At 60.0% G+C, this 113,036-nt stretch carries 97 protein-coding genes, 8 tRNA genes, 3 rRNA genes and 3 pseudogenes (2 of these 111 running past the window's edge); 67 read left to right on the forward strand and 44 right to left on the reverse strand.

From position 1 onward, the window contains the following. From LMH93_RS03265 to LMH93_RS03300, 8 genes are all read left to right on the forward strand, one after another. A 16S ribosomal RNA gene (locus LMH93_RS03265) occupies window positions 1–125 on the forward strand; it begins 1,412 nt to the left of the window's first position. Between the two features lie 77 nt (window positions 126–202). Further along, window positions 203–279: transfer RNA gene (locus LMH93_RS03270), tRNA-Ile, on the forward strand. Window positions 280–285: 6 nt separating this feature from the next. Then, window positions 286–361: transfer RNA gene (locus LMH93_RS03275), tRNA-Ala, on the forward strand. Between the two features lie 234 nt (window positions 362–595). Continuing rightward, window positions 596–3,488 (forward strand): 23S ribosomal RNA (locus tag LMH93_RS03280). 131 nt (window positions 3,489–3,619) lie between these two features. Then, window positions 3,620–3,735 (forward strand): 5S ribosomal RNA (gene rrf / locus LMH93_RS03285). The 16S, 23S and 5S rRNA genes sit together here with 2 tRNA genes alongside, the layout of an rRNA operon. Window positions 3,736–3,976: 241 nt before the next feature. Further along, the gene (locus LMH93_RS03290; protein ID WP_185279749.1) at window positions 3,977–4,636 is read left to right on the forward strand and encodes a paraquat-inducible protein A; all 660 of its coding nucleotides are present in this window, start codon (window positions 3,977–3,979) and stop codon (window positions 4,634–4,636) included. After that, on the forward strand, window positions 4,623–5,246 hold the full coding sequence (locus tag LMH93_RS03295) for a paraquat-inducible protein A (protein WP_003247629.1): 624 nt from the start codon (window positions 4,623–4,625) through the stop codon (window positions 5,244–5,246). The genes LMH93_RS03290 and LMH93_RS03295 overlap by 14 nt, the downstream gene beginning before the upstream one ends. Beyond that, a complete protein-coding gene (locus LMH93_RS03300; RefSeq protein WP_230064829.1) occupies window positions 5,239–7,539 on the forward strand; it encodes a PqiB family protein in 2,301 nt (766 codons plus the stop codon). Before LMH93_RS03295 ends, LMH93_RS03300 begins: the two co-directional genes overlap by 8 nt. A 245-nt stretch (window positions 7,540–7,784) precedes the next feature. Here LMH93_RS03300 and rpsT read toward each other — a convergent pair whose 3' ends face one another. Continuing rightward, window positions 7,785–8,063, reverse strand: a complete 279-nt coding sequence (gene rpsT / locus LMH93_RS03305; protein WP_003247625.1) for a 30S ribosomal protein S20 — start codon at window positions 8,061–8,063, stop codon at window positions 7,785–7,787. Between the two features lie 250 nt (window positions 8,064–8,313). Between rpsT and murJ the strand changes: the two genes are divergently transcribed. The 6 genes from murJ (at window position 8,314) to ispH (ending at window position 15,649) form a co-directional block, all read left to right on the forward strand. Then, window positions 8,314–9,852: a murein biosynthesis integral membrane protein MurJ gene (gene murJ, locus LMH93_RS03310; protein ID WP_004577288.1), complete on the forward strand. Its 1,539-nt coding sequence runs from the start codon at window positions 8,314–8,316 to the stop codon at window positions 9,850–9,852. Window positions 9,853–9,970: 118 nt separating this feature from the next. Beyond that, on the forward strand, window positions 9,971–10,921 hold the full coding sequence (gene ribF, locus LMH93_RS03315; protein WP_003247613.1) for a bifunctional riboflavin kinase/FAD synthetase: 951 nt from the start codon (window positions 9,971–9,973) through the stop codon (window positions 10,919–10,921). Further along, a complete protein-coding gene (gene ileS / locus LMH93_RS03320) occupies window positions 10,918–13,749 on the forward strand; it encodes an isoleucine--tRNA ligase (RefSeq protein ID WP_003247611.1) in 2,832 nt (943 codons plus the stop codon). The genes ribF and ileS overlap by 4 nt, the downstream gene beginning before the upstream one ends. Continuing rightward, a complete protein-coding gene (lspA, locus tag LMH93_RS03325) occupies window positions 13,742–14,257 on the forward strand; it encodes a signal peptidase II (protein ID WP_003247609.1) in 516 nt (171 codons plus the stop codon). The genes ileS and lspA overlap by 8 nt, the downstream gene beginning before the upstream one ends. Next, window positions 14,250–14,687 carry an FKBP-type peptidyl-prolyl cis-trans isomerase gene (fkpB, locus tag LMH93_RS03330; protein ID WP_230064830.1) on the forward strand — a complete coding sequence of 146 codons (438 nt, stop codon included), beginning with the start codon at window positions 14,250–14,252 and terminating at the stop codon, window positions 14,685–14,687. Before lspA ends, fkpB begins: the two co-directional genes overlap by 8 nt. 14 nt (window positions 14,688–14,701) lie before the next feature. Beyond that, window positions 14,702–15,649: a 4-hydroxy-3-methylbut-2-enyl diphosphate reductase gene (ispH, locus tag LMH93_RS03335; protein WP_004577287.1), complete on the forward strand. Its 948-nt coding sequence runs from the start codon at window positions 14,702–14,704 to the stop codon at window positions 15,647–15,649. Between the two features lie 76 nt (window positions 15,650–15,725). On the opposite strand, the gene LMH93_RS03340 is transcribed toward ispH, so the two are convergent. The 5 genes from LMH93_RS03340 to LMH93_RS03365 form a co-directional block, all read right to left on the reverse strand. Then, window positions 15,726–16,178, reverse strand: a complete 453-nt coding sequence (locus LMH93_RS03340) for a GspH/FimT family protein (protein WP_202607687.1) — start codon at window positions 16,176–16,178, stop codon at window positions 15,726–15,728. 202 nt (window positions 16,179–16,380) lie between these two features. Further along, window positions 16,381–19,227 (reverse strand): TrlF family AAA-like ATPase, encoded by a 2,847-nt coding sequence (locus LMH93_RS03345; protein ID WP_230064831.1) that lies wholly within the window; start codon window positions 19,225–19,227, stop codon window positions 16,381–16,383. Between the two features lie 190 nt (window positions 19,228–19,417). After that, complete coding sequence (locus tag LMH93_RS03350; RefSeq protein ID WP_065760601.1) at window positions 19,418–20,395, reverse strand: hypothetical protein; 978 nt, start codon at window positions 20,393–20,395, stop codon at window positions 19,418–19,420. Window position 20,396: 1 nt separating this feature from the next. Continuing rightward, window positions 20,397–21,065, reverse strand: a complete 669-nt coding sequence (locus LMH93_RS03355) for a TauD/TfdA family dioxygenase (RefSeq protein WP_083199838.1) — start codon at window positions 21,063–21,065, stop codon at window positions 20,397–20,399. Window positions 21,066–21,466: 401 nt separating this feature from the next. Beyond that, the gene (locus LMH93_RS03365) at window positions 21,467–21,868 is read right to left on the reverse strand and encodes a hypothetical protein (protein WP_065762008.1); all 402 of its coding nucleotides are present in this window, start codon (window positions 21,866–21,868) and stop codon (window positions 21,467–21,469) included. Between the two features lie 277 nt (window positions 21,869–22,145). On the opposite strand from LMH93_RS03365, the gene LMH93_RS03370 reads away from it, so the two are divergent. The 3 genes from LMH93_RS03370 (at window position 22,146) to LMH93_RS03380 (ending at window position 29,236) form a co-directional block, all read left to right on the forward strand. Beyond that, complete coding sequence (locus LMH93_RS03370; protein ID WP_230064833.1) at window positions 22,146–27,155, forward strand: AAA domain-containing protein; 5,010 nt, start codon at window positions 22,146–22,148, stop codon at window positions 27,153–27,155. Continuing rightward, window positions 27,152–28,600 (forward strand): hypothetical protein, encoded by a 1,449-nt coding sequence (locus LMH93_RS03375; protein ID WP_230064834.1) that lies wholly within the window; start codon window positions 27,152–27,154, stop codon window positions 28,598–28,600. Before LMH93_RS03370 ends, LMH93_RS03375 begins: the two co-directional genes overlap by 4 nt. A gap of 135 nt (window positions 28,601–28,735) precedes the next feature. Further along, window positions 28,736–29,236, forward strand: coding sequence for a hypothetical protein (locus LMH93_RS03380; RefSeq protein WP_065757566.1), 501 nt, complete (start codon window positions 28,736–28,738; stop codon window positions 29,234–29,236). 254 nt (window positions 29,237–29,490) lie between these two features. On the opposite strand, the gene LMH93_RS03385 is transcribed toward LMH93_RS03380, so the two are convergent. From LMH93_RS03385 to LMH93_RS03400, 4 genes are read right to left on the reverse strand one after another with little or no spacing between them, the layout of a single operon-like run. Beyond that, a complete protein-coding gene (locus LMH93_RS03385) occupies window positions 29,491–29,922 on the reverse strand; it encodes a TetR family transcriptional regulator (RefSeq protein ID WP_065757567.1) in 432 nt (143 codons plus the stop codon). Next, on the reverse strand, window positions 29,919–31,817 hold the full coding sequence (locus LMH93_RS03390; RefSeq protein ID WP_065757568.1) for an integrase: 1,899 nt from the start codon (window positions 31,815–31,817) through the stop codon (window positions 29,919–29,921). The genes LMH93_RS03385 and LMH93_RS03390 overlap by 4 nt, the downstream gene beginning before the upstream one ends. Further along, window positions 31,814–33,481 (reverse strand): hypothetical protein, encoded by a 1,668-nt coding sequence (locus LMH93_RS03395; RefSeq protein ID WP_065757569.1) that lies wholly within the window; start codon window positions 33,479–33,481, stop codon window positions 31,814–31,816. Before LMH93_RS03395 ends, LMH93_RS03390 begins: the two co-directional genes overlap by 4 nt. Further along, window positions 33,481–34,629 carry a tyrosine-type recombinase/integrase gene (locus LMH93_RS03400; RefSeq protein ID WP_065757570.1) on the reverse strand — a complete coding sequence of 383 codons (1,149 nt, stop codon included), beginning with the start codon at window positions 34,627–34,629 and terminating at the stop codon, window positions 33,481–33,483. Before LMH93_RS03400 ends, LMH93_RS03395 begins: the two co-directional genes overlap by 1 nt. Before the next feature lie 262 nt (window positions 34,630–34,891). Here LMH93_RS03400 and LMH93_RS03405 point away from each other — a divergent pair, with 262 nt between their 5' ends. Genes LMH93_RS03405 through thiO form a run of 5 tightly spaced genes read left to right on the forward strand, consistent with a single transcriptional unit; the run spans window position 34,892 to window position 37,713 of the window. Next, window positions 34,892–35,074, forward strand: coding sequence for a type IV pilus modification PilV family protein (locus LMH93_RS03405; protein WP_003247582.1), 183 nt, complete (start codon window positions 34,892–34,894; stop codon window positions 35,072–35,074). Then, window positions 35,071–35,709: a PilW family protein gene (locus tag LMH93_RS03410; RefSeq protein WP_004577284.1), complete on the forward strand. Its 639-nt coding sequence runs from the start codon at window positions 35,071–35,073 to the stop codon at window positions 35,707–35,709. The genes LMH93_RS03405 and LMH93_RS03410 overlap by 4 nt, the downstream gene beginning before the upstream one ends. Then, window positions 35,706–36,170, forward strand: a complete 465-nt coding sequence (locus LMH93_RS03415) for a hypothetical protein (protein ID WP_004577283.1) — start codon at window positions 35,706–35,708, stop codon at window positions 36,168–36,170. Before LMH93_RS03410 ends, LMH93_RS03415 begins: the two co-directional genes overlap by 4 nt. A 1-nt stretch (window position 36,171) precedes the next feature. Beyond that, window positions 36,172–36,561, forward strand: coding sequence for a type IV pilin protein (locus LMH93_RS03420; RefSeq protein WP_003247577.1), 390 nt, complete (start codon window positions 36,172–36,174; stop codon window positions 36,559–36,561). 54 nt (window positions 36,562–36,615) lie between these two features. Then, entirely contained in the window at window positions 36,616–37,713 is a 1,098-nt protein-coding gene (gene thiO, locus LMH93_RS03425) for a glycine oxidase ThiO (protein ID WP_004577282.1), read from the forward strand. Window positions 37,714–38,061: 348 nt separating this feature from the next. On the opposite strand, the gene LMH93_RS03430 is transcribed toward thiO, so the two are convergent. From LMH93_RS03430 to LMH93_RS03475, 10 genes are all read right to left on the reverse strand, one after another. Then, window positions 38,062–39,471 carry an amidase gene (locus LMH93_RS03430; protein ID WP_230064835.1) on the reverse strand — a complete coding sequence of 470 codons (1,410 nt, stop codon included), beginning with the start codon at window positions 39,469–39,471 and terminating at the stop codon, window positions 38,062–38,064. Window position 39,472: 1 nt separating this feature from the next. Continuing rightward, window positions 39,473–40,750, reverse strand: a complete 1,278-nt coding sequence (locus tag LMH93_RS03435) for a Zn-dependent hydrolase (RefSeq protein ID WP_070383409.1) — start codon at window positions 40,748–40,750, stop codon at window positions 39,473–39,475. A 149-nt stretch (window positions 40,751–40,899) separates the two neighbouring features. Then, on the reverse strand, window positions 40,900–41,595 hold the full coding sequence (locus tag LMH93_RS03440; protein WP_100774543.1) for an ABC transporter ATP-binding protein: 696 nt from the start codon (window positions 41,593–41,595) through the stop codon (window positions 40,900–40,902). Next, the gene (locus tag LMH93_RS03445) at window positions 41,595–42,347 is read right to left on the reverse strand and encodes an ABC transporter ATP-binding protein (RefSeq protein WP_012051121.1); all 753 of its coding nucleotides are present in this window, start codon (window positions 42,345–42,347) and stop codon (window positions 41,595–41,597) included. The genes LMH93_RS03440 and LMH93_RS03445 overlap by 1 nt, the downstream gene beginning before the upstream one ends. Next, a complete protein-coding gene (locus LMH93_RS03450; protein ID WP_019750374.1) occupies window positions 42,347–43,366 on the reverse strand; it encodes a branched-chain amino acid ABC transporter permease in 1,020 nt (339 codons plus the stop codon). The genes LMH93_RS03445 and LMH93_RS03450 overlap by 1 nt, the downstream gene beginning before the upstream one ends. 1 nt (window position 43,367) lies before the next feature. Further along, window positions 43,368–44,228: a branched-chain amino acid ABC transporter permease gene (locus tag LMH93_RS03455; protein WP_003247565.1), complete on the reverse strand. Its 861-nt coding sequence runs from the start codon at window positions 44,226–44,228 to the stop codon at window positions 43,368–43,370. Between the two features lie 65 nt (window positions 44,229–44,293). After that, window positions 44,294–45,496, reverse strand: a complete 1,203-nt coding sequence (locus tag LMH93_RS03460) for an ABC transporter substrate-binding protein (protein ID WP_003247562.1) — start codon at window positions 45,494–45,496, stop codon at window positions 44,294–44,296. A gap of 90 nt (window positions 45,497–45,586) precedes the next feature. After that, the gene (locus LMH93_RS03465) at window positions 45,587–46,351 is read right to left on the reverse strand and encodes a FadR/GntR family transcriptional regulator (protein WP_003247561.1); all 765 of its coding nucleotides are present in this window, start codon (window positions 46,349–46,351) and stop codon (window positions 45,587–45,589) included. A 220-nt stretch (window positions 46,352–46,571) separates the two neighbouring features. Beyond that, entirely contained in the window at window positions 46,572–46,802 is a 231-nt protein-coding gene (locus LMH93_RS03470) for a PP0621 family protein (protein WP_003247559.1), read from the reverse strand. A gap of 94 nt (window positions 46,803–46,896) precedes the next feature. Beyond that, window positions 46,897–47,916, reverse strand: coding sequence for an outer membrane protein assembly factor BamD (locus tag LMH93_RS03475; RefSeq protein ID WP_004577276.1), 1,020 nt, complete (start codon window positions 47,914–47,916; stop codon window positions 46,897–46,899). A gap of 147 nt (window positions 47,917–48,063) precedes the next feature. Here LMH93_RS03475 and rluD point away from each other — a divergent pair, with 147 nt between their 5' ends. The 8 genes from rluD to LMH93_RS03515 all read left to right on the forward strand — a co-directional run bounded on the left by rluD (window position 48,064) and on the right by LMH93_RS03515 (window position 53,465). Then, on the forward strand, window positions 48,064–49,026 hold the full coding sequence (gene rluD / locus LMH93_RS03480; protein ID WP_003247554.1) for a 23S rRNA pseudouridine(1911/1915/1917) synthase RluD: 963 nt from the start codon (window positions 48,064–48,066) through the stop codon (window positions 49,024–49,026). Next, window positions 49,023–49,763, forward strand: coding sequence for a peptidoglycan editing factor PgeF (pgeF, locus tag LMH93_RS03485; protein ID WP_003247552.1), 741 nt, complete (start codon window positions 49,023–49,025; stop codon window positions 49,761–49,763). The genes rluD and pgeF overlap by 4 nt, the downstream gene beginning before the upstream one ends. A 249-nt stretch (window positions 49,764–50,012) precedes the next feature. Next, a complete protein-coding gene (gene clpB / locus LMH93_RS03490; RefSeq protein WP_003247550.1) occupies window positions 50,013–52,577 on the forward strand; it encodes an ATP-dependent chaperone ClpB in 2,565 nt (854 codons plus the stop codon). Window positions 52,578–53,022: 445 nt separating this feature from the next. Continuing rightward, window positions 53,023–53,098, forward strand: a tRNA-Asn gene (locus tag LMH93_RS03495). Between the two features lie 4 nt (window positions 53,099–53,102). Next, window positions 53,103–53,179: transfer RNA gene (locus tag LMH93_RS03500), tRNA-Pro, on the forward strand. A 6-nt stretch (window positions 53,180–53,185) separates the two neighbouring features. Further along, window positions 53,186–53,261, forward strand: a tRNA-Lys gene (locus LMH93_RS03505). A 46-nt stretch (window positions 53,262–53,307) separates the two neighbouring features. Next, a tRNA-Pro gene (locus LMH93_RS03510) sits at window positions 53,308–53,384 on the forward strand. Between the two features lie 5 nt (window positions 53,385–53,389). Further along, window positions 53,390–53,465: transfer RNA gene (locus LMH93_RS03515), tRNA-Lys, on the forward strand. 191 nt (window positions 53,466–53,656) lie between these two features. On the opposite strand, the gene LMH93_RS03520 is transcribed toward LMH93_RS03515, so the two are convergent. The 4 genes from LMH93_RS03520 to LMH93_RS03535 all read right to left on the reverse strand — a co-directional run bounded on the left by LMH93_RS03520 (window position 53,657) and on the right by LMH93_RS03535 (window position 56,459). Further along, the gene (locus LMH93_RS03520) at window positions 53,657–54,952 is read right to left on the reverse strand and encodes an NAD(P)/FAD-dependent oxidoreductase (RefSeq protein WP_003247549.1); all 1,296 of its coding nucleotides are present in this window, start codon (window positions 54,950–54,952) and stop codon (window positions 53,657–53,659) included. An 84-nt stretch (window positions 54,953–55,036) separates the two neighbouring features. After that, a complete protein-coding gene (locus LMH93_RS03525) occupies window positions 55,037–55,210 on the reverse strand; it encodes a DUF3094 family protein (RefSeq protein WP_003247547.1) in 174 nt (57 codons plus the stop codon). A 132-nt stretch (window positions 55,211–55,342) separates the two neighbouring features. Continuing rightward, the gene (locus LMH93_RS03530; protein ID WP_003247546.1) at window positions 55,343–55,972 is read right to left on the reverse strand and encodes a DUF1780 domain-containing protein; all 630 of its coding nucleotides are present in this window, start codon (window positions 55,970–55,972) and stop codon (window positions 55,343–55,345) included. 55 nt (window positions 55,973–56,027) lie between these two features. Then, a complete protein-coding gene (locus LMH93_RS03535; RefSeq protein WP_060538607.1) occupies window positions 56,028–56,459 on the reverse strand; it encodes a hypothetical protein in 432 nt (143 codons plus the stop codon). A gap of 86 nt (window positions 56,460–56,545) precedes the next feature. Here LMH93_RS03535 and LMH93_RS03540 point away from each other — a divergent pair, with 86 nt between their 5' ends. Then, window positions 56,546–57,253 carry an energy-coupling factor ABC transporter permease gene (locus LMH93_RS03540; protein ID WP_182375514.1) on the forward strand — a complete coding sequence of 236 codons (708 nt, stop codon included), beginning with the start codon at window positions 56,546–56,548 and terminating at the stop codon, window positions 57,251–57,253. A 187-nt stretch (window positions 57,254–57,440) separates the two neighbouring features. On the opposite strand, the gene yacG is transcribed toward LMH93_RS03540, so the two are convergent. From yacG to LMH93_RS03560, 4 genes are read right to left on the reverse strand one after another with little or no spacing between them, the layout of a single operon-like run. Then, window positions 57,441–57,641 (reverse strand): DNA gyrase inhibitor YacG, encoded by a 201-nt coding sequence (gene yacG, locus LMH93_RS03545; protein WP_003247540.1) that lies wholly within the window; start codon window positions 57,639–57,641, stop codon window positions 57,441–57,443. Next, a complete protein-coding gene (gene coaE, locus LMH93_RS03550) occupies window positions 57,638–58,261 on the reverse strand; it encodes a dephospho-CoA kinase (protein ID WP_003247538.1) in 624 nt (207 codons plus the stop codon). Before coaE ends, yacG begins: the two co-directional genes overlap by 4 nt. Next, a complete protein-coding gene (locus LMH93_RS03555) occupies window positions 58,261–59,127 on the reverse strand; it encodes a prepilin peptidase (RefSeq protein WP_003247536.1) in 867 nt (288 codons plus the stop codon). Before LMH93_RS03555 ends, coaE begins: the two co-directional genes overlap by 1 nt. Before the next feature lie 2 nt (window positions 59,128–59,129). Continuing rightward, on the reverse strand, window positions 59,130–60,338 hold the full coding sequence (locus tag LMH93_RS03560; RefSeq protein ID WP_161774655.1) for a type II secretion system F family protein: 1,209 nt from the start codon (window positions 60,336–60,338) through the stop codon (window positions 59,130–59,132). Between the two features lie 216 nt (window positions 60,339–60,554). Here LMH93_RS03560 and LMH93_RS03565 point away from each other — a divergent pair, with 216 nt between their 5' ends. From LMH93_RS03565 to LMH93_RS03595, 9 genes and pseudogenes are all read left to right on the forward strand, one after another. After that, window positions 60,555–60,965, forward strand: coding sequence for a pilin (locus LMH93_RS03565; RefSeq protein ID WP_012051131.1), 411 nt, complete (start codon window positions 60,555–60,557; stop codon window positions 60,963–60,965). A gap of 71 nt (window positions 60,966–61,036) precedes the next feature. After that, window positions 61,037–61,112, forward strand: a tRNA-Thr gene (locus LMH93_RS03570). Window positions 61,113–61,362: 250 nt separating this feature from the next. After that, a pseudogene (locus LMH93_RS29775) lies at window positions 61,363–61,521 on the forward strand (Fic family protein); the annotation flags it as partial. A gap of 118 nt (window positions 61,522–61,639) precedes the next feature. Then, window positions 61,640–63,041: pseudogene (locus tag LMH93_RS03575) on the forward strand (PAAR domain-containing protein). Further along, a complete protein-coding gene (locus LMH93_RS03580; protein ID WP_003247529.1) occupies window positions 63,034–63,423 on the forward strand; it encodes a hypothetical protein in 390 nt (129 codons plus the stop codon). Before LMH93_RS03575 ends, LMH93_RS03580 begins: the two are co-directional and overlap by 8 nt. A 246-nt stretch (window positions 63,424–63,669) precedes the next feature. Further along, the gene (locus LMH93_RS03585; RefSeq protein ID WP_176393428.1) at window positions 63,670–65,034 is read left to right on the forward strand and encodes a type II toxin-antitoxin system HipA family toxin; all 1,365 of its coding nucleotides are present in this window, start codon (window positions 63,670–63,672) and stop codon (window positions 65,032–65,034) included. Then, on the forward strand, window positions 65,031–65,498 hold the full coding sequence (locus LMH93_RS03590; protein ID WP_003247525.1) for a helix-turn-helix domain-containing protein: 468 nt from the start codon (window positions 65,031–65,033) through the stop codon (window positions 65,496–65,498). Before LMH93_RS03585 ends, LMH93_RS03590 begins: the two co-directional genes overlap by 4 nt. Window positions 65,499–66,019: 521 nt before the next feature. Further along, the gene (locus LMH93_RS29610) at window positions 66,020–66,148 is read left to right on the forward strand and encodes a hypothetical protein (RefSeq protein ID WP_256559744.1); all 129 of its coding nucleotides are present in this window, start codon (window positions 66,020–66,022) and stop codon (window positions 66,146–66,148) included. Next, the gene (locus LMH93_RS03595; protein WP_003247523.1) at window positions 66,141–66,368 is read left to right on the forward strand and encodes a hypothetical protein; all 228 of its coding nucleotides are present in this window, start codon (window positions 66,141–66,143) and stop codon (window positions 66,366–66,368) included. Before LMH93_RS29610 ends, LMH93_RS03595 begins: the two co-directional genes overlap by 8 nt. A 64-nt stretch (window positions 66,369–66,432) precedes the next feature. Here the strand turns inward: LMH93_RS03595 and LMH93_RS03600 are convergent, their stop codons facing one another. Further along, window positions 66,433–67,818, reverse strand: a complete 1,386-nt coding sequence (locus LMH93_RS03600; RefSeq protein ID WP_033725223.1) for a GntP family permease — start codon at window positions 67,816–67,818, stop codon at window positions 66,433–66,435. A 432-nt stretch (window positions 67,819–68,250) separates the two neighbouring features. On the opposite strand from LMH93_RS03600, the gene LMH93_RS03605 reads away from it, so the two are divergent. The 3 genes and pseudogenes from LMH93_RS03605 to LMH93_RS03615 all read left to right on the forward strand — a co-directional run bounded on the left by LMH93_RS03605 (window position 68,251) and on the right by LMH93_RS03615 (window position 69,914). Beyond that, on the forward strand, window positions 68,251–69,180 hold the full coding sequence (locus tag LMH93_RS03605; protein ID WP_230064836.1) for a malate dehydrogenase: 930 nt from the start codon (window positions 68,251–68,253) through the stop codon (window positions 69,178–69,180). Window positions 69,181–69,297: 117 nt separating this feature from the next. Beyond that, window positions 69,298–69,549 (forward strand): annotated as a pseudogene (locus LMH93_RS03610) (Hcp family type VI secretion system effector); the annotation flags it as partial. A 5-nt stretch (window positions 69,550–69,554) separates the two neighbouring features. Next, window positions 69,555–69,914: a hypothetical protein gene (locus tag LMH93_RS03615; protein WP_054888536.1), complete on the forward strand. Its 360-nt coding sequence runs from the start codon at window positions 69,555–69,557 to the stop codon at window positions 69,912–69,914. Between the two features lie 60 nt (window positions 69,915–69,974). Here the strand turns inward: LMH93_RS03615 and LMH93_RS03620 are convergent, their stop codons facing one another. Further along, complete coding sequence (locus tag LMH93_RS03620) at window positions 69,975–70,796, reverse strand: amino acid ABC transporter permease (protein WP_003247513.1); 822 nt, start codon at window positions 70,794–70,796, stop codon at window positions 69,975–69,977. Continuing rightward, window positions 70,793–71,614 (reverse strand): ABC transporter substrate-binding protein, encoded by an 822-nt coding sequence (locus tag LMH93_RS03625; RefSeq protein WP_003247511.1) that lies wholly within the window; start codon window positions 71,612–71,614, stop codon window positions 70,793–70,795. The genes LMH93_RS03620 and LMH93_RS03625 overlap by 4 nt, the downstream gene beginning before the upstream one ends. A gap of 118 nt (window positions 71,615–71,732) precedes the next feature. Here LMH93_RS03625 and LMH93_RS03630 point away from each other — a divergent pair, with 118 nt between their 5' ends. The 9 genes from LMH93_RS03630 (at window position 71,733) to LMH93_RS03670 (ending at window position 81,452) form a co-directional block, all read left to right on the forward strand. Further along, window positions 71,733–72,617, forward strand: coding sequence for a homocysteine S-methyltransferase family protein (locus tag LMH93_RS03630; RefSeq protein ID WP_019750412.1), 885 nt, complete (start codon window positions 71,733–71,735; stop codon window positions 72,615–72,617). Window positions 72,618–72,784: 167 nt separating this feature from the next. Beyond that, window positions 72,785–74,056, forward strand: coding sequence for a cystathionine gamma-synthase family protein (locus LMH93_RS03635; protein ID WP_230064837.1), 1,272 nt, complete (start codon window positions 72,785–72,787; stop codon window positions 74,054–74,056). 142 nt (window positions 74,057–74,198) lie between these two features. Then, window positions 74,199–75,638 (forward strand): amino acid permease, encoded by a 1,440-nt coding sequence (locus tag LMH93_RS03640; RefSeq protein ID WP_010951918.1) that lies wholly within the window; start codon window positions 74,199–74,201, stop codon window positions 75,636–75,638. 45 nt (window positions 75,639–75,683) lie between these two features. Further along, the gene (locus tag LMH93_RS03645; protein WP_014859427.1) at window positions 75,684–76,568 is read left to right on the forward strand and encodes a LysR substrate-binding domain-containing protein; all 885 of its coding nucleotides are present in this window, start codon (window positions 75,684–75,686) and stop codon (window positions 76,566–76,568) included. Between the two features lie 24 nt (window positions 76,569–76,592). Next, window positions 76,593–77,981, forward strand: a complete 1,389-nt coding sequence (locus tag LMH93_RS03650; RefSeq protein ID WP_230064838.1) for a threonine synthase — start codon at window positions 76,593–76,595, stop codon at window positions 77,979–77,981. Further along, window positions 77,978–78,415 (forward strand): Lrp/AsnC family transcriptional regulator, encoded by a 438-nt coding sequence (locus tag LMH93_RS03655; protein ID WP_010951921.1) that lies wholly within the window; start codon window positions 77,978–77,980, stop codon window positions 78,413–78,415. Before LMH93_RS03650 ends, LMH93_RS03655 begins: the two co-directional genes overlap by 4 nt. 198 nt (window positions 78,416–78,613) lie before the next feature. Further along, complete coding sequence (locus tag LMH93_RS03660; protein ID WP_012051145.1) at window positions 78,614–79,657, forward strand: homoserine dehydrogenase; 1,044 nt, start codon at window positions 78,614–78,616, stop codon at window positions 79,655–79,657. A gap of 12 nt (window positions 79,658–79,669) precedes the next feature. Next, on the forward strand, window positions 79,670–81,088 hold the full coding sequence (locus LMH93_RS03665) for an aldehyde dehydrogenase family protein (RefSeq protein WP_230064839.1): 1,419 nt from the start codon (window positions 79,670–79,672) through the stop codon (window positions 81,086–81,088). 16 nt (window positions 81,089–81,104) lie between these two features. Continuing rightward, window positions 81,105–81,452, forward strand: a complete 348-nt coding sequence (locus tag LMH93_RS03670; RefSeq protein WP_029380514.1) for a RidA family protein — start codon at window positions 81,105–81,107, stop codon at window positions 81,450–81,452. Between the two features lie 28 nt (window positions 81,453–81,480). Here the strand turns inward: LMH93_RS03670 and LMH93_RS03675 are convergent, their stop codons facing one another. From LMH93_RS03675 to LMH93_RS03685, 3 genes are all read right to left on the reverse strand, one after another. Then, a complete protein-coding gene (locus LMH93_RS03675; protein ID WP_185279728.1) occupies window positions 81,481–82,434 on the reverse strand; it encodes an arsenic resistance protein in 954 nt (317 codons plus the stop codon). A 288-nt stretch (window positions 82,435–82,722) separates the two neighbouring features. Continuing rightward, a complete protein-coding gene (glyA, locus tag LMH93_RS03680) occupies window positions 82,723–83,976 on the reverse strand; it encodes a serine hydroxymethyltransferase (protein ID WP_003247505.1) in 1,254 nt (417 codons plus the stop codon). A 305-nt stretch (window positions 83,977–84,281) separates the two neighbouring features. Beyond that, window positions 84,282–88,112 carry a sensor domain-containing protein gene (locus LMH93_RS03685; protein WP_064615048.1) on the reverse strand — a complete coding sequence of 1,277 codons (3,831 nt, stop codon included), beginning with the start codon at window positions 88,110–88,112 and terminating at the stop codon, window positions 84,282–84,284. Window positions 88,113–88,360: 248 nt separating this feature from the next. Between LMH93_RS03685 and LMH93_RS03690 the strand changes: the two genes are divergently transcribed. The 3 genes from LMH93_RS03690 to gdhA all read left to right on the forward strand — a co-directional run bounded on the left by LMH93_RS03690 (window position 88,361) and on the right by gdhA (window position 92,300). Continuing rightward, a complete protein-coding gene (locus LMH93_RS03690) occupies window positions 88,361–88,765 on the forward strand; it encodes a hypothetical protein (RefSeq protein ID WP_098089767.1) in 405 nt (134 codons plus the stop codon). A gap of 304 nt (window positions 88,766–89,069) precedes the next feature. Then, window positions 89,070–90,737 carry an energy-dependent translational throttle protein EttA gene (gene ettA, locus LMH93_RS03695; protein ID WP_003247499.1) on the forward strand — a complete coding sequence of 556 codons (1,668 nt, stop codon included), beginning with the start codon at window positions 89,070–89,072 and terminating at the stop codon, window positions 90,735–90,737. Between the two features lie 222 nt (window positions 90,738–90,959). Then, window positions 90,960–92,300 (forward strand): NADP-specific glutamate dehydrogenase, encoded by a 1,341-nt coding sequence (gdhA, locus tag LMH93_RS03700; protein WP_230064840.1) that lies wholly within the window; start codon window positions 90,960–90,962, stop codon window positions 92,298–92,300. A gap of 199 nt (window positions 92,301–92,499) precedes the next feature. On the opposite strand, the gene LMH93_RS03705 is transcribed toward gdhA, so the two are convergent. From LMH93_RS03705 to LMH93_RS03720, 4 genes are all read right to left on the reverse strand, one after another. Further along, window positions 92,500–92,997, reverse strand: a complete 498-nt coding sequence (locus tag LMH93_RS03705; RefSeq protein WP_185279726.1) for a GreA/GreB family elongation factor — start codon at window positions 92,995–92,997, stop codon at window positions 92,500–92,502. 67 nt (window positions 92,998–93,064) lie between these two features. Then, entirely contained in the window at window positions 93,065–93,421 is a 357-nt protein-coding gene (locus LMH93_RS03710; RefSeq protein ID WP_108190737.1) for a hypothetical protein, read from the reverse strand. A 153-nt stretch (window positions 93,422–93,574) separates the two neighbouring features. Beyond that, window positions 93,575–95,428, reverse strand: a complete 1,854-nt coding sequence (locus tag LMH93_RS03715) for an Lnb N-terminal periplasmic domain-containing protein (protein WP_054888538.1) — start codon at window positions 95,426–95,428, stop codon at window positions 93,575–93,577. A gap of 71 nt (window positions 95,429–95,499) precedes the next feature. Next, entirely contained in the window at window positions 95,500–95,988 is a 489-nt protein-coding gene (locus tag LMH93_RS03720; protein ID WP_003247492.1) for a DUF3015 domain-containing protein, read from the reverse strand. A gap of 249 nt (window positions 95,989–96,237) precedes the next feature. Between LMH93_RS03720 and LMH93_RS03725 the strand changes: the two genes are divergently transcribed. From LMH93_RS03725 to LMH93_RS03745, 5 genes are all read left to right on the forward strand, one after another. Then, window positions 96,238–98,676 (forward strand): Lon protease family protein, encoded by a 2,439-nt coding sequence (locus LMH93_RS03725; protein WP_004575710.1) that lies wholly within the window; start codon window positions 96,238–96,240, stop codon window positions 98,674–98,676. Window positions 98,677–98,838: 162 nt separating this feature from the next. Continuing rightward, window positions 98,839–99,177 (forward strand): PA4575 family protein, encoded by a 339-nt coding sequence (locus tag LMH93_RS03730; protein WP_003247487.1) that lies wholly within the window; start codon window positions 98,839–98,841, stop codon window positions 99,175–99,177. A gap of 189 nt (window positions 99,178–99,366) precedes the next feature. Continuing rightward, window positions 99,367–99,855: a TIGR00645 family protein gene (locus tag LMH93_RS03735; protein ID WP_003247486.1), complete on the forward strand. Its 489-nt coding sequence runs from the start codon at window positions 99,367–99,369 to the stop codon at window positions 99,853–99,855. A 128-nt stretch (window positions 99,856–99,983) separates the two neighbouring features. Next, window positions 99,984–100,289 (forward strand): DUF6482 family protein, encoded by a 306-nt coding sequence (locus LMH93_RS03740; RefSeq protein WP_003247483.1) that lies wholly within the window; start codon window positions 99,984–99,986, stop codon window positions 100,287–100,289. A gap of 85 nt (window positions 100,290–100,374) precedes the next feature. Then, window positions 100,375–100,992: an FKBP-type peptidyl-prolyl cis-trans isomerase gene (locus LMH93_RS03745; protein WP_003247482.1), complete on the forward strand. Its 618-nt coding sequence runs from the start codon at window positions 100,375–100,377 to the stop codon at window positions 100,990–100,992. A gap of 26 nt (window positions 100,993–101,018) precedes the next feature. Here LMH93_RS03745 and LMH93_RS03750 read toward each other — a convergent pair whose 3' ends face one another. The 3 genes from LMH93_RS03750 to LMH93_RS03760 all read right to left on the reverse strand — a co-directional run bounded on the left by LMH93_RS03750 (window position 101,019) and on the right by LMH93_RS03760 (window position 102,818). Beyond that, window positions 101,019–101,264 carry a PA4570 family protein gene (locus tag LMH93_RS03750; RefSeq protein ID WP_003247479.1) on the reverse strand — a complete coding sequence of 82 codons (246 nt, stop codon included), beginning with the start codon at window positions 101,262–101,264 and terminating at the stop codon, window positions 101,019–101,021. Window positions 101,265–101,348: 84 nt separating this feature from the next. Continuing rightward, window positions 101,349–101,690, reverse strand: a complete 342-nt coding sequence (locus LMH93_RS03755; RefSeq protein ID WP_003247477.1) for a zinc ribbon domain-containing protein YjdM — start codon at window positions 101,688–101,690, stop codon at window positions 101,349–101,351. Window positions 101,691–101,849: 159 nt separating this feature from the next. Then, on the reverse strand, window positions 101,850–102,818 hold the full coding sequence (locus LMH93_RS03760; protein WP_003247469.1) for a polyprenyl synthetase family protein: 969 nt from the start codon (window positions 102,816–102,818) through the stop codon (window positions 101,850–101,852). A 244-nt stretch (window positions 102,819–103,062) separates the two neighbouring features. Here LMH93_RS03760 and rplU point away from each other — a divergent pair, with 244 nt between their 5' ends. The 5 genes from rplU (at window position 103,063) to LMH93_RS03785 (ending at window position 106,750) form a co-directional block, all read left to right on the forward strand. Then, window positions 103,063–103,377 carry a 50S ribosomal protein L21 gene (gene rplU, locus LMH93_RS03765; RefSeq protein ID WP_003247466.1) on the forward strand — a complete coding sequence of 105 codons (315 nt, stop codon included), beginning with the start codon at window positions 103,063–103,065 and terminating at the stop codon, window positions 103,375–103,377. 38 nt (window positions 103,378–103,415) lie between these two features. Continuing rightward, a complete protein-coding gene (gene rpmA / locus LMH93_RS03770) occupies window positions 103,416–103,673 on the forward strand; it encodes a 50S ribosomal protein L27 (RefSeq protein WP_003247464.1) in 258 nt (85 codons plus the stop codon). A gap of 188 nt (window positions 103,674–103,861) precedes the next feature. After that, window positions 103,862–105,088, forward strand: a complete 1,227-nt coding sequence (gene cgtA, locus LMH93_RS03775) for an Obg family GTPase CgtA (protein ID WP_003247460.1) — start codon at window positions 103,862–103,864, stop codon at window positions 105,086–105,088. Window positions 105,089–105,173: 85 nt separating this feature from the next. Continuing rightward, window positions 105,174–106,292: a glutamate 5-kinase gene (gene proB / locus LMH93_RS03780; RefSeq protein WP_003247458.1), complete on the forward strand. Its 1,119-nt coding sequence runs from the start codon at window positions 105,174–105,176 to the stop codon at window positions 106,290–106,292. Then, window positions 106,289–106,750 (forward strand): CreA family protein, encoded by a 462-nt coding sequence (locus LMH93_RS03785; protein WP_230064841.1) that lies wholly within the window; start codon window positions 106,289–106,291, stop codon window positions 106,748–106,750. The genes proB and LMH93_RS03785 overlap by 4 nt, the downstream gene beginning before the upstream one ends. Before the next feature lie 359 nt (window positions 106,751–107,109). Here the strand turns inward: LMH93_RS03785 and mksF are convergent, their stop codons facing one another. The 3 genes from mksF to mksB are packed head-to-tail and all read right to left on the reverse strand — an operon-like array spanning window position 107,110 to window position 111,924. Beyond that, window positions 107,110–109,941, reverse strand: coding sequence for an Mks condensin complex protein MksF (gene mksF / locus LMH93_RS03790; RefSeq protein WP_003247454.1), 2,832 nt, complete (start codon window positions 109,939–109,941; stop codon window positions 107,110–107,112). After that, window positions 109,938–110,645 (reverse strand): Mks condensin complex protein MksE, encoded by a 708-nt coding sequence (gene mksE, locus LMH93_RS03795; RefSeq protein ID WP_003247452.1) that lies wholly within the window; start codon window positions 110,643–110,645, stop codon window positions 109,938–109,940. The genes mksF and mksE overlap by 4 nt, the downstream gene beginning before the upstream one ends. Then, entirely contained in the window at window positions 110,635–111,924 is a 1,290-nt protein-coding gene (mksB, locus tag LMH93_RS03800) for an Mks condensin complex protein MksB (protein ID WP_003247449.1), read from the reverse strand. Before mksB ends, mksE begins: the two co-directional genes overlap by 11 nt. Before the next feature lie 238 nt (window positions 111,925–112,162). Here mksB and LMH93_RS03805 point away from each other — a divergent pair, with 238 nt between their 5' ends. Then, complete coding sequence (locus LMH93_RS03805; RefSeq protein ID WP_003247448.1) at window positions 112,163–112,948, forward strand: hypothetical protein; 786 nt, start codon at window positions 112,163–112,165, stop codon at window positions 112,946–112,948. Continuing rightward, window positions 112,945–113,036 carry the 5' portion of a ribosomal protein S18-alanine N-acetyltransferase gene (gene rimI / locus LMH93_RS03810; protein WP_004575708.1) on the forward strand. The gene runs 364 nt beyond the window's last position, so the window shows 92 of its 456 coding nt (coding positions 1–92); the start codon lies at window positions 112,945–112,947; its stop codon lies off the right edge, out of view. Before LMH93_RS03805 ends, rimI begins: the two co-directional genes overlap by 4 nt.

The following is a 113,036-nucleotide window of genomic DNA, read 5'->3' on the forward strand; positions in this document are numbered from 1 at the left end:
AGTGGGTTGCACCAGAAGTAGCTAGTCTAACCTTCGGGAGGACGGTTACCACGGTGTGATTCATGACTGGGGTGAAGTCGTAACAAGGTAGCCGTAGGGGAACCTGCGGCTGGATCACCTCCTTAATCGACGACATCAGCCTGCTGATGAGCTCCCACACGAATTGCTTGATTCATTGTCGAAGACGATCAAGACCCTATATAGGTCTGTAGCTCAGTTGGTTAGAGCGCACCCCTGATAAGGGTGAGGTCGGCAGTTCAAATCTGCCCAGACCTACCAATATGCGGGGCCATAGCTCAGCTGGGAGAGCGCCTGCCTTGCACGCAGGAGGTCAGCGGTTCGATCCCGCTTGGCTCCACCACTTGCTGTACCTTGATCAAACTCAGAAATGAGCATTCGCGTCGAATGTTGATTTCTGGCTTTTGTCAGATCGTTCTTTAAAAATTCGGATATGTGATAGATATAGACTGAACACCAGTTTCACTGCTGGTGGATCAGGCTAAGGTAAAATTTGTGAGTTCTGCTCGAAAGAGCAACGTACGAATTTTCGGCGAATGTCGTCTTCACAGTATAACCAGATTGCTTGGGGTTATATGGTCAAGTGAAGAAGCGCATACGGTGGATGCCTTGGCAGTCAGAGGCGATGAAAGACGTGGTAGCCTGCGATAAGCTTTGGGGAGTCGGCAAACAGACTGTGATCCAGAGATCTCTGAATGGGGGAACCCAGCCAGCATAAGCTGGTTATCTTGTACTGAATACATAGGTGCAAGAGGCGAACCAGGGGAACTGAAACATCTAAGTACCCTGAGGAAAAGAAATCAACCGAGATTCCCTTAGTAGTGGCGAGCGAACGGGGACCAGCCCTTAAGTTGGTTTGAGATTAGTGGAACGCTCTGGAAAGTGCGGCCATAGTGGGTGATAGCCCCGTACACGAAAATCTCTTATCAATGAAATCGAGTAGGACGGAGCACGAGAAACTTTGTCTGAATATGGGGGGACCATCCTCCAAGGCTAAATACTACTGACTGACCGATAGTGAACCAGTACCGTGAGGGAAAGGCGAAAAGAACCCCGGAGAGGGGAGTGAAATAGAACCTGAAACCGTATGCGTACAAGCAGTGGGAGCCTACTTTGTTAGGTGACTGCGTACCTTTTGTATAATGGGTCAGCGACTTATATTCAGTGGCGAGCTTAACCGAATAGGGGAGGCGTAGCGAAAGCGAGTCTTAATAGGGCGTTTAGTCGCTGGGTATAGACCCGAAACCGGGCGATCTATCCATGGGCAGGTTGAAGGTTAGGTAACACTGACTGGAGGACCGAACCGACTACCGTTGAAAAGTTAGCGGATGACCTGTGGATCGGAGTGAAAGGCTAATCAAGCTCGGAGATAGCTGGTTCTCCTCGAAAGCTATTTAGGTAGCGCCTCATGTATCACTGTAGGGGGTAGAGCACTGTTTCGGCTAGGGGGTCATCCCGACTTACCAAACCGATGCAAACTCCGAATACCTACAAGTGCCGAGCATGGGAGACACACGGCGGGTGCTAACGTCCGTCGTGAAAAGGGAAACAACCCAGACCGTCAGCTAAGGTCCCAAAGTCATGGTTAAGTGGGAAACGATGTGGGAAGGCTTAGACAGCTAGGAGGTTGGCTTAGAAGCAGCCACCCTTTAAAGAAAGCGTAATAGCTCACTAGTCGAGTCGGCCTGCGCGGAAGATGTAACGGGGCTCAAACCATGCACCGAAGCTACGGGTATCATCGTATGATGATGCGGTAGAGGAGCGTTCTGTAAGCCTGTGAAGGTGAGTTGAGAAGCTTGCTGGAGGTATCAGAAGTGCGAATGCTGACATGAGTAACGACAATGCGAGTGAAAAACTCGCACGCCGAAAGACCAAGGTTTCCTGCGCAACGTTAATCGACGCAGGGTTAGTCGGTCCCTAAGGCGAGGCTGAAAAGCGTAGTCGATGGAAAACAGGTTAATATTCCTGTACTTCCAGTTATTGCGATGGAGGGACGGAGAAGGTTAGGCCAGCCTGGCGTTGGTTGTCCAGGTTTAAGGTGGTAGGCTGAAATCTTAGGCAAATCCGGGATTTCAAGGCCGAGAGCTGATGACGAGTTGCCTTTAGGCGACGAAGTGGTTGATACCATGCTTCCAAGAAAAGCTCCTAAGCTTCAGATAACTGGGAACCGTACCCCAAACCGACACAGGTGGTTAGGTAGAGAATACCAAGGCGCTTGAGAGAACTCGGGTGAAGGAACTAGGCAAAATGGCACCGTAACTTCGGGAGAAGGTGCGCCGGCGAGGGTTAAGGACTTGCTCCGTAAGCCCATGCCGGTCGAAGATACCAGGCCGCTGCGACTGTTTATTAAAAACACAGCACTCTGCAAACACGAAAGTGGACGTATAGGGTGTGACGCCTGCCCGGTGCCGGAAGGTTAATTGATGGGGTTAGCGCAAGCGAAGCTCTTGATCGAAGCCCCGGTAAACGGCGGCCGTAACTATAACGGTCCTAAGGTAGCGAAATTCCTTGTCGGGTAAGTTCCGACCTGCACGAATGGCGTAACGATGGCGGCGCTGTCTCCACCCGAGACTCAGTGAAATTGAAATCGCTGTGAAGATGCAGTGTATCCGCGGCTAGACGGAAAGACCCCGTGAACCTTTACTATAGCTTTGCACTGGACTTTGAATTTGCTTGTGTAGGATAGGTGGGAGGCTTTGAAGTGGGGACGCCAGTTCTCATGGAGCCATCCTTGAAATACCACCCTGGCAACTTTGAGGTTCTAACTCAGGTCCGTTATCCGGATCGAGGACAGTGTATGGTGGGTAGTTTGACTGGGGCGGTCTCCTCCCAAAGAGTAACGGAGGAGTACGAAGGTGCGCTCAGACCGGTCGGAAATCGGTCGTAGAGTATAAAGGCAAAAGCGCGCTTGACTGCGAGACAAACACGTCGAGCAGGTACGAAAGTAGGTCTTAGTGATCCGGTGGTTCTGTATGGAAGGGCCATCGCTCAACGGATAAAAGGTACTCCGGGGATAACAGGCTGATACCGCCCAAGAGTTCATATCGACGGCGGTGTTTGGCACCTCGATGTCGGCTCATCACATCCTGGGGCTGAAGCCGGTCCCAAGGGTATGGCTGTTCGCCATTTAAAGTGGTACGCGAGCTGGGTTTAGAACGTCGTGAGACAGTTCGGTCCCTATCTGCCGTGGACGTTTGAGATTTGAGAGGGGCTGCTCCTAGTACGAGAGGACCGGAGTGGACGAACCTCTGGTGTTCCGGTTGTCACGCCAGTGGCATTGCCGGGTAGCTATGTTCGGAAGAGATAACCGCTGAAAGCATCTAAGCGGGAAACTTGCCTCAAGATGAGATCTCACTGGGATCTTGAATCCCCTGAAGGGCCGTCGAAGACTACGACGTTGATAGGTTGGGTGTGTAAGCGCTGTGAGGCGTTGAGCTAACCAATACTAATTGCCCGTGAGGCTTGACCATATAACACCCAAGCAATTTGCTGACGCAGATTGCGGTGGTGAAGACGAAAGACCCGAAAATTCGTAAGACCACAAATATCGCATATCCGAATTCGCTGGGCTGTCCATCTGGACATTCTGGCAACAGAATTTCTTGACGACCATAGAGCATTGGAACCACCTGATCCCATCCCGAACTCAGTAGTGAAACGATGCATCGCCGATGGTAGTGTGGGGTTTCCCCATGTGAGAGTAGGTCATCGTCAAGATTCATTTCGCAAAACCCCTATCTGCGCACGCAGGTAGGGGTTTTGTCTTTGTGGGCAAAAAAACTGGACCTGCTCGAGAGCGGAGATGGCACCGGCTTCGCCGGTGTTCGCGGGTAAACCCGCTCCTACGGGGAAGGGGGCAACGCCAGGCAGGGGCGCATACCCTCCAGGCCAATGTCGCCTCCCACAATTCGAGCCAGAACACTAGAATAGCCACCACGCACCTATTCAGAAGCGCCATATGTCCAATTCTGTCGAACCTGAAACCCTGGACCAGCTGCCGTTGGACGAGCTTGTCGCCTGCCATGAATGTGACCTGCTGCTGCGCAAGCCCGTGCTGCAGCATGATGAGAAAGCCCAATGCCCGCGCTGCGGCTACGAGCTCTATGCCCACCGGCACGATGTGGTCAATCGCAGCCTGGCCTTGGTACTGGCGGCCCTTTTGCTGTTCGTGCCGGCCAATTTCCTGCCGATCATGCAGTTGCACCTGCTTGGTCAGACTTCGGACGATACGGTCTGGAGTGGCGTGCTAGGCCTGTACAACTCGGGAATGCGCGGTGTTGCCGTAGTGGTGTTGCTCTGTAGCATGGTCATTCCGCTGGCGAAGCTGCTCTGTCAGCTGGCCGTGCTGTTGAGCATCCGCTTGAACTTCGGGCGTGACTACGGCCTGGTCTTCTACCGCATCTATCACCATCTGCGTGACTGGGGCATGCTCGAGGTCTATTTCATGGGGGTGCTGGTGGCCATCGTCAAACTGGTGGACCTGGCCGAACTGACCGTGGGCCTTGGGCTGTTCTGTTTCATCAGTCTGTTATTGATCCAGGTGTGGCTCGAGGTGGTGATGTCGCCCCACCAGATCTGGAGTGCGCTATCGGGGGAGGACCTGCATGCGGGCGATTGACGCAGGCATTGTTGTCTGCAATGAGTGTCACGAGCTGAACAGGCAAGAGCCAGACAGCACTTCGCAAACCTGCACACGCTGCGGCGCTATCGTGCATGCACGCCGGCCGAACAGTATCGCGCGCACCTGGGCGTTGCTGATTGCGGCGTCGATCCTCTACATCCCAGCCAACATACTGCCGATCATGACCGTGAGTACCCTCGGTCAGGGCAGCCCGGACACCATCATGTCCGGTGTCATCACCCTGCTCAAGCATGGCATGGTGCCCATTGCGGCTGTGGTGTTCATTGCCAGTATCCTGGTCCCCACGTTCAAGCTGGTGGGCATCGGCTTGCTGTTGTACTCCGTCCAGCGGCGGCAACCGCTTTCGGCCCGGCAGCGGATATTGATGTACCGCTTCATCGAATTCATCGGGCGCTGGTCCATGCTGGATATCTTCGTCATTGCCATCCTGGTGGCAGTGGTGAATTTTGGCCGAATAGCCAGTGTCGAAGCCAACCTGGGCGCTGTCGCCTTCGCAACTGTGGTGATCCTGACAATGCTTGCCGCTTTAACTTTCGATCCCCGACTGATTTGGGATAACACGGAGTCGGATGACGACCATGAGTGACCTGCCAACGGCTAAAACCCGCCCCGCCTCGAACTGGTCGGCCATCTGGATCCTGCCCTTGATTGCGCTAATGATCGGTGGCTGGCTCGCGTGGCAGGCCTACCGCGACGCTGGCGTGGAAATTGAAGTCCGCTTCGAGTCGGGAGAGGGTATCGTCGCCAACAAGACCGAGGTCATCTACAAAGGCATGCCGGTTGGCAAGGTGAAAAGCCTGGTGCTCGACGCCAAGGGCGACACGCAGGGGGTGATCGCTACCATCGAGATGAACAAAGCCGCCGAGCCCCACCTGAATAAAGGTACGCGTTTCTGGTTGGTGAAGCCGAGCGTCAGCCTGGCCGGTATATCTGGCCTTGAAACACTGGTGTCGGGTAACTACATAGCCGTTAGCCCGGGAGAGGGGGAACGTACCAAACGCTTTGTGGCATTGAAGGTGGCGCCACCGCTCTCGGATTCTGAACCAGGCCTGCACCTGACCCTCAAGGCCGACAGGCTGGGCTCGCTCAACCGTGACAGCCCGGTGTTCTACAAGCAGATTCAGGTTGGCCGGGTGAAAAGCTACCGCCTGTCCGAGGACCAGAGCACCGTAGAGGTGAAAGTCTTCATCGAGCCGGCCTACGCCAGCCTGGTGCGCAAGCACACGCGTTTCTGGAACGCCAGCGGTGTCAGCATCGATGCTTCGCTTTCGGGTGTGAAGGTGCGCAGTGAGTCGTTGTCGAGCATTGTGGCGGGTGGTATCGCCTTCGCCACGCCGGAGTACCGCAAGGACAGCCCGCCCACCGATCCAAGCCTGCCGTTCCGCCTGTACGAGGACTTCGATGCAGCCCAGGCGGGTATCCGGGTAAAAGTGAAGCTGAGCGATTATGAGGGCCTGCAGGCGGGTCGCACGCCGGTCATGTACAAGGGCATCCAGGTGGGCTCGCTGAAAGCCCTGAAGATGGAAGACAACCTGGCCAGCGCTTCTGCCGAGCTGACACTCGACCCGCTGACCGAGGACTACCTGGTCGACGGAACACAGTTCTGGGTAGTCAAACCGTCGATTTCCCTGGCGGGAATCACGGGCCTGGAGGCGCTGGTCAAAGGTAACTACATCGCCATTCGTCCTGGTGAGAAGGGCGCACGGCCAGAGCGTGAGTTCGAGGCGCGTGCCAAGGCGCCGCCGCTCGACCTCAAAGCGCCGGGCCTGCACATGGTGTTGTTCGCCGACACCTTGGGTTCGCTGGAAATCGGCAGCCCGGTGATGTATCGCCAGGTGAAGGTGGGTAGCGTGCAGAGCTATCAGTTCGCCCGTAACAGCAACCGCATCCTGATCGGTGTGCATATCGAGAAGGAGTACGAGAAGCTGGTCAATGGTTCGTCGCGCTTCTGGAACGTCAGTGGGATCACCCTGACCGGCGGCCTGTCGGGCATCAAGATCAAGAGTGAGTCGCTGCAAACACTGATGGCCGGCGGTATTGCGTTCGATACGCCACGGCCCGATGTACCGCTGAAGCGACACATTCCACGCTTCCGCCTGCATGACAGCCAGGAGGCGGTAAACCGTGCGGGTACGTTGATCACCATCCGCGTGGAGCGTGCCGATGGCCTGAAACCGGGCACGGCCATCCGCTTCCGCGGCCTGGATGTGGGCAGCATCGAGAGCGTCGACCTCACCGATGACCTGCAGGCGGTGCTGCTACGGGCGCGCATTACCGAAGCGGCGGATCGTATTGCCCGTGCCGGTACGCAGTTCTGGGTGGTCAAGCCGGCCCTGGGCCTGGTGCGCACTGAAAACCTGGACACCTTGATAGGTGGGCAGTACCTGGAAGTGCAGCCAGCAGCCAAGAACCGTGGGCCACAGCGCGATTTCATCGCCTTGGCCGAAGCACCGCAGGTAGCAGGGCCAGAGGTCGGCCTGCCATTGACGCTCAGTGCGTCACGCCGCGGCTCGATCAAGCCGGGTGTGCCGGTTACCTATCGTGAGGTTACGGTGGGCAAGGTGACAGGCTTCGAGCTGGGCCAGAGCGCTGACCGCGTGCTGATTCATATCCTCATCGAGCCGCGCTATGCCGCCTTGGTGCGCAGCGGTAGCCGCTTCTGGAACAGCAGTGGTTTCGGTTTCGACTGGGGTCTGTTCAAGGGCGCTACAGTGCGTACCGAGTCGGTGGAAACCCTGATCGATGGTGGTATCGCCTTCGCAACGCCAGATGGCGAGCAGATGGGTAACCCGGCACGGCCGCAGCAGACCTTTGCCTTGTTCGAAAAGGCCGAGGATGAATGGCTGCAGTGGGCACCGAAGATTCAGATCGCCAAGTGATGTAAAAGTAGGGCCGCCAAGCGCGGCCCCGCTTTTTTGTGGGAGCGGCCTTGCGTCGCGAAAGGGGCGCGTAGCGGCCCCTCGGTCTCAGCGCAGAAGCTGAGATAGCCGGGGCTGCTCCACAGCCCTTTCGCGACACAAGGCCACTCCCACAGATCGAGTCCCACATGGGGCTGTGCCCGCAAGCATAAATCGCAGGCAACAAAAAACCGACCCTAGGGTCGGTTTTTCGACTAGCGCGTCGCTTAGGCAGCTGCAGCTTCTTTCAGCGCCTTGATGTGGCCATTCAGACGGCCTTTGTGACGAGCAGCCTTGTTCTTGTGGATGATACCCTTGTCGGCCATACGGTCGATTACAGGTACAGCCAGAACGTAAGCGGCTTGCGCTTTTTCGGCGTCTTTTGCGTCGATGGCTTTAACTACATTCTTGATGTAGGTGCGGACCATGGAACGCAGGCTGGCGTTGTGGCTGCGACGCTTCTCAGCCTGTTTTGCACGTTTCTTGGCGGAAGGTGTGTTGGCCACCGTCGAGCTCCTCGAAAGACTTTAGGTAAATAGCAAACAAAATAGGCCGCGAATCATGCCGATCAGTCGAGCGGATGTCAAGGCCACCTGCAAGGTTCCGCCGAGCGGTGCGCCAACAAGCGGGAAAGATTCCTTTCTGCTGCGCGACCTGTACACTCGGGAATTTTTGGCTCCCCTGCGAAGGCGCGGGAGTATCGCACATTCGGACGCTATCTGGCAGCGTCCTCTGTCATTGGCGTGAATCTTTTCGATGAACCTGCTCAAATCCCTGGCTGCAGTAAGCTCGATCACCATGATTTCGCGGGTGCTGGGCTTTGTTCGCGACACCATCCTGGCCCGCATCTTTGGTGCTGGTGTCGCTACCGATGCCTTCTTCATCGCGTTCAAACTGCCCAACCTGTTGCGGCGCATCTTCGCCGAAGGCGCATTCTCCCAGGCCTTCGTGCCGATTCTGGCCGAGTACAAGACCCAGCAGGGCGAGGAGGCGACGCGCACCTTCATTGCCTATGTCAGCGGCCTTCTGACCCTGGTGCTGGCCCTGGTGACCGCCATCGGCATCCTCGCTGCACCGTGGGTGGTGTGGGCGACGGCCCCGGGTTTTGTCGACAGCACCGAAAAATACGCGCTGACCACCGACCTGTTGCGGGTGACGTTTCCTTATATATTCCTGATCTCGCTGTCTTCCCTGGCCGGAGCGATCCTCAATACCTGGAACCGCTTTTCGGTGCCGGCCTTCACGCCTACCTTGCTGAACGTGGCGATGATCGCCTTCGCCGTGTTGCTGACGCCGTACTTCAACCCGCCAATCATGGCGTTGGCCTGGGGCGTGCTGGCGGGTGGCCTGGCGCAGTTGCTGTACCAGCTGCCAGCGCTGAAGAAGATCGGCATGCTCGTGCTACCGCGTCTGAACCTCAAGGACGCGGGTGTGTGGCGGGTACTGAAGCAGATGCTGCCGGCGATCCTGGGGGTGTCGGTGAGCCAGATCTCGCTGATCATCAACACCATCTTCGCCTCCTTCCTGGTGGCCGGCTCGGTGTCGTGGATGTACTACGCCGACCGCCTCATGGAGCTGCCTTCCGGTGTGTTGGGCGTTGCTCTGGGCACCATCCTGCTGCCGACCCTGGCCAAGACCTACGCCAACAAGGACCGCGAGGAGTACTCACGGATTCTCGACTGGGGCCTGCGCCTGTGCTTCCTGCTGGTGCTGCCCTGCACCCTGGCTTTGGCCATTCTTGCCGAGCCGCTGACCGTTGCGCTGTTTCAATATGGCAAGTTCAGCGCGTTTGATGCGGCCATGACCCAGCGGGCGTTGATCGCCTATTCCGTGGGCTTGCTGGCGATCATTCTGATCAAGGTACTGGCACCTGGCTTCTATGCGCAGCAGAATATTCGCACGCCGGTGAAGATCGCAGTCTTCACCTTGGTCTGCACCCAGCTGTTCAACCTTGCCCTGGTCGGCCCGCTTGCACATGCCGGCCTGGCATTGGCGATCAGCCTCGGTGCCTGCCTGAATGCCGGTTTGCTGTTCTGGAAGCTGCGCAGTCAGCAGCTGTTCGAGCCTCAGCCTGGCTGGGCAGTGTTCCTGCTCAAGCTTGTGTTGGCGGTGACGCTGATGTCGGCAGTACTGCTGGCGGGCATGCACTATATGCCGGCCTGGGAGCAGGGCATCATGCTTGAGCGCTTCCTGCGGCTTGGGGCGCTGATCCTGGCGGGCGTCGTGACGTATTTTGGCTGCCTGTACCTGTGTGGCTTCAGGCCCCGGCATTTCGCTCGCAAGGCCTTGCACTGAGGCTTTTGGCGGGTCAGGCGTCGGTTTTTCGCATTCCACGCCGCCCTTGGGCGCTGCTGCCTGTCACCAGCGCCCGGGTGTGGTTATAATCGGCCACTTTATGAGCAAGAAGCGCGTTATGCAGCTGGTTCGAGGTCTTCACAACCTGCGCCCCGAGCACCGGGGCTGTGTCGCCACCATTGGCAACTTCGACGGGGTTCACCGCGGCCACCAGGCAATCCTGGCGCGCCTGCGCGAGCGCGGTCAGGCCTTGGGCCTGCCGACCTGCGTGGTGATCTTCGAACCGCAACCACGCGAGTACTTCGCACCCGATACCGCGCCAGCGCGCCTGGCCCGGCTGCGCGACAAGATAGAGCTGCTGGCGACCGAAGGTATCGACCGGGTGCTGTGCCTGGCGTTCAACCAGCGTCTGAGCAAGCTCAGTGCCGATGCCTTCGTCAAGGCCATCCTGGTCGACGGCCTGGGCGTGCGTCATCTCGAAGTGGGCGATGACTTCCGCTTCGGCTGCGACCGCGCTGGCGACTTCGCTTTCCTGGTCGAGGCCGGCAACGCGTATGGCTTTACCGTCGAGGCCGCCAACACGGTCATCCAGGATGGCCTGCGGGTCAGCAGCACCGAAGTGCGCAAGGCCTTGTCCGAGGGCAACTTCGAGCTGGCCGAACACCTGCTGGGCCGCCCGTACCGCATTACAGGCCGCGTGCTGCACGGCCAGAAGCTGGCCCGCCAGCTCGGCACACCAACCGCCAACATCCAGCTCAAGCGCCGTCGCGTGCCGCTGTCCGGGGTATACCTGGCCAGCATCGTGATCGACGGCAAAGCTTGGCCGGGTGTCGGCAATATCGGCGTGCGCCCCACCGTTGCCGGTGATGGGCGCCCGCACCTGGAGATTCATCTTCTGGACTTTGCCGGCGATCTTTACGGCCGGCGCCTGACGGTGGAGTTCCACCACAAGCTGCGTGAAGAGCAGCGATTCGCCTCCCTGGAGGCGCTGAAGTCGGCGATCGATGCGGATATCGCCGCCGCACGTGCACATTGGCACGCTCAACCGCTAACGAAGAGCCTGAAATGACCGACTACAAAGCCACGCTTAACCTTCCGGACACCGCCTTCCCCATGAAGGCCGGCCTGCCTCAGCGCGAACCGCAGATCCTGCAGCGCTGGGACAGCATTGGCCTGTACCAGAAGCTGCGCGAAATTGGCAAGGATCGTCCCAAGTTCGTCCTGCACGACGGCCCGCCCTATGCCAACGGCAAGATTCACATCGGTCATGCGCTGAACAAGATCCTCAAGGACATGATCGTCCGCTCCAAGACCCTGGCCGGCTTCGATGCGCCGTACGTGCCAGGCTGGGACTGCCACGGCCTGCCGATCGAGCACAAGGTCGAGGTTACCCACGGCAAGCACCTTTCTGCCGACCGTACCCGCGAGCTCTGCCGCGAGTACGCCGCCGAGCAGATCGAAGGGCAGAAGACCGAGTTCATCCGCCTGGGCGTGCTGGGTGACTGGGACAACCCATACAAGACCATGAACTTTGCCAACGAGGCCGGTGAAATCCGCGCCCTGGCCGAGATGGTCAAGCAAGGCTTCGTGTTCAAGGGCCTGAAGCCGGTGAACTGGTGCTTTGATTGCGGTTCGGCGCTGGCTGAAGCGGAAGTCGAGTACGCCGACAAGAAGTCGCAGACCATCGACGTGGCCTTCCCGGTTGCCGATGAGGCCAAGCTGGCCGCCGCCTTCGGCCTGGCCTCGCTGACCAAGCCGGCCGCCATCGTGATCTGGACCACCACCCCGTGGACCATCCCGGCCAACCAGGCCCTGAACATCCACCCGGAATTCAAGTACGCCCTGGTCGACACCGGCGAGCGCCTGCTGGTGCTGGCTGAAGAGCTGGTCGAGTCGTGCCTGAAGCGCTACAACCTGGAAGGTTCGGTTCTTGCCACCGCCCAAGGTTCGGCGCTGGAGCTGGTCAACTTCCGTCACCCGTTCTACGACCGCCTGTCGCCAGTGTACCTGGCTGACTACGTCGAGCTGGGCGCCGGTACCGGTGTGGTGCACTCCGCGCCAGCCTACGGTGAAGACGACTTCGTCACCTGCAAGCGCTACGGCATGGTCAACGACGACATCCTTACCCCGGTGCAGAGCAACGGCGTGTATGTCGAGTCGCTGCCATTCTTCGGCGGCCAGTTCATCTGGAAGGCCAACCCGGCCATCGTCGAGAAGCTGAGCGAAGTCGGTGCGCTGATGCACACCGAAACCATCAGCCACAGCTATATGCACTGCTGGCGCCACAAGACTCCGCTGATCTACCGCGCCACCGCGCAGTGGTTCGTGGGCATGGACAAGCAGCCGAGCACTGGCGAGCCGCTGCGTGAGCGTGCGCTGAAAGCCATCGAAGACACCAAGTTCGTCCCGGCCTGGGGCCAGGCGCGCCTGCACGCGATGATCGCCAACCGCCCGGACTGGTGCATCTCGCGTCAACGCAACTGGGGCGTACCGATCCCGTTCTTCCTGCACAAGCAGACCGGCGAGCTGCATCCGCGCACTGTCGAGCTGATGGAAGAGGTGGCCAAGCGCGTCGAACAGCAAGGCATCGAAGCCTGGTTCAAGCTGGACGCCGCCGAACTGCTGGGCGCTGAAGCCGACCAGTACGACAAGATCGCCGACACCCTCGACGTGTGGTTCGACTCCGGTACCACCCACTGGCACGTACTGCGTGGCTCGCACGACATCGGCCACGCTACCGGCCCGCGCGCTGACCTGTACCTGGAAGGTTCCGACCAACACCGCGGCTGGTTCCACTCGTCCTTGCTGACCGGTTGCGCCATCGACAACCACGCGCCGTACCGCGAGCTGCTGACCCACGGCTTCACCGTGGACGAGAACGGCCGCAAGATGTCCAAGTCGCTGGGTAACACCATCGAGCCGGAGAAGGTCAACAACACCCTGGGTGCCGATATCCTGCGCCTGTGGGTTTCGGCCACCGACTATTCCGGTGAAATGGCGGTTTCCGAGCAGATCCTGCAGCGCAGCGCCGATGCTTACCGGCGTATCCGTAATACCGCGCGTTTCCTGCTTTCCAACCTGTCCGGCTTCGACCCGGCCCGCGACCTGCTGGCCTCGGAAGACATGCTGGCGCTGGACCGCTGGGCCGTGGACCGTACCCTGCTGCTGCAACGCGAGTTGGAAGAGCACTACAGCGAGTACCGTTTCTGGAACGTCTACTCCAAAGTGCACAACTTCTGCGTACAGGAACTGGGCGGCTTCTACCTCGACATCATCAAGGACCGCCAGTACACCACCGGCGCCAACAGTGTCGCCCGCCGTTCCTGCCAGACCGCGCTGTTCCACATCAGCGAAGCGTTGGTGCGCTGGATCGCGCCGATCCTGGCATTCACCGCCGACGAAATCTGGCAGTACCTGCCGGGCGAGCGCAACGAGTCGGTCATGCTCAACGGCTGGTACGAAGGCCTGAGCGAGCTGCCGGAAGGCACCGAGCTTGGCCGTGCTTACTGGGACCGCGTGATGGCGGTGAAGGCATCGGTGAACAAAGAGCTGGAGAACCAGCGTACCGCCAAGGTCATTGGCGGCAACCTGCAGGCTGAAGTGACCCTGTACGCCGACGAAGGCCTGAGTGCCGACCTGGGCAAGCTGGGCGACGAGCTGCGCTTCGTGCTGATCACCTCGGCCGCTAGCGTGGTGCCGTTCGCACAGGCGCCGGCCGAAGCCGTAGCCACCGAAGTCGAAGGCCTCAAGCTGAAAGTGGTCAAGTCCGGCCACGCCAAGTGCGGCCGTTGCTGGCACTTCCGCGCCGATGTCGGCAGCCACCCGGAGCACCCGGAAATCTGCAGCCGTTGTGTCGACAACCTGAGCGGCCAGGGTGAGGTGCGCCACTATGCCTAACCCTGCAGCGGGGCGCTTCGGGCGCCTTGCATGGCTTTGGCTGAGCTTGCTGGTCCTGGTCATCGACCAGGCCACCAAGCTGTACTTCAACAACGCCCTGACCATGTACCAGCAGATCGTGGTCATTCCTGACTACTTCAGCTGGACCCTGGCTTACAACACCGGTGCCGCGTTCAGCTTCCTGGCTGATGGTGCAGGTTGGCAGCGCTGGTTGTTCGCCCTGATCGCCGTGGTGGTCAGCGCGGTGCTGGTGGTGTGGCTCAAACGCCTGGGGCGCAACGAGACCTGGCTGGCCGTGGCGCTGGCGCTGGTGCTGGGTGGGGCGATTGGCAACCTGTACGACCGCATCGTGCTGGGCCATGTGGTCGACTTCATCCTGGTGCACTGGCAGAACCGTCATTACTTCCCGGCCTTCAACGTGGCCGACAGCGCCATCACCGTTGGTGCGGTGATGCTGGCGCTGGATATGTTCAAGAGCAAGAAGTCCGAGGATCCGGTCCATGACTGACACCCGTATCGGCCAGAACACCGAAGTCACCCTGCACTTCGCGCTGCACCTGGAAAACGGCGACACCGTCGACAGCACGTTCGATAAAGCCCCGGCCACCTTCAAAGTGGGTGATGGCAACCTGCTGCCGGGTTTTGAAAACGCCCTGTTCGGTTTCAAGGCCGGTGACAAGCGCACCGTGGTGGTTGCCCCGGAGAACGCCTTCGGCCAGCCTAACCCGCAGAACGTACAGGTTATGCCGAGGTCCAACTTCGAAGGCATGGACTTGTCCGAAGGGTTGCTGATCATCTTCAACGACGCCGCCAACACCGAGCTGCCGGGTGTGGTCAAAGCGTTCGATGACGATCAGGTCACCATCGACTTCAATCACCCACTGGCTGGCAAGACCCTGACCTTCGAGGTGGAGATCCTCGAGGTGAAGGCCCTGTAAGCCTGGAGCCGAGCATGCAAATCAAACTCGCCAACCCGCGCGGCTTCTGCGCCGGGGTCGACCGGGCGATCGAGATCGTCAACCGCGCGCTGGAAGTCTTCGGCCCGCCGATCTATGTGCGTCACGAAGTGGTGCACAACAAGTTCGTGGTGGAAGACTTGCGTAACCGCGGCGCCATCTTTGTCGAAGAACTGGACCAGGTGCCGGACGATGTCATCGTCATCTTCAGTGCCCACGGTGTTTCCCAGGCTGTGCGCCAGGAAGCTGCTGGCCGTGGCCTGAAAGTGTTCGATGCCACCTGCCCGCTGGTGACCAAGGTTCACATCGAAGTGGCCAAGTACAGCCGCGATGGCCGTGAGTGCATTCTCATCGGCCACGAAGGGCACCCGGAAGTCGAAGGCACCATGGGCCAGTACGATGCCAGCAACGGCGGCGCCATCTACCTTGTCGAAGACGAGGAAGATGTTGCCAACCTGCAGGTGCGCGACCCCAACCACCTGGCTTTCGTCACCCAGACAACACTGTCGATGGACGACACCAGCCGCGTCATCGATGCGCTGCGTGCGCGCTTCCCGAACATCGGTGGCCCGCGCAAGGACGACATCTGCTACGCCACCCAGAACCGCCAGGACGCCGTCAAGCAACTGGCCGGCGAGAGCGACGTGGTGCTGGTGGTGGGCAGCCCGAACAGTTCCAACTCCAACCGTTTGCGCGAGCTGGCTGAGCGCATGGGCACCCCGGCCTACCTGATCGACGGTGCCGAGGACATGCAACGCGGCTGGTTTGATCAGACCGCGCGGATCGGCATCACCGCCGGTGCTTCGGCACCCGAAGTGCTGGTGCGTGGTGTGATCGAACAGCTCAAGGCCTGGGGCGCTACCGGCGCAGAAGAGCTGGATGGGCGCGAAGAGAACATCACCTTTTCAATGCCCAAAGAGCTGCGGGTTCGCTCGCTGATCTAACGGGCTGCACCGCTGCCAATGCTGGGGCTGCTTTGCAGCCCTTGCGCGACTCAAGACTGTTCCTGCAATGACCGCGCTAGCAGCGGTCATTGCTCCGGTCCTCCGTAAGCAACCTGACTCTGCCGCTTGATGCCAGCGCCACTTGATATCGGCTGCGAGCAGCGGCGCGTTCGCACATTTCCAGTGTTGCGCCCAACCAGCTGTTGCCCGACGTCATTGGCACGCCCAGCGCACTGAATTTGAACTGCTCGCCGCGATTGCTGGTTATTTTCAGCGGCTTTGAAAGGCGCTGTTCGCGTAGCACCTGCCGGTTATGCTCCAGCACTACCCGCCAACCATTCCCCCAATTACCGTCCAGCGCCAGCACCAGCACCGGCTGGCTTTGCAGCATGGCATGGCTGCGTGCACTGCGCAGCGCCTGCGCCAGATCACGGGCAGCCGCCGCCCGGTGCAGGTCATCGCTCATTCGGGCGTAGGCCGGCATGCCCAGTTGGGTCAGCAAGACCGCCACGGCCAAGGCCGACAACATTTGTATCAGTGTTACGCCGCGTTGCTTCGAAATTTCTGGAGCCCTACTAACTGTTAGTTGATTTTTTTATTATAAAAATCAGTTAGTTAAACAAACTAATTGATTTGAAATTTTTTGGTGTCTGGGGGCGGTATGGAAGCGTTACCTTTTCCGACTGCAGTTCCATTGAAATTCACGGGCAAATCTGGGCGCTGTAGCAGCGTCAACGCTCGCTTCCCAAGCGCTGATAGCGCCTCTCAAATGCCTCTGCGCCCCCTTCCATCACCTGGCATACCTCTTGGCGCATTACCTGGTCTTGTAGAGAGCCGGTCTGCTTCACATGGCATTGGTGGTTGAAGTCCAGTACATGGATCAACTCGGCATCGCCGTTTACAACGATGTTCGGGTTATGGGTCACGATGATCAGTTGGCGACGCAGCTTGTTAGATCGAATCTGCTGAACAACCAGTCCATAGATAAGGTGGTTGTCCAGATCGTCCTCCGGTTGATCAAGCACCAGGGGCTCGGTGCCATGTGCTAGCAGAAAGGCCAGCATGGCTGCCGCACGTTGCCCAGCAGAGGCCTGCCCGATGGACTGAAAGTCTCGACCGTCACCCTTGCGACTGTACTCTACCTGTAGGCCGTCTTCTGGGAACCAACACAGGATGTGGTCAAGAAACTCTGGGCGCTTGTCTGTCTCGGCTTTCAAAAATTTATTTAACCATCCACCGAATTCGGCTTTGCCACGGCATGCCTGAGACAGACGCTTCTTCTGAGCCATCAATGACTGCTCAAAGTTAGGTGTGTCCCATTCTCCTGGCTTTTCGACAAGATCGGCTGCGGCCATCAGGTCTGCTATCAACCCCTTCGGACTGGAGCCGTCCTGCTCTTGGTACAGGTCGTCAGCATACTTACCGTCTGCTGCACCAAGCACCTCCCGTAGTGATCGCTCAATGCTCCGTACATCTCGGCTGTATGGGATCAATTCGATACGTACAAAGGGGTTGTCGCGCAGCGTGTCTTGCAGGAACGTATTGCGCTGAGCACTGATGGTGCGGCGCGCAGACTGCACTCGTTCCAGCTGCTGCATCGCTTTTTCGCGCAGGTCAACATGTTGCTTCTGTAAAGCCTCCAAGCGCTTCAGTTCGGTTTCCAGCCTCTGCTTTTCCTGCACTAGACGTCCGTACTCGCTAGGGTCACTGACACCCTGCTGTTGCAGATCTGCCTTGAGCTGTTCGTAGGCAGTCTTAGCTGAGCCGATTCGAGCGAACCAAGCCGATGCCTCCAGTTCTCCTCTGAGGGCTTGCCCTCGCGCTTGCAGTGCTGAAGCAGTGTTCTCGACCTCTTGCCTTGCTTTGTCGATAGTCGCTTTCAGTGCTTGAACGAGCGCTAGTGCCGTGCTGTCATCATGGGCATCAAATACCCCCTCTTGCAGGTCTTCCGACTGCAAATTAGCAGCGAAACTCTGCAATTTGGCAGCCAGTTCGGTGGATGCTTCAAGCTGACGCTCAAGCTCACGGCTTTGTTGAGTGGTGCGCTGGTAGTTTTTCAGTATCACCGTATGGTCTGCACCCTCGAAACGAGCGAGCTTGCGCTGTATATCCTGCAGGGATAGCGTTAGCGACTCGCGGCCTTGAAGCTTACCCTCCAGCTCGCGCATCTGAGCCCGGGATGCCAGAAAAGCACTTTTGGCCTCTTCGAACGCCGCTTCTTGCGTCCGAGTGTCAGCGGCATCGTCGATTACCTTCAACAAGGCCTGCTGACTGTCGCTAGCCAAGGCTGCAATCTGCCCCTGACTGAAAAGCCTTACTGGGAAGCGTTGCTCATTGATTCCCTGGCTTTCTGAAGGCTTGAAGTCCGAGGTGGAGGTATCCCATTCTTCCACCACATTTCCTTGGCCGTCCTGTCGCCAAGTCAGGCGATAGGTCGAACCATCACGATGTACCCGAACATCTACGCCTGTGTCTGTGCGTAGGCCGCCATCATCACTTCTGGTCTTGGCGATCGTGCTGAACTTGTGGAAGGTCTGTCCGGCCTCCGATGTTCGCGACAATTCGTTTTCCCGCCGATAGGCCAGGCGCAAGGCATGCACGATGGTCGATTTTCCGGTGCCGCGACCACCGATCAGTGCGTTGAAATAGGGGTTCAATGGTAGGCTGGCGGCTGCTTTACCGCGCCCCATATAGCGTGCGTTGTGGATTTCAACCGACTCAATGAAATGTTCGGGCGTATTGAAAGGTGCAAAGCCATTGCTTTGGTCACTACGGCGAACTGAAACTTCCTGCCCATCCAACAGCGCCAAACGCAGCCCCTCCAGACTGGGCTTTGCCATCTTGATCCAGGTATAACGTGAGCCAGGAATGGCCGAGCCCTGGAAACTGTGGCAATCGCTACCCACCACACTGGCAAAGCGCAGCTTTATCTCCTCCAGCACTACAGGAGTAGGACTGCTGCATGCGGTCCATTCCAAGGCCAGGATGCCCGGCTCTTGTAGAACCTGTTTGACGGTGGTTGCATCAAGTAGGCATTTGCGCGTGTTCAGCTCGACTTGCAGCAGGCCTTTGTCTCCCTCCACATGCGCCGGAATGGCGATACCGCCCTCAGCAATAACACGCGCGACTACCTTGGCTGCACCTTCGCGGGTGACGCCATCACTGTCGCCTCGCGTACCGGAGTAGTCCACTTTGGCCAGCAAATCACTAATGGTTTGGCTGGAGGCAGATGGGTCGAATAGGGCCAGCAAATGGAAGCCACCCTGAACGGATATCTCCACACCAGGAAACAGATATAGTTCGCGAAACCCTTCCGGCGGGTTGCCCGTATTGGCTAAGCGCTTCATTTCGGCGTAAGCGACCTTGAGTCGGTCCACCCATTCACCGCTGTTGTGGTCAGTGACTGCTACGCAGTCGATTTCGGCGGCCATGTACTTGAGCAGCCATTTCTGTGGTGTTAGTTCATCAGGCGTGCCGATAGCTGCTTGCCAAGCACTCGTATCCTTCGATGCAGGGGTGTGCGTGTGAAAATCGAACTTCCACCAGCGTGCGCCGGGGTAAGGCCAAGCTTGGCTCATCCTTTTCTCCATTTTTTGATCATTTTCTGTCCGGCTTGATACCCACTGCATTCACGTCCATATATCGGTCTTTGAATGGATTCAGCATTCGTAGTTCACGATATATTCGCGGTGAGATGGTTGACGTCTCAATGATATTTGCTCAGGGCAAGGAGCTAACTGAGGTAGTCCACCTCCTTTCTGACTTGAGCTAATCGTTGCCATAGTCAGGTTCGTACTCAATTTCTCGTTCGTCTTGGTCGGTGTACTCCTCCTCAAACTCTGCTGCCTCCATTTCCTCAGCGCCATCAAGGCGCAGATCACAGGATGGACAGTAGAACTCCACGGGAGTGAAGATCCTTTCTACTGTTTCGTAGCCGCTTTCGAAGTCTTGATCGATTACCTCTTCATGCACACGGTCTCCGCCCATGAACCCTTTGCACTCACATGCTGGGCATGGGGCTTCCCAGTAGTTATCCAAAAGGTACCGGAAGGTTTTGTAGTATGAATACCACTGGAGCGTCTGCGAGTGCTGTCGAAGCGCCTCAAGTTCTTTTTTACCGAGCTTCTTACCATCAGGGCTTAAAAAAATGGTACGAGCATTGACTATGCGTTGTTTCGCAGCTTCTACCTTGATTGTGCGGAAATCCTGAGCCAGAGTGGCAGGGATCGCTGAGTCGCTCCCCACCCAATCTTCTAGCTCCAAGGTCATCGAGGCCAGGATGAGCTGGGCTGTAGACCAGAACTGCCCCTCCCAATCCTTATCGGCCATACCAGTAAAAGCCGCTTGACCCGAATGGAGTTCGGCATTTCTGCGGGATGAAATTATCTTGCATGCCTCCGCATGCGGTGTGCCGAACTTATCTACCGTGTGTTTTAAGCGAGCGAATACCACATGAGCACTGATTGTCTTGACCTTGGTATCAGTCTCGATACCGCACGCTTCGAGAAGGCTGTTGGTATTTTCCGTTTCAACTACCAAGCAAGGGTGGATGCCAGATAACTGAGCCTTGCCAAGAAGCTCTAGTGCCAACGCAGCCCAGATTTGATAGACCTCGGAATCCTTTGACGCTTTAGCTTGCAAGGCTCGTGAGGCATACAGCCGGGATTTTCCAAGCAGCGCCTCTGCTGAAATAGCCGGGGGGATTTCTTTGTGTGGTTTTTTCGTGCTGCCTTTTGCATTGTGCATCTCAGAAACTCTCCATGACTGTTACCCTTAGGAGCTTTCGCTTGGCGCTTCCAGTCGCCGCTGTACGTCGATGCAGGTAGCGCCAGTTATCAAGTAACAAAAACTTCCCAGCCCCCCACTCGATCTTGTGTTCGTGCACTGGTTTTTCTTGATCTATAGCGCTCACCATTTCCCGGGCTCTGTCATTTGTAGGTGTCATACAGCCAGGGTCATAACGGTAATAGCAATCAGATGGAGGCCGGGCAGAAGCGTAGAAACTATTGCCGCCATTGATAATCCTGAAGACAGCCGATCGAGCTGCTACTGAATTCAATGGATCAAAGAGACGACCTTCAGAGATGAGAGTGTCAGCAGCCTGCTGATCCGCTTCAAAGCACGCCATAACAAGATACCGCGGAGGTGTACTCCAGTGAGCTCCGTCGGTGTGCCAAGGAAATTCGCTCAGTCCATAGCGGGCACTGAGGGATTGAGGGTTGGCTGCTTGCTGTTCGGTCGGTACTAGATGGTCAATCAGTGGGCCACGCCGGCGAGATGCGCGAGGATCTCCTAAGCTATAGGCGATTTCTAGGGCAGTTCTTTCCATCGACTCAAGCCCGGAGTGGTGCATGTGAAAGCTGGCCCAACCGTTCGACCTCAACTGCAACTTGGCATCTTCGATCTGCTCAATCACGTCATGTCCTTTTTCGGTGTTACTTAGCTAAACAATGGTCCGGGAATTTTACTCGTCGAATGTAACGAGCGCGCTCAGCGGTGCATACTCTCAGATGGAGCTGTCATTGTTTTATGGCCTCTGTGAGTAGCGATACTCCTCAGGTGAAAAGCGCCCCAGGGGACCAAATAGCAAAATGGCCGTTAGGTTTTCGAGATCGCTTATTGCCTCCGACTGCGCATACTGCAGAAAGTACGCGCGCTGTGCCGCAGGTAGGGTAGCTCGGTGCTTCAAACAGGTTCTCACCATCTCCGCCAGCACATAGCCGCGTATGTCGTACCGTTCATCCATGGCGCAAAGGATGGTTCGATAGCACAAGTGATAGTTCGGCTGCGGACCGGTCTGTAGGTAGGCGTCGGTACTCATCCTTGACTCCCGGCCTGCCAGGAGGCCAGAAACTGCAGAAGCCGCTCAACTTGGCCATGACTGACCAGTTGCTCTGCTGTTCGCCCTCCGAAAGCTGGCAATGGATCTTGGCGGAACCAGACAATCGCCCGCTCGATAGCTACCCCGCTCTCGGTCACCGTCATGACCACACGTAGGGCATCTGTGATAAAGCGTAGCGCTGCTTCGGCTTCAGGCGTGGTTGCGCCATCTGATTGGCTGTGACGATAGGTAGCAAGCTGAGCGGAAAATTCGGCCGGGTTGAGGCCGAAGACCTTGTTATAGCGCTCAGATGAAGAGGTTGCCCCTTTCGTGTTGCATAGGTAGTCGACCAGTTCGGCAGCCGACGATGCTGCTAGTTGAAATGCCTCCTGGTCCATGGCTTGTTCCCCTCGCGCCTTTCGTTAACAGCATGCCCACAAAATAAGCAGTAAGCAAAGCCATAGTTGCGTCATTGCCCGGCCAAGCTACCTTGCGAGCTCCAGCCTTGGGCAGAGGAAATGATTTTCCACCCAGTTACCACCGAATGATGGCCTTCAAGCCCGAGAACGTCCCGATGTCAGTTTGATGGCAGCATGTTTTCGCTGATACAGTTCCAGCCATTTTCAGCAATTGAGCCCGCTTACCTGAGTGGCGTACGGCTTTGGAGATCATGGAATGGACGTTCTGTACTGGGAAGGTGGGCTGTTACGCCACGAGGTTTGTGCTATCGAAGAGATGGAGGATGCTTTTCAGAACCCGAAGCCTGCTAGCAGCTCCTCCCACCTCAAGGGGGGAATGGCAGAGCAACTGAAAGCGCTTACAGCAGGGGCGGGGGGAATGTGGCCCTGGCGAGGGTACGCAGGCTTCCGCTTTGCGGATGCACGAGGTTCGGAGGGTGAGTTTGACCTTGTGATTGTGACTCACAAGAACGTTCTGATCGTTGAACTCAAGCATTGGAATGGCGAGATCACTTCCAACGGAGGGAAGTGGTATCAGAACGGTGATGAACGAGGGCGCTCGCCTGTTGCAATCACTCAAAACAAATCATTTTTGCTCCAAAGGAAATTGCAGGCTGTAAAGAAGAACTTACCTGATGGCCGTGTACCTAACATTCAATTTTGTGTGGTGCTGTCAGGCGATTGTAAATTTTCAAGCTTGCCAGAAAGTGATCTAAAGCACGTTCTAACGCTGGCGGATTTTCTTAAGCTCGCTAACGAAGGCTTATATAACAAGAGGTTTCGGCCGCATCCAAACGCCCAAGGCCTTAATCAGTATTTCAGCGTGTTTGACCGCTTGTTTAGTAAGGGGAACACAAAACCAAAAGAGTTGGTTGTTGACGGGTTTCGGGCTCAGGAGATAATTTTCGAGCACCCAGGCAAAGTGTATGTCGAACACCAGGCAAAAAATGATAACAATAAGCATGAGCGGGCTCTGCTCCGACTTTGGGACTTTTCCAAGCTAGATGATGTTGATGCTAAAACTCCAGAGGGACGTTTCAAGATTCTTTCCCGTGAGCGTGATGTATTAGTCTATTTGAGTAACCGAGACCTAGATTTGGGCAGGCGATGCCTTCGTCCGATGAAGAATCCATCAAGAGACTCTGTAACTCAGGAGTACTCTGAGCTTTGCGAATTGCCCTCAGAACATTACCGGCTCAATGAGTTTATCAATCGTTTCGTAGAGCAGTTTGACGAAGCTGGCCGGGTTCGATTGGCTAAAGTGATGGTCGCACAATTTGCCACAATGCACGGATTCAAAGTCGCGCACCGGGATCTTGGTGACCACAGCATCTGGTTCTCTCCGGACAGCAATATCGCGCTATCGAACTTCATTGCTGCTTACCATCAACCAGCTGGTACGGTCGGTCCACGTCGCGACCAGTTAAGTATCGGCGCAATCTGCATGCCGGAAGACGCCTCTCCCGACGCGAGAAAAGGCACACCGTTTCAGCGTGACGTATTTGCTTTGGGGCTGATGTGTTGGCATCTCATAACGGCAAACGCGCTTCCTCTAAAATTTGAAAGCTCGCATATAGCGGATGTGCGCCAGAAGCTAAAGAACTCAGATGCGTGGTATTCAGAAATCCTGATCCGAGCAATCGAAATTGATCCCTCTGACCGTTACACAGATGCTGGCATATTGCTCGAAGAACTTAACCGATACATGCCAAGGGCTGAAGGTGAGTTCGAATTCGATCATGGTGTTTTGGAACGCTTCGCTCTACCCGGATTTGTTCCTTACAAAGCGTTTCCGGTAGATGAACAACTTGTAGATTCAGACAGTAAAGACGTCTATAGGTCAGGTTCGCAAATAGTCAAGATGTGGCCAAATCTGAACGCCACCTCCGTTTCTAAAGGCGAAGGGCCGATGCTTCTCGCTTTCTTTGAACGCCTCGAGGTTTTGCAAAAGAGCAGCTATGATTTTCTTCCTGCCATAGAAAGTTTTGGGTATGGTAGAAGCGGTACACCATTTGTAATCCAGCGCCATATTGATGGGGACGACTGGGATGAGTTACCTAGCGTTGCGCGCGATACCGCCTTCGTAGTTGCACGAAAGCTTATCACTGCAGTGGAGTGCCTTCACGAACAGCAGATAGTCCACGGTGATCTACACCCTAAAAATGTGCGGGTAGCTCTAAGCAGCGAAGCAGCAACGTCATCAATATACATATTAGATATGCCTGATATATGTGCCTCTGGTATTCAGCCGTTCAATCATCGATATAGCCCTCTTTTAGAGAGTTGTACTGATATCGAGCGGGACAATTTTGCAGTAATGCGAATGTCGGTCGAGTTACTTGGTATGGACTGGGATGAAGCTAGAGAGAACGATATATCTGTACTCAGAGAAGCTATTAACCAAGAACAACAGAGCGAGTCTGGTTTCATATCTCTTGAGCGGTTCAAGGTGGCTTTTGAACAAGCATGCAGTCCGCCTAAACCAAGACCTACAATTGCAATAGATATCATAAGCCGGGATGGACATGGGGACTTCACAGTCTATCCGGACAACGGCCGTCTTTACGTGAAAATTGACCAGGATCTCCAAGACCAAAAACTCTTGGTCGTGAGCTTTGACGGGGTTGGAGGAGCGTTTCGAGCCACATATGACCCTAGCCTAAGAGCATTTATCAAAGCCTTCGCACCCAGGGTGCAGGACAATATCAGGCTACGTGATATCCAGAACGCTGATTTTGAAATCGACGTTAGCATCAGGGTTTCCACGGGTTCTTACTCTAACTTGACCTCACTGACGGAGTTCATGGCGCAACAGTCAGGCTTCGGTGATCTTGCGGTTAGCATCCTAAAGGAGCAGTCTTCTACTATACTGTCTGATGGCGAGCAGATGTCATCACCCCTGGCTGAGTCGACCATACCGGCCAGAGTCGATCAGCCCTCACCTGAGCCTTCTGCCAATTTATACCCAGTAGCAAAGGTCTGGAAAGCTATTCTGGAGACTGAGCCTGAGTCTTTACCAAGTATTGAAGTTTCCGATACGCCCAAGCTACACAAGGATCGCCTTGGCTTGCTTATTCCGTATACTGCGGAACGAGATATCCTAGAGTCCTTTGATGCAGAAGATGCAGTCTTTCTCTCGAAGCGTAAAGATGGAGTTACTTCCAGCTTAGGCGTAATTGATACTAGAAAAAGTACATTAACAGAAATTTATCTTGTTCTTTCGGCGCGAGCCCAAGGTATTAAAGTTGATGATCAGCTTTTTCTGCAGTCTCAAGCAGCACGAACCTCATTTTCACGTCGCAAGCATGCAACAGAGCGTCTGCTGAAACGCTCAGCAGTAGTTCCAAATTTAGTTGACTACTTCGATGAGAATTGCGATGCAATACCTGAAAGCTTCGGTGACTTGCCGAACGAGCAACACTTTAAAATGTATGAGCGGCCCGCTGCCGATGGATCTGTTATTGGTCTAAATGACGCACAAAAGGAAGCTTTTGCCAGGCTTGTTAATAATGGTCCATTGGGACTGTTACAGGGGCCACCTGGCACCGGAAAAACGGAGTTCATCGCGGCTTTCTGTCACTATTTGATCAGTGTAGTAGGTGTCCGAAATATCCTGCTTACCAGCCAATCTCACGAAGCGGTAAATACGGCTGCGGAGCGTATTCGCTCTCACAGTAGGAAGCTAAAAACTGATCTCGATATTGTACGGTTTAGCAACAGTGAACAGGCTGTTTCTGACGAGCTTCGAGATGTTTACTCGCGCTCTATTGTAAGCCAGCAACGTGAATCATTCCGTGCAGAGATGGCACACAGACTAAGTCTTATGGCTCCATCACTCGGTGTCAGTGCAGTGTTTCTTGAGGAGCTGATTGCTGTTCAACGAAAAGTTGGCGGGCTTGTAAAGGGCATCGCGCGGTTAACAGCGGACTTGAATAGTATGAGCGACCGAGAGGGCAGCGGTGATGTTTCCTTGGGAGCGATAGATGAAATGCGCTCAGAACTCTTGTCTTTGTTGCGCCATGATTTCGAGATTGAGGTTGACGAAGAAGACGCTCCCTCGACTTGGCTAGAACAGGTCCAAGAAAAAATAGCCGGCGAATTTGGTATCCGCGCTCATGAACGTAAACGCTGTTTGGCGCTGATTGAACTCTCAAGTGACATGATTGAGCGAATGGGTAGTGACAGGGCTAACTATGATGAGTTTTTACTTCGATCCCGAACGTTGGTATGCGGTACATGCGTCGGCATTGGAGTGAAACATCTTAGCCTGGCTGACAGTAGGTTTGATTGGGTAATTATTGACGAAGCAGCACGTTCCTCACCAACCGAGTTGGCAATCGCTATGCAGGTCGGTCGTCGAGTGCTTCTGGTAGGCGACCACAGGCAACTGCCGCCGTTTTATGACACAGATCATAGGAAAGCCATTGCTAGGGCTTTGGAGCTCAGTACTGCTTCCAGAGAGTTCCAAAGTATCATGCGCAGTGATTTTGAGCGGGTATTTGACTCTCCATATGGCCAGTTAGCTAGTGCCACATTGAAAACCCAATATCGAATGCAGCCTGCAATTGGAGACATGGTCTCGGATGTGTTTTATGACGGCTTTTTGGAAACTGGAAAGAGGCCAATACCAGCGCATTTTGATCAGGTTCCTGATTGCTTAAAAAATGTGTGTACCTGGCTAGATACTGGGGCTCTCGGAAATATGGCTCATCACCAGTCACCTAAGGGTAGCTCTAGTCTAACCAATCAAACTGAAGCCGATTCAATAATTCAATTGCTCAAGGAGATTGAACAGAAAAGTGAATTTTCTGATGGTCTGATAAATGAGATGAGTCAAACTCAAGAGCCATCCATCGGCATAATTTGCATGTATGGTGAGCAGAAAAAATTGGTTAGGAGAAAGTTTGCTGAGCAAAATTGGCCAGATGCATTCAGACGTTTGGTCAAAATCGACACAGTGGACAGTTATCAAGGAAAAGAGAACCGCATTGTGATCATTTCTCTGACTCGCTCTTGGCCAGATCAAATTCCAGGCTTCCTAGCCTCACCTAACCGGGTAAACGTTGCACTATCCAGAGCTATGGATCGACTTGTCATAGTTGGAGATATGAGAATGTGGGCAGGAAAGAATGCGAAACTTCCCCTTGGTAGGGTGTCCACGTTCATTAGGCAACGTCAACATGAGATGGGATATGCCATTAGGCCCGCCAAAGGAGTTGCAAAATGATTTCTAAAGAGCAAAACCTTTTCGAAATAGATTTCAGTGTACCGGTACAGCAATTTCGTATCGAATACACACTCGTCGAGAAGGGTGGTCTACCTTTGGTTCCTGAGTATATTTTGAGACTTCTAAAGGTGTCAGCATTAACACCTGCAGACATAGCGCTTTATTTTGGATTCACGCTGAAAGAGGTCAGCACTGCACTACTACAATTTCTACAGCAGGGCGAATTGAAAATATCTCAAGATGGCCGAGTAGCACTCACTGAAAAGGGGATGCGAATGTTTTCGGGAGACGAAGACACCCCTGTTGTAAAAGGTCGTATGGAGTATAGGAGGGTATTCACGTTAGATCTGCTTGCCTATTCATTTACGGAGCATGCCAAACATCGCTTAGAGTCTCCAAGATGCTCTGTGGTTTTAAGCGCTTCTCCCTCTAAACGTGCTGACTCCACCACGGAGGCCGAACAAGCTTTTCAGCGGAATTTGTCAAAGATCTATCGCTCCGGCGAGCTTACTGGCAAGCCGGAAGACTCCCAAACTCCCGAGCTTTACAAGATCAGCGAAGTAAACAAGAAAAAAGATGGGTTTATTCGATTCTCTGAATCTTATTGTTTTGAGCTGGATACTCTAAGGTACGGTTTTTCGGAGCGCGCTGGACTGCCACAGGAAGATGCATACATTAGTCAGCGTAGCCAACAGTTAGCGAACCTTATAGGGCAGTGCAATACTGAGTCTGTAATGTCATTTGCTGAAAAAATAAGCGACATCCACACGCTTACGTTTCTAGCTGATGGAGTCTTTGATCCACGCAAGGCAGCACAAGCCCAAGCCGCTACGAGACCGGGCCAGAGCAGAGTTGAGCCCATATATGGGGCTCTACAACTTACTCATAATTGGGATAGGGTTGAGGCGCTTCTTTCCAAGTATGGAAGGCGATTCGCAACTGACGACAATAAGCAGCCGGCCACGATCAGTTGGTTGGCACCGTCTACTCATGGCCTATGGGGTAAGTGCTCTCGTCATGGTCAAGCATTGAGCGCGTTTGCCTGCTCTGCTGTAGTCACAATTGCCGGAAAGGAAAAGCTCGTATTTGAGCCAAAAGTGCTAATTCCACTGGCTGATCAATTTGATGGCTCAGCTATGAACCGTGCCTATAATGAATGTAAGGAGGCTGAGGCTTACTTGCATGGATTTATTGAGAGCGACATTTTGTCTAGTGTCGAAATTATGACTCTTAGCAACTCTTTTGCAATTGTTATGTATCACCTTGTTCAGCCGGATCGTCATCCTGTACCAATTCCGTTTGGTTTTGTAACTGAGGATCTAGTAATGGTGAGAAAAGTTGAAGCTGTTCTGGAGGATACGCTTGCAGAATATACCGCTGGCAATGTATCTCGTTATATTGGTGTGTTGCCTCGTAGCACGCAACGCCCACGACAGCGGGTCTAGGTTGTTTATGAAAAGAGTGCGGCGATAGATGCGTTATCTATTTTGGGGTGCGAATAGTAACATCAAAGTTGCTAATCCGGACGATTGGGCCCCTGTTCAATACTCGATGAACTACCTGACTTTAATGGGCGAATTATGACTCACTCCGACTTCGTGCTCAGCATAATTGCCTCTATTGTCGCGGGGCTATTGCTTTCATTGGCCGCAAAGTTTACGTTGGAGAAGTGGAAGAAGATTGCGATCGGCTTCGGTGCGCTAATCGTAGCGAGCACTATGATAGCGGTCACAGTCTTCGCCGTATTCACTGTGACGAAGGAATTCTCGGCCTACCGAGAACGCTCCATCCTACAGGAAAAAATTGATAACTTCACCAAGGGGCACTATCCCAAAGACTATGACGCTGGCTATAGGGTCGAAGTAGGTCGGATTGGAGAGCGTCCGCTATTGGGGTTCAGTTATCCCGAAAGCGTTAATGGCATAGTCGATACTCATCCTTGGAGTAATCCTTTTTTCATGCGTCAGATTCAGAAACTACTCAATGACAATGGCTACGCTGGTAGTCCAGCGTGGGGGTATAGGATGAAACCCTTAACTCCTGGGCAGCTTGAGGAGTTACTGCAAAGGAACTTGGATTAACTTCCGTTTACTGAGTGCTAGAGAGCCAAACCTATCCATGGAGAAACCTCTAAGCAATCCCCCTGTGAAAGACAGCGAAAGCCGGCCTTCACAGGGGTAGTAGGCTTCTCCCACTAATGTCTAGTGTCTGTAACGTCAGGTGATCACAGTGTGGTATTGGTGTCGCGGAGATCAATCGAAGAAATTGGTGACGATACCGGAGTGCAGTCGTGCTATGGCTCGGCTTAATTTTCATGGCGCTGTCGCGTGGATATCTATTGTGACGGATTCCTTGAGTCTAGATCGACTACCCTTCGATCTTTCAGCTTGGCTTTTAGTACCAAATTTTCGTTCAGCAGAACTTCATTGATCGATACGAGACGGGCGATCCTAGCTTGCAATTCCTCGATCTCCTGACGGTAGGCTGCAGACTTCTTGCGCTCAGCAATTAAATTTTGGTGTTTGACATCACGTATGGCGCGGCTGGAGCGCCCCTGCGCCTCGCGGATAGCTTCGGCAACGCTTGGGTAGTAGTTGTGGATCAACGCTGTCGATACTTTCGCTTCGCGGGCTACTGCGGCGATAGTGACTTTGGTTTCCCCTGTGTGGGCACGACCTTTCTGAATGCGGTAAAGGGCGAGCCTCAGATCCTTTTCACGATCCTCTGCTGGCTTATATTTCTCGACGATTTTTTCCTTTGGTCTCATGCTATCAGCGTCTCCGGCGCCATGCCTAATTGGACCAGTACGTCACGGCAGCGATTCAAGTCGCGCTCAACGCGTTGGCGGCCGGCCTCGCCGATGTCTGGGCAGGTCAGCAGATCCTTCAAATCATCATAAAGTCTTTGGTATATAGGCGCATGACCGCGTCCAATCACTGCGTTGCTGCAGTTGCTACAACGGGTGCGCTCGAGTGTGTTGCCTATGCAGTCGCCATTGTCTGCGGTGCACCATGCGTGGCCGTTACTGCGAATGGCGGTGCTCTCAGCAATGGACTTTAGCATTGAGGCGCGGTCCTTGAAGATCAGTAGATTCTGCGGTTTTCGCTGCCACTGTTTGATCGAGCGGCCGTAGCCGCCGGCCAAGAGATCATGGCCCAGCCAATTATCGACTATGCCAAGCTTGATGTCCTCCAACTCCGCTTGAATATCGTCGTACAGCTCAAGGTCAAGGTGTTGCCCCCAGTTATCGTCCATGGCGTAGCCCAAAGTCATGTCTAGCGACCAGTGGGCGTAATGCTCCTTAAGGTAGCGCAGATCACCGAAGCGGCTATGGGCAGCGTAATTGGCAAACTTGCGGCGGAACTGGTGGCCAGCGAGATTCCAGCTTAGCCCACATTCCTTGGCAAATGACTTGAGACAGAGGGCCAAACCGTTATTTGTTAGTGTGCGCACTTGGTTGCCCTCCGACGAGCTCAAGCTGAGAAAGAGTGAGTGCCGGTGTTTGTACGCCTCGACGATTTCCGGATCATGTGGATTGGAGCGGCGGCGCTGTGTGATCTCTGTAGCGATCAATGCCTGAAAGGGTGTGGCCCAGCGCTCCATGAGACGTAAGGCGCGTACGGCGGCTTCGGGGATCATCCAGTCATGGATGCCAGCATCGGTCTTATCCGACCGTGATCGCATCCAGTGATAGAATGTTCCCCGGTCGTCCTGGGTACGGTGGTGTGCACCCAATTGAACATTGGTTAATTCGTGGTTGCGGCAACCGGATGTGCATGCCAGAACAATATAGCTGGCGGTACGGAGGCTAGTTAGTGCCATGTTGAACCTTTTCAGGCCACCCTGCCATCCAGCGGAGGTTAAGTGGCGGTTCTTGGCCGCTACGACAGTCTCATGGGTCTGCCCCTTTCGCTGCACCGTGAGAGCATCCAGCTCATCGCGCAGGTCAAGTAGTTCCGGGCCGCGTTCAACTTGGTGGTAGGCACTTTCGAATAGAGTGCAAAACACATTGTCAGGGATCAATGGTGTCTTGCCCCCTAGCAGAGGGAGCGCGCCAATTCCAGCAATCCCCGCCATCGCCTGTGCAGAAGTTTCGGGCCATGGATGTTGGGGAATTGGGTCGTCAGTATATTGGCTGAGTTCATACAGCGCTTCGACGGCATTGAAACGGCTTTGCAGTCCACGCTGAGACAGTGGTTTGCCATTGGACCGTCCGGTCTGGCGATGGGTTTTGCAGTTGGTCACGTAGGTCGCGCATATCAGAGATGTTACCGCGTTCAGTTGATCTATCTTGAGCGCTTCCAAATGGCGCAGGAATGGCCTTGCATTCCAGAAGAGTTGTCGCACCATATGACCTTTAGGGCGACTCGCTTCGCGACGTCCACGCCTCAGGTAGCGGTACAGCATTGCCTTCATTACCGCCCGAAATGCGGGCGCTACTGCGCTGAAATTCAACTGTCTCCTACCGGTTGGGACATTACTGGTAAAGCCGTCGAGATGCCAAATTTCATCGCCGTAGCGGCTGATGATGACCCACTGATCATCGACCTGAATGGCACTGATAATCAGAGCGTCCCGGTCGGATTCTGAGAGACCGCGCGCGTCGCTCAGTTGAGTATCAAGAGGGGAGTAGGATAGTGCCGCCCGGGTGTTGTTGATCATGCAAAGATCTCCAGATTATCAGTCAGATCAACAGACCAGAACGGGTGTGGGTGGGCGCGGGCTAGCTCACGGTTAGCCTCCACAGTCTCGGTTTTGAAGATGCCGCGACGTACTCCCTCGGCAACGATATAGTGATCGATCAAGCGAGGTATGTGGGCATAATTCTGAGACCAGCGCCGCTTATTCATGCATGAACGTTCGGCTAAAATTCGGAAGTAGAAGCTGAATAGCTTGTAAAGATCTTCGGCTGTCACCGCGTAGTGCCTACAGCGCAGACAGTTCATGAAGCTCATGCAAGTTGCCCCCTCGCGTTTTGGGGCATACTGGCCATTTGTTGAGTCAGCGCAGCGGCCGATAGGGGTAACCTTATAGGTTGCTCCGATGGTACGGGTCAGTAACTCATTTACTAAGACCTCGCCCATGAACTGCCAATTTCGATGGGTATTATCGTCTGGCCTAAGGTAATTTTGATCCGTTACCGGCAGAGTATTTCCAAGGGCTGCAGCTGTGATTGTCAAATCACCATCGGTGAGTTCGAAGATGCGGTTGGCGAAGGTCTTGCGTAGACGGGAGATGTTAACGCGCAGTGGGCCTCCATTGTTGTCGGTGAGCCCATTCATTGCGATGAATTGGTTTGTCCTCCAAGCTAACACTCCTGTCGTCAAAGCCGTTACTTTGCCGGCACTAGTGCGATACAGCCACACGCGACCTTTGAGGTTATCAGGAGCTTCTGCATCAAGGGATTGAGTCAGCTCCATAACGCGGCGGATCAGACGCTCCACGTTGTTTTTAACGCTCGGTGTGGACTCGAGAAGGCGCTCTGCATTTGACTCAGTGCGTAGAGCTACTTTGCTAGTGTTATAGCCGCGCCGCTTCCATAGTACTAAGAACACTGTGTTGTCCTTAGGGTGTGGGCGCAGACAGTCACGGCCCATCTCCAGCAATGGTATTGAATTTCGTCCGGTATGAAGTGCTACGATTAGCAGCGCAAGCACCAGGAGCTCGCTGGTTACAGGCGGGTTTTCATCCCAGATGGGCTTGATGGCCTGCCTGAGGGCTATGGTGAGTGCTTGCCGTTCTTGTTTGGACAGCGCTTTTTCGCCCTTGCTTTTGCGGCTGATATTCGGGAATGGATTGCGTGGGAACGTGGCTGCATCGCCGTATGTGGTTAAGGAAATCAGCCCTCGTCTTCCCAGGGCGAGCAGCACGGGTTTGGTCTGCGAGTAGATAGTCTTCTGAGTAATAGTCGCCACGTCTAGGCAAGCCAGATGGGCGAGAAAGCCGTCGATGAGTTCCCGGCTTACATCGGCCAGGGTCAAATTGCGGCCAAATGCCGTCGATCTAAGTACGCAATAGTCGAGGAAATTGCGCAATCCACCCGCGCAGTATTGAGAGACAGTAGTGTCTGTGACAGCACCATCCTGGCCGACGAGGAAACGTTCAATCTGGCGCTGACAGGCATATGTAATAGGGTCGATGCCCACGCCGTACCAACGGACAAAGTCGAAGCGCCGGAGGTTATAGGTATTTCGTAAAAACTCAACCGTGGTATTTGTCGGAGGGATAGCCTCGGGTAAAATAACTGCATTACCTACCTTATCGTGGCTGTATTCGACCTGAGGGACGCCAAGTTCGGTTTTGGCAAATATCTTACGTTTGCCCATTAGACGCCTCCCCCTAAATTGTTCAGCTCATCGTCATAGGCCAAGACAGCCTCATCGGCCATTTCGTTGATCAGATGTAGGTACACCATGGTGGTCTGAATTGAACTGTGCCCGAGTTGCCGTTGAACGAACACAAGGGGCTCTACCCCACTCGCAGGGTTGCGTTGAAGGCTAACTAAGGTATGGGTGGCATAGGTGTGCCTGAGCATATGTGTATGGACTTTAATTCCTGCCCGCTTACCAGCCTCGTTGATGATCCGGTTCAGACTTTTGCCTTCATTCCCATATGGGGTCCCAAACTGGTTGAGGAACAGCGCACTTTGCTGTTGCTTGTCCAGTAAGGCGCGTTCACCGCGCATCTTGGTCACATAGCGATAGAGGTCGGCCATGAAATGGCGACTGATGCGAATAAGTCGCGGCTTGCTACCCTTGGTGACCATACCGCTACCGTCGAACGGGTCGAGGCGAATGAGGAGGTTGCGTTCAGTGCGTCCCGTCTTGTCCGGGTCGAAGACATAAGTGAGTGGAAAGGCGGCGATTTCCTCGCGGCGTAGCCCTGTATGCAGTGCTAATCGCATCATCATCCGGTGATGGGGGTTTTCCGATGCAGCCAGAAGCGCCTTGACTTCGGCCATGCTCAAAAACTTGGGTAGGGTCTTGTATTTACGCGGCATCACATCGTTTGCCATGCCTTTGTCGCCACTGGCATCGATATGAGTGAGTAAGCCCGATTTTCGTCTGATGTTGCGCTCTTCGTAGGTGAAGGGGAGGCGCTTTACCCATCCCTCCCTTAGGGCGAAATCGTAGAACTTGCAGACGTATTGCAGGCGCTGGCGCGTGGTGTTTTGTGCCAGATGACACGCCATTAAACAGTAGTCCCGATAGGCCGCCACAAGACTCTTGGCTTCGCCACGTTCAACGTCACGCCAGTCCAACTCATGGGCCTGGATGAAGCTGAAGAAATCGTATAGTGCGCGTCCGGTGCTGGGCCAGGATCGCATCGACCCGATAGCCCCCCGAAGCAGGTAGTGACGAAAGAACTGGTTGGCCGGGACGCAACTCTCCATCGTGTTCCACAGGAGAATAGGGAATCCTGGATAAGTTTGCCCAGCGATCACAAAATCTTCAGTAGCCCACACAAGCTCCATATGCTGTTCCTTGCTCCGAATAGGCCTCAACCCTCTTTCTGCTCTGGCAGAGGTAGGGACATAGGAGGCCCCCAACCATCGCTTCAGGGTAGGACCCGTAAGGGGCGTTTCTAAATATAGCTAGAATCTAACCTTCACAACGTTCCGGAACACCGTGCATTCCTCCCTGGACGTGCTTGGCTATAGCTTCCTGGCGGTTGGACAAGAGGTCCAGTCGCCCAAGTTGAAAGCAATGACGGGAAAAGTCGCAGGAGGTGCAGGGATGCACGCAAGGCAAGGGGGCATGACGCTTCTGGAAGTGTTGTTGGCGATCGTGATCGTGGCCGCAGGTCTGTTCGCAACGGCTGCGATGCAATTGCAGGCATTGCAGGCTGCGGACAGCGCGCGCCGGGATGGCCAGGCGGCGATGGCGCTGCACAGCGAACATGAGCGCAGGCGGCGATGAGGCGCTGTCAGGCAGGGTTTGGCTTGCTTGAGATGGTGGTGGCGCTGGCGATCGGATTGATGCTGCTGGCGGCGGCCAGCCAGCTTTTTGTCTCTGCGCACCAGACTTGGCGCCTGCAAAGTACGGCAGTGCGCATGCAGGATTCTGCGCGGCTTGCATTGCTGCGCATGGCGCAGGATATCCGCATGGCCGGGATGTTCGGTTGCCTGCGCCTGAGCCCAGACGACTTTCTGGTCTCCGGCGCGGAGCAGGCCTTTGCCCGGCCCTTGGCGAGCGGCCCGTCAAGTTTGAGCCTGGTCGTCGCTGAGTTACCAGGGTATGCCGGCGACCCCGACTGGACCTTGCTGACAAACTGTATCAACACGGTGGAGGTACACAAGGAGCGCGCGCAAGGTAGCGACACGCTTATGGCTGTGCCTGTCAGCCGACATCGCTATGCTCACGTTGGAAGTACGCTTTACTTCGAGCGGCGCGGCCGCAATCAGCCCTTGGTCGATCACGTGCGCGAACTGCGTGTGGTGCAGGTGGCTGGAGAGCGGATCGATCTTCAGCTGACATTGTATGAGCCGACCTTGCAGCTTGAGCAGCACCATGCGCTGAGCGTGGCATTGCGTAACCCGGTGCCGGCTTCATGAACCGCCAGCGGGGTGTTGTCCTGTTGTTGGCGTTGGTGCTCAGCGTCCTGCTGGGCCTGCTTGCCACATCTGCCCTGCGTGACGCGCTGGTGGAAACACGGATGACCGGCTACCTGAGCGATGGCCTGCTGGCGCTGGAAGAGGCTGAGGCCACTTTGCTGGCCGGGGAGCGCGAACTTGAACGGGCGCCCCCTGACGTTTGTAACGCGTGCCTGCCGCCGCCCAGGCCGCACGATCTGGTTGGGCAGTGGCAAGGTACCCAGACCGGCTTTTTCCAGCTGCAGAACCTGGGTGTCAGCAAACGTGCCGCGCACATGCCCGAAGGGCAGCTGGTTAGCCTGTTCCGGATTACCGCCGTCAGCAAGCAAAGCCGCTCACGGCATGTACTGGAAGCGGTCTACGCCGTGGCCGGCAATCAAACCCAACGCATCACCTGGCGGCAAAGATTGCGAGGAGACTGACATGCAGCAAGGCTTGAGCCTGATCGAGTTGTTGATTGTGCTGGCCGTGACCGGCATTCTGGCAGCCATTGCCTACCCCAGTTACAGCGACCAGCTTCGGCGAGCCGCGCGCAGTGAAGTGGTTGGCCTGCTGCACGACGCTGCCCTGCGCCTGGAGCGCCACCGCGTGCGCACTGGCCAATACGCCGAGGGCGACCTGGTCTTGCCCGAAGGTACCCGCTACTACAGCCTTCAGGCCCAGCGCGACAGTGACACCTTCACGCTGCGCGCCCGGCGGCTACCGCATGGGCTGATGGCGCAGGATGGCTGTGGCGATTTCCAGCTCGACCAGGCTGGCATGCAGCGCAATCCGGGTGCCGTTGAGCACAGCACGCACTGCTGGGGAAGCTGAAGGTTCAATGATGCCCGGTGCATCGCGGTTTTACTTCAGGTGTTGGATCGACAGATGAGCAAGCAAGTAGTGGTGGTCGGCGGCGGGGTGATCGGCCTGCTGACGGCATTCAACCTGGCGGCTAAGGTCGGCCAGGTGGTGGTGTGCGATCAGGGTGAGGTTGGCCGAGAGTCGTCCTGGGCTGGCGGAGGCATTGTCTCGCCGTTGTACCCGTGGCGCTACAGCGCCGCAGTGACCGCTCTGGCGCACTGGTCGCAGGACTTTTATCCACAGCTGGGCGAGCGTCTGTTCGCCAGCACTGGCGTCGACCCCGAAGTTCACACCACCGGGCTGTACTGGCTCGACCTGGACGACGAGGCTGAAGCGTTGGCCTGGGCCGCGCGCGAGCAGCGGCCGCTGAGTGCCGTGGATATTTCGGCGGCCTACGATGCGGTGCCGGTGCTGGGCCCGGGCTTCAAGCACGCCATCTACATGGCTGGCGTGGCCAATGTGCGCAACCCACGCTTGGTCAAGTCGCTGAAAGCGGCGTTGCTGGCGCTGCCAAACGTGACCTTGCGCGAACACTGCCAGATCACCGGCTTCGTGCAGGAAAAGGGGCGCGTGACCGGTGTACAGACGGCTGATGGCGTACTGGCGGCGGATGAGGTTGTGCTCAGTGCAGGCGCCTGGAGTGGCGACCTGTTGCGTACCCTTGGCCTTGAACTGCCGGTGGAGCCCGTGAAGGGCCAGATGATCCTGTTCAAGTGTGCTGAAGACTTCTTGCCGAGCATGGTGCTGGCCAAGGGACGTTATGCAATCCCGCGACGTGACGGGCACATTCTGGTGGGGAGCACGCTGGAACACGCCGGGTATGACAAGACGCCGACCGGGGATGCGCTGGAAAGCCTGAAGGCATCGGCGGTGGAGTTGTTGCCTGAGCTTGAAGGCGCCACAGTGGTGGCGCACTGGGCGGGGCTGCGGCCGGGGTCGCCAGAAGGCATCCCTTACATTGGGCCTGTGCCAGGGCATGAAGGGTTGTGGCTGAACTGCGGGCATTATCGCAATGGGCTGGTGCTGGCGCCGGCTTCGTGCCAGCTGTTTACCGATTTGCTGACAGGGGCCGAGCCGATTATCGACCCGGCGCCGTATGCGCCAGAAGGGCGTTTGGGCTGAGGGCCTCTTCGCGGGTAAACCCGCTCCCACACGAGCGGGTTCACCCGCGAAAGGGCCGCAGAAGCCAATACAGATTTCAGCCAGTAATCGGTGCGTGTAGGAGCGGGTTCACCCGCGAAAGGGCCGCAGAGGCCCATACAGATTTCAGCCAGTAATCGGTGCGTGTAGGAGCGGGTTCACCCGCGAAAGGGCCGCAGAAGCCAACACAGATTTCAGCCAGTAATCGGTGCGTGTAGGAGCGGGTTCACCCGCGAAAGGGCCACAGAGGCCCATACAGATTTCAGCCAGTAATCGGTACGTGTAGGAGCGGGTTCACCCGCGAAAGGGCCGCATAAGCCAATACAGATTTCAGCCAGTAATCGGTGCTTGCAAGTGCCGGCTCGGATAATGCTGCTCATACACCTTGCACACCCGCAGCACTTGCTCATCGGCAAAGCGCCCGGCCACCACCTGCAGACCCACCGGTAACCCCTCGCGGGTAAACCCGCAGGGCACCGAGGCTGCCGGCTGTTGGGTCAGGTTGAAGGGATAGCTGAACGGCGTCCACTCCATCCATTGCGCCATCCCCGACCCAGGCGGCACGTTGTGTCCGGCTTCGAACGCCACCAACGGCAGCATCGGCGATACCAGCACATCATATCGCTGATGAAAGGCATTCATCTTCGCAATCAATTCTGCCCGTGCCTCTAGCGCCTGGGTGTATTCGCCAAGGCTGATCTGTGCGCCTTGTTCGGCAATCCAGCGCAGCCCCGGGTCAAGCAACGCTTTCTGCTCATCGCTCAAGGCACTGGCCAACCGCGCCGCACCGGCAAACCACAGGGTATTGAAGGTTTCCAGCGGGTCGCTGAAGCCCGGGTCCACTTCCTCTACCTGCGCACCCAGCCGCACCAGGCGCTGCACCGCTAGCGCCACCAGAGCCTGGATCTGTGGGTCGACCTGCACGTAACCGAAGTTGGCGCTGTAGGCGATGCGTAGCCCACTCAGATCTTGCTGCTGGCTGAGCCAAGGCGCCTGCCGGGGTGCGCCGGCCAAACCGTCGCGGGCATCGGGGCGCGCTACGCAGTCGAGCATCAGCACCGCGTCGTCCACGGTACGCGTCATCGGCCCCAGGTGCGACAGCACGGTCATGGCGCTGGCCGGCCATTGCGGCACATAGCCGAAGGTCGGTTTGATGCCGAAGGTGCCGGTAAAGGCGCAGGGGATGCGAATCGAGCCGCCAGCATCGCTGCCCTGGTGCAGTACGCCCAGGTTCAGTGCGGCGGCTGCTGCCGCACCGCCGGACGAGCCCCCGGCAGTCAGCCTGGTATCCCACGGGTTGCGGGTAATGCCGTACAGCGGGTTGTCGGTCACGCCTTTCCAGCCGAACTCCGGCGTGGTGGTCTTGCCCACCAGCACAGCACCGGCTTCACGCATGAAGGCGCTGAAGGGCGCATCGATTTCCCACGGGCCGGTACCCGAGGTTGTACGCGAGCCTTTGCGGGTGGGCATGCCGCGGGTCAGGGTCAGGTCCTTGATCGAGGCGGGTACGCCATCCAGTCGGCCACAGGGCTCGCCGCGCTGCCAGCGTTGTTCGCTGGCGCGGGCGGCGGCGCGGGCACCTTCGCCGTCGACATGGCAGTAGGCGTTGACCGCCGGGTTATGCAGGTCAATGCGCGCCAGCACATCGTCGACCACCTCGACGGGTGACAACTGGCGGCGCTGGTACAGTTCGAGCAGTTCGACGGCGGTGAGTTCGCCAATCGCGGTTTTCTGGGTCATTTCAACGGGCTCCCGGGTTGGCGGCCTGGAACATGGCGCGCAACAGGACGTCGCAACCATCGGCCAGGTCCTGGGGCGCGGCATTTTCGATTTCGTTGTGGCTGATGCCGCCTTCGCATGGCACGAAGATCATCCCGGCCGGGCCCAGCTCGGCGAGGAAGATTGCATCGTGACCGGCGCCGCTGACGATATCCATGTGGCTCAGGCCCAGCGCACGCGCCCCCTGGCGCACGGCATCCACGCACTGCTCGGCGAAGTACAGGGGCGGGAAGTCGGCTGTCGGGGTCAGCTGATAGCTCAGGCCATGCTTCACCGTGCTGGTTTCGATAGCTGCGCGCACTTCACTGACCATGGCGTCGAGGTGCCCAGGGTCGAGGTGGCGCAGGTCGATGGTCATGTGCACCTGGCCGGGGATGACGTTGCGCGAGCCTGGGTGCAAGGTCAGGCAGCCGACCGTGCCGCAGGCATGTGGCTGGTGCGCGTGAGCGACGCGGTTGACCGCAGCCACCACCTCGGCTGCGCCGACCAATGCGTCCTTGCGCAGGTGCATGGGCGTGGGGCCTGCATGCGCCTCGACGCCGGTAAGGGTCAGGTCGAACCACTTTTGCCCTAGGCAGCCCTGGACCACGCCGATGGTGGTGCGTTGGTCTTCCAGCACCGGGCCTTGCTCGATATGCGCTTCGAAGTAGGCGCCCACGGCATGCCCGGTGGGCACGCGCGGGCCGGCGTAGCCGATGCGCTGCAACTCGGCGCCGACCGACAGACCTTGGTCATCGACCTTGTCCAGGGTTTCCTGCAGGCCGAACTTACCGGCAAACACGCCCGAGCCCATCATGCAGGGCGGGAAGCGCGAACCTTCTTCGTTGGTCCATACCACCACTTCCAGCGGGGCTTCGGTGGTCAGGTGCAGGTCGTTGAGCGTGCGCATCACTTCGAGGCCGGCCATGACGCCGTAGCAGCCATCGAACTTGCCGCCGGTGGGTTGGGTGTCGATGTGGCTGCCGGTCATGATGGGCGGTAGGGCAGGGTTGCGCCCGGGGCGGCGTGCGAAGATATTGCCGATGGCGTCGACGCTAACCGTGCAGCCGGCCTCTTCGCACCAGTGGACGAACAGGTCGCGCGCCTGGCGGTCGAGGTCGGTCAGGGCCAGACGGCATACGCCGCCCTTGGCGGTGGCGCCGAGTTGGGCCAGGTCCATCAATGATTGCCACAGGCGCTCGCGGCTGACCAACGGGCCTTGGCCGAGCAGGTGCTGCGAGGGATCGATGCGGGTGTTCATGGTTCATCTCTCCTGAAATTACTGGGTGGCTTGTACCGGCCTATTCGCGGGTGAACCCGCTCCTACAAAGGCCTCGCAGGGCTGGGGGGGACACCTTTGTAGGCGCGGGTTTGCCCGCGAAAGGGCCGGTACAGGTAAGCACGGTCGGGTCAGGCGCTAAGGGCCAGGTAACGGTTCTTGATGCTCGGGTCCTCGCGGAACTGCGCTGCACTGCCCTGGTAAGCGACGCGGCCCTGCTCCAGCACATAGTGGCGATCAGCAAGGGCATCGCAGACCATCAGGTTCTGCTCCACCAGCAGGATCGAAAGGCCTTCGTCCTTGATCCGCCGCAATATCTTCACCAGTTCATCGACAATCACCGGGGCCAGGCCTTCGGTGGGTTCGTCGAGGATCAGAAGCTTGGGGCCGTTGAGCAGGGCGCGGGCGATGGCGAGCATCTGTTGCTCACCACCGGACAGGGCAAAGCCACCGTTGCGGCGACGCTCCTTCAGGCGCGGGAACATGCTGTACACGTCCTCCAACTGCCAGCGGCTGGTCTTGCGCACGGCAATCTTCAGGTTCTCCTCGACGCTGAGCTGGCGAAAGATGCCGCGGTGCTCCGGCACCAGGGCAATGCCCTGCCGGGCGATATCGAAGATTTCGCGGCCGACCAGTTGCTGCCCGTTGAAGCTGATCTGCCCCTGCCGTGGGCGGACGATGCCAAGGATGCTGCGCAAGGTGGTGGTCTTGCCTGCGCCGTTGCGCCCCAGCAGCGTTACCAGTTCGCCAGCCTCAACCTTGAGCGAGACACCTTCGAGCACATGGCTCTTGTCGTAGTAGGAATGGATCGAATCGACGTTGAGCATCAGGCGGCCTCTCCAAGGTAGGCGGTGCGTACGCGCTCGTCGTTGCGCACCTGTTCAGGGGTACCCTCGACCAGGATCTGGCCGTGACTCATTACCGTGATGCGCTGGCTGATCGACATGACAATGCTCATGTTGTGCTCGATCAGTAGCACGGTATGGTCGCGGCCAAGGTCGCTGATCAGGTCGGTCATCACCGGGATGTCGTCGATGCCCATGCCCGAAGTGGGTTCGTCGAGCATCAGCAGGGTGGGCTTGGCGCAGATCGACATGCCCACTTCCAGCACCCTTTGCTGGCCGTGCGACAGCTCGCCCGCCAGTGTTTCGGCACGGGCGCTCAGTTTCAGGCGCTCCAGCACCTGGTCGGCGGTGTTCCAGTGGCTGCGCTTGTGCTCGACACTGCGCCAGAAGTTCAGCGCGCCCAGGCCATCACGGCCTTGGGCGGCCAGGCGCAGGTTCTCGCGCACGGAAAGGTTCTGGAACAGGCTGGTGAGCTGAAACGAACGCGCCATGCCAAGTGCCACCCGCCCGTGGGACGGCTTGCGAATGATGTCCTGGCCATTGAACAGGATCTTGCCGGCAGTGGCCTGACGTTCGCCGGTCAGGCAGTGGAACAGGCTGGTCTTGCCGGCGCCGTTGGGGCCGATAATGGTGTGGATGGTGCCGGCTCGCACTTTGAGGTCAACGCCCGCGACCGCCTTGAACGGCCCGTAGGCCAGCTCCAGCTGGCGGGTTTCCAGGAGGTAGTCGCTCATCACAGGGTCTCCTTGGTCTTGGCCTGGGGTTTGTTATCGGCATTGCGGGTGGCCAGCAGGCGCTTGCCCAGTTCGGTCAGGCCGCCCCACAGGCCGCCACGCATGAACACCACCACCAGAATCAGGATCACCCCCAGCAGCATCAGCCAGCGTGGCCAAAGTTCCGACAGCACGTCACCCAGCAGCACGATGGCGCCAGCCCCCAGCAGCGAGCCGAACAGTGAGCCGGTGCCGCCGACGATGGTCATGATCAGGATGTTCTCGCTCATCATCAGGTCGATGTTCGACAGCGGCGCAAAGTGCAGCAGCATGGCGTACAGCGCCCCGGCGATGCCGGTGATGGCGCCCGACAGCATGAACACCAGAATCTTGAAATGGCGGGTGTCGTAGCCGATGGCGGCGGCGCGGGTCTCGTTCTCACGGATAGCCAGCAGGGTGCTGCCGAATGGCGAACGGATCACCCGCAGGGCTGCGGCGAAGATCAACAGGAACAGCACCGCGACGAACACATAGAAGTGCCGCGGATCGGCCAGGTCGACCAGCACATGGCCGGCGATTTCGATATTCGGCCGTGGCACATCAAGCAGGCCGTTGTCACCGCCGGTCCAGCCGCTGAGGGTATAGGCCAGGAAGTAGGCCATCTGGCTGAAGGCCAGGGTCAGCATGACGAAGTAGATGCCCGTGCGACGGATCGCCAGTGCGCCCACCAGCAGCGCGAGGAAGGCGCCGAACACAGCTGCGCCAAGCAGCGCGGCGAACATGCCCCACTGCAGGTGGATCATCAGCAGCGCTGCGCCATAGGCGCCCACGCCAAAGAAGATGCCCTGGCCGAACGACAGCAGTCCGGTGTAGCCGAGCAGCAGGTTGCAGGCCAGTGCGGCCATGGCAAAGATCAGGATCTCGGTGGCCAGGGTGGCTGAGGGCAGCAACAGCGGCAGCGCCACCAGGCTGGCAACTACCAGCGACAGCAGCGCCGGGGCGCGGCCCTTGGCGACTGGCAATGGGTTTTTCTCGCTCATCTCAGGCTCTCCCGAACAGGCCGTAGGGACGGACCAGAATCACTGCTGCCATGGCGCCATAGATCATCAGGCTGGCGCCTTGCGGCCAGAGACTGGTCATCATGCTTTGCACCACACCCACCAGCAGGCCGCCAACCAGCGCCCCGCCGAACGACCCCATGCCGCCAATCACCACCACCACGAAGGCAATGCCGAGGATTTCCGGGCCGACGAAGGGCTGGGCGCCCCGTAGCGGCGCAAACAGCACACCCGCCACACCTGCCAGGCCCACGCCCAGGGCGAATGTCAGGGAGAACAGGCGAAAAATGTTGGTGCCCAACAGCGACACGGTTTCGGTGCTTTCGCTACCGGCCCGCACCAGTGCGCCGAAACGGGTGCGTTCCAGCAGCAGCCACAGGCCAATACCGATCAGCGCTGCGAAGCCGATCAGGAACAAGCGGTAGTAGGGGTAGATGAAGTCGCCGAGTATCAGCACCCCGCGCAGTTCAGGTGGCACGGCAATGTTCTTGCCCACCGGGCCCCAGATCAGCACCGACGCTTCCTGGATGATCAGCGCGATGCCGAGGGTGACGAGGATCTGGAAGGTGTGCGGCAGGTGGTAGATGCGTTTGATCAACAGGCGCTCGACCGCCCAGGCCAGCGCGGCCACCACCAGTGGCGCAATCAGCAGCGCCAGCCAGAAGTTGCCGGTGACGGCCACGGCGGTGTAGCACAGGTAGGCGCCCAGCAAGAAAAACGCGCCGTGGGCGAAGTTGACGAAGTTGAGCAGGCCGAAAATGATCGTCAGGCCCACGGCGATGAGGAAGTAGATCATCCCCAGGCCCAGGCCGTTGAGCAGTTGGAACAGGTACAAATCGAGCATGAGCGTGCCCTCGACAGCGCGCCGGGCGGCTGCCTGTACAAGTGTTTGTGACTAACGCCGCAGCTTCAGGCCAGGGCGCAACCGGTGTGATCGACCTCGACGAACGAGCGGCCCGAACTGATGACTTCGGCCAGGTCGTCCTCGTCGCGCATCTGCCCCTGGGGCTTGCCGCGCAGCAGGTAGTAATCCTTGAGCACCTGGTGGTCACCCGGGCGGATCAGTTCTTCGCCGGTCGGGCCCTGGAAGCGCATGCCCTGCAATGCCGCAGACACGGCGGCCCCGTCCAGGCTGCCGGCCTTGACGATGGCCTCGAGCATCACCTTGGTGCCGATGTAGTCGGCGGCCAGCGGGTAGTTGGGGTTGATGCCATAGGCCTTGCGGGTGGCGGCGACCAACTGTTTGTTCAGCGGGGTGTCGACCTGGTGCCAGTACTGCGCACCCAGGTACACGCCCTCGAGCACGTCGCTGCCCAGCTCCTGGAACTGGTCGAGGCCGGCAGACCACACCATCAGCACTTTCATGCGGTCCTTGATGCCGAAGTTGACCGCCTGGCGCAGGGCGTTGGAGGCCTGGCTACCGAAGTTGAGCAGCACCAGCACGTCGGGCTTGGCGGCGATGGCGTTGGTCAGGTAGCCGGAAAATTCCTGCTCCTGCAGCGAGTGGTAGCTGTTGCCGATGTGTTCCACGCCGAGCTCGGCGAACACTTTGCGGGCGTTGTCCAGCAGGGCATCGCCGAATACATATTGCGGGGTGATGGTGTACCAGCGCTTGGCCTGGGGCAGCTGGCGGCTCATCGGCACCAGGGTTTCGCGGATGGCACCATAGGTGGGCACCGACCAGCGGAAGGTTGAGGCATTGCAGTCCTTGCCGGTGATTTCATCGGCGCCCACAGGCGTCATGAACACGCCGCCGGCTTTGTGGATTTCCTTGGACACCGCCAGTGCCGAAGACGACAGGGTGCACCCCTGGAAGAAGCGTGCGCCATCCTGGCCGATGGCTTCCTGCACCTTGCGCACCGCCTTGCCGGCGTTGCCTTCGGTGTCGATGACTTTGTACTTGAGCGGGTGGCCGAGCAACTGCGGATGCTCGGCGATGGCCAGGCGCGAGCCCATGTCGGCGTACTTGCCGTAGCTGGCGAAGGCGCCCGACATGGACTTGAGCCCATAGAAGGTCAGCGGTTGGTCGGCGAATGCCCGGTGTGCCCCCAAGGGGAGGCTACCTAAGGCACCCAGGGCAAGGCCTGCCTTGAGCAGGGTACGTCTTTGCATGAGTAACTCCTTGTTTGTGGTTATTAGGCAGGAGTGGCAATGACAAAGCGGGTACGGCCGGGCCTGTGTGCAGGCCTCTTTACAGGCGCATCAGTGGTGGTGATCGAACTCCAGCAGGAAGTTACGGGCAACCTCGCCTTCCAGCGCGGTCATATGGTGCTCGGCGTCGCACATGTGTTCGTGCATCAGCCGGCGTACGGCGGGTTCGTCGCTGGCGCGCAAGGCGGTCAGCAGTTGCTTGTGGTAGTCGATGTTGGCGGCGGCGAACTGCTGGCGCTTGGGCAGGTAGGCCTTTTTCAGCACCACCAGGTCGCGCAGCAGGTCGTTGAGGAACACCGCCATGAAACGCAGCAACGGGTTGGGGCAGCGGTCGGCCAGCAGGGTGTGGAATTCAAGCTCCGCCAAGCGCTGCTCACGCTGGCCTTCTTCGCTGTCTTCCGGCGCGCTGCAGAAGTCGATGTTGGCCTGCAGCGCGGCATAATCGGCCTCGCTCAGCTTGCCCATCACCGACACCGCCAGTTCTACCTCGATGACTTTGCGCAGCTGGTACACCTGTTCGCCGTCCAGGTGCTGGAAATGCAGGTAGTTGCGCAGCGCGCGGCTGGCTGGCTCGGTGCCCACTTCGTTCAGGTAGGCGCCCCCGGTCGGGCCGGTGCGGGTGCTGACCAGGCCTTCGACTTCGAGCGCCTTGAGCGCTTCGCGGGCGGTGCCCTTGGAACATTCGAAATGCTCCATCAGCTCACGTTCGGTGGGCAGGCGGTCGCCGGGGTGCAGCGCTTCGGTGACGATCGAGCGCTTGACTGATTCGACGATCACATCGGACAGCTTCTGGCGCTTGCGTTTGGGTTTGAGCATTTCGCTATTTTTCATATTTATGCGGATAAATAGGATTTAGCGAGTTTTGCCCAGGCGGGTCAATGCTGGCGGTGGGGAGGGGTCGTAAATGGTGTGAAAGGGTCGGGGAGGGATATGTGGGGAGGGGCTGTAAGGGGGGGCCGCGAATGCTGCAGTGGCGCTACTGACGCATTCGCGGGTGAACCCGCTCCTACACAGGGGGGCTGGGTGTACCCGGGGATCAGCCCTTGTGGCCAGGGCCCTGCTGCAGGTGGGCCTGGCTGCAATACCACTCATTACCCTGCTGCAGCGCCCGGTCGTTGGGCAGGTGCACGCCGCAATGGGCACAGCGCACCATCTTCAGCGGCGCATCCAGCTTCGCCTCGGGGTGCGACTGCTGGCTGACTTTGAACTTGCGCCACAGCCAGAACGCGGCGGCGATCAGGGCGATCCAGAAAAGTAGGCGAACCATGGTGTCCAGCTTGTCGATTGAAGAAGCCAACAGTCTAGGACGCGGCCAATAAAAAAGGGAGGCCCAAGGCCTCCCTTTCATTCACCGCTGAAGGTCAGTCGAACAGACCAAAGGTCATGTAGCTGAACCAGGAACGGTCTTTCTCGGCTTCTTTCGGGCCTTCCGGCACGATCGGGTCGCCGTTCTCGTCTTTAGGCAGCAGCTCTCGCGGCATCTCGTCGCGCGCGTCCTGGAACTGCTTGACCACGTCCTGGTTGGCGCGGGTTTCGCCTGGCGGCAGCGGGGTATCGGTTTCGATCAGGCCCAAGGTGGCCTTGGACAGCCAGCCGCGGCCGTCAGACTCGGTCTGCTTGGGCTGGAACTCGCCATCGACCAGGCTCGGGTGGTCCGGGTAGTTGAGTTTGAGGGTTTCCAGGCTCGTGGCGGCCAGTTCGTCCAGGTGCAGCTTCTGGTACGACTCGACCATCACCGCCAGGCCGTCACCGACGGACGGGGTTTCCTGGAAGTTTTCGACCACGTAGCGGCCACGGTTGGCAGCCGCTACATAAGCCTGGCGGCTCAGGTAGTAGTCGGCCACGTGGATTTCGTACGAAGCCAGCAGGTTGCGCAGGTAGATCATGCGCTGCTTGGCGTCTGGCGCGTAGCGGCTGTTGGGGAAACGGCTGGTCAGCTGGGCGAACTCGTTGTACGAGTCGCGGGCGGCACCCGGGTCGCGTTTGGTCATGTCCAGCGGCAGGAAGCGCGCCAGCAGGCCACGGTCCTGGTCGAACGAGGTCAGGCCCTTGAGGTAGTAGGCGTAATCGACGTTCGGGTGCTGCGGGTGCAGGCGGATAAAGCGCTCGGCGGCCGACTTGGCGGCCTCGGGCTCAGAATTCTTGTAGTTGGCGTAGATCAGCTCGAGCTGCGCCTGATCGGCATAGCGGCCGAACGGGTAGCGCGACTCCAGGGCCTTGAGCTTGTTCACGGCGCTGGTGTAGCTGGAGTTGTCCAGATCAGCCTGGGCCTGCTGGTACAGTTCGGCCTCGCTGAGGTTCTCGTCAATGACCTCTTTATTAGAGGAACAGGCCGCGGTAAGCCCGAGGATGGCGATCAGCAGCAGGTGTTTCACTCGCATGGCGGCTTGCGTCCCTTTGACGGCCGCTGTCTTGGGCGGTGCCGTCCTGTTATGATGAGCGCCCCGGCCAACCCCGGGACAAAAGAAGCCGTATTTAACCACAAGCTCGCAGCCGAAACCAAAGGCTGTGCGCCCGCCGAATCGAGCATGTCCGAGATCATTCAACTTAGCGCAGAGGTACCGTCCGAACTGGGCGGCCAACGCCTCGACCAGGTCGCCGCCCAATTGTTCGCCGAGTACTCGCGTTCGCGGCTAACTTCGTGGATCAAAGAGGGCCGCCTGACGGTCGATGGTGCAGTCGTGCGCCCTCGAGACCTTGTTCATGGTGGCTCTCTGCTTGCCCTGGAGGCCGAACAAGAGGCCCAGGGCGAGTGGATCGCAGAAGATATCGAACTGGATATCGTCTACGAAGACGACCACATCCTGGTGATCAACAAGCCTGCCGGGCTGGTTGTGCACCCGGCGGCCGGGCATGCCAGCGGCACCCTGCTCAACGCGCTGCTGCACCATGTGCCAGACATCGTCAACGTGCCGCGCGCCGGTATCGTGCACCGCCTGGACAAGGACACCACCGGCCTGATGGTGGTGGCCAAGACCCTGCAGGCGCAGACCAAGCTGGTCGAGCAGATGCAGGCCCGCAAGGTCAGCCGCATCTACGAGTGCATCGTGATTGGCGTGGTGACTGCCGGTGGCAAGATCGACGCGCCCATCGGTCGTCATGGCGGCATGCGCCAGCGCATGGCTGTAACCGACGGCGGCAAGCCGGCGGTCAGCCACTACCGCGTACTCAAGCGCTTCCGCTCGCACACCCATGTGCGGGTCAAGCTGGAAACCGGCCGTACCCACCAGATTCGCGTGCACATGGCCCACGTGGGTTTCCCGCTGGTTGGCGACCAGACGTACGGCGGGCGCTTCCGTATTCCGCCCGCTGCCAGCCCGACCATGGTCGAGGCGGTCAAGACCTTCCCGCGCCAGGCGCTGCATGCGCGTTTCCTCGCCTTGGCCCACCCGATTACCGGTGAAGTCATGAAGTGGGAATCGCCACTGCCGGATGACTTCGTCTGGTTGCTGTCGCTGCTGAACCAGGACCGCGAGAGCTTCATCGGATGAGTGACCTGACGCAGGCGTTGCTGTTCCCCGACTGGCCGGCCCCGGCCTCGGTACGCGCCTGTGTCACCACCCGTCAGGGCGGCGTCAGCTTGCCGCCTTACGAAACCTTCAACCTCGGCGACCATGTTGGGGATGACCCTGCCGCGGTCGCCGAGAACCGCCGCCGCCTGAGCGAACAGTTCACCATCCAACCGGCCTGGCTCAAACAGGTGCATGGGCGGGTGGTGGCAGATGCCGACCCGGCGGTGGTCGCCGAGGCCGATGCCAGCTGGACCCACCAGCCTGGCATTGCCTGCACCGTGATGACCGCCGATTGCCTGCCTGCGCTGTTCTGCGACCGTGCCGGCACCCGCGTGGCGGCGGCACATGCGGGCTGGCGCGGGCTGGCGGGTGGCGTGCTGGAAGCCACGCTGGACCGGCTGGCGCTGCCGCCAGAAGAGGTGCTGGTGTGGTTGGGGCCTGCCATCGGCCCGCAAGCGTTCGAAGTGGGGCTGGAAGTGCGTGATGCCTTTACCGCCGTGCACCCGCAAGCAGCTCGGGCATTCGTCGACGGCGAACGGCCAGGCAAGCTGTTGGCGGATATCTATGAGCTGGCGCGTATTCGCCTGGCTGCCCGTGGCGTGACTGCTGTTTATGGCGGTGGTTTGTGCACGGTCAGTGATGCGCGGTTCTTCTCCTATCGCCGTACCCCGCAGGGTGGGCGTTTTGCATCGTTGGTCTGGCTGGACCCGCGCTAGCCTGTACCGGCCTCTTCGCTGGCACGCCCGCTCCTACAGTGATTCTGCAAACATTGAAACCGGTGGTGTACCTGTGGGGGCGAGCATGCCCGCGAATGGCCCCCGTTAATCCAACAGGTTGACTTTGGTCAACCCCGCTACGCTTGAATCTTCCAGAATCAGCCTTATCTATAAAGTCATCTCAGGCAGGTTTCTTTATAAACAGGCGCTGTCCATCGCTCCGACCTGCCCTTTAAAGGAAGGTACACCATGCGAATAGACCGTTTAACCAGCAAGCTGCAACTTGCAATATCCGATGCCCAATCTTTGGCCGTTGGCATGGACCACCCTGCCATAGAGCCCGTGCACCTGTTACAGGCGCTGCTCGAACAGCAGGGCGGCTCCATCAAACCGCTGCTGATGCAGGTAGGCTTCGACATCAATGGCCTGCGCCAGGGGCTGGTGAAAGAGCTCGACCAACTGCCAAAAATACAGAACCCTACCGGCGACGTGAACATGTCGCAGGACTTGGCACGCCTGCTTAACCAGGCAGACCGCCTGGCACAGCAGAAGGGCGACCAGTTCATTTCCAGCGAGCTTGTGCTGTTGGCCGCCATGGACGAAAACAGCAAGCTCGGCAAGCTGCTGCTGAGCCAAGGCGTGAGCAAGAAAGCGCTGGAAAATGCCATCAACAACCTGCGTGGCGGCGCGGCAGTGAATGACGCCAACGCCGAGGAATCGCGCCAGGCGCTGGACAAATACACCGTCGACCTGACCAAGCGTGCCGAAGAGGGCAAGCTGGACCCGGTCATTGGCCGTGACGATGAAATCCGCCGTACCGTGCAGGTGCTGCAACGCCGTACCAAGAACAACCCGGTGCTGATCGGTGAGCCTGGCGTGGGTAAAACCGCCATCGCCGAAGGCCTGGCCCAGCGCATCATCAATGGTGAAGTGCCCGACGGCCTCAAAGGCAAGCGGCTGCTGGCGCTGGACATGGGCGCGCTGATTGCCGGTGCCAAGTACCGCGGTGAGTTCGAAGAGCGCTTGAAAAGCCTGCTGAACGAACTGTCCAAGCAGGAAGGCCAGATCATCCTGTTCATCGACGAACTGCACACCATGGTCGGCGCCGGCAAAGGCGAGGGTGCCATGGACGCCGGCAACATGCTCAAGCCGGCCCTGGCCCGCGGCGAGCTGCATTGCGTAGGTGCCACCACGCTGAACGAGTACCGCCAGTTCATCGAAAAGGACGCCGCCCTGGAGCGCCGCTTCCAGAAGGTGCTGGTCGAGGAGCCGAGCGAGGAAGACACCATCGCCATCCTGCGTGGCCTGAAAGAGCGCTATGAAGTGCACCACAAGGTGGCCATCACCGACGGTGCAATCATCGCTGCGGCCAAGCTCAGCCACCGCTACATTACCGACCGCCAGCTGCCGGACAAGGCCATTGACCTGATCGACGAAGCGGCCAGCCGCATCCGCATGGAGATTGACTCCAAGCCAGAAGTGCTCGACCGCCTTGATCGCCGCCTGATCCAGCTGAAGGTGGAGTCGCAGGCGCTGAAGAAAGAAGAAGACGAAGCGGCGAAAAAGCGCCTAGAGAAGCTGACCGAGGAAATCGAGCGGCTGGAGCGTGAGTATTCCGACCTGGAAGAAATCTGGGCTTCGGAGAAAGCTGAAGTGCAGGGCTCGGCGCAGATCCAGCAAAAGATCGAGCAGTCTCGCCAGGAGCTGGAAGCCGCCCGTCGCAAAGGCGACCTGAACCGCATGGCCGAACTGCAGTACGGGGTGATCCCGGACCTGGAGCGCAGCCTGCAGATGGTCGACCAGCACGGCAAGACCGAAAACCAGTTGCTGCGCAACAAGGTCACCGAGGAAGAAATTGCCGAAGTGGTGTCGAAGTGGACCGGCATTCCTGTGGCCAAGATGCTCGAAGGCGAGCGTGAGAAGCTGCTGAAGATGGAAGAGCTGCTGCACCAGCGCGTGATTGGCCAGAGCGAGGCGGTAACCGCCGTAGCCAACGCCGTACGCCGCTCACGTGCCGGGCTGTCCGACCCGAACCGGCCAAGTGGTTCGTTCCTGTTCCTCGGCCCGACCGGTGTGGGCAAGACCGAACTGTGCAAGGCGCTGGCCGAGTTCCTGTTCGACACCGAAGAGGCGATGGTGCGCATCGACATGTCCGAATTCATGGAGAAGCACTCCGTCGCGCGCCTGATCGGTGCACCGCCAGGCTATGTAGGGTATGAAGAGGGCGGTTACCTGACCGAGGCCGTGCGGCGCAAGCCTTACTCGGTGGTGCTGCTGGACGAGGTGGAAAAAGCCCACCCGGATGTGTTCAACGTGCTGTTGCAGGTGCTGGAAGACGGCCGCCTGACCGACAGCCACGGGCGCACCGTGGACTTCCGCAACACCGTGATCGTGATGACCTCCAACCTGGGCTCGGCGCAGATTCAGGAACTGGTGGGTGACCGCGAGGCACAGCGTGCGGCAGTGATGGATGCGGTGGGGGCGCACTTCCGTCCCGAGTTCATCAACCGCATCGACGAAGTGGTGGTGTTCGAGCCATTGGGCCGCGAGCAGATTGCCGGTATTACCGAAATCCAACTCGGCCGCCTGCGCAGCCGCCTGCTGGAGCGCGAACTGTCGCTGAGCCTGAGCCCAGAGGCGTTGGACAAGCTGATTGCTGTGGGTTACGACCCGGTGTACGGCGCACGGCCGCTGAAGCGGGCGATCCAGCGCTGGATCGAGAACCCGCTGGCGCAGCTGATTCTGGCCGGCAAGTTCCTGCCCGGTACGGCGATCACCGCCAAGGTGGAAGGCGACGAAATCGTCTTCGGCTGATTGTGTTGCACCATGAGCCCCGCGTTTGCGGGGCTTTTTTCTGCCTGTTGCCCATGCCGGCCCCTATCGCGGCCAACCCTGCGCAGATTTTTGCAGGCTAGGCAGCCCCTCGTAGGCGCGGGTTTAGCCGTGAAAGGGCCGGCACAGCCCAGCTATTTCGGGCCTTTGCGCCAATCTTGGATAACCGCCTGAAATTTTTGAAATTTTTGCTTGCATCAAATTTAGAGTGCCCCTAATATACGCCGCGTTGTCAGGCACTAAGCGAATCACCAGCAACATCAGTGATCGCAAAACAACTTACAAATCAGTAAGTTGAATGAAAAAAAGTGGTTGACAAGCAAAACGAAGAATGTAGAATAGCCGGCCTCAGCAGCGACAACGCGAAAGCGAAGAAGCTAAAGAGTCCGAAGCGAACACAGTCTTCGGAGTTGTACCGAAGTTCAGTTCCGCGATAGCTCAGTCGGTAGAGCAAATGACTGTTAATCATTGGGTCCCTGGTTCGAGTCCAGGTCGCGGAGCCAATCTCGGGGTGTAGCGCAGTCCGGTAGCGCGCCTGCTTTGGGAGCAGGATGTCAGGAGTTCGAATCCCCTCACCCCGACCATTTTCCGGGTCGTTAGCTCAGTTGGTAGAGCAGTTGGCTTTTAACCAATTGGTCGTAGGTTCGAATCCTACACGACCCACCATGTAGAAAAGGGCATCTCAAAGAGATGCCCTTTTTTTTGAAACACTCGGGGTGTAGCGCAGTCCGGTAGCGCGCCTGCTTTGGGAGCAGGATGTCAGGAGTTCGAATCCCCTCACCCCGACCATTTTTGGGTCGTTAGCTCAGTTGGTAGAGCAGTTGGCTTTTAACCAATTGGTCGTAGGTTCGAATCCTACACGACCCACCATGAACAAAGGGCATCTCGCATGAGATGCCCTTTTTCTTTTGCCCCGAAAAATGCGCCCATCGGTGCAAATCCCACCTGCATCTATTTGCCACACCGCCCCTTTGTAGGAGCGGGTTCACCCGCGAATGCGGCAGTGCAGCCACCATCGCATTCACAGGTAAACCCGCGCCTACAGGGCATGGGGGCGCCTGTTAGTGCAACTTCAGGCGCGGCTCGGTACCCCGGCCAATCTTGCTGCCCAGCATCATCAACGCCGTGCGGAAGAACCCGTACAGCGCCATCTGGTGCATGCGGTACAGCGACACATAGAACATCCGCGCCAGCCAGCCTTCCAGCTTCACGCTGCCCATCAGGTTACCCATCAGGTTGCCCACCGCCGAGAAGCGCGACAGCGACACCAGCGAGCCATAGTCCTTGTACTCGTACGTCGGCAGGGCCTTGTTCTCCAGGCGCGCCTTCAGGCTTTGCGCCAGCATCGAAGCCTGCTGGTGCGCCGCCTGTGCGCGCGGCGGCACGTTACGGTCGCTGCCAGGTTGCGGGCAGGCGGCGCAGTCACCGAAGGCGAAGATGTTGTCGTCGCGGGTGGTTTGCAGGGTAGGGCGCACGACCAGCTGGTTGATGCGGTTGGTTTCCAGGCCATCGATGTCCTTGAGGAAACCTGGCGCGCGGATACCGGCTGCCCACACCTTCAGGCTGGCCTGGATCACTTCACCGTCCTTGGTTTTCAGGCCGTCCTCGGTCACTTCACTGACCGCGGCGTTGGTCATCACCTTCACCCCGAGTTTTTCCAGGGTTTTGTGAACAGGTACGCTGATGCGCTCCGGCAGCGCCGGCAGAACGCGCGGGCCCGCCTCGATAAGGGTGATGTGCATGTCCTTGGGCTGGATGCGGTCCAGGCCATAGGCCGCCAGCTCGTGGGCAGCGTGGTGCAGCTCGGCCGCCAGCTCTACACCGGTGGCACCGGCGCCGACAATGGCCACGCTGATTTTCTCGCTGGCCACGTCGCCGGCGTGGGCACGCAGGTAGTGGTTCAGCAGTTGCTGGTGGAAACGCTCTGCCTGCTTGCGGGTATCCAGGAACAGGCAGTGCTGCGCTGCGCCCAGGGTGCCGAAGTCGTTGGTGTTGGAGCCCACGGCAATCACCAGGGTGTCGTAGCCCAGGGTGCGCGCAGGCAGCAGCTCGCGGCCCTCTTCGTCGAGGGTGGCAGCCAGTTGAATCTGCTTGCCTTCACGGTCCAGGCCGCTCATGCGCCCCAGCTGGAAATTGAAGTGGTTCCACTTGGCCTGAGCCACGTAGTTCAGTTCGTCTTCCGAGGAGTTCAGCGAGCCGGCGGCCACTTCGTGCAGCAGTGGCTTCCAGATGTGCGTGAGGTTGGTGTCCACCAGGGTGATTTCGGCCTGCTTGCGCTTGCCCAGGCTTTTACCCAGGCGGGTCGCCAGTTCCAGGCCGCCGGCGCCGCCGCCGACAATCACGATGCGATGAGTCATGGGAATATCTCATAAGGTTTACGGAATTCGTGGCCCTGGGGGCCGGCCGCAAACTGCACGAGGGGAGGGCGAGCGCGAAGCAGCTCATAGCACCAGTCCACTCAGCAGGCGGCTGATGAGACCCAACCCGATGGTCACGGCCAGCACCAGCGCAAGGAGCAGCCACGGCCGGAAGGGCCTGCGCTCGACTTGGTGCTGGGGGGCTCGCAGATACTCATCGACACGACGCTGATCTTCCGGGTTCAGGCGACTGGTCATGGTGGGCCTCGTCAGGTAGACGTTTGTGACTGCGCAAACGCTACAGCGTTCGCGCAGGCGCTTGAAACAAATGATAATGCTTTCTATCCCTGGCGCCGAGTGTACGCCATCGCAAACAGTCGCTGCACTGGATCAAAGACTGATGCCTACGTCGAAGACGATGCTGCGGCCCAGGTTGCCGCGCAGGAAATCCGGCGCATCGGGGTGGGCAAACAGTACCCGGGCAAAGGTTGGCCCGACCAGCGACAGCGAGCGCCAGCCTTGGCGCAGGTATTCGGTAGGCGGCGGGAAGTGGGTGTTGAGGTCGAGCACTTCGCGCTTGAGGCTGGAGAACGCGATGATGTCCAGCTCGTTCAGCTCCAGCCCGCGTTCCCGGTAGTTGTGCGCCTTCTTGCGCAAGGTGGGCGCCAGGCGCCCCAGCAGTTCGGTGGCACTGATGCGCCGTGGGCGTGCTTCGCGGCGTACCAGCTGCGCCAGGGAAAACGCACTGCGCCGCCGCTGCAGCTCCTCGCGCCATTCATCGTTCAGCCGGCGGCCCTCGTCGAGCACGAAAAACACCTCGAAGGCGGCGTCGCGGAACAGCACGTCTGGTGGCTCCTGCCCCGCCGGGGTGAAGTCCTCGCTGCGGTAGGGAATGTTCAGCCCCTGCAACAGGCGCTGGCACACCCAACGCTCCCGCTCCCACTTACGGGCGTTGGAGAGAAAGGCATTGGCTTGTTCGGCCTGGATGGTAAGCAGGCGCAGGTAGTCTGAGTCATCCATGCAGACAAGCTTAGCCGCTAATCGATGACGGTAAGATGCTGTTTAAGCGTGAAAATCAGCCCAGCACCGGCCACTGCTGCACCAGCCCGACCAGATGCACCACGCCAAAGCCCAGGCAGATCAGCGAACTGACCACGATAAAACGCTGCGAACGCCCGGTGCCCGCCAGCAATCCTGGCCCCAGCAGACCGCGTAGCAAGTACACCAGGGTGATCAGGCAAATGACTGGCAGCAGCAAGGGCAGCCGCCCGATCGCCCCGGCAGCCGACAGCGCATAGGCCGACCAGGCCAGCAACACGCAGGCGATAGCGGCGGTGATCAGCGCCGGGTAGCAGCGGCCCTTTTCGGCGGCCACCGCCATGCGCTCACCGGCCCCGAACAAACGGTACCAACGCGGCCCCACGGCGATGATGGCCAGGTGAAGTACGCCGATGATGGCGTTGAGTGCCGCTGCCAGTAGCAGGGTGGGGTTGGTTCCTTCCAGCATGACCAATGCTTCCTGCATCGAATGGAAGCGTCAGCCTACCGCAGCCGAAGGAATGGGAGAATGGGTGTAGACTCGGTTTTATCCACATGGCCGCAAAGGGTATTGTTCAGGTGATCAGCGCGCAGGTGTTATCCGGCACCACCCTTACCCTTGGCTGGCTGGGTTATGTGCCGTTGTTGATCTGGGCGGTGAGCCGGGTTCGCTGGGTGGAACTGTTTACCGACCGGCGCCGCCAGCATTTGCTGTTTGGCACGGTGTTCTGCCTGTTTGCGCTGTGGCTGGTGCGGCGCGACTTTGATACCGGGGTGTCGTACCACTTTATTGGCATGACGGCGGTCACCCTGTTGCTGGACTGGCCGCTGGCGGTGCTGGGTGGCTTCATGGCCCAGCTTGGCTTGCTGGCGCTTGGGCGACAAGACCTGGCGGCGTTGGGGGTGAACGGCTTGTTGCTGATTGGTTTGCCGGTGCTGATTACCGAGGTGTGCGCGATAGTGGTCGAGCGCGCCCAGCCGCGAAACCTGTTCGTTTATATCTTCTGTTCGGGGTTCTTCCCGGCAGCGCTGACCGTGCTGATTTGCGTACCGGCGGCGCTAGGGTTGTTGTGGCTCGACGGGCGGTTTGCCCTGCCGGAGTGGCTCAGCGACTTTGTCGGCTACCTGTGGCTGATGATGTTCCCCGAGGCGTTCATCAACGGCATGGTGATCAGTGCGCTGGTGGTGTTTTGCCCCGAGTGGCTGGAAACCTTCAACCGGACGCGGTACCTGCAGGCGCCGTGGAAGGAAGAGGAGCGATGATCATGCGGCGGCTCTGCCATCACATCTAAAACCTGACGCGGTCTCTGTGGGAGCGGCCTTGTGTCGCGAAAGGGCTGCGAAGCAGCCCCAGATTCGGTGGTAACTCAAAAAATGCCGGGGCTGCTTCGCAGCCCTTTCGCGACACAAGGCCGCTCCCACAGGCCGGCACAGCGGCCTTGCAATCAGCTCAATGCCGCGGCTCCAGGTCCCCCGAATACAGCTCATCTTCGGACCCTTCCGACCCCGCAATCTTGTGCTCCTCGGCTGCCCAGGCGCCCAGGTCGATCAGCTTGCAACGGTCCGAACAAAACGGTCGGAACGCGTTTTTTTCGCTCCATTCCACAGGCGCGCCGCAAGTTGGGCAATCGACGGTCAATGGCTGGCTCATGGCTGCCCTCCTTTCAAAGTCAGGTAAAAGTGGTGCAGGCGGTCAATCTGCTCATGCAGCGCGGCCAGGCCGCCGTCATTGACTACCACATCATCGGCATGGCGCAGGCGATCCTCACGGGCCAACTGCGCCTGCAAAATGGCCTGCACGTGCTCGGCACTGGTGTTGTCCCGCGCCAGGGTTCGGGCTATTTGCAGGTCCTGCGGCGCATCGATCACCAGCACACGTTGGGTCTTGTGGTGCTGGCCCGATTCGATCAGCAGCGGCGACACATAGACCGCATAAGGCGACTGCGCCTTGGCCAGATAGCTGAAAATCTCTTGACCGATCAGCGGGTGCAGCAGTTGCTCCAGCCATTTGCGTTGCGCCGGGTTGGCGAAAATCAGCTGACGCAGGGCGGCGCGATCGAGCTGGCCGTCGCCCTGCAGCACGCCCGGGCCGAAGCGCTCGACGATGCTGGCCAGGGCCGGGCGACCAGGTTCGACAACCCAGCGCGCCGCCTGGTCGGCATCGACCAGGTGCACGCCAAGCTCGACAAAGCGCTCGGCAGCGGCGCTTTTGCCGCTACCAATGCCGCCGGTCAGGCCGAGAATCCAGGGGGTAAAGGCCGCAGTGGTCATCAGTATCCAAGCAGTTGTATGTATGAGGCGTATATTTCATCACCCCAGAGCACGGCAATCCACCCCGCAATTGCCAGATAAGGGCCAAACGGGATAGCCGTGCCCAAGGCATGCCGGCGAAAACGCAGCAAGCACAGGCCAACAAGTGCCCCCACCACCGACGACAACAGCAGCGTCAACGGCAGCACCTGCCAACCCCCCCACGCCCCGATCAGCGCCATCAGCTTGAAATCGCCATAGCCCATGCCTTCCTTGCCGGTGACCAGCCTGAACACCCAGTACACCGTCCACAGGCTGAGGTACCCGGCCACTGCGCCCCACAGTGCGTCGGCCAGGGGCACATGGATGCCAAAGGCATTGACGATCAGCCCTAGCCACATGGTCGGCAGCACCAGCACATCCGGCAGCAGCTGGTGGTCCGCATCGATCAGGCTCAGCGCCAGCAGGCACCAGGTCAGCGGCAACGCCAGCAACGCCTCTACCGAAGCGCCGAAGCGCCAGGCCACTACCAGCGACAGCAGCGCGCTGGCCACTTCCACTACCGGGTAACGCAGGCTGATGCGGTTTTTGCAGGACGAACAGCGCCCGCCCAAGGCCAGGTAGCTGATGACCGGAATGTTCTCCCACGCACGAATCCGGTGCGCGCAGTGTGGGCACCGGGAGGCCGGCAGGCACAGGTCGAAACGCGGGTGCTGCGTGGTCGGCAGCCCCAATACCTCTTGCGCCTCACGCTGCCATTGCCGCTCCAGCATGATCGGCAGGCGATACACCAGCACGTTGATAAAGCTGCCCACCAGCAGGCCGAGCACCGTGGCAAGGGTGAGGAAATACGCTGGCTGTTCAGCCAGCAAAGCCCATAAAGTCATGTTCAGATCAAACTACCCAACTGGAAGATCGGCAGGTACATCGCCACCACCAGGCCACCCACCAGCAAGCCCAGGATCAGCACGATGGCCGGCTCCAGCAGGCTGGTCAACTGGTCCAGCGCCTGGCTGACCTGTTCCTCGTAATGGCTGGCGGCTTTTTCCAGCATCTGGTCCAGCGTGCCGCTGGATTCACCGATGGCCGTCAACTGCACCAGCAAGGGGGGAAACAGCGGTTCACCGGCCATCGCCTGGTTTAACCCTTGCCCATTGGCCATGCCTTGGCGCAGCCGCAACACCGCCTGCTCGTGCAGGTCGCCACCTGTTACCCGCGCCACCGTCCCCAGCGCATCCAGCAACGGCACCCCGGCGCCGTAGGACGTTGCCAGGCTGCGCGCAAACCGCGCCAACGCGGCCTGCCCCAGCAACTTGCCAAACACGGGCAAGCCCAGCACCCGCCCAGAGATCCACAGGCGCGCTGGCGCGTGCTGCCGGTAAAGCTGGCGCACGGCAACACCCAGCATTAAGCCCATCACCAGCAGCAGCGGCGCAAACCGGCTCAGCCCTGTGGACAAGTTGATCACCCATTGGGTAAATGCCGGCAACGCCGCGCCCATGCCCGAGAACATGCTCTCGAATTTCGGAATCACCTCCAGCAACAAGATCGCCGACACCCCGAGCCCGGTCAGCAACAGCAGCAGCGGGTAGATCATCGCCTTGCGCACCTTCTTGTGCAGCACCCGACGCTGTTCCAGCATGCCGGCCAGCTGCTCCAGCTGCCGGTCGAGCGTACCGGACTGCTCGCCCACCCGTACCAGGTTGCAATACAGCGCATCGAACCATGCCGGGTGACGCTGCAACGCATCCGCCAACCCCAGGCCCGAGGCCACATCCTGTTTCAATCTTTCCAGCAACGCCGCCTGCGCCGCATTGCAACCACTGCGGCCCATCACCTCGAACGCCTGCAGCAGCGGCACCCCGGCCTTGAGCAACGTCGCCAACTGCCGGCTGAACCCCGCCGGGTCGGCCTTTTCGCGCCGCTTTGGCAAGCTGAACGCCAGCCCGCTGGCCGGCCGCAAACTCGCCACCGTAATGCCCTGGCGAATCAGCCCGGCACGCACATAAGCCGGGCTGCGCCCGGGTGTTTGGCCGCTGACCGGCGTGCCATTGGCGTCGGTGCCGTGCCAGCGGTAGAGAAGTGAAGATGAAGTCATGCAAAGGTCCTTGTTCAGCCCCGGCGACAAGCCTGGAAACAGCTTGCCGCGTCCATGCAAGGGCACGCGTCCGTGATGCTCACTAGAGTAGTTCAGCGAAGATGACGCCCGTGCGGGCAGGGGTGACAAAAGGTGTCTGTTCAGGCCTACTGCGCCGCTGCCGGTTGGGGCGCAACTGACCTCAATGTGTAAGCGAATCAAAAAGGAACTACGTTCATGAAAGGGCAACGCGGTATCACCCTGATCGAACTGATGATCGTCGTCGCGATCATCGGCATTCTGGCGACCATCGCCTTACCGATGTACACCAACCACCAGGCACGCTCCAAAGCCGCGGCCGGGTTGCTGGAGATCAGCGCGCTGAAGACGGCGATGGATCTGCGGCTGAATGATGGAAAGGATGTAGCGGATGTCGCCGCGCTGGGTGGCCAGCCGGCGACGGCGCATTGTGCGATCACGGCGAGCGGCAAGGCCGCGGATGGTAGCGGCAGCATTGTCTGCACCCTGGTGGATGCGCCGGCCAACGCGTTGGGCAAGGCCCTGACCCTGACGCGTTCGGCCAGCGGCTGGGCGTGCACGACCGACATCGAGGAAGACCTGGCGCCCAAAGGGTGCAAGGGGGCTTGAGGGCAGGGCAATAAACCAGCGGAAACAGGGGTTTGCGTTACGGGTGTGAGCAGTGGTACGTTGCGCTACACGCCGGTGTAGCTCAGTCGGTAGAGCAGCGCACTCGTAACGCGAAGGTCGCAGGTTCGATTCCTGTCTCCGGCACCAGAATCAGTTGGCCTATGGCGATTTATCGCTACCTGGCACCAATAGAAGCCCGCCTTGTGCGGGCTTTTTTGTTCCCGCTTTTTCCCCAGGGATCTGCGTGTTTTTGACTTAACGGTTCGCAGTTTTCCACTTAGGGTTGGACGTATTTTTAGATAATGGTTAGCTGTCGATCAGGTTTTGGCCAGTGTTTACGGGGTGAGACCCGAAATTTTTCTAGATAATGATTTTCCCGTTTAAAGATAATTTTGAGATGCCCCAGTTTTCTCACCACGACCTGCAGCTACTGAACCCATCCGTCGACTCGCCGCTGGTTGACGCTCTGGCCGAGCTCGAATTTCTGCGCAGGCTGAGGCTGGAAGGGGACGACGGCTTTTTTCAGACAGAGTCTAGTTATCAAACCGCTAGGTCGTGCCTAGTCCTAAATCCGCGTTGCTCGTAGGAATCGTCTCGTTAGCTGCTCGAGGCCTCATTTGCCCCTTCTTAGCTGTTAGGTTCTTTCGCTCCTACAGTTCGCAAGGGACTCTGAAATGCGCGTCAGTCTGGATGGGCTTGGCCAAGCAGTAGACGGTGATGTGACCACCACAGGTGCGATTTGCATCGCCACCGGGGAAGGTAACCTCGACGAGGGACGAATGGTCCTGAGGATGGGGGATCCCACCACACCTTGTCCACTTTGCGGGCTGGAAGGAAAGGTCGTCGAAGGGGTGTGGCACTTCATCTCGGATGGCCAGCCAGTCGCGATGGATGGCGCGTTAGTTGATTGCGGTTGCCCAGAGGGTAGCAACCGGGTGGTGGCGCCTTTAGGGGAAATGCCCCCGCCGCGGCTGCCGGTTGCCGTACGCACTAGCCTCACACCCGCTGGCCCTGGGAGCTCTAGCGCTTTGGCAGGGGCTTCGCCCGCCATGGTTGGCGGGTTGCCTGGGCAGATGCAGCCGGGATTCTATGTGGTGCCCCGGAGCATGTCGTTCCCGCAGATTCTGTTGGAGCTGGCTAGCCATGATTCAACCTTGCCCATTTCGTACCTGCAGCGCCTGAACCCGACTTTCGAGCGGGGGTTCAAGGCAGGGGAAATCTTCGTCATCGGCGATCCGGATAACGGTTATGCCTGCACTCAGGAGGAGGGCCAACTCATGGCGGCCGCCGAGCGCGCGCGACGTTCCTTGGCTGTACTCGATTTTGCCGAGTCAGATTTCATGATGGAGTATCAGGCTGAAATTGCCGGACTGCTTAGTGACGCCAGTCTCTCCATGGGGGTGGGTAAGGACATGATGGACCACGGCCTCCGGCAGCTTCGCAGCACACTTGGCAACATCGAGCGTTTGCATCAGCAAGAATTTCTGCGCCATGGCCATCTGAATAGTCCATCGTTCTTCGCCGAACGACGGCTGTTATTGGAGCAAGCTAGATGGTCAGCTGAAGGCGACTTTTCTAAATAAACATCTGAATCTAGGGGCCTACGAGCGGCTGAAGAAAAGCTTGAATATCTCGACCAAGAGTCTTGTGCATCATTGGTCAAAAGCCGGTGGGCCAGGGCAGATTCCTGGGTACGCCACATACTTGGACAAAGTGGCGAAGCTTAGTAAGTACCTTCGGTATGGTGGGCATGTCGGAATTGGCTTAGGTGGTACATCTTCCTATCTGAAAGTCCAAGAGGCCTGCCGTGCAGGGGAAACCGAAGCCTGCAAAAAAATTCGTTTGTCTGAGGCAGGTGCTTTCGCTGGGGGGCTGGCGGGAGGGATCGTGGGTGGCAAGATTGCTGGGATCACTGCGCTCGCTGTATGTGGGGTGTTCTCTGCTGGTACCGCGGGTTTCGGGGCGCCGGTATGTGGCATTGCGCTGGTCGGGGGAGGGGCTTTTGCTGGGAGCATCGCCGGTGCGGAGGGCGGTGAGCAAATGGGCGAGCTAATCTACGAATCACATTATGACTGAGTTCGAGAGTTGGCCCGTGTGGCTGAAGTGGATAATGCTGGCGTGTCCGTTCGTGATCGCGTTGGCCGGTTGTGCGGTCAGTGCATTCATCGCGGGTACAAGAAATTTCACTGTTGCAACCTCGGCTATCCAAAGTCATCCCGGCCTGGAGCAAATGAAACTGTTTTTGGGCACGCGGCGCTTTGGCGCTCGGTGGCTGCTGATAACGTTTCTTTGTGGAATACTCATTTGGCCTGGCGTACATATGCGCCGAGGGCATCTGGACATCGAAGAGCTAGAAAACTTCCCTGCAAAACTTAAGTTGGCTCTACAGGTATCCACGTGGCTGACGGCCTTTGGCTTCGCTTGGATGTGGGTGACCTATGGATTCATCAAGGCGTAGCCGTTCCACCCCCCTGTAGGAGCGGGTTTACCCGCGAACGCGGGCGAAGCCCGTGCCATCCACCACCTACCCAACGCAATTAAACATGGTCCTATAACCCAAAGGTTGAATCACACTTCCTGCCTTCCAGGCGCAGCAACGACCTCTAGCCCCCCTCCCGCGCGCTGTGAATGCATAATCGGTAGTGTGATGCCGGTTTTATCCGTGCTTAAGCTTTTAATCAGCAAAATATTGCCGATTACTGCCATGCGCACTATGATAATCAGCATTAAAGTACTGATTAATGGTGTCCCGATGCCGCTCAGACTCACGATCCAGGCTTTCTCCGATGGTGCATGGCGCGATGCAGCGACACTCACGGTTGAGAACCCCGAGCGTGTTGCTGATGGAAGGTGCCTTGTCGCCTACGACAGCGACTACATCATCGCGAACGTTGATCGCATGGAAGATCGTTGCGAACTCGCCCTAAGCGTTAACCTTCCGTTGAACTGGGACCACCATGACGTCAAAGGGTATCCAGCATTCCTCTACGACATCATTCCCTCTGGTGCTGCCAAGGACTCTCTTGAATCCCGCTATGGGCGTCTTAAGCCCGAAGGTGTGGAAATGGGGTTGTACCTTCTGGAGCGCTTCACGCCGGCGCCTATTGGGCACCTGCGCATCAAGGAATCGGTGGAAGGCCTTCAGCCGGATCGGAGCGAGGCTTTCGCGCATGCTGAGGTCGTGGACAGGACGAACGAATTTCTTGAGTACGCCTATGAAACCGGCGCGGCGTTGGGCGGTGCTACCGGTGCCAACGGGCAAGCCCCCAAGCTAGTCATGACCGAAGCCCACGGCGGTGCTCTGTATGCGGATGCGATGCTCCCCGATGACCAGGCGTGCCGTCACTGGCTGATCAAGTTCGCGCGTAATCGAGGCGGCGAGCGCGACCAAGACATCCTGCGAACAGAGTTTCATTACTACAAGGCGGTTGCTGCCCTCGGCCTTGATACGGTTGCCACTGATGGTTTGGCGCTTGAAGAGGCATTGAAGCCAAGCCTCTGGATGCCACGATTTGATCGCCGAGTAGTGGATGGCATGGTGGAGCGGATACCCCTGGAGTCGGTGTACTCGATCTGCGGTATTACCGGCTACGCGCATCCGATGGCGCATGCCGAAGTGGTTCACCGACTGGTAGGCCTATGGATCGATAACGGCCAGCAGGATGAGGTGGACGACCTGGTGTTCGAGTATGTGCGGCGCGATCTGCTGAACCGCATTTTAGGGAACACCGATAACCACGGCCGCAACACTTCCATCATGCGTGTGGGTGGGAGGTTTTGTTTGGCGCCAATCTATGACCTCGCGCCAATGATCCTCGATGAAGAGGGCATCACACGGACGACGAAGTGGGCGGCAGAGCGCAAGGGGTCTTCTAATTGGCGCGACAACTGCGCTGAGCTTGTTGGTTACACTGATCCCGATGTCCTGCTGCAACGGTTGATGAATGCGGCTGAGGCATTCCGGGCGTTGCCCGATTTGCTGACCGATGCGCCCGAATCGATGCGCAATGCAGCCTCTCTACCCGTGAATAACCTGGACAAGCGACTCGTGGAGTGGGGACTGCGATGAAAAAACTACAGCCTGAAGAGCGCGCCCAGCTTGTAGAGGATATCGTCAAGCGCAACGCGGCGGGGCTCGATCCAATTGGCACGTCCATCCGCCGTCTGCGGCTCGAAGTCACCGGGCTTGACCAAGAGACCTTCGCGGCCATGTGCAAGATGTCCACGAAAAGCCTGTACGAACTGGAAAGCGGGAAGTCGAATCCGAAGCTCAGCACTTTGGAGGCCGTGCTGCGTCTCTTTGGTGTGCGGATGGGGATGGTGATGACTGCCAAAGATAAGCCCACTGCAACGCTCGTCGGCAACACTGTCGGCCAGTTGAAGACTGGTGGGCCAATCGCTGTGGCCGCGCCGCTAGCCAGTTCCTGCGTGGTGGCCGGACCGAAACGAGGGAAAAGCCCTGCGGCAGCCAAAGCGAAGAAGGCAGTGTCGAGGCCGGCATCGTCACGGGCACGGAAAAGCAGTCAGGAATAACTACAACTGGGATTCATCAAGCGATTCGGATTATTAGCCGGTTGGCCAGGTATCGCATGTTGCGCCTGGCCTAGTCTGCTTAAGGCCGCTGAAGGATTATTCCAGTCATATCGGGGTATGGGGCTGCTGCGCAGCCCTTCGCAGGCAAGCCAGCTCCTACACGGACCGCATTTATCCTGGGAAGTACATGTGACCTGTGGCAAGCCGTTTTCCTACGGCGCGCGTTGGCTATTCGTGCCCCGAGAAACTTGCGAAAACCGCCACCCAGGAATAAAGTCCCTCTGTCGCCGAAGCATCGGCGATGCGACCTTGGCCGGTCGGAATCGAAAGGCGCATCAGCGCCCAATCTCCATCGCAGGCGCTTTTTTTGTGCCCGCGATGTTGCGTTATGGCGGTGGTGCGCGGGACACCTTCGGGTGTGCCGGGCTCCTTTCGTCCCGGTCGGCCAACCCGCGTACTGCTGCCACCTTAACTTGCTTGGCCGCGAGCGGTGGCAGTTCCATCACGAAAGGAACTCATGCATGACCACCGTAAACCCGTTACAGATCCGCGTATCCGTTCGCCGCCGTTGTTCTTCGGCCGCCCTGAGTGAGCTCACCGTCGGCAAACCTTTCTTCACCTCCGTCCAATCGGAGGCCCGCCATGTCTGACCAAGAACGCCTCTCCACCATCCAAAGCTACGCCTGGACCCTGGAGCTGCTAGGCGAAGCCCTGGTCCAGCACGACGAAATGCTCGAGTGCGAACACAACCCGCGGCTGAGTTTTCGCAACACGGCCGGTATCCATCAGGCGATCCGGATCATCAGCCGGTTGGCCAGTGAGCAGTGTGGGAAGGTAATGGAACGAAGCGAGCAGGATCTGGAACGTTAGGCCAGATCGTTGCTCGAGGGTGGGGCCAGATTGGGGCTGCTGCGCAGCCCCCGTTGACTCGAGTTCAACCTATGGTGATGGCCGCATTCAACATCAACACCACAATCAGCCCGACCACCGCCACGATGGACTGCACCACCGAGATGGTCTTGGTGGCTTCGCCCATGGTCATGCCAAACGACTCCTTCACCATCCAGAAGCCTGCATGGTTCGCATAGTTGAAGAACAGCGAACCGCAGCCGATGGACAAGGCCAGCAAAGGCAGGTTGAGGCTGGGGTCTGCACCTGCCAGCGGTGCCAGCAAGCCGGCAGCACCCACGATGCCGACGGTGGCAGAGCCGGTAGACACCGAGAGCAGCATCGCGATCAGCCACCCCAGAATCAGGGGAGGGAAGGCAGATTGCTGGGTCAGGTGCACAATGGCATCGCCTACCTTGGCGCTGGTCAGCATCTCTTGAAAGGCACCGCCACCGGCAATGATCATGATGATCGAGGCGATTGGCTTGAGGCTTTTGCCCAGTGCATCGCGCAGCTGTTCGGCGTCGCCGCCGCGCGCAAGCACCAGGCTGGCGCCGGCGAACAGCACGCCCAGCAGCATGGCGATCAGCGGGTTGCCCAGGAAACTGGCCAGTTCCAGCAGCGCATTGCCTTTGGGCAGCAGCATCTCGGCGACGGCATGCACCAGCATCAGGATGGCCGGCAGCAATGCGGCCAGCACGCCGACCATTACCCCGGGGCGGGGCTGGCCATCGGCTTTTTCAGCCAGTGTGAACTGGTCCAGCAAGGCCTGATCGGGCCGCGTGTTCATGCGCGGTGAAATGAACATGCCGTACAGCGGGCCGCCCAGGATCATTGCCGGAATGGCGGCAAGGAAGCCATAGAGCATGGTGGGCCCGACCGAGGTCTTGAGCACGGCGATGGCGGTCAGGGGGCCTGGGTGCGGCGGTACCATGCCGTGCATGGCGGCAAGCGCCGAAATGACCGGCACACCTACATACACGTACGCCGAGCCTTTGAAGCGCGCCTTGCTTTCCAGTTTGCGCGCCACGCTGAATATCAGCGGCAGCATGATCACCAGGCCGACTTCGAAAAACATGGGGATGCCAATGACGAAGGCAACCAGCATCATGGCCCAAGGGATCATGCGGTCGGAGGTGCGCTTGAGGATGACATCCGCGACCTGCTCCGTGACGCCTGCGTCAGCCAGGATCTTGCCAAGCATCGCACCCAGCGCGATCACCACCCCCACTGCGCCCAGTGTCTTGCCGGCGCCGGTGAGCAGGTGGGAGACGATGCTGCCTGGCGCCATATGCGTTGCGAAGCCCACGCCAATGGACACCACCAGCAAGGCCAGCAGCGGGTGCATCTTAAGGCGCGAAACGATGAGCGCCACCAGCACCAGAACACTGGCCAAGGCTGTCAGTAATAGCTGTATATCTAAGGGAGTCATTCAAGGAGTCTCGGTTGGGCTGGCGCTCGGCTGCACTCAGGGTTTGAAGGCGTGACGGGCGTTTCCACGGGGCATGCCCAGGTGGCTGCCGTTGGGGCTGCTGCTACGTTTTCGAGGAAGGGGACGCGGCTTTGCGCTAGCTGCCGCTCACAGGCGGGCGCCTGGTAACGGAAGATGGGCAGCAGGGAGGCGTGGCGCTGAGGCCGGTGTGCGGCGGTGTGGCGACGGGGCGCTTGGGCAGCATGGTCATCGATTGATTCACCTTGTTGTATGGTCATCTATATGAATCTGGCCAAAGTATTCGCGCTGCCATGGAATACTGTCAAGTGAAGGTAGTCGCATCGTCTTGGGTGGCCATTTAGCCCCGGCAGGCAATACTTCTCTCTATACGCAGGCGTGTTCCTGGTGGCGCGCGCCGCTGGGAGGTGTCTGGTGAACAAATTAACGATTGTGGGTGCCGGCCTGGTCGGCGAGGCGGCGGCGCAGATCATCGCCCGCGATGAGTTGTGCCGTGAGCTGGTGCTGATGGACGTGCAGGGTGAGCTGGCGCAGGGCAAGGCGCTGGACGTTTGGCAGGCGGCTGTGGATTCAGGTTCCGATACCCATGTTCACGGCGGGGCCAAAGCCGAGATGCTGGAGGGTTCCGAGCTGGTGGTGATCACGGCGGGCGTGCCGCGCAAGCCCGGCCAGTCGCGCCAGGATGTATTGAGTACCAACCTGCCAATCCTCGACAGCATCATGGCGGATATCAAGCACCACGCGCCGACAGCGACGGTGCTGGTGGTGTCCAACCCGGTCGATGTGCTCACCTATCGCGCCTGGAGCGTCAGCGGGCTAGGGCGCGACAAGGTCTTCGGGCAGGCGGGGGTGCTGGATACCGCGCGCATGAAGTGCTTCATCGCCGAGCAAACCGGGTTTTCTGCACGGGATATCACGGCGTTGGTGCTGGGCGGGCATGGCGACAGCATGGTGCCGCTGATGCGCTACTGCCAGATTGGCTCGGTGCCGTTGTCGCACTTCCTGTCCAGCGAGCAGATCGAACAGATTGTCGAGCGCACCCGTAAGGGCGGCGGCGAGATTCTGGGGTTGAAGAAGACGGGGAGCGCCTGCGATGCACCGGGCGTGGCCATTGCGCAGATGGTCGATGCGATCGCCAACGGGCGGAACCGTATTTTGCCGGCGGTGGCGATTCTTGAGGGCGAGTATGGGCGAACGGATATCGCCATGGGTGTGCCCTGTGTATTGGCAGAGAAGGGGCTTGCGCGGGTGATCGAGTTGCCGCTGGATGTGCAGGAACAGGCGATGTTCGACCACTCTGCAGATCAGGTGGCGCGGGATATTGCAGAGATGAAGGCGTTGTAGGGCTTGAAGCGTCATGCATCGGGTGTGGCGGCTCGGGCAGTGGGGAACACTTTGCCTCCGTACCTGTCACACCCGTTCATTGGGGTTCAGACCCACCATTACCAAGGAGAGGTAGGCATGGCTTTCGACGCTTTCATCCAAATCGACGACATCGCTGGCGAAGCGCTGGATGAGCAGTACACCAACTGGATCGAGATCAATGGCTACAACTTCGGCGTCAATCAAAGCACGTCGGCAACCGCAAGCTCTTTCGGCGGTGCAACATAGGGATGTACCACCTTGACTAACTTCACCTTCACCAAGTTTCTCGACAGCGCGAGTTCCAAGCGGCTGGAAGCCAGCTGCTCGGACCCGCATCTCAATGAAGTATCGGAATGAATGAAGTTGAGCCTGGGCTAATTGCGATTCTGATTCTTGCACCCATGATGCTGGCGATGGTCGTACAGTGTTTCATCGCACATAAATACACTGAGTACTACGAGTCGTTGCTAACGCGCTGTAGCTTCGTGACCGGCAATAAAATCACGTTTCAACATGCAGGCCTTCTGGGCAAGGTTATGCGTACGGGTTTGATCTCCATGGTGCTGGCTATACCGAGCCTCTTCGTGCGCAGGGGGGTGATTGACTTCGATGAAGTCAAACGTTTCCCCTCAAGCATGAGACGACTGCTGGTGAGTCTGTTGGTCATTCACATCCTGCTGGCCACCGCGCTGATTATTTTCACTTACGCGTAGCCTGGCCGCTCCTGCATGGGGCGCGGTCAGGCCTGTCGGTTTTTGCACGAGCCGCAGCCCTCAGCGCTGATAAGCCTTGCCGAAATGCCGTTCCAGGCGTGCCTGCAGCAGCTCCAGCAGTATCGACAGCACCCAGTAGATCACGGCGGCGGTGGTTAGCATTTCCAGGTAGCGATAGCTCGAACGCCCATACGACTGCGCCAGAAACATCACCTCCCAAACCCCCATCACGGAAATCAGCGACGAGTCCTTGAGCATCGAAATGAACTGGTTGGCGGTGGGCGGAATGATCACCCGCATGGCCTGGGGCAGGATGATGTGGCAGAAGATCTGCGGCGTGCGCATGCCCAGCGCCAATGCTGCTTCACGTTGCCCACGGGCCACGCCGAGGATGCCGGCGCGGAAGATCTCGCTCAGGTAGGCCCCGTAATTCAGCGACAAGGCAATGATGCCGGCGCTGATGGCGCCGGGTACCAGGCCAACCTGCGGCAGCCCCAGGTAGATCAGCAGAATCTGGATCAGCAGCGGTGTGCCACGGAAGAACGAGGTGTAGAAGCTGGCCACACCCACCAGCACCGCGCTGTTGGATAACCGCGCCAGCGCGGCGGCAAAGCCGAGCAGCACGGATACCACCATCGAGCACAGGCACAGGAACAGGGTCAGTGCGGCGCCTTGCAGAAAACCATTGGGCCCCAGCTTGAAACCGGCCAGGTTGGGAAACTTCTCCAGAATGATGGCGAACTTCAGGTCAAAGCTGAGGAAGAAGGCGACAAACAGCCCGAACAGCGCCAGCCAGGTCAGCAGTAACCGGGTGCGAAAGCCGAACAGGCCGGCGCCCGCAGGCTTTGCCACGGGCTTGGGGGAGGGAGGGAAGGTGCTCATTTGCTGATGTCGGCGCCAATCCATTTCTGCGACAGCTTGGCCAGGGTGCCATCAGCCTTCAGCTCGGCGAACACCTGGCGTACCTTGGCATCCCACTCGGGGTCGCCTTTTTCGATGGCCACCGCGTTGGGCTCTTCATACAGCGGCGCACCGGCCAGCTTGAAGCGCTTGTCTTGCTGCAGGCGCGGCTGCGCGGTCACCAGGTTGGTAATGATGGCGTCCAGGCGCACGCCAGTGCCCAGGCCCAGGTCCTGGAAGGCGACGTTTTCAGTGTCGTAGGGTGCAGCCTGCACGAAGTCGAACGGGTAATCGATCTTCTGGTCTTCCTTGCCTTCAATGACCAGGTTCTTGTTCAGGTAGCTTTCGTAGCTCGATGCACTGATCGAACCTACCTTGCGGCCTTCCAGGTCTTTGGCGCCATGGATGCGCTCATCCGAGGCATTGACCACGATCACGGCGGGCGATGCGTAGTACTCCACGGGGAAGTCGAACACCTCGGCGCGCGCCTTGCTCGGGGTCATCGAGCAAATGCAGATGTCGTAGCGCCCGCTCCAGCGGCCAGCGGCAATCACGTCCCAGGACGGTGTTTCCAGGCGCAGTTTGACGCCGAGCTTGTCGGCCACTGCCTTGGCCACGTCCACGTCGTAACCGTCGAGCTGGTTGTGGTCATTGAGGAAGGAAAACGGCGGGTAGCTTTCCATCAGCACGTTGACCATTTCCTTGCGCGATTCAACCCGCTCCAACGTGGCGCCAGCAAAGGCTTGGGTGGCAGTTGCGAGCAGTACAAGGCCCGCACCCAGCAGAGAAGAAAATCGCATGTACATACCTGATATGTTGGGCAAATGGGTGATAGGGTATTTAATAGTTATAACCCTAATCCCCATAATGAATTTTATTCATAAGAACCTTCAGAGAAGTTATATGGCAGAGCGAACGATGGTAATTCTGGACGGTGGCATGGGCCGAGAGCTGCAGCGCAGCGGTGCACCGTTTCGCCAGCCCGAGTGGTCGGCGCTGGCGCTGAGCGAGGCGCCGGAGGCGGTCGTGGGCGTGCATGCAGCCTTCATCGATGCGGGTGCGCAGGTCATCACCAGCAACAGCTATGCAGTAGTGCCGTTCCACATCGGTGAAGAACGCTTTGCCGCCGAAGGGCGACAGCTGGCCCATATCGCCGGCCAGCTTGCGCGGCATGCGGCAGATAGCGGCGCGCACCCGGTCAGGGTGGCCGGTTCGCTGCCGCCGCTGTTCGGGTCCTACCGCCCCGACCTGTTCCAGCCCGAGCGTGTGGCAGAGGTGCTGACCCCGTTGCTCCAGGGCCTGGCCCCGCATGTTGACCTGTGGCTGGCCGAAACCCAGAGTTCCGTGGCCGAAGTGCGGGCCATTCATAGCCATTTGCCGGCAGACGGCAGGCCGTTCTGGGTGTCCTTCACCCTGCAGGACGAGGACGTCGACGAGGTTCCGCGCCTGCGTTCCGGTGAACCGGTGGCCGACGCCATCGAAGCCGCAGTCAGCCTGGGGGTGGCTGCGGTGTTGTTCAACTGCAGCCAGCCGGAAGTGATCGGCGCCGCCATTGATGTCGCGCGCTCCGTCATCGAGCGGCACAACGCCGAGATTGCCATCGGTGCCTATGCCAACGCCTTCCCGCCGCAGCCCAAAGAAGCCACTGCCAACGATGGCCTGGACGAACTGCGCGAAGACCTCGATCCGCCGGGTTACCTGGCATGGGCCAAGGACTGGCGTGCGCGCGGTGCCAGCATGGTCGGCGGTTGCTGTGGCATCGGCCCGGAGCACATCGCCGAGCTGAAACGCAACCTGGCCTAAGCGCCCACGTGGCCGGGCGGCTTTTGCAGCGCCCGGCCCGCAGCCATTAAAAAAAACGCCAGTCAGACCCGGATTCCATCGTTTTTCAGGCCTCCGTCATCTCCCTATAGTCCGCTGAAGGCCGATGCTGCATCGGTGTACACAACTCAGCTGGGCGGGAACCGGATATGAACAACAACGAAAAAATCGAGGGCAATGCTGCGGCCGGTGTGGGGACGCGGGTCGTGTGGAGCGGGGAACAGGTACAGCACCCGTACAACGCCACGCAGACCCCGATCGTGGTCAGCGCCGCTTATGGCTACAACGATATCGATGCCTGGTACGACGTGGCGCAGGGCAAGCAGCCGGGCTTCATCTACAGCCGCATGAGCAACCCCACGGTCGCCACGCTGGAAGCAAAACTGGCCGAACTGGAGCAAGCCGAGTCGGCAGTCGCGTTCAGCAGCGGCATGGCGGCCATCAGTGCTGTGCTGCACACCTTCCTGTCCAACGGCAAACGCGTGGTGTCGACCCGCGACAGCTATGGCGGCACCAACAAGATCTTCGAAGAGTTCCTGCCGCGCATGGGCGTGCAAGTGTGCCTGTGCGATACCTTGGACACTGAAGCGCTGGAGCGCGAGATTGCCGCCGGTTGCGACCTGCTTTACCTGGAAACCCCCACCAACCCGACGCTGAAGGTGCTGGACATTCGTCGGCTGAGCGCCGCTGCGCACAAGGTGGGGGCGCTGGTGGTGGCCGACAACACCTTTGCCACGCCACTGAACCAGAACCCGCTGGCGCTGGGCGTGGATGTGGTGGTGCACAGCGCAACCAAGTTTCTGTCCGGGCATGGTGACGTGCTGGGTGGGGTGGTGTGCGGCGCGGAGGCGTTGATGGCCCAGGTGCGGCACTACCGGGAAATCAACGGTGCGGCGCTGGACCCGTTCTCGGCCTACCTGATCATCCGCGGTATCAAGACCCTGGCAGTGCGCCTGCGCCAGCAGCAAGCCAGTGCCATGGCGTTGGCCCTTTACCTAAGCACTGAGCCGTTGGTTGAAGCGGTGAACTACCCAGGTTTGCCGGCGCATGCCGGGCATGCCATTGCCAAGGCGCAAATGCGCGGGTTTGGCGCCATTGTCAGCTTCGTGCTGAAAGGCGGCATGCCGACCGTGGCCCGTTTGCTGCCGCGGCTGAAGTATGCCCACCGGGCCGGCAACCTTGGCGCGGTAGAGACCATCTATGGCCCGGCGCGCACCACCAGCCATGTCGAGAACACTTTGGAAGAGCGCCTGGCGCTGGGCATTTCCGAAGGGCTGGTGCGCATTTCAGTGGGCATCGAGGAAACCGATGACCTGCTGGCGGACCTGGCACAGGCCTGTGCATCGGTGCGTGAGGAACTGGCCGTCGCAAAGGAATTGCACGCTGACGCAGACACCTGCCAGCGCCCGGTGCAGGCCTGAGGCTGGCGCGTAGCACTCACCCGTGCGGTGGGTGCCACTTCATGAAGTCGAACAAAAACAATATGCAAGGCAACTCGATTCGCTCTGCCAAGACGAGGTCGTTGCTACGTCCTTGCCCGCCAACTTTCATGAGTAACCCACAATGTCCGTGCAGACAACCACAACTAGAAATGCCTCGGCGCATACCTTCAAGCAGGATATGCAAACCCGCCACATCGTCATGCTGGCACTGGGCGGTGTGATAGGCACCGGCCTGTTTCTCACGTCGGGCTACACCGTTAACCAGGCCGGCCCGTTGGGCGCGGTTATCGCCTACATACTCGGCGCAATCATGGTGTACCTGGTCATGATGTGCCTGGGCGAGCTGGCGGTACACATGCCGGAAGTCGGCTCGTTCAGCAGTTACGCCACGCGTTACCTCGGCCCGGGCACCGGTTACATGGTGGCCTGGATGTACTGGCTGACCTGGACGGTGGCCATCGGCTCCGAATTCACCGCCGCGGGCATCCTGATGGTGCGCTGGTTCCCCGACACGCCGGTATGGATGTGGAGTGCGCTGTTCGGTGCCGCGGTGTTCATCAGCAATATCATTTCGGTGCGATCGTTCGCCGAAACCGAATTCTGGTTGTCACTGGTCAAGGTGTTGGCCGTCATCGCCTTTCTGGTGGTGGGCGGCGGGGCCATTCTGGGTGGCTTCGAGATCCAGCAGGCGCACAGTGCAGGGCTGGGCAATTTCACCCGTGAAGGGTTGTTCCCCACCGGTTTCTGGTCAATTGCCATGACCCTGCTGGCAGTGGCCTTCGCGTTCTCGGGTACCGAGCTGATCGGTATCGCTGCCGGCGAAACCAAAGACCCGGAAAAGAACGTGCCCAAGGCCATTCGCACCACGGTCCTGCGCCTGGCGCTGTTCTTCATCGGCACCATCTTTGTACTGGCCACCTTGCTGCCGCGTGAACAGGCCGGGGTTATTGAAAGCCCGTTCGTGATGGTCTTTGCGATGATTGGTATCCCGTATGCGGCCGATATCATGAACTTCGTCATCATCACCGCGCTGCTGTCTGCCGCCAACTCCGGCCTCTACGCCGCTTCGCGCATGCTCTGGACCCTTAGCGATCAAGGCAACATGCCCCGCCGTTACGCCACGCTGTCGCGCCGCGGCACACCCTTCAATGCAATCGTGCTGAGCATGGCTGGCGGCATGGCTTCGCTGTTGAGCAGTGTGTTTGCCCCCGACACCATCTACCTGGCGCTGGTGTCGATTTCAGGTTTGGCCGTGGTGGTGGTGTGGATCAGCATTGCGGCCAGCCAGATCGCATTCCGCCGTCATTACATCGCCAGCGGCGGCAAGCTCGAGGACCTCAAGTTCCGGGTGCGTGGCTACCCGTTCGTACCACTGGGGGCCATTTTCTGCTGCGTACTGGCCTGCGTCGGCATTGCCTTCGACCCTGCTCAGCGTGTTGCCTTGTACTTCGGCTTGCCCTTCATTGCCTGGTGCTACCTGGCCTATTGGCTGACGTGCAAGTACCGCAGCCGCCGTACGGCCCCGCTGGAAATCGTCGCCCCAGGTTCCGAGGCCGCCTGAGCAGGTGATACTAGGCCACCGGAACCTAGCCACGAGAAGCCGCCGATGACCCAGAAAACCTTGCCCCCCCTGAACTGGCTGAGAGCCTTCGAAGTGTCGGCGCGTTACTTGAACTTCACCCATGCGGCAGAAGAGCTGCACCTGACCCAAGGGGCCGTGAGCCAACAGATTCGTCACCTGGAAAGCCAATTGGGCGTGGCGCTGTTCAAGCGCCTGCCGCGCGGGTTGGGGCTGACCGAAGAAGGGCAGTCCTACCTGCCGGTGGTGCAGGACGCCATCAGCCGCCTTGCGGTCGGCACCAATGAAATCTTCGGGCAACGCCAACGTCGGCCCCTGAAAGTACGGGGCAGCCTGTCGTTCCTGCACTTCTGGCTGGCCCCCCGGCTGGCCGACTTTCGGCGTTCGCACCCGCAGGTGGACATCCGCTACATCAGCAACCTGTGGGTCAAGGAGCTGGATGCCGAAGATGATCTGGAAATCCGCTGGGGCAGCGGGCAGTGGGCCGGGGTAGAGGCGCAGCGCCTGACCCGCGACATGCTGGTGCCGGTGTGCGCACCCGCGCTGCTGGCCGGTTGCCCGCTGCGCGACCCGCGCGACCTGGCCCGTGTGCCGTTGCTGCATGTGCTGGGTTACGAGGAGGGGTGGGGCTACTGGCTGGAGCGGGTCGGCGCCGATCAGGTCGACTCTTCCAGTGGCCTGCAGTTCGACACGCTGGTGTCGACCCTGCGCATGGCGGAGCTGGGGCTCGGGGTGGCGCTGGCACGCTCGTCGCTGGTCGAGGACCTGCTGCAGGAGGGGCGGCTGGTCGCTCCCTTTGCCCAGCGTATCGAGGCAAGCGAGTCGTTTTTCCTGGTACGCGGCCTGGGTGAAGCGTTGTCCCCCGATGCCCAGGCGTTCAGCCATTGGCTGGTGGCCATGGCGCATCGTTAATTTACGTAGCTATCTGGAGCACCGATGCAGTACACATCCACGCGCGGCAACGAGACACGGGTCGATTTCCGCACGGCATTGCTTTCTGGCCTGGCCGACGATAGCGGGCTTTATGTGCCCACCTCGGTGCCGGTGTTCAGCCCACAGGAAATTGCCAGCTGGTCGTGGTTGCCCTTCGACGAACTGGCCTGGCGGGTGATGGCACCGTTTGTCGGCGATACCCTCGACGAGCCTACCCTCAGGGCGCTGGTCAGCGACAGCTATCGCGGGTTCCGCCACCGCGGCATTGCGCCGTTGCAGCAGCTTGGCCATAACGAATGGATCCTGCAGCTTTTCCATGGGCCTACCCGGTCCTCCAAGGACTTTGCCGCGCAGTTGCAGGCGCGTTTTGTCCGGCACTTTCTGGGGGCGGAGTGCGAGCGGGTCATGCTGGTCGGTGCCAGCAACGGCGATACCGCAGTAGCGGCTATCGAAGCGTTGCGGCATTGCCCGGCAGCAGGCTTGCTGGCGCTATACCCCAGCGCAGGCACGCCCGCCGACCGCGCGGCAGTGATGCGCAGCGCCGCGTCCGACAGCGTAAGCTGTGTGGCCGTGGATGGCAGCTTTGACGATTGCCAGTCGCTGGTGTCGGCGCTGCTGCGTGACTGGCCATGCCCCGGGCTGATTCCGGTCAGCTTCAACTCCACCAACTGGGTCGGTGTGCTGGCGCAGATCGTGTTCTATTTCCATGCGGCGCTGCAGCTCGGTGGCGGGATACGCCCGGTCGGGTTCAGCATCCCCACGGCCAGTTTTGCCGAGATCTACGCGGGGTTCATTGCCCAGAAAATGGGCCTGCCGATCAACCAGATCATCGTCTCCACCAACCGCAACGATGCCTTGCACCGGTTCATCCACTGCAACCGCTACAGCCGTGGTTCAACCAGCCAGACCTTGTCACCGGTCATGGACTTTTCGCTGTTCTCCAACCTGGAGCGCTTCGTCTGGGAACTGTATGACCGCGATGGCGGGGCAACCCGGGCACTGATGGAGCACTTCGAGGCGTGTGGCGAGCTGAGCATCGGCAACCGCCAGTGGTTGCATGCGCGCATGCTGTTCGACTCCTATGCCGTGGACGACGTGCTGATTCGCGAAGAAATTGTCACGCTGTTCCACGAAACGGGCAGCGCAGTAGACCCTCATGCCGCGACAGGGGTATTCGCCGGGCGCCTGCACCGGCGCAACATCGGTGCGCCCATCGTCACGCTGGGGCAATTTGCCCCCGAAAAGTCTGCCGGGCTGCTGGCGGAGCTGGGGGCCTGGCACGGTGAGGTGCCCGCCGGCGCGGTCGGCACAGCGGGTGATGGGCCGCTGTTGGCAGCTGACGACCTGGCCGGTGTTCATGCCTTGTTGGCCCGGTTGCAGGCTGGGCGATGAAGCGCATCCTCGACCCCCTGGACGAGCGCATTCTCGCCGAGCTCACCGCCAATGCGCGTATTGCCCACGCCGAGTTGGGGTTGAAGGTGAACCTGTCGCGCAATGCGGTACGCCAGCGCATCGAGCGGCTGGAGCGCGACGGCGCCATTCAGGGTTATACCCTGCGCATCGGTGAGGGCAGACGGCCGGCGTCGTTGATCAATGCGGTGATCTTCGTCTACCGCTATGACCGCATGCGCGGTGAGGCGGTACTCGATGCGCTGCGCCAGATCCCCGAGGTGATCCAGTGTGAAGTGCTCAGCGGCGAGTTCGACCTGATGTTGCGCGTCGAGGCCTCCAGCCCGGAGCGGGTGCACCATGTGTGGAAGGAAATCGCTGCCATGCCCGGGGTGGAGAACACGGTGACTTCGTTCGTTCTGGCCGCGGTGGTCTGAACTGCGTCTTTGCATTGGCTAGCACAACGCCGCCTGGGTTCGCGCCCAGGCGGCGTTGTGCGTTTTGCCCCGGCGCAGGTGCGCGCTTTGCACTGGCCAGATTGGCCAATAAATACAGCGGATTGCCATATTCAACTGGCAGTGCACGGCTCTTACGCTAGTCCTCATCGACCCACTGCCTGGACAGGACAGCAAACCATGACCGAATACAAAATTGCACTCGTTGGCTTTGGTGGCGTTAACCGCGCGCTTGCCCAACTGATCGCCGAACGCAATGCGCGCTGGCAGCACGAGTTGGGCTTTGGCCTGAAAATCGTTGGTGTCACCGACTTGTTCCTGGGGTCGGTGATCGACCGCGACGGCCTGGATGCCGCCATGCTGGCCGCGCTGCCGGCCCAGAAGGGCGCGCTGGCGCAAATCCCTCAAGGTTCGGCCGAGGCGTTCAATGAGGCGGTGATCAAGCAATCAGGCGCCGACATCATCGCCGAGGCCACATTCACCAACCCCAAGGACGGTGAGCCGGCGGCAACCTTCTGCCGCTGGGCGCTGGAGGCGGGCAAGCACGTGGTCACCACCAACAAGGGGCCGATTGCCTTGCATGCCCAGGCGCTCAAGGCTTTGGCCAAGGCCAACAATGTGTCGTTCGAATACGAAGGCGCCGTCATGAGCGGCACACCGGTGCTGCGCATGGCGCGCCAGACCCTGGCGGGCGCGGGCCTGGTAGGTTTCGAGGGCATTCTCAACGGTACCTCTAACTATGTGCTCACGCGCATGGAGGAAGGGCTTGGCTTCGACGAGGCGGTGGCCCAGGCACAAGCGCTTGGCTTTGCCGAGGCTGACCCGACCGCCGATGTGGAAGGCCATGACGTACGCCTGAAGGTGGTGATCCTCGCCAATGAGTTGCTCGGCGCCTGTTTGCAGGTGGGTGATGTGGCCTGCAGCGGTATCAGTGCCATCGACAGCGCAGCTATCGAGCGGGCACAGGCGGCGGGCGAGCGCTGGAAGCTGATCGGCAGCGCCCGCCGTGAAGCTGACGGCTCGGTGCGAGCCAGCGTCGAAGCGAAGCTGTTGCCTGGCCATCACCCCTTGGCGGGTATTTCAGGCGCCACCAATGCGCTGGCGTTCGACACCGAGTTGCTGGGGGCTGTAACCGTGTCCGGCCCGGGTGCGGGGCGCATTGAAACGGCTTTTGCCCTGCTGTCGGACATTGTCGCCATTCACACCGCCGGCCATTCGGCCTGAGGAGCAACGTTCATGAGCCTGACTTCCGTATCGCGGGCGCTTGTTCAGCAACCCGCCTTGATCGATGTGTACAACCCCTTCGATGGCAGCCTGGTTGGCAGCGTCGACAACCTCGGCGCAGAAGCGGTGCCTGCCTTGCTCGCCCGTGCCCATCAGGGGGTGCGTGAAAGTGCGGCGCTGCCCCGGCACCGCCGGGCCGCTATTCTGGAGCACGCCGCTCAGCTCATTGAACGGGATGCGGCAGACTTTGCCGGCCTGATCGTCGATGAAGCGGGCAAGACCCTGCGCCAGGCCGAAAAAGAGGTCAAACGCTGCATCAACACGCTCAAGCTGTCTGCCGAAGAGGCGCGGCGCAACGCCGGTGAGGTGGTGCCTTTCGATGCCTATGAAGGCTCCGAATCGCGTCAGGGCTGGTTCACCCGCGAGCCGTTGGGGTTGATCCTGGCCATTACCCCGTACAACGACCCGCTCAACCTGGTGGCGCACAAGCTGGGGCCAGCACTTGCAGGGGGCAATGCGGTCATTCTGAAACCCTCGGAGTTGGCCCCTCTTTCTGCCCTGAAACTGGTGCAGTACCTGGTGGAGGCAGGGTTGCCGGAGGCCGTCGTCACCGTAGCCACAGGGGGCGCCGAACTGGGCAAGGCGCTGGTGGCTGTGCGTGAGGTGCGCATGGTTTCCTTTACGGGCGGTTTCGCGACGGGCGAAAAGATTGCGCACGGGGCTGGCTTGAAAAAACTTGCCATGGACCTTGGCGGCAACGCCCCGGTGCTGGTGCTCAAGGACTGCGACCTTGAAGCCACGGTCGAGTCGTGTGTGTCGGGCGCGTTCTGGGCCGCCGGGCAGAACTGCATCGGCACCCAGCGCATTCTCGTGGATGCCTCGATCTACGAGGCGTTTCGTGCACGCTTTGTGGCATTGACCCAGGCGATGGTCTGGGGCGATCCGGGCCGGCGCGAAACCGACATGGGGCCGATGATCACCGAAGCGGCTGCACGGCAGATCGAAGCACGCGTCAACCAGGCGCTTGAGGGTGGTGCCCGCCTGCTCTGCGGCCACCAGCGTCAGGGTGCGGTCTATGCGCCGACAGTGCTCGAAAGCGTTGACCCCGTCAGCCGGCTGTGGCTCGAAGAGGTTTTTGCGCCGGTGGTGATGCTGGCGCCCTTCGAGACTGTCGAGCAGGCGATAGCGCTGGCCAATGCCCCGGAGTACAGCTTGCATGCCGGTGTGTTCACCCGTGACCTGTCGCTGGCGTTGAGCCTGGCCCGGCGTATCGAGGCCGGCGGTGTAATGATCAACGACTCTTCCGACTACCGCTTCGATGCCATGCCATTTGGTGGTGCCAAGTATGGGAGTCTTGGGCGTGAGGGGGTGCGGTTCGCCTACGAGGACATGACCCAACCCAAAGTCGTCTGCTTCAACCAGATGGGTTGAGGGGGAGGGCACCTCGATGATCACTCGCTACGGATCAAGCGCGCGGATGTCACTGGCGGTCAGTTACAGGGGCCTGTTTGAAACGGCAGGCATCGTGGCGGATGACCTGCAACAGGATGTGCAGGGGCAGTTGCGTCAGGCGCTGAGCGTGATCGACGGCCTGATGGTGCAAGCCAACGTCGGCAAGGCGCAGCTGACGCGGGTTCAGATGTGGCTTGCCGACTACCGCCACTTCGACCTGGTCAACGAAGTGTACGACGCCTGGTTGCAAGGCTGTGCAAAACCGGTGCGGGCCTGCGTAGGCGCCGCCCTGGGGGATGGCTACCTGGTAGAGGTGCAGGTGTTCGCTGTGTGCCCCGAATAGCCCTTTTCTCTATGACGAGTACCACGGGTCAACGCACAAACCGTGGTACCGCCCGTACATAGATCAGTTCGCTCACCAGCTCTACCAGGGTTTGCGTGATCACGGCTGCCGCCGCCAACCCGCGCATCTCTTCTGGCAACGCCAGCGCCAGCGGCAGCACCACCAGCGAGTTGCGCGTGGCTGCGCTGAAGGTCACCGAGCGTGCCTCGCTGGCCGGCAGGCGCAGCAGGCGCGCACAGATGAAGCCGAGCACCGGCGCCAGCAGCATGAAGCCGATGTATACCGGAACCACCGGCAGCAAACGGTCGAAATCACGCAGTACCACGGCAATCTGCGAAGCGATCACCACCATCAGCACCAAGGCCATCGCCGGCACCGGCAACCACGCCCAGGCGTCGTTCCACGTCGCGATTGCGCGCGAGCGCCGGGCACCGGCGCTGGTGAGTACCGCGAGGGCCATCGGCAAAACGATCAACAGCACGAAGGCTTCCAGGAACGGGGTGATGGAGATTGCCACCTCGCTGCTGCCACCCAGCATCAGGGCCAGGTACACCGGCAGCAGCACCAGTTGCGCCAGCAATAACAGGGGGGTTGCGGCCAGTGTCAGGCGTGAGTCGCCTTTGCCAATGTGGGTGAACACCACCACGTAGTCGATGCAGGGCGTAAGCAGCACCAGCAAGGCACCGACGAGGATCGCCGGGTGTTCCACCAGCCCGCGGGTGATGGCCCAGACAAGCAGCGGAACGAGCATGAAATTGGCCAGTAGCAGGGCCGTGATGAAGCGGCGGTTACCCAGGCCCTGGCGCAGGTCGAGGAAGGGTATTTGCAGGAACATCGCGTACATCAACACGGCGATGGCGGGAGTGATCAGGGCTTCCAGATGCCGTGCGCTGTGGCTGGCCATCAAGCCGAAGGCAACGGCTGCGAGCACGGCAGCGAAGTAGATCGGGATCTGGTGGGTCTCGAGTTGTTCTCTGGTCAAGGTGTGGCCTGTGCGGTGATCAACTGGGAACGCGGTCTTTGTGGGAGCGACCTTGCGTCGCGATAGGGCCGCAAAGCGGCCCCTGCAATCTATGCATGATGCCGCGATCCTGGGGCCGCTGCGCGGCCCTATCGCGACGCAAGGCCGCTCCCACAGGGATCGCGCCAGCTTTTACAAATTGAGCAAGACAGTTGCTCCTCCAAAGAGCAGCAGTGCGTGTGAAACAAACGAAATCAAACGAAAAAGCCCGGCACTGGGCCGGGCTTTTTCACTTCAGGCAAGCGCCAATCAGTTGCCGTAAACCGGCAGCTTCTTGCAGATGGCCTTGACCTTCTCACGGACAGCGTCGATCACCGCTTCGTTGTTCAGGTCGGCCAGGATGTCGCAGATCCAGCCGGCCAGTTCCTTGCACTCGGCTTCCTTGAAACCACGGGTGGTCACGGCTGGGGTGCCGAAACGCAGGCCCGAGGTGACGAACGGCGAACGCGGGTCGTTCGGTACCGAGTTCTTGTTGACGGTGATGAAAGCTTTGCCCAGTGCGGCGTCAGCATCCTTACCGGAGATTTCCTGCTTGATCAGCGACAGCAGGAACAGGTGGTTCTGGGTGCCACCGGAAACCACGTCGAAACCGCGCTCGATGAACACGCTGGCCATGGCCTGGGCGTTCTTCACGACCTGCTGCTGGTAAGCCTTGAACTCTGGCTGCAGGGCTTCCTTGAAGCAGATGGCCTTGGCCGCGATGACGTGCTCCAGCGGGCCGCCCTGGGCGCCCGGGAAGACGGCGGAGTTCAGCTTCTTCTCGATGTCGGCGTTGGCACGGGCCAGGATCAGGCCGCCGCGCGGGCCGCGCAGGGTCTTGTGGGTGGTGGTGGTGACCACGTCGGCGAACGGAACAGGGTTCGGGTACACGCCAGCGGCAACCAGGCCGGCAACGTGGGCCATGTCGACGAACAGGTAGGCACCGACCTTGTCGGCGATGGCGCGGAAGCGGGCGAAGTCCAGAACCTGCGAGTAGGCCGAGAAGCCGGCAACGATCATCTTGGGCTTGTGCTCGACAGCCAGGCGCTCGACTTCGTCGTAGTCGATCAGGCCGTTGCCGTCGATGCCGTACTGGATGGCGTTGTACAGCTTGCCCGAGGAGCTTACCGAAGCACCGTGGGTCAGGTGGCCACCGTGTGCCAGGCTCATGCCCAGGATGGTGTCACCGGCCGACAGCAGGGCCAGGTAGACGGCAGCGTTGGCCTGGGAGCCAGCGTGCGGCTGTACGTTGGCGTAGTCGGCGCCGAACAGCTCCTTGGCACGGTCGATGGCCAGTTGCTCGACGACGTCGACGTACTCGCAACCGCCGTAGTAGCGCTTGCCTGGGTAGCCTTCGGCGTACTTGTTGGTCAGGACCGAGCCCTGGGCTTCCATGACTGCCGGGCTGGTGTAGTTTTCCGAAGCGATCAGCTCGATATGCTCTTCCTGGCGCAGAGCTTCTTGCTGCATGGCTTCGAAGAGCTCGGCGTCGTACTTGGCAATGGTCAAATCACGGCTGAACATGGCGGTCCTCAAGGATCGGGGTAATTTGGGTGTGCATTCTAACCGATTGATTCGCGGCTGGCATATGAAGTGGCGTCAAGTCGCAGACCAATGGGCTTCATCTTGCATCCCGCGCCGTTTCTGGGCTGGGCGTGGGCAGGAGTTGACCTGGAAGTCCGCTTTTTATGCAGGATTGTGTCGCGACACCGTACGTGTAGGAGCGGGTTTACCCGCGAAGAAGCCGGCGCGGTAGATGGCATCGGCTTCGCCGGTGTTCGCGGGTAAAACCGGTCCTACCGGGACCTTGCGAGCAGGCAGCGTGCGGGTCAATGGAACATGAACAAGGTCTCGTTGGAGAATTGCGCCTCGAACTGATGCGCCGGCATCGGCCGCCCGAACAGATAGCCCTGCACCTCGTCGCAACCATGCTCGCGCAGAAACTCCAGCTGTTCGTGGGTTTCCACGCCCTCGGCGATGACTGCCAGGTTGAGGCTGTGGGCCATGGCGATGATCGCCCGGGCAATCTGCGCGTCCTGTTCGCCTTCGGGCAGACCGTCGACGAAGGTACGGTCGATCTTCAGGACGTCGATGGGGAACTGCTTGAGGTAGTTGAGCGATGAGTAGCCGGTGCCGAAGTCGTCTACCGCAATGCTCAGGCCGAGGTTCTTCAGGCTGGCAAGAATCTGCAGCGCCTCGTTCACCTCACGCATCAGGATACTTTCGGTCAACTCCAGTTCCAGGCACGCCGGCGGCAGGCCGCTTTCTTCCAGGATGTTGGCAATCCGCGTGCCCAGTTGGCCGTCTGAGAACTGCCGCGCCGAAATATTCACCGACACTTTCGGCACTCGCACCTTGGCCTTGTGCCAGGCCTTGAGCTGGCGGCTGGCCTCGCGCAGCACCCAGTCGCCCACGTCCACCACCAGGCCCAGTTCTTCGATCACCGGGATGAAGTCACCCGGCGGCACCAGGCCACGGGTTGGGTGACGCCAGCGCAGCAGCGCCTCGGCGCCGGTCAGGCGCTTGCCGTCGCCGCTGAACTGCGGCTGGTAGTAGAGGATGAACTCGTTCTGCTCCATGGCATGGCGCAGGTCGCTTTCCAGCTCCAGACGCTCCAGGGCGCTGGCGTTCATTTCGGCCTGGTAGAACTGGAAGTTGTTCTTGCCGCGCTCCTTGGCGTGGTACATGGCGGTGTCGGCGTTCTTCATCAGTTGGCTCAGCTCACTGCCATCCTGCGGGCTGAGGGCGATGCCGATGCTGGCGGTGACGAAGAACTCGCGGTTTTCCAGCACGAACGGCCGCACCAGGCTGCCGAGGATGTTCTCGGCCACGTGGATGGCGCGGTTCAGGGCCATTTCGCGGGTGGGGCGCGGCTGCAGCAGCAGGGTGAACTCGTCGCCGCCCATGCGTGCCACCGTGTCGTCGTCATCCACGCAGGCCAGCAGGCGCAGGGCCATGTCCTTGAGCATGCGGTCGCCGGCCGCATGGCCGAGGGAGTCGTTGATCGGTTTGAAGCGGTCTAGGTCGAGGAACATCAGCACCACCCAGGCCTTCTGCCGCTCGGCCTGCTGCAGGGCATTGTACAAACGGTCCTGGAACAGTGTGCGGTTGGGCAGGTGGGTAAGGGCGTCGTAGTAGGCCAGGCGGTGGATGCGCTGTTCGCTGGCCTTGCGTTCGCTGATGTCGGTGAAGAAGCACACGTAGCTGGCCAGGTCGCCTTCGTCGTCCAGTACCGCAGTGATGCCGACCCAGGCCGGGTAGTGGTCGCCGTCACGGCGCTTGAGCCACACCTCACCTTCCCAGCTGCCGCGCTGGTGCAGTTGCTTGACCACATAGCGCAGGTGGCCTTCCTGCTGTTCGTCGACAGTGAGCATGCCCGGCAATTGGTCGAGCACTTCACTGACGGCGTAACCGCTGACGCGGCTGAACGCCTCGTTGGCCTGGACGATATAGCCGGCCGGGTCGGTGATGAGGATCGCCGACGTGGAATGTTCGAATACGGTCGCGGCCATGCGCAGGTCTTTTTCGGCACGACGTTGCTGGCTGATGTCGCGGCCCACCCCGAGTACGCCTTCGAAGCGCTGGTCATCGTCCCACACCAGCACCAGGCGCAGCTCGATCGGGATCTTGCGGCCATCGGCACGCAGGCAGTCGAACAGGAACAGTTGGGTGGGTAACTGGCTGCACAGTTGCGCCATCTGCGCCGGATCGCCCATGGCCTTGCTGACACGCTCCATCAGGCTGTAGACGCCGGTGAGCTGGGCCGGGTTGGCGACGATCGACTGCCAGCCGTTGGCGAAGATCCAGTCGGCCTGGTAGCCCAGCACGCTCTGTACCGAGGGGCTGACATAGTTGAGCTTGAGCTGGTTGTCGGTGGAAAAGATCACGTCACTGATGCTTTCGGCGAGCATGCGGTAGCGTTGCTCGCTGTCACGTAGCGACTGGCTGGCCTCGATCTGAACGGTCACATCCTTGCCCACACCGATGATGCGCGTCACCAGGCCTTCGGCGTTGCGGGTCAGCACTTGCTCGCGGATGTCGTAGCAGCGCCAGCTTCCGTCGCGGTGGCGGAAGCGCAGCTGGCAGTGCAGCGGTTGGTCATGACCGCTGTCGCGCTGTTGCTGGCGCAGTGCCTGGTAGTGTGCGGCGTCCTCGGGGTGCAGCAGCAGCTCCCAGAAGCGGTCGCCCATCTGTGCCAGCTCGGTGCGGTCGTAGCCCAGGGTCTGGCCGAGGTGGCGGTTGCTGAAGATCATCCGCTGGCTGGGCACATCCTGCACATACAACTGGTCGGGTACGGTGCGTACCACGTCCGACCAGAAGCTTTCGCGTTCCAGTAGCGACAGCTCCACCTGTTTGCGGCTGGTGATATCGCTGATGCTGAGGATCACCGCCTGGTGATCACGACGCTGCAGCGGCAGGCGGGCCATCAGCCACAGGTGCAGCTCGTCGCCCTGCGGTGTCGGCAAGCGCACTTCCAGCTCCAGCAGCGGGCGTTGTTCGATCAGTGCGTCGATCAGTTGCATGCCGACGCTGTCTCGGCTGTCGCCAGTGCCATTGATCAGCCGCTGCCAGGCACCTTCGTGGCAGTCGATGTTCAGCAGCTGGCGCGCCACTTGGTTGACCTCGGTGATCTTCAGCTCCAGCAGCAGCGAGCGGCGCAGGTTCGGGTCCAGCGCCAGGCTGTGCTTGAGTGCGGCCCGGTTACGCAGGTGGTAGCGATCGAGCTGGCCAGGCAGGCTGGACAGGTCGAGCACGCACAGGGCAACGCCGGTGCCTTCAAAAATTTCCTGATAACGCCGACGGTCTTCCTGCAGCGCCCGCTGGCGGCGACGCATGTTGATCAGCGCCAGTACCGGCAGCAGGGCGCAGAACAGCACCAGCAGGCACTTGCCGAACAGCGCCGGCAGTAATTTTTGTCGGGCCAGTTTGGCGTCGAACAGACCGCGTAGCTGCCAGGTGCTGTTTTCGATAAAGGCCAGCATCACGCTTTGCAGCGGCTCGTCGCTGGTGTCGGTTGCGGTATGGCGCTGCAGCACCTCGCCGCTGCGGCTGTTTTCCAGCAGCCACTGCGGGTGGCCACTGCCCTCGAGGTGGAGGGTAAGCTCGCGGTAATAGTCCGGTGACAGGCGCAGTAGCCAGTAGCCGCTACCCTGTGAGGCATCCTGGCGCAGCAACAGGTACAGGATGTGGTTGTCGGCCGAATTGGTGAAGAAGTACGGGCGTCCCTGGCTCAGCACGAGCAACTCGTCAAGCGACTGGCGGTCGGGGCTGCCGGCCAGGCTGTCGGCGCGTAGCTGCCCGGTGTTGTTCAGCCAGGCCATGCTCTGCAGGGCGGGGAGGCGCTCGCGCAGGGTACCGAGCAGGCTGGGCAGGGCGGCAGGTGTTGGTGCATCAAGGTAGGGTTGCACCACGTTTACGGCCTGTTGCGCCTTGAGCGCCATGTTCAGGCTCAGATGGTCGGCCAGTTCCGCGGAGGCGTCCAGGCTCTGTTTGCGCAATTCGGCCTGGGTATGATTGAACTGGGCGAACAGCTGCCACAGCAGCAGGCCCAGCAGGATCAGGGCCAGCAGCGCCAGCGCACCCTTGATCGACCCGCGCAGGATAGTTGCGGGTGCTTGTGGGGCGGAACGCAATGACGACGGATGAGTAAGGTTGGTCAAGCGTTGATCCTGCGATTGGGCTGGCGATGGCAGGGAATGATCGTGCACGGAGCGTGCCGGCGCCGGGCTTGCGCACCGCGGTGGCGCACTATAAAGCCGGACACCCGAAACCGGCTAGCATGCCTCGGATTATGGCGAAGTGCCAGCCATGTTGACCGGTGGTGGCTGCCCGGTGGTTCGGCAAGCCCCTGTAACCTGTGCGAGAATAGCGCCCGCTATACATGACAACGCATCGGAGATGTTCGCTTTTGGTTACTCACTTTTCCTCCAATGGCCTCGATTCCGCCTGCGGGCGCAGCAGTCAGACCCTTGTCAGTACTGCCGTGACCGAGGACGTATCCTGCAAGTCTTGCCAGCGTTCGCTGGGCAAACCCGAGGCGGCCGCTGCCGCCAAAAGCAAGGCCCCATCGCTGGCTGAACTGCGCAAGACCGCCAAGGTGGCAGCAGAGCCGGCTGTTGCCGTGGCGGCGGCCAAGCCGGCAGCCAAGGTGGTCAGCACTGCGCCTGCACCTGGCAAACCGGCCAAGGCGGCCGAGCAGCACCCTGCCCGCAGCGGCGGCTTCAGCGTGAAGTCCGCCTGGGCCGCACGCCTGGCCGAGCAGGGCGACCGTTGCCGCTTGCCGCGGGGCAAGGCCAAACAGCGTCACGTCTGAGCCTCTTCGGCTGCTGTGCCGGCCCTTTCGCGGCTAAAGGCGCTCCCACAGGTACTGCATTGCCCTTGAAGGCAGTCAGATCCCTGTAGAAGCGGCTTTAGCCGCGAAGAGGCCAGCACAGGCAATAGATTCCCCCCAGGGATCACCCCGATCACACCCCACTATCGGCCCCTCCTATGCAACGCCGCGCGTTGGCGTAGAATGGTCGACTTTGTTCAATGACACCCCGTAAACACATCCCACTGGCCACCGCGTGCCGGGGCGATCGGCGATGTCTTTACCTATCTGATTAGAGGGCTTGGTTTTGGCTCAATACGTCTACACCATGCATCGGCTGAGCAAGGTCGTGCCGCCGAAGCGGGAAATTCTCAAGAACATTTCCCTGTCGTTCTTCCCTGGCGCCAAGATTGGCGTACTTGGCCTGAACGGCGCCGGTAAATCGACCCTGCTGCGGATCATGGCGGGCGTCGACAAGGAATTCGACGGCGAAGCCCGTCCGATGCCCGACATCAACGTGGGTTACCTGCCACAGGAACCGCAACTGGACCCAACCAAGACCGTGCGTGAAGTGGTCGAGGAAGCGGTCAGCGTAATCAAGGACGCCCAGGCCCGCCTGGACGAGGTCTACGCGGCCTACGCCGAGCCGGATGCCGACTTCGACAAGCTGGCCGCCGAGCAGGCCAAGCTGGAAGCCATCCTGCAGGCCGCTGATGGCCACAACCTGGAGCGCCAGCTGGACGTCGCTGCCGACGCCCTGCGCCTGCCCGCCTGGGATGCGCGCATCGAACACCTGTCCGGTGGTGAGAAGCGCCGTGTGGCCCTGTGCCGCCTGCTGCTGTCGGCCCCCGACATGCTGCTGCTCGACGAACCCACCAACCACCTGGACGCCGACTCGGTGGCCTGGCTGGAGCGCTTCCTGCACGACTTCCCGGGTACCGTGGTAGCCATTACCCACGACCGTTACTTCCTCGACAACGTCGCCGGCTGGATCCTGGAGCTGGACCGCGGCGCCGGCATCCCGTACGAAGGCAACTACTCGGGCTGGCTGGAAGCCAAGTCGGAGCGTCTGGCGCAGGAATCCAAGCAGCAGAGCGCCCACGAGAAGGCCATGAAAGAGGAACTGGAGTGGGTGCGCAAAGGCGCCAAAGCGCGCCAGTCCAAATCCAAGGCCCGTCTGCAGCGCTTTGAAGAAATGCAGTCGCAGGAATTCCAGAAGCGCAGCGAAACCAACGAAATCTACATCCCGGCCGGCCCGCGCCTGGGTGACAAGGTTATCGAGTTCAAGAACGTCACCAAGGGCTACGGTGACCGTGTGCTGATCGACAACCTGTCGTTCGCCATGCCCAAAGGTGCCATCGTGGGCGTTATCGGTGGTAACGGTGCCGGTAAGTCGACCCTGTTCCGCATGTTGATGGGCAAGGAGCAGCCGGACTCGGGCAGCATCGAGATCGGTGAAACCGTGCAGTTGGCCTGTGTGGACCAGAGCCGCGAGGACCTGGACGGCGCCAAGACCGTGTTCCAGCAGATCTCTGACGGTTCCGACCAGATCCGCATCGGCAACTACGAGATCCCTTCACGTACCTACGTTGGCCGCTTCAACTTCAAAGGTGGCGATCAGCAGAAGTTCGTCAAGGACCTGTCCGGTGGTGAGCGTGGCCGCCTGCACCTGGCCCTGACCCTGAAGGAAGGCGGTAACGTTCTGCTGCTCGACGAACCGTCCAACGACCTCGACGTCGAAACCCTGCGTTCGCTGGAAGAAGCCCTGCTGGACTTCCCGGGCGCCGCGATCGTGATTTCCCACGACCGTTGGTTCCTGGACCGTGTGGCTACTCACATCCTGGCGTACGAAGACGACTCGAATGTGGTGTTCTTCGAAGGTAACTACACCGAGTACGAAGCCGACCGCAAGAAGCGTCTGGGTGATGCAGCAGCCCAGCCGCACCGTGTACGGCACAAGAAACTGGCCCAGTAAGCTGGTTTTCTGATGCACAAGAATGGGGCCCCAAGGGGCCCCATTTTTGTGCCTGGCGGACCGCTATAAAGGGCGAGGCGAAGGTGTATTTTGTATACACTTACATAAAACGCACCAAATAATTTCAAAAAAACGACATTTCGCCCTATTCCGGTGCGATTGCTTCTTGGTACATTTCTGAAAAAAACCAATAAGTCCAATCCTCTTGGTGAGATGTCTACCATGATCGAATCTGTCGACAATTTCCTTGCACGCCTAAAGCAGCGTGACCCAGGCCAGCCGGAATTCCACCAGGCGGTGGAAGAGGTGCTGCGCACCCTGTGGCCATTCCTTGAAGCCAACCCCCACTACCTGCAGTCCGGCATCCTCGAGCGCATGGTCGAGCCCGAGCGCGCCGTACTGTTCCGCGTCTCCTGGGTCGACGACCTGGGCAAGGTGCAGGTCAACCGCGGTTACCGCATTCAGATGAGCAGTGCCATTGGCCCTTACAAGGGCGGGCTGCGCTTCCACCCGTCGGTGAACCTCAGCGTGCTGAAGTTCCTGGCGTTCGAACAGGTGTTCAAGAACTCGCTGACCTCGCTGCCCATGGGTGGCGGCAAGGGCGGCTCGGACTTTGACCCGAAAGGCAAGAGCGACGCCGAAGTGATGCGCTTCTGCCAGGCGTTCATGAGCGAGCTGTATCGACACATTGGCGCTGACTGCGACGTACCGGCCGGTGACATCGGCGTGGGTGCACGCGAAATCGGCTTCATGTTCGGCCAGTACAAGCGCCTGGCCAACCAGTTCACCTCGGTGTTGACCGGCAAGGGCATGACCTATGGCGGCAGCCTGATCCGCCCGGAAGCCACCGGCTATGGCTGCGTTTACTTCGCCGAAGAAATGCTCAAGCGTCAGGACAAGCGTATCGACGGCCGCCGCGTGGCGGTGTCTGGTTCGGGCAACGTCGCCCAGTATGCTGCGCGTAAGGTCATGGACCTAGGCGGCAAGGTGATCTCGCTGTCTGACTCTGAAGGTACCTTGTATGCAGAAGCCGGCCTGACCGACGCCCAGTGGGACGCCTTGATGGAGCTGAAAAACGTCAAGCGTGGACGTATCAGCGAGCTGGCCGGGCAATTCGGCCTGGAGTTCCGCAAGGGCCAGACCCCGTGGAGCCTGCCGTGCGACATCGCCCTGCCATGCGCCACGCAGAACGAGCTGGGCGCCGAAGATGCCCGCACCTTGCTGCGTAACGGCTGTATCTGTGTGGCCGAAGGCGCCAACATGCCGACTACCCTCGAGGCTGTGGATATCTTCCTGGACGCCGGCATTCTGTACGCCCCGGGCAAGGCCTCCAATGCGGGCGGCGTAGCCGTGTCGGGCCTGGAAATGTCGCAGAACGCCATGCGCCTGCTGTGGACGGCCGGTGAAGTGGACAGCAAGCTGCACAACATCATGCAGTCGATTCACCATGCATGCGTGCACTACGGTGAAGAGGCTGATGGCCGTATCAACTACGTCAAGGGTGCGAACATCGCGGGCTTCGTGAAAGTGGCCGATGCGATGCTGGCTCAGGGCGTGGTCTGATCTGAGACCTTAGGGGGTCGCTTTGCGGCCCATCGCGACGCAAGGCCGCTCCCACAGGGATGGCGCCAGCTTTTAGAAATTGAGCAAGACAGTTGCTTCCACAGGCTGGACTGCACCCGAGAAGTTGGACAACCAGGCAGTCAAGGCCCTGTGGGAGCGGCCTTGCGTCGCGATGGGCTGCAAAGCAGCCCCAGGGCCCTCAACCCTCGCCCAGAATCTCAACCACCTCTATCACCTGTTCCCCCACCGGCCGCCGCCAGACCACCTCATCCCCCGGCCCAGCCCCGAGCAAAGCCCGCCCCAGTGGCGAACCCCAGTTGATCAACCCGTGCCCGGCATCCGCCTCATCCTCGCCTACCAGCTGCACCACCTGCTCCTGGTCCTGCGCGTCGACAAATCGCACCCGGCTACCAATCTGTACCTTGCTATGCGAAGTCGCCGCGGGTACCACCTGGGCGCTTTGCACCCGCGCGCTGAAGTAGCGCAGATCCCGCTCGGTATCGGCCAGCCGTTGCTTGTCGCCCTGTTCGCCCTGCGCCTGCAGTTCGCTGCGCAAGGCATTCAGCTCGGCCACACGCGTTTGCAGCTGGTGCAGGCCGCTGGCCGTCACATAGTTGGGTTGGTCGCTGATGCGCCGTTCGACCGGCTGGTCGGCCTGGTCGGCGGCTTGGTCTTCGTTGACGAATGCTCGGCTCATGTAGGGCCTCCTTGTGCATGAGACCATCATGGCAGGCCGCCGGTTTAAAGGAATGTCCGTTTGCGACTCAATTGTGGCGATAGGCCTTGGCAGCGCCGCGGTCCTTTTCCTGTTCCCACTCGCGGTCGCGCTGGTCCCAGAAGCGCTCGTGGTATTGGCGCTGTTCTTCGCTGTTCTGCATGGCGTGACACTGGCGGAAGCCATCGTCCCAGCCGGTTTCGTACTGACGCTCGTGCAGGTAGCGCGGTACGTTTTTGCGAAAGTTGCCCACCATCAGCCCGGCCGCCTGGCGGCCACTGCTGCAGCCGTCCTGGAAGCCATCCGCATAGGCAGGAGGGTAACCGTGGCTGACCATCTGCTCGTGGGTGGTTTCGCAACCTGACAGCAACAATGCAATGCACACGCCAAACCAGTACCGCGACATAGCCACAAAGCCCTCCAGTTGATGATGGGAAGTCTAGGTGGCGGTTTGTCGGGTAGGTGTCAAAACAGTGTCAAAGAGTTGGTTCAGTCACACTGCTTTGCTGGCTTAACTGGCCAATTCGCGGGCGTGCCCGCGAAAGGCCGTAAAACGGCCTCAGTAGTGATACCACTTCAGCTCCAGCATCACCTCGTTTTGCGCCGTAGCCAAGTGGCTGAATTCCCGCGAGGCACTCAGCCGCAACCCCAGGTTCTGGCTGATCTCCCACTGCTGGTTCAGGCTCACACTGCGTCGCACTTCGCCGTTGGTGAAGTAATCGCCCTTGGCCTCCAGCGTCATGTTGCCCAGCCCGTTGCGCCACAGCAGCCCGCCATTGAAGCCAGCCGCCGGGGCAATGAACTGAGCGAAGTCGTTGTGATGCTCGACCCGCACCGTGCCCAAGGCAAACCCCAGCAAACCGTCGGCCAGCTGCCAGGTGCCGCCAGCGCCACCATTCACATGGCTCACCAGCACTTCGTCATCATGCTTGCCCGGCACCCGCTCCAGCCCCCCAGCCACTTGCCATGACCAAGGCTTGAGCAGCTCGTTACGGGGTGTCAGTGAACGGATGGTGGCCAGGTCCAGGCGCTGCACCTGCCAATCGTTTCCTTCGTACTGGCGCAGCTTCAATTGCAGGATTTCGATCTGTGCGCCCAGCGGGAAGCCATAGGCGTTGTCATTCAGGTCGTGGTAGGCCATGCGCAGGCCATATTCGGCGTAGGCGCGGTCTTCACGGGTGCCCACGCCCAGTTGCCAGGTGCGCGAGTCATGGCCATCCTCGGGCAGGCCGGGGCGCTCGATCTGCAGGGGCGGCGGCGGGTTGCTGTTGATCGCCCGCAGCAACTCGAAGCTGCGTTTGGCCTGCCCTGGATCGCGTTCCTGGCCATTGGCCCGATACCGCTCAAGACGATACGCGGCATCTTGCACCAACGCTTGGCGTTCGCGAGGCAGGGCCTGGAATTCAGGGCTTTGCAATTGCGCAGTGTCGGCGCTTACAGCCAGCACCTGGCGCTTTTCGTTGGGGTCGAGTGGCTCGGCCCTGGCCAGCAATTCACGTTCGCGAGAGGGGCGGTAGGTTTCGCTGGCGACCAGGCCGGACTGCTTCACGGCTTTCACCGTGTCGGTGGGAATGGCGGTCAGCGGGAACTGAGACGTCAAGTCCAGGCTTGGCCGGGCCACTTGCAGCAGCTCCAGCAGGCGATAGGAGCAGTTTTCGTCGAAGAAGAAGTAGTCGAACTGGATCTGCTTCAGCTCCCACACATGCTCGACCATACGTCCGGTTTCTTCGGGGGTCAGGTCCAGCTGGTATTCCCACAGGTCGCGGTTTTCCAGGCTGCGGTATTCGGACAGTTTTTCCTGGTAGGGCATCAGCGCGAACAGCCCCGGGTAGCCACCCATCAGGCCTTTCCAGGCGTACAGGATGCTGTTGTCGCTGCCTTCGATATAGGCACCGAAGTTGATGGCGTAGCTCAGCAGCGTGGTGTCGTCGCTGCGGGTGTTGGACTGGTCGATGCGCAGCAGGGTGTGCCCGAACATCGACGACGGGCTGTTCAGGTAGGCTGCCGGGAAGATCAACGCGGCGCTGTGCGGGTCGATCGACTGGTACCAGGTCTTGAATTCCTGGCAGTCCGGTTGTGGCAAGTCTTGCAGGTCGAGCTGTTCGCGCAGCCAGCGGGTGCGCGCGGGGAAAACGCACTGGGCGTGCTTGTCACCGAGACTGGCCGGGGCATACAGCGCATCGACCGTAGCCTTGAGTTCCTGGTCCGGATGGTGCGCGCCATCTTCGGCGAGGAAGAACGCATCATCATCCACATAGCTGCGCCAGCCGCCGAGCTTGGCGGTTTCGTAATGTCCAATGGCGAGCCAGTAAGGGGTATTGGCCAATTGCTGGAGACGGCCTGGATCCAGCAGGGGGGCGGCATGAACAGGGGCGCAGGCACACAGCGCCAGGGCAGCGAGGCGTTTGAGCATATCGGGCAACTACTTCTTGACGATGCCGAAAAAGGCGAAACCCGCCCCGGTTGGGGCGGGAGCAGCTGTGCTTAGGCCTCGGTAGCGTATTTGGCCAGACGGGGGTCGCTCTTCAGAACGGCCAGGGTGTTGCTGTGGACAGTTTCGGCAGTGACGTCGGCGCTGCTGAAGATCTGGTTGAAGTGCTGGTGGGTGACCGAGTTGAAGTAGCTGCGGTCCTCCGGTGCTACGCCGAGAACGACGGCATAGGTGGTCAGTGCTTCGCCCTGGCCCATGGCCATGTCTTCGGAAAGCTCGTTCATCATGCCGTTCATGGCGAACCAGGACTTGCCGCCGTAGGTCAGCGAAGCCTTGGTCGAGCAGCCGTTGGTGCCGGAGGTCATGCCGAAGGTGGCGTTACCGGAGGTGCCGTTGGTGGTAGAAGCCAGGAAGTGTGCCGGCGTGCCGCGCTGGCCTTCGAACAGCATGTTGCCCCAGCCGCAGTTCGGGCCGCCAGGCGCTTCGGCCATGGCGTTCAGCGAGACCACGGTGAACAGAGTACCCAGAAGAATCCGTTTCATAGCATTTGTTCTCTTTGTCTTAACCAAGGGTCAGGGTTTCTGGCAACTCGGTTGCCAGGTCGGGAAAGCTTTTCACCCACCCGCGCAGCTTGGAGTTTAGGCACGATCTAAAGGTTGCGTTGTTGATTGCGAAAAATTTGCTGTCACAGGACTGCACCGGCTGCGACATAAAGTCCCGTGGAGCCTTGCAAGGCGCGCGCGGGCAGCGCCAGAATGCTGCGTATCTGCCCGCCGAAGTAAGGAAACCCAATGCCCGATCCTGTCGCTGCGCGCCTGCGTCTTGCGCCTGAAGCCCTGACCCGGCGTTTCTCCCCCGAGCAGTTTGCTTTTACCCATACCGACGATCTGGAGCCGTTTCGCGGAGTTCTGGGCCAGGAACGTGCTGTCGAGGCCCTGCAGTTTGGCGTGGCCATGCCGCGTCCTGGTTACAATGTGTATGTGATGGGCGAGCCCGGCACCGGGCGCTTCTCGTTCGTCAAGCGCTACCTCAAGGCCGAGGGCAAGCGCCAGCAGACCCCGGCCGACTGGGTCTACGTCAACCACTTCGACGACACCCGTGAACCACGTGCACTGGAGCTACCGTCCGGAAGCGCCGCCGAGTTCATCAGCGACATGGGCGGATTGATCGACAACCTGCTGTCGACGTTCCCGGCGGTGTTCGAACACCCGTCCTACCAGCAGAAGAAGGGCGCCATCGACCGCGCTTTCAACCAGCGTTATGACCGCGCTCTGGATGTGATCGAGCGCGCGTCGCTGGAAAAGGACGTGGCCTTGTACCGCGATGCCAGCAACGTCGCCTTCACGCCGATGGCTGATGGCAAGGCGCTGGATGAAGCTGAATTTGCCCAATTGCCGGAGGAGGTGCGCGAGCAGTTCCACGAGGACATTGCCCTGCTTGAGGAGCGCCTCAACGAAGAGCTGGCCAGCCTGCCGCAATGGAAGCGCGAATCGAACAACCAGCTGCGCCAGCTCAACGAAGAAACCATCACCCTGGCACTGCAGCCGTTGCTGGCGCCGCTGTCGGAAAAGTACGCCGAAAACGCGGCGGTTTGCGCCTACCTGCAATCGGTGCAGTTGAACCTGTTGCGTACGCTGGTCGAGCAACTGGTCGATGACAGCAAGTCCGACGCCGTGGCCCGCAAGCTGCTCGAAGAGCAGTACGCGCCCAGCCTGGTGGTGGGCCATCACGCTGACGGTGGTGCGCCGGTGGTGTTCGAGCCGCACCCGACCTACGACAATTTGTTTGGCCGTATCGAATACAGCACCGACCAAGGTGCGCTGTATACCTCCTATCGCCAACTGCGCCCAGGCGCGCTGCACCGGGCCAACGGCGGCTTCCTGATTCTGGAAGCCGAGAAAATGCTGGGCGAGCCGTTCGTATGGGACGCGCTCAAGCGTGCGCTGCAGTCGCGCAAGCTGAAGATGGAGTCGCCGATCGGTGAGCTGGGCCGTGTTGCCACTGTCAGCCTGCAGCCGCAGGTGATTCCGCTGAACGTCAAGCTGGTGATCATCGGCTCGCGCCAGCTGTACTACGCACTGCAGGACCACGACCCGGACTTCCAGGAGATGTTCCGCGTGCTGGTGGACTTCGATGAAGACATGCCGATGGTCGACGAGAACCTGGAGCAGTTCGCCCAGCTGTTGCGCACCCGCACCAACGAAGAGGGCATGGCGCCGCTGACCAGTGACGCGGTGGCGCGTCTGGCCACCTACAGTGCGCGTCTGGCTGAAAACCAGTCGCGCCTGTCGGCGCGTATCGGCGACCTGTTCCAGTTGGTCAGCGAGGCTGATTTCATTCGCCAGCTGGCCAGTGACGAAATGACCGACGCAGGCCACATCGAGCGTGCACTCAAGGCCAAAGCCACCCGTACCGGCCGTGTGTCGCAACGGGTGCTGGACGACATGCTCGCCGGCATCATCCTGATCGACACAGAAGGCGCGGCCATCGGCAAGTGCAACGGCCTGACCGTGCTGGAAGTGGGTGACTCGGCGTTCGGCATGCCCGCGCGTATTTCGGCCACCGTCTACCCCGGCGGCAGCGGTATTGTCGATATCGAGCGTGAGGTCAACCTTGGCCAGCCGATCCACTCCAAAGGGGTGATGATCCTCACCGGTTACCTGGGCAGCCGCTATGCCCAGGAGTTCCCGCTGGCGATCTCCGCGAGCATCGCCCTGGAGCAGTCCTACGGCTACGTGGACGGCGACAGCGCCTCGCTGGGCGAAGCCTGCACGCTGATCTCGGCCTTGTCGCGCACGCCGCTCAAGCAGTGCTTCGCCATCACAGGTTCCATCAACCAGTTCGGTGAAGTGCAGGCGGTGGGTGGGGTGAACGAGAAGATCGAGGGCTTCTTCCGCCTCTGCGAGGCGCGTGGCCTGACCGGCGAGCAGGGGGTGATCATTCCGCGTGCCAACGTCGCCACCCTGATGCTTGATGAGCGCGTGTTGCAGGCGGTGGAGAACGGCATGTTCCACGTCTACGCGGTCAGCCAGGCTGATGAGGCGCTGAGCCTGCTGGTGGGCGAGGAGGCCGGGGTACTCGACGACAAGGGGCTGTTCACCGAGGGCAGCGTCAACGCTCGGGTGGTGGAGCGCCTGCGTGAAATTGCCGAGATGATCAGCGAGGAAGACATCGAGAAGGCAGAAAAGGAACGCCTGGAAGAGGTAATTGCCCAGGCCAAACCGGCCTGAGTCAATAAACTGGCGCTGGCGGCGATGTGCTACCGTTCAGCGCCAGTTTTCCATCTTTCTGTACTGTTCCTCTATGCTGGAACTTAAGGACGGTACAGCGTTCAGGATGGAAACAGCCTGAGGGTTTCGGGCTGAACAAGGCTCATTGGAGGGGACGCGGCCATGCGCAACCTCAGCCTCACACGCCAGTGCCTGGGCCTGGTGACCCGTATCGAATGCAGCATCCGCCCGCTGGCCGGTGACAACGGCATGTGGACGTTGCTGTTCGCCGCCGGCATGGCCGGTGAACAACCCTCCGCGATCAAGGCGCAGGGCCCGTTTCATGGGCCACTGGTGGCCGAGTCGGTGCTCAATGCCATTGTCGACAGCCTGACCCTGCATGGGTACCAGGTGGCCGAGGACCCGCAGATCTGGTGTTTGCATTTGCAGGCGCAGTTGCGGCGGATCAATGGTGAGCGGTGTCGCAACCTGGGGGATTACCAGTTTCATCCTGAGACCTGAAAAATGCCGGGGCCGCTTTGCGGCCCATCGTGACACAAGGCCGCACCCACAGGTACAGCATCGCCTTGCTGTGGGAGTGTGGCCTTGTGTCGCGATCAGGCTGCGGAGCAGCCCCCGGGCTTTTGCTGTAACAGGTGGCTGGCTATACTCGCCGTCGCTTTTTTAGTCACCTGATGAGTCCTGAACTTCATGGAACGTATCCTCGAAAACGCGATGTATGCCTCGCGCTGGCTGCTCGCACCGATCTACTTCGGCTTGTCCCTCGGCCTGCTGGCCCTGGCGCTGAAATTCTTCCAGGAAGTGGTCCACGTCCTGCCCAACGTCTTTGCCCTCAGCGAAGCCGACCTGATCCTGGTGATCCTGTCGCTGATCGACATGTCGCTGGTCGGTGGCCTGCTGGTGATGGTGATGATTTCCGGTTACGAAAACTTCGTCTCGCAGCTGGACATTGATGAAAGCAAGGAAAAGCTCAACTGGCTGGGCAAGATGGACTCCTCGTCGCTGAAGATGAAGGTTGCCGCGTCGATCGTGGCGATTTCGTCCATTCACCTGCTGCGGGTGTTCATGGATGCGCAGAACATCTCCACCGATTACCTGATGTGGTACGTGATCATCCACATGACCTTCGTGGTCTCGGCGTTCTGCATGGGCTACCTGGACAAGCTGACCAAGCACTGAGTCCGCTTGCTGCTTACACCGCTCGGCCGTTGCCAAACGGACGGGCGGTGTCGTTTCTGGCTTGTGCTTTTAGCCGGTCTGTACAAAAAATGAGCTCTCATGCGTGGTTCCTATCGCGAGGTGCTCTCATGAACCTGCATCAGCTCAATACCGAGGCCAGGGCTGGCCATGTCGACGAACTGAACCTGATCGCCATCGAAGGCGGTGACTACCTGCTCGAGGCCCGGGTCAAAGGCCATCCTCACCCCCTGTCCGATACCCGCGGTGAACGCTTGCGCGTGCACTCGGTGGAAGATGCGCGCAAGTTGCTGCAAACCATTCCCTTGCTCTCGATGAACCTGGTGCACTGGTCGGTGCAGGATGAAATGTGCGGCATGGGTACGCACCCGGAAGAAGACCTGAAGGTGCCGATTTCCCAGCGTTCGGCCTGGTAGCTGCTCGCAGCGCCCCAGTGTGCTAGGCTGCTCGCCCTTTTTATCAAGGGCGCGGCTGCATTGCGCCCTGCAGTGGAGCACGACAATGTCCGAACTCAACCTGTCTACCGACGAAACGCGCGTCAGCTACGGTATCGGCCGTCAGCTGGGCGGCCAGCTGCGCGACAACCCGCCACCAGGCGTTAGCCTGGAAGCCATCCTGGCCGGCCTGACCGACGCCTTCAACGGTGCCGACAGCCGCGTCAGCGAAGCCGACCTGTCGGCCAGCTTCAAGGTCATCCGTGAGGTGATGCAAGCCGAAGCTGCAGCCAAGGCCGAAGCCGCCGCTGCTGCTGGCAAGGAGTTCCTGGTCGAGAACGCCAAGCGTGAAGGCATCACCACGCTGGCTTCGGGCCTGCAGTTCGAAGTGCTGACCGCTGGCGAAGGCGCCAAGCCGACCCGCGAAGACAACGTGCGTACGCACTACCACGGCACCCTGATCGACGGCACCGTGTTCGACAGCTCCTACGAGCGTGGCCAGCCGGCTGAATTCCCGGTCGGCGGCGTGATCGCTGGCTGGACCGAAGCCCTGCAGCTGATGAACGCTGGCAGCAAATGGCGCCTGTACGTGCCAAGCGAGCTGGCTTACGGCGCCCAAGGCGTTGGCAGCATCCCGCCGCACAGCGTACTGGTGTTCGACGTCGAGCTGCTCGACGTTCTGTAATGCCCTAGAGGCCGGCCCTGCCGGCCTCAATTCCAGTCTGTCCCCTCAGGGCGCAATGCCCGCGCATAGCAAAACAGAAACAGATTCCGTACCAGTTCCTTGAGCACCCCCGGCTCACTCGAATTCAGCCCGCTCATGTCCAGGTCACCCTGGTCACGCAGTTCGTCGAGGGCTTCTTCTTCAAGCACCGCGCACACTTCGCCGGTTTCCCGATGAAGAATGCGCAGGTAGGGGTGAGGGCGTTCCAGCCAGGCGTCGATCAGATAAGTCATGGCTATTCTCCTTGGACAGCAATTCCAGTGAGAATAATTCTTATTACGTAAATGGCAAGCGCCAATTGCCGGATTTTTGTGTAATCAGACTTTGCGGACGAACTCGGACTTCAGTTTCATGGCACCGATGCCGTCGATTTTGCAGTCGATGTCGTGGTCGCCGTCGCACAGGCGGATGTTCTTGACCTTGGTGCCAACCTTGACCACCAGGGACGAACCCTTGACCTTGAGGTCCTTGATCACGGTGACGGTGTCACCGTCTTGCAGGATGTTGCCGACCGAATCCTTTTTCACCACCTCGTCACTGGCCGCCTCGGCATCGCCGCCGGCCGACCACTCGTGGGCGCATTCAGGGCAGATCAGCTGAGTGCCATCCTCATAGGTGTATTCGGAGTTGCATTTTGGGCAGGGTGGCAGAGTGCTCACTTCGGTTCCTCAAACAAACAGACGGGCGGTTAAAAGCCCACATTGTAAAAGGTAATTTCCCGGAAGTGATTATGTCCGGACAAAAAGCATCGCGGGCAAGCCGGCTCCCACAAATGGTGTAGGAGCGGGCTTGCCCGCGAATGAAGGCGACTCGGTCTGTCAGTGCGTACGCGCGACCGCAAACTCGCTCAGTTCAACCAGCGCATCCCGGTATTCACTGGCAGGCAGCACTTCGAGGCAGGCGATGGCACGCTTCACGTAATCGCGCGCCAGCTCGGCGGTGTACTGCAGCGCGCCCGACTCTTCGACCGCGACGCGAATCTGTTCCAGATCTTCCAGGCCACCCTTCTGGATCGCCTGGCGTACCAGTGCCGCCTGTTCGGCAGTGCCTTCGCGCATGGTGTAGATCAGTGGCAGGGTAGGTTTGCCCTCGGCCAGGTCGTCACCGACGTTCTTGCCCAGGGTCTGCGAGTCACCCTTGTAGTCCAGCAGGTCGTCGACCAGTTGGAAGGCCACGCCCAGATGGTCGCCAAAGGTACGCAGGGCTTCGCGCTGCTCGTCGGTGGCCTGGGCCAGTGCCGCAGCACTGTGGGTAGACGCTTCGAACAGCATCGCCGTCTTGCCGCGAATGACCTCCATGTAGACTTCCTCGGTGGTGCTGGCGTCGCGTACGCGCGACAGTTGCAGCACTTCACCTTCGGCAATCACCCGGGTGGCCTTGGACAGAATCTGCATGACCGGCATCGAGCCCAGTTCGACCATCATTTCGAATGAGCGCGAATAAAGGAAGTCGCCCACCAGCACGCTCGGCGCGTTGCCCCACAGGGCATTGGCAGTAGAGCGGCCACGGCGCATGCCGGACATGTCGACCACGTCGTCGTGCAGCAGGGTGGCGGTGTGCAGGAACTCGATGGTGGCGGCCAGCAGGCGCAGGTCGTCGCCTTCGCGGCCCAGGGCCTTGCCACACAGCAGTACCAGCAGGGGACGCAGGCGCTTGCCGCCGGCGGACGTGATATAGTCGCCGATCTTCGATACCAGCGGCACGCGCGAGGTCAGCTGCTTCTTGATGATCTCGTCGACGGCGCTGAAATCATCAGCCACCGCGCGGTAGAAGGTTTGGGGTTGCATCGGCTGCTCCAGTGAGGTTGCGCGGCATGCTAGGTCGCAGGTCCCGGTGTGTCAAGGCGCGGTGCCCGCTGGCCGGGGGCGGCACTTGCAAGCAAAACCGCGGTTGCGTACAATCGCGCACCCTAACTTCCTGGGCAGCACCTGCCTTACGCAATTGCGCCGGGCCGTTCCAGCCCTGTGCAGCCATGCCAGCCAATACTCATCATATAAAGCGCTGGGTGAGCAGGATTATCGGAGAAATACCATGTCTTACGCAGTAATCGTTACCGGCGGCAAGCAGTACAAAGTCGCTGAAGGTGAATTCCTCAAGATCGAAAAACTGGAAGTCGCCACTGGCGAATCCGTGACCTTCGATCGCGTTCTGCTGGTCGCCAACGGTGAAGAAGTCACCATCGGTGCTCCAGTTGTTGCTGGCGCTAAAGTAGTGGCCGAAGTCGTTTCGCAAGGCCGCCACGACAAGGTTCGCATCATCAAGTTCCGTCGTCGTAAGCACCACATGAAGCGTATGGGCCACCGCCAGTGGTTCACCGAGATCAAAATCACCGGCATCCAGGCTTAATCCCCTAGATCCCCTGAATTTATTTGGAGAATTGAACCATGGCTCACAAGAAGGCTGGTGGTAGTACTCGTAACGGTCGCGACTCAGAATCTAAACGCCTTGGCGTGAAGATGTATGGCGGCCAGGTTATCAAGCCAGGCAACATCATCGTCCGTCAGCGCGGTACCGAATTCCACGCTGGCTACGGCGTTGGCATGGGCAAGGACCACACCTTGTTCGCCAAGATCGAAGGCGTGATCAAGTTCGAGAAGAAAGGCGAGTTCATGCGCCGTTACGTGAGCATCGTCGCCGCTTAATCGCGACGTCGCTCCAGAAGCCCCGTCATGCGACGGGGCTTTTTCGTTTGTGGTGAGCCTCTTGCAAAGCTGTTTGTCTGGGTTGCCGGCGTTGGTTTCTACGGTCGTACGGGGCCGCCGCGCTCATTTTTGCAAGAGCCTCATGTTTTTGAGTCATTCAGCTCGTCTACCGACGAGAGGCGGTTTTAATGAAGTTTGTTGACGAAGTATCCATTCGGGTCAAGGCCGGTGACGGTGGCAACGGTTGCATGAGCTTCCGTCGCGAGAAGTTCATCGAGAACGGCGGCCCTAACGGCGGTGACGGCGGTGACGGTGGCTCGGTGTACATGATTGCCGACGAAAACCTGAACACCCTGGTCGACTACCGCTACACCCGTCACCATGAAGCCCAGCGTGGCTCCAACGGCGGTAGCACCGACTGCACCGGCAAGAAGGGTGAAGACCTGTTCCTGCGCGTGCCGGTCGGCACCACCGTGATCGATGCTTCCACACAGGAAGTGATCGGTGACCTGGTTACCCCCGGCCAGAAGCTGATGGTCGCGCAAGGTGGCTGGCACGGGCTGGGCAACACCCGTTTCAAGTCGAGCACCAACCGTGCACCGCGCCAGACCACCCCAGGCAAACCGGGTGAGCAGCGTGACCTGAAGATGGAAATGAAGGTGTTGGCCGACGTCGGCCTGCTGGGCTTGCCGAACGCTGGCAAGAGTACCTTCATCCGTTCGGTCTCGGCCGCCAAGCCGAAAGTCGCCGACTACCCGTTCACTACCCTGGTGCCAAACCTGGGCGTGGTCAGCGTCGACCGCTGGAAGAGCTTCGTCATCGCCGACATCCCCGGCCTGATCGAAGGCGCCTCTGAAGGTGCCGGTCTGGGTATCCGCTTCCTCAAGCACCTGGCGCGTACGCGCGTGCTGCTGCACCTGGTGGACATCGCGCCGCTGGACGAAAGCAGCCCGGCCGATGCCGCCGAAGTCATCGTCAACGAGCTGACCCGCTTCAGCCCGTCGCTGGCCGAGCGTGAGCGCTGGCTGGTGCTGAACAAGGCCGATATGGTCATGGACGACGAGCGCGACGAGCGTGTGCAGGAAGTGATCGATCGTCTGGAGTGGGAAGGCCCGGTCTACGTGATCTCGGCTATTTCCAAGCAGGGCACCGACAAGCTCAGCCACGACCTGATGCGCTACCTTGAAGACCGCGCCGACCGCCTGGCCAACGACCCGGCCTACGCCGAAGAGTTGGCCGACCTCGACCAGCGTATCGAAGACGAAGCCCGTGCCCAGTTGCAGGCCCTGGACGACGCCCGTACCTTGCGCCGTACCGGCGTCAAGAGCGTGCACGACATTGGCGACGATGACGGTTGGGACGATGATTTCGAGGACGACGAAGACGGTCCGGAAATCATTTACGTGCGCGACTGATCGGTTGCAGTACACTAAACGCCGCTCTCTGGAGCGGCGTTTTTGTATCCACGGTATCTACAGATTCGACATAGGTTGGAAGAAGATGCGAAGCAAGGTGACGGGCGCCAAGCGCTGGGTCGTTAAGATTGGCAGTGCTCTGCTGACCGCCGATGGCAAGGGCCTCGACCGCGGTGCAATGGCCGTTTGGGTCGAGCAGATGGTCGCGCTGCGTGAGGCAGGCGTGGAGTTGGTACTGGTCTCCTCCGGGGCCGTGGCTGCCGGCATGAGCCAGCTGGGCTGGACCAAGCGACCGAGTGCGATGAACGAGCTGCAGGCGGCTGCCTCGCTCGGCCAGATGCGCCTGGTGCAGGCCTGGGAGTCGAGCTTCGGGGAGCACGGGAAGCACACCGCGCAGATCCTGCTGACCCATGACGACCTGTCCGACCGCAAGCGTTACCTGAATGCCCGCAGCACCCTGCGCACCTTGGTCGATCTGGGCGTGGTGCCGGTGATCAACGAAAACGACACCGTGGTCACCGACGAGATCCGCTTTGGCGACAACGACACCCTGGCGGCGCTGGTGGCCAACCTGGTCGAGGCCGACCTGCTGGTGATCCTCACCGACCGCGATGGTATGTTCGATGCCGACCCGCGCAACAACCCCGAGGCGCAGTTGATCTACGAAGCCCGTGCCGACGACCCCTCGCTGGATGCCGTGGCCGGTGGTACCGGTGGTGCCCTGGGCCGTGGCGGCATGCAGACCAAGCTGCGTGCGGCGCGCCTGGCTGCCCGTTCCGGTGCCCACACCATCATTATCGGTGGCCGCATCGAGCGTGTGCTGGACCGTCTGAAGGCGGGCGAGCGCCTGGGCACCTTGCTGTCCCCTGAGCGTGGCATGCTCGCTGCGCGCAAGCAGTGGCTGGCCGGTCACCTGCAAACCCGTGGCACCCTGGTGCTGGATGCCGGTGCCGTGCAAGCGCTGCGTCAGGCCAACAAGAGCTTGCTGCCAGTTGGCGTGAAGACAGTGCAGGGCAGCTTCCGTCGTGGCGAGATGGTGGTGTGCGTCGGCCCGGACGGTGTTGAAGTGGCTCGCGGCCTGGCCAACTACAGCGCCCTGGAGGCGCAGAAGATCATTGGTCAGTCGTCCGAAGCCATCGAGTCGATCCTTGGCTATAGCGCCGAGCCGGAACTTGTACACCGCGACAACCTGGTGCTGGTATGAGCCTGCTGAAGAGCGTAATCGCGGTGGCAGCGTGCGTGCTGCCGATGTTGGCTGGCGCCGAAGAGATCGGCCAGGTGTCCACCGTGTTCAAGTTGCTCGGGCCGAACGATCGCATTGTGGTCGAGGCGTTCGATGACCCTAAGGTTGAGGGCGTGACGTGCTACCTGTCACGTGCCAAGACGGGCGGAGTGAAGGGGGGCTTGGGGCTGGCCGAGGACCGGGCGGAGGCATCGATTGCCTGTCGTCAGGTCGGGCCGATCAACTTCAAGGGTGAGCTCAAGGATGGCGAGGAAGTGTTCAAGGAGCGCACCTCGCTGGTGTTCAAGACCATGCAGGTGGTGCGTTTTCTCGACAAGAAGCGCAACACGCTGGTGTACCTGGTGTACAGCGACCGCATGATCGAAGGCAGCCCGCAGAATGCGGTGACTGCCATTCCGATCCTGCCTTGGGCTCATTGATAGCCCGCGCCTACATACGCTCGGTGGTTGGACACACGCCGTCGTAGGCGCGGGTTCACCCGCGAAAGGGCCGGACCTGCTGGCCAATTTCCACCCGCCGTTCACCGTTGCCGCCGCCACCGTATTCGCGGGTAAACCCGCTCCTACATACGCATCGGTGGTTGGGCGCAGGTCGTCGTAGGCGCGGGTTCACCCGCGAAAGGGCCGGACCTGCTGGCCAATTTCCGCCCGCCGTTCACCGTTGCCGCCGCCACCGTATTCGCGGGTAAACCCCTCCTACATACGCATCGGTGGTTGGGCGCAGGTCGCCGTAGGAGCGGGTTTACCCGCGAATGGGCCGCAACGCGGCCCCGGCTATCTCAGGCCAGCTCCTCGGCCTGATCCTCACGCACAACCGCCTTCACTTCATCCAGCCGGCTGATGAACTTCCAGTCCGCCTCGTCGATGTAGATGCCGTTCGGCCCGCTGCCACCTTCCAGGTCGATCGCAACGTGCGCCGAGACCTGTGGTTTCACACTCGCCAGGATCGGTACGAAGCCCAGTTGCTGGCTGGTTTCCAGCAGTGCCGCCTGGTTGCGTTCGTCGATGTCTGCTGCTTCGTCCAGGTAGTACGGCAGGCGAATACGCCCAGCCAGGTCGCGGTCCATCAGGTGCAGCAACAGGTACATGTTGGTCAGCGCCTTGATGGTCATGGTGGTGCCGTTGGACGCCGCACCGTCGATGTCGGCGTGGATGATCGGCTGGCCATTGACCTTGGTGATCTCGAACGCCAGCTCGAACAGGTCCTTCAGGCCCAGCTGGTTGTGGTTGGCCGCCACCAGCCGTGCCAGGTACTCCTTGGCCTCTTCGTTCTTGTTGTCCTGATCGGCACTCTGGGTCAGGTCGAAGACCGACAGGGTTTCGCCTTCTTCGTACTGGCCGGCACTGTGGATAATCTGGTCGATGTGCTTGAGCGCTTCCTTGTTCGGCGCCAGTACCACGCGGAAGCTTTCCAGGTTGGACACCTGGCGCTTGTTGATCTCGCGGTTGAACAGGGCCAGCTGGTGCTCAAGGCTGTCGTAGTCGCTGCGGATGTTGCGCAGGGTTCGGGCGATGTCGGTGACCGCAGCGCGACGTGCCTTGGCCAAGGTCAGGGCTTCGTCGGTACGGTGCGCGTAGGCGTTCACCAGCAGTTGCAGGCGGCGTTCCATGTCGTCTTCGCTGTCGAACTTGGCCACGCCTTTGAGGCGCACCTGGGCGTACAGCGCCTCGATCTGGTTGTCCACTCGCTGCAGGCCTTGCCAGCTGTCCTGGTAGTCATTGAGCAGCGGCAGCAGGTTGTCCATCGAGTCGTCGATGGCTTCCATGTATGGCGTGCCGTAGGGCAGGTCGGCCGGCAGCAGCTGGCGACGGCGCAGGGCGTCTTCCAGGGTGCGTTGCTTGGACTCGAGGTCGCCGAGCTGACGGCCGACCAGTTGCAACTTGGCTGACAGCTGCTGGACGCGCTCGGTGAAGGCGTCGCTGGAGCGCTTGAGTTCGTCCTGGGCCGCTTCCAGCTGCGAGAGCTGTTCCAGCTTCTCGGGCTCTTCGGCGGTGAGGGTTTGGCTACGGCGGAAGTCTTCCAGCGCCTTCTGCGCGTCCAGCACTTCCTGGTACAGGGTTTCGGTCTGCGCTTTGGACGCGGAGCGGTCGGCGGCCACGGCCTGCTGGGTCTTGAGCTGCTTGAGTTCTTTTTCCAGGCGCTCTTTCTGGTCGCGCAGGGCGGCGCGGTCGGCCAGGGCCTGCAGGGCCGGTGGGTCGATGTGGGTCAGGTCGATGGCCAGGCCTGGGGCCTCGAAGCGCTCGCCCTTGAAGCCGTCCAGCACCGCTTCCAGCGATTTTACCCACAGGTCGCTGTCGTCCAGCTCGATGCCGCGGTCGCCCAGCGGCAGGCTGAACAGCGCACCGTTGAACAGGCGCATCAGGCGGTCGACGTCCTGCTGCGAGAACTCCTCGCGCAGGCGGGCATAGCTGTTGTTGTCAGCGTGATCCAGCTGCTGCTTGACCTGCTTCAGGCGTTTTTCCAGGTCGCGTACGCGCTCGTCGAGGTCTTCGGCACTGAACTGCCGTGACTGGGCCAGCGCGCCGGCCAGCTCGTCGTGGGCATCTTTGGCTGCCAGCAGTTGCTGCTCCAGTACCTTGACGTCATCGACCAGCGCAAAGCGGTGCTTGAGCACCGACAGCTCGCCTAGCCAGCGCTGGATACCGGTAATTTCACGCTCCAGGCGCATCAGCTCCTGGGTGCCGCCGCGCTGGTCGTTCTGCAGGCGGTCCTGCTCGCCACGGTAGTGCTCGGACTGGATGACCAGCTCTTCCTTGCGCGCCATGGCGTATTCCTGCCAGGTGCCCAGCAGGGTGTCGAGCACAGGCGAAATGCGGTGCAGCTTGCCACGCAGGATGTCGCGCTGGGCCACGCCACCGGCCAGGGCCTCGACCAACGGGCCGGCAGCCACCAGGGCGTTGTAGTCCTGCTCCATGCGGCGTACGTCGCGGAAGGCTTCCTCGCACGCAGCGATGTAGTCGACGCTGCCCGAGCGCAGGCTGTGCTCGAAGGCGTCGAGGAACAGCTGCTTGAGCTTGGCGGCGGTGATCTCACGCATGTGCAGCAGGTTGATGAACAGCGCGCGGAAGGTTTTCAGGCTTTGCTCGCTGGTGGAGCGCAGCGGGATCATGGTCAGGTCCAGCGGCACCGAAGTGTGTCCGCCCACCAGCAGCCGGCGCAGTTCGTCCGGCTTCAGTTCGTAAGCCTTGATCCCCAGGCGTTCAAGGTTGGTGAACAGCTCTTTCTGACGCAGGCAGGTGTCGTTCTTCTGGTAGTGGGCCAGGTCCAGTTCGCCCTTGTAGGCGAAGAACTGGTGGCCGAAACCGCCACCCGGGCCGCGCCCGACCACACCAATCACGTGCGTGCCGTGGGGCAGGCTCAGTTCGCAAAGAATGTACGACGTGTCGCTGGCGAAGTAGAAGCGGCGCGATTGCTCAAGGCTGTACTTGCCGAAACTCATGTCCGACATACGTGCCAGGATCGGGAACTGCAGGGCATTGATCGAAGCCGATTTACCCAGGTTGTTGGCGCCGTATACCGACAGCGGGTGCTCCAGCGGGAACAGGCCAAGGCTGTAGCCGGCGGTGTTGAGCAATGCGAAGCGGCGGATGCCGTAGCGTTCCTGGCTCATGCGTCAATCTCCTGTTGCTCTTCGCGGATGGCCCGGGCCAAGGCGTCCTCTTCGCTTTCCTCGCCCTGGAAAGGCGTGAGGTCGAGCGGGTCGTCGGTACGGTTGAGTTCTTCGGCGCTTTCTTCCTCGACCAGTACCGGGGTCGGCAGCGGCAGGGCGCTGTGCAGGGTGGCGGCCAGGTCGCGGTCCTGCTGCACCGAAAGGCACACATCGAGGAAGCGATGCATGGGCGGCAGGAAGCGGTAGATGCCGCCTTCCTCATGGGCGAAGCCGAGTTGGGTCATGCGGCGCAGGATTTTTTCTTCCAGCTCGTCCACGGTCTGCACTTCGGCCTGCAGGAACAGGTCGCGGTACTTGTCCAGCAGCGAGGGCAGTTCGTCGCGACCGATGCTGCCGCCATCGAGCACGGCCATCGGGTCGCGGCCCTGGTCAGCAAGGTGCTCGACCAGGATGAAGGTGAACAGCGACAGGCGCTGCGCGGTCTTGTTGACCTGCGCGGCGGTCATGTCGGGCACGAAGTAATAGAAGCCACGGGTATCGCACACCAGCTCGAAGCCCAGGGCCTTGAACAGGGTGCGGTACTGGTCCTGGAAGTTCGACAGCTGGGCGTACAGCTCAGGGTCGCGCCGGCTGACGTGGAAGCCTTTGAACAGCTCGCGGAAGATCGGCGCGAGCTGGGACAGTTCGGAAAGATCAAGATGCATGGGCTGGGCTCGCGTTGGGTTCGGTAGGCGCGCTAGGGGCGTCTTCGCGGCTGGAGGTCAGGGCGAACGAATGCAGGCTGACCAAATGTTCCTGAGTGGTGTATTCGCGGCGGTCGAGGCGTTCGCGCTTGAAGCGCTTTTCCCGCGACAGGCGCGAGAACCAGTACAGCAGCTCGTCGGTGGCGCCTTCGGGCTCCTGCTCCAGCAGCCAGACCATCAAGTCGGGCAGTGGCAGGGCCTGTTCGCAGCGTTCGGCCATTTCCTTGACCGTGCGCGGGGCACGGGGCAGGGCGCCGGACTGGGTCTTGTGGGCTTTGGGGAAGCGCGCCGGTTTGGGCTCGAAGCGGGCCAGTGCGTAAACGTAGGCCTCGACCTGGCTGGCACTGCCAAGGAAGGTGCTTTGCGGGCGGGTGAACATCGGCATGGCCGCCTGCGGCACGGCATCGATGCCCTTGCGCCGGATCACCGACAGGGCCAGTGCAGCGCCGCGGGTCACGGCGTTGTGGCGGCGGGCTTCTTCGCGCAGCGGCAGCAGCAGTTCGCGGGCGTGGCGCAGGGTCAACTGGGCGCTGGTCTGCATTTCCAGAATGCGCGCGTGGGTGCGCAGCAGCATGTCGTCGTCGACCAGGTGGCCCAGGCGCGCCTGTTCGCCCAGCAGTTTCAGCAGCACGGTCTCGACCTTGCGTACACCCTGTTCGAAGGCGCCGTCGGCGTTGACCAGCTGGATCATCGGCTCGACGTATTCGTCCCAGGTGGCCAGCACTTCGGCATAACGCTGGCGCAGCGGAATCTGGCGGTTGCTGGTCTTGGCCCGTTCGGCCACGGCCACCAGTGCCTGCTCGTCGTTGTCGAGCTTTTTCAGCACATCGCGCACACGCATGTCGAGCAGGCGCAACTGGCGTGCCAGGTCGTCGCTGTCGCGGTTGTCGAAGGCATCCTGGATGTGCCCGGCCAGGCGCTCCAGGTGGCGCAAGTAGGCTTCGATCTCCAGGCACAGGCCCAGCCGGTGTTCGCGGCGCAGGTAGGCGAGGAAGTCGTGGATCTGCGCGTTGAGCTCGAAACGGTTCGGGCTCTTGGCCACCGGGACCAGGATATCCAGGCGGATCCACACGTCGAGTAGCTGGGTGATGTCCTGCGGGGTGCTTTCGAGCTGCTGGCGGGCCACATGCTGGCGCAGTTCGACCAGGCTCAGGGTGCCCTGGTCGAAACGCTCGCACAGCGGCTCGATCAGGGCCCAGTGTTCGGCTAGGGCGCGCAGGACGCGCTTGGGTTCGATCATTGGCTTCGACTCGTTGCCAAGAAAAAGGGGGCGATTGTACTGCATTCGCGGGGGTGGTTTTTACCCCTTGGTCTGTAATGAGAGATAACCTTTAGGTTTGTGGGTGTATGTCGTTGTTCTAGTGGCACTCGTGAGATCGAGCGCCGCCCGCGCGGCGCTCGGTCTGATAGGCGCTGCAAAAACCACGGCGTACACGTTAGAATGCCCAATTGCCTTCACCCCCTCGGATATCCGCCCCTTGCTGACCGAACCCCGTCGCCGCGCCTACCTTTCCGCCATGCAAGTGGTGCACTGGCTGCCGCGCGCCGAGCTGCCGTTCGCCGCACCGTCGCGGCCCGAGCTGCTGCTGCCGGTTGTGCCAGTCGAGGACATCGATTTCGAGGTCAGGCCGGCATCGGTAACCAACGAAGCGCCTGTCACCCCCCAGGCCCGCTCCGGCGAGCGGCCGAAAATCGAGATCCCACGCCCGGGCAGTGTGGCAAAACCCGCCGTCAAGCCTGCCGAGGCACAAGAGCAGCCCGCTGCTCCGCGCCCGGCACCGGTGCCGCCACCGCGCTTCTCGCTGCAGTTGTTGCGCGCCGGCAGTTGCCTGCTGCTGGTTGAACTGGCCACCGGTCAGCCCTTCCAGAGCCGCGATCCGTCCTATCTGCTGCTCAAGGACATGCTGCGCGCCGCCGGCCTGCCCGACGCCCCGCAGATCATCGGCGAGCCGGTACGCTGGCCACTGTTGGTGCGCGGCAACATGGACCAGGGGCCGGAGGCTGCGCGCGATTTCGTCCAGGGCTTCGTTCAGGCGCGCCTGGAAGACGCCCCGTGTACCTGTCTGTGGCTGGTCGGCCTGCCGGCACTGCGTTTTGCCGCCAATGTCGACGCCGACGCCTATTACCAAACCCTGACGCTCGACAGCCTGGGCGACGCCTGGGCATTGCCGGGCCTTGAACTGTTGATGGACGAGCCGCAGCGCAAGGCGGACGTCTGGAAAGCCATGCGCCAGCTGATGGCGCGCTGGAAGAGCGTTGAATGAGTGACTCGATCAGCTTCCGCCCGATGACCGAGGCGGATCTGGATGCCGTACTTAAGATCGAATATGCCGCATTCAGTCATCCCTGGAC

Source organism: Pseudomonas sp. CIP-10 (assembly GCF_020911845.1).
Classification (GTDB): Bacteria; Pseudomonadota; Gammaproteobacteria; order Pseudomonadales; family Pseudomonadaceae; genus Aquipseudomonas; species Aquipseudomonas alloputida.

What these genes read in the sequence shown, in the direction of transcription:
- LMH93_RS03705 (WP_185279726.1), bottom strand. Translation starts at nt 92,997, where the DNA reads ATGAGCCGAGCATTCGTCAACGAAGACCAAGCCGCCGACCAGGCCGAC.
- rluD (WP_003247554.1), top strand. Translation starts at nt 48,064, where the DNA reads ATGTCCGAGATCATTCAACTTAGCGCAGAGGTACCGTCCGAACTGGGC.
- LMH93_RS03635 (WP_230064837.1), top strand. Translation starts at nt 72,785, where the DNA reads ATGAACAACAACGAAAAAATCGAGGGCAATGCTGCGGCCGGTGTGGGG.
- glyA (WP_003247505.1), bottom strand. Translation starts at nt 83,976, where the DNA reads ATGTTCAGCCGTGATTTGACCATTGCCAAGTACGACGCCGAGCTCTTC.
- LMH93_RS03615 (WP_054888536.1), top strand. Translation starts at nt 69,555, where the DNA reads ATGAATGAAGTTGAGCCTGGGCTAATTGCGATTCTGATTCTTGCACCC.
- LMH93_RS03390 (WP_065757568.1), bottom strand. Translation starts at nt 31,817, where the DNA reads ATGATCAACAACACCCGGGCGGCACTATCCTACTCCCCTCTTGATACT.
- pgeF (WP_003247552.1), top strand. Translation starts at nt 49,023, where the DNA reads ATGAGTGACCTGACGCAGGCGTTGCTGTTCCCCGACTGGCCGGCCCCG.
- LMH93_RS03375 (WP_230064834.1), top strand. Translation starts at nt 27,152, where the DNA reads ATGATTTCTAAAGAGCAAAACCTTTTCGAAATAGATTTCAGTGTACCG.
- LMH93_RS03440 (WP_100774543.1), bottom strand. Translation starts at nt 41,595, where the DNA reads ATGCTCAACGTCGATTCGATCCATTCCTACTACGACAAGAGCCATGTG.
- LMH93_RS03295 (WP_003247629.1), top strand. Translation starts at nt 4,623, where the DNA reads ATGCGGGCGATTGACGCAGGCATTGTTGTCTGCAATGAGTGTCACGAG.
- lspA (WP_003247609.1), top strand. Translation starts at nt 13,742, where the DNA reads ATGCCTAACCCTGCAGCGGGGCGCTTCGGGCGCCTTGCATGGCTTTGG.
- LMH93_RS03470 (WP_003247559.1), bottom strand. Translation starts at nt 46,802, where the DNA reads ATGGTTCGCCTACTTTTCTGGATCGCCCTGATCGCCGCCGCGTTCTGG.
- LMH93_RS03525 (WP_003247547.1), bottom strand. Translation starts at nt 55,210, where the DNA reads ATGACCAGTCGCCTGAACCCGGAAGATCAGCGTCGTGTCGATGAGTAT.
- thiO (WP_004577282.1), top strand. Translation starts at nt 36,616, where the DNA reads ATGAGCAAGCAAGTAGTGGTGGTCGGCGGCGGGGTGATCGGCCTGCTG.
- ispH (WP_004577287.1), top strand. Translation starts at nt 14,702, where the DNA reads ATGCAAATCAAACTCGCCAACCCGCGCGGCTTCTGCGCCGGGGTCGAC.
- LMH93_RS03730 (WP_003247487.1), top strand. Translation starts at nt 98,839, where the DNA reads ATGCGCAACCTCAGCCTCACACGCCAGTGCCTGGGCCTGGTGACCCGT.
- proB (WP_003247458.1), top strand. Translation starts at nt 105,174, where the DNA reads ATGCGAAGCAAGGTGACGGGCGCCAAGCGCTGGGTCGTTAAGATTGGC.
- LMH93_RS03535 (WP_060538607.1), bottom strand. Translation starts at nt 56,459, where the DNA reads ATGCTGGAAGGAACCAACCCCACCCTGCTACTGGCAGCGGCACTCAAC.
- LMH93_RS03370 (WP_230064833.1), top strand. Translation starts at nt 22,146, where the DNA reads ATGGACGTTCTGTACTGGGAAGGTGGGCTGTTACGCCACGAGGTTTGT.
- LMH93_RS03750 (WP_003247479.1), bottom strand. Translation starts at nt 101,264, where the DNA reads ATGACTTATCTGATCGACGCCTGGCTGGAACGCCCTCACCCCTACCTG.
- LMH93_RS03785 (WP_230064841.1), top strand. Translation starts at nt 106,289, where the DNA reads ATGAGCCTGCTGAAGAGCGTAATCGCGGTGGCAGCGTGCGTGCTGCCG.
- fkpB (WP_230064830.1), top strand. Translation starts at nt 14,250, where the DNA reads ATGACTGACACCCGTATCGGCCAGAACACCGAAGTCACCCTGCACTTC.
- LMH93_RS03420 (WP_003247577.1), top strand. Translation starts at nt 36,172, where the DNA reads ATGCAGCAAGGCTTGAGCCTGATCGAGTTGTTGATTGTGCTGGCCGTG.
- LMH93_RS03300 (WP_230064829.1), top strand. Translation starts at nt 5,239, where the DNA reads ATGAGTGACCTGCCAACGGCTAAAACCCGCCCCGCCTCGAACTGGTCG.
- yacG (WP_003247540.1), bottom strand. Translation starts at nt 57,641, where the DNA reads ATGAGCCAGCCATTGACCGTCGATTGCCCAACTTGCGGCGCGCCTGTG.
- rplU (WP_003247466.1), top strand. Translation starts at nt 103,063, where the DNA reads ATGTCTTACGCAGTAATCGTTACCGGCGGCAAGCAGTACAAAGTCGCT.
- LMH93_RS03475 (WP_004577276.1), bottom strand. Translation starts at nt 47,916, where the DNA reads ATGCGAGTGAAACACCTGCTGCTGATCGCCATCCTCGGGCTTACCGCG.
- LMH93_RS03340 (WP_202607687.1), bottom strand. Translation starts at nt 16,178, where the DNA reads ATGTTGTCGGCCTTGGCCGTGGCGGTCTTGCTGACCCAACTGGGCATG.
- LMH93_RS03465 (WP_003247561.1), bottom strand. Translation starts at nt 46,351, where the DNA reads ATGCTCAAACCCAAACGCAAGCGCCAGAAGCTGTCCGATGTGATCGTC.
- LMH93_RS03735 (WP_003247486.1), top strand. Translation starts at nt 99,367, where the DNA reads ATGGAACGTATCCTCGAAAACGCGATGTATGCCTCGCGCTGGCTGCTC.
- LMH93_RS03345 (WP_230064831.1), bottom strand. Translation starts at nt 19,227, where the DNA reads ATGAGCCAAGCTTGGCCTTACCCCGGCGCACGCTGGTGGAAGTTCGAT.
- mksE (WP_003247452.1), bottom strand. Translation starts at nt 110,645, where the DNA reads ATGCATCTTGATCTTTCCGAACTGTCCCAGCTCGCGCCGATCTTCCGC.
- LMH93_RS03415 (WP_004577283.1), top strand. Translation starts at nt 35,706, where the DNA reads ATGAACCGCCAGCGGGGTGTTGTCCTGTTGTTGGCGTTGGTGCTCAGC.
- LMH93_RS03760 (WP_003247469.1), bottom strand. Translation starts at nt 102,818, where the DNA reads ATGCAACCCCAAACCTTCTACCGCGCGGTGGCTGATGATTTCAGCGCC.
- gdhA (WP_230064840.1), top strand. Translation starts at nt 90,960, where the DNA reads ATGATCGAATCTGTCGACAATTTCCTTGCACGCCTAAAGCAGCGTGAC.
- LMH93_RS03745 (WP_003247482.1), top strand. Translation starts at nt 100,375, where the DNA reads ATGTCCGAACTCAACCTGTCTACCGACGAAACGCGCGTCAGCTACGGT.
- LMH93_RS03555 (WP_003247536.1), bottom strand. Translation starts at nt 59,127, where the DNA reads ATGACTTTATGGGCTTTGCTGGCTGAACAGCCAGCGTATTTCCTCACC.
- LMH93_RS03560 (WP_161774655.1), bottom strand. Translation starts at nt 60,338, where the DNA reads ATGACTTCATCTTCACTTCTCTACCGCTGGCACGGCACCGACGCCAAT.
- LMH93_RS03590 (WP_003247525.1), top strand. Translation starts at nt 65,031, where the DNA reads ATGAAAAAACTACAGCCTGAAGAGCGCGCCCAGCTTGTAGAGGATATC.
- LMH93_RS03290 (WP_185279749.1), top strand. Translation starts at nt 3,977, where the DNA reads ATGTCCAATTCTGTCGAACCTGAAACCCTGGACCAGCTGCCGTTGGAC.
- LMH93_RS03460 (WP_003247562.1), bottom strand. Translation starts at nt 45,496, where the DNA reads ATGCAAAGACGTACCCTGCTCAAGGCAGGCCTTGCCCTGGGTGCCTTA.
- LMH93_RS03405 (WP_003247582.1), top strand. Translation starts at nt 34,892, where the DNA reads ATGCACGCAAGGCAAGGGGGCATGACGCTTCTGGAAGTGTTGTTGGCG.
- LMH93_RS03585 (WP_176393428.1), top strand. Translation starts at nt 63,670, where the DNA reads ATGCGCACTATGATAATCAGCATTAAAGTACTGATTAATGGTGTCCCG.
- LMH93_RS03630 (WP_019750412.1), top strand. Translation starts at nt 71,733, where the DNA reads ATGGTAATTCTGGACGGTGGCATGGGCCGAGAGCTGCAGCGCAGCGGT.
- LMH93_RS03620 (WP_003247513.1), bottom strand. Translation starts at nt 70,796, where the DNA reads ATGAGCACCTTCCCTCCCTCCCCCAAGCCCGTGGCAAAGCCTGCGGGC.
- LMH93_RS03365 (WP_065762008.1), bottom strand. Translation starts at nt 21,868, where the DNA reads ATGGACCAGGAGGCATTTCAACTAGCAGCATCGTCGGCTGCCGAACTG.
- LMH93_RS03455 (WP_003247565.1), bottom strand. Translation starts at nt 44,228, where the DNA reads ATGCTCGATTTGTACCTGTTCCAACTGCTCAACGGCCTGGGCCTGGGG.
- LMH93_RS03435 (WP_070383409.1), bottom strand. Translation starts at nt 40,750, where the DNA reads ATGAACACCCGCATCGATCCCTCGCAGCACCTGCTCGGCCAAGGCCCG.
- LMH93_RS03740 (WP_003247483.1), top strand. Translation starts at nt 99,984, where the DNA reads ATGAACCTGCATCAGCTCAATACCGAGGCCAGGGCTGGCCATGTCGAC.
- LMH93_RS03395 (WP_065757569.1), bottom strand. Translation starts at nt 33,481, where the DNA reads ATGGGCAAACGTAAGATATTTGCCAAAACCGAACTTGGCGTCCCTCAG.
- LMH93_RS03430 (WP_230064835.1), bottom strand. Translation starts at nt 39,471, where the DNA reads ATGACCCAGAAAACCGCGATTGGCGAACTCACCGCCGTCGAACTGCTC.
- cgtA (WP_003247460.1), top strand. Translation starts at nt 103,862, where the DNA reads ATGAAGTTTGTTGACGAAGTATCCATTCGGGTCAAGGCCGGTGACGGT.
- LMH93_RS03645 (WP_014859427.1), top strand. Translation starts at nt 75,684, where the DNA reads ATGACCCAGAAAACCTTGCCCCCCCTGAACTGGCTGAGAGCCTTCGAA.
- LMH93_RS03670 (WP_029380514.1), top strand. Translation starts at nt 81,105, where the DNA reads ATGATCACTCGCTACGGATCAAGCGCGCGGATGTCACTGGCGGTCAGT.
- LMH93_RS03530 (WP_003247546.1), bottom strand. Translation starts at nt 55,972, where the DNA reads ATGGATGACTCAGACTACCTGCGCCTGCTTACCATCCAGGCCGAACAA.
- ribF (WP_003247613.1), top strand. Translation starts at nt 9,971, where the DNA reads ATGCAGCTGGTTCGAGGTCTTCACAACCTGCGCCCCGAGCACCGGGGC.
- LMH93_RS03655 (WP_010951921.1), top strand. Translation starts at nt 77,978, where the DNA reads ATGAAGCGCATCCTCGACCCCCTGGACGAGCGCATTCTCGCCGAGCTC.
- ileS (WP_003247611.1), top strand. Translation starts at nt 10,918, where the DNA reads ATGACCGACTACAAAGCCACGCTTAACCTTCCGGACACCGCCTTCCCC.
- mksB (WP_003247449.1), bottom strand. Translation starts at nt 111,924, where the DNA reads ATGATCGAACCCAAGCGCGTCCTGCGCGCCCTAGCCGAACACTGGGCC.
- LMH93_RS03625 (WP_003247511.1), bottom strand. Translation starts at nt 71,614, where the DNA reads ATGCGATTTTCTTCTCTGCTGGGTGCGGGCCTTGTACTGCTCGCAACT.
- LMH93_RS03580 (WP_003247529.1), top strand. Translation starts at nt 63,034, where the DNA reads ATGACTGAGTTCGAGAGTTGGCCCGTGTGGCTGAAGTGGATAATGCTG.
- LMH93_RS03650 (WP_230064838.1), top strand. Translation starts at nt 76,593, where the DNA reads ATGCAGTACACATCCACGCGCGGCAACGAGACACGGGTCGATTTCCGC.
- LMH93_RS03450 (WP_019750374.1), bottom strand. Translation starts at nt 43,366, where the DNA reads ATGAGCGAGAAAAACCCATTGCCAGTCGCCAAGGGCCGCGCCCCGGCG.
- LMH93_RS03380 (WP_065757566.1), top strand. Translation starts at nt 28,736, where the DNA reads ATGACTCACTCCGACTTCGTGCTCAGCATAATTGCCTCTATTGTCGCG.
- LMH93_RS29610 (WP_256559744.1), top strand. Translation starts at nt 66,020, where the DNA reads ATGACCACCGTAAACCCGTTACAGATCCGCGTATCCGTTCGCCGCCGT.
- LMH93_RS03600 (WP_033725223.1), bottom strand. Translation starts at nt 67,818, where the DNA reads ATGACTCCCTTAGATATACAGCTATTACTGACAGCCTTGGCCAGTGTT.
- LMH93_RS03520 (WP_003247549.1), bottom strand. Translation starts at nt 54,952, where the DNA reads ATGACTCATCGCATCGTGATTGTCGGCGGCGGCGCCGGCGGCCTGGAA.
- coaE (WP_003247538.1), bottom strand. Translation starts at nt 58,261, where the DNA reads ATGACCACTGCGGCCTTTACCCCCTGGATTCTCGGCCTGACCGGCGGC.
- LMH93_RS03595 (WP_003247523.1), top strand. Translation starts at nt 66,141, where the DNA reads ATGTCTGACCAAGAACGCCTCTCCACCATCCAAAGCTACGCCTGGACC.
- LMH93_RS03665 (WP_230064839.1), top strand. Translation starts at nt 79,670, where the DNA reads ATGAGCCTGACTTCCGTATCGCGGGCGCTTGTTCAGCAACCCGCCTTG.
- LMH93_RS03385 (WP_065757567.1), bottom strand. Translation starts at nt 29,922, where the DNA reads ATGAGACCAAAGGAAAAAATCGTCGAGAAATATAAGCCAGCAGAGGAT.
- LMH93_RS03565 (WP_012051131.1), top strand. Translation starts at nt 60,555, where the DNA reads ATGAAAGGGCAACGCGGTATCACCCTGATCGAACTGATGATCGTCGTC.
- murJ (WP_004577288.1), top strand. Translation starts at nt 8,314, where the DNA reads ATGAACCTGCTCAAATCCCTGGCTGCAGTAAGCTCGATCACCATGATT.
- LMH93_RS03725 (WP_004575710.1), top strand. Translation starts at nt 96,238, where the DNA reads ATGCCCGATCCTGTCGCTGCGCGCCTGCGTCTTGCGCCTGAAGCCCTG.
- LMH93_RS03720 (WP_003247492.1), bottom strand. Translation starts at nt 95,988, where the DNA reads ATGAAACGGATTCTTCTGGGTACTCTGTTCACCGTGGTCTCGCTGAAC.
- clpB (WP_003247550.1), top strand. Translation starts at nt 50,013, where the DNA reads ATGCGAATAGACCGTTTAACCAGCAAGCTGCAACTTGCAATATCCGAT.
- mksF (WP_003247454.1), bottom strand. Translation starts at nt 109,941, where the DNA reads ATGAGCCAGGAACGCTACGGCATCCGCCGCTTCGCATTGCTCAACACC.
- LMH93_RS03400 (WP_065757570.1), bottom strand. Translation starts at nt 34,629, where the DNA reads ATGGAGCTTGTGTGGGCTACTGAAGATTTTGTGATCGCTGGGCAAACT.
- LMH93_RS03445 (WP_012051121.1), bottom strand. Translation starts at nt 42,347, where the DNA reads ATGAGCGACTACCTCCTGGAAACCCGCCAGCTGGAGCTGGCCTACGGG.
- LMH93_RS03715 (WP_054888538.1), bottom strand. Translation starts at nt 95,428, where the DNA reads ATGCTCAAACGCCTCGCTGCCCTGGCGCTGTGTGCCTGCGCCCCTGTT.
- LMH93_RS03640 (WP_010951918.1), top strand. Translation starts at nt 74,199, where the DNA reads ATGTCCGTGCAGACAACCACAACTAGAAATGCCTCGGCGCATACCTTC.
- LMH93_RS03710 (WP_108190737.1), bottom strand. Translation starts at nt 93,421, where the DNA reads ATGTCGCGGTACTGGTTTGGCGTGTGCATTGCATTGTTGCTGTCAGGT.
- rpmA (WP_003247464.1), top strand. Translation starts at nt 103,416, where the DNA reads ATGGCTCACAAGAAGGCTGGTGGTAGTACTCGTAACGGTCGCGACTCA.
- LMH93_RS03540 (WP_182375514.1), top strand. Translation starts at nt 56,546, where the DNA reads ATGGCCGCAAAGGGTATTGTTCAGGTGATCAGCGCGCAGGTGTTATCC.
- LMH93_RS03660 (WP_012051145.1), top strand. Translation starts at nt 78,614, where the DNA reads ATGACCGAATACAAAATTGCACTCGTTGGCTTTGGTGGCGTTAACCGC.
- LMH93_RS03410 (WP_004577284.1), top strand. Translation starts at nt 35,071, where the DNA reads ATGAGGCGCTGTCAGGCAGGGTTTGGCTTGCTTGAGATGGTGGTGGCG.
- LMH93_RS03350 (WP_065760601.1), bottom strand. Translation starts at nt 20,395, where the DNA reads ATGCACAATGCAAAAGGCAGCACGAAAAAACCACACAAAGAAATCCCC.